General features: G+C 73.8%; 100 protein-coding genes, 1 tRNA gene and 1 other RNA gene (1 of these 102 only partly in view). 55 read left to right on the top strand and 47 right to left on the bottom strand.

The annotated features are described in order from the left end of the window. Positions 1 to 127: 127 nt before the first annotated feature. Positions 128 to 1,333, bottom strand: coding sequence for a DUF2637 domain-containing protein (locus tag ACIRVF_RS10975; protein WP_402815987.1), 1,206 nt, complete (start codon positions 1,331 to 1,333; stop codon positions 128 to 130). Between the two features lie 449 nt (positions 1,334 to 1,782). On the opposite strand from ACIRVF_RS10975, the gene ACIRVF_RS10970 reads away from it, so the two are divergent. Beyond that, on the top strand, positions 1,783 to 2,538 hold the full coding sequence (locus ACIRVF_RS10970; RefSeq protein WP_402815986.1) for a Tellurium resistance: 756 nt from the start codon (positions 1,783 to 1,785) through the stop codon (positions 2,536 to 2,538). Between the two features lie 118 nt (positions 2,539 to 2,656). Here ACIRVF_RS10970 and ACIRVF_RS10965 read toward each other — a convergent pair whose 3' ends face one another. Continuing rightward, on the bottom strand, positions 2,657 to 3,919 hold the full coding sequence (locus ACIRVF_RS10965) for a TerD family protein (RefSeq protein WP_402815985.1): 1,263 nt from the start codon (positions 3,917 to 3,919) through the stop codon (positions 2,657 to 2,659). A gap of 319 nt (positions 3,920 to 4,238) precedes the next feature. On the opposite strand from ACIRVF_RS10965, the gene ACIRVF_RS10960 reads away from it, so the two are divergent. The 3 genes from ACIRVF_RS10960 (at position 4,239) to ACIRVF_RS10950 (ending at position 9,012) form a co-directional block, all read left to right on the top strand. Next, positions 4,239 to 5,432 (top strand): HpcH/HpaI aldolase/citrate lyase family protein, encoded by a 1,194-nt coding sequence (locus ACIRVF_RS10960; protein WP_402815984.1) that lies wholly within the window; start codon positions 4,239 to 4,241, stop codon positions 5,430 to 5,432. Between the two features lie 185 nt (positions 5,433 to 5,617). Next, complete coding sequence (locus ACIRVF_RS10955; protein ID WP_402815983.1) at positions 5,618 to 8,194, top strand: phosphoribosyltransferase; 2,577 nt, start codon at positions 5,618 to 5,620, stop codon at positions 8,192 to 8,194. Then, positions 8,194 to 9,012, top strand: a complete 819-nt coding sequence (locus ACIRVF_RS10950; protein WP_402815982.1) for an HAD family hydrolase — start codon at positions 8,194 to 8,196, stop codon at positions 9,010 to 9,012. The genes ACIRVF_RS10955 and ACIRVF_RS10950 overlap by 1 nt, the downstream gene beginning before the upstream one ends. Positions 9,013 to 9,226: 214 nt before the next feature. On the opposite strand, the gene ACIRVF_RS10945 is transcribed toward ACIRVF_RS10950, so the two are convergent. Continuing rightward, positions 9,227 to 9,442 (bottom strand): zinc ribbon domain-containing protein, encoded by a 216-nt coding sequence (locus tag ACIRVF_RS10945; protein WP_402815981.1) that lies wholly within the window; start codon positions 9,440 to 9,442, stop codon positions 9,227 to 9,229. 22 nt (positions 9,443 to 9,464) lie between these two features. Further along, positions 9,465 to 10,838 carry a hypothetical protein gene (locus ACIRVF_RS10940; protein ID WP_402815980.1) on the bottom strand — a complete coding sequence of 458 codons (1,374 nt, stop codon included), beginning with the start codon at positions 10,836 to 10,838 and terminating at the stop codon, positions 9,465 to 9,467. A gap of 149 nt (positions 10,839 to 10,987) precedes the next feature. Here ACIRVF_RS10940 and ACIRVF_RS10935 point away from each other — a divergent pair. The 3 genes from ACIRVF_RS10935 to ACIRVF_RS10925 all read left to right on the top strand — a co-directional run bounded on the left by ACIRVF_RS10935 (position 10,988) and on the right by ACIRVF_RS10925 (position 13,787). Then, a tRNA-Val gene (locus tag ACIRVF_RS10935) sits at positions 10,988 to 11,062 on the top strand. Positions 11,063 to 11,274: 212 nt separating this feature from the next. Beyond that, complete coding sequence (locus ACIRVF_RS10930) at positions 11,275 to 12,033, top strand: serine/threonine-protein kinase (protein ID WP_402815979.1); 759 nt, start codon at positions 11,275 to 11,277, stop codon at positions 12,031 to 12,033. 17 nt (positions 12,034 to 12,050) lie between these two features. After that, on the top strand, positions 12,051 to 13,787 hold the full coding sequence (locus ACIRVF_RS10925) for a DUF262 domain-containing protein (protein WP_402815978.1): 1,737 nt from the start codon (positions 12,051 to 12,053) through the stop codon (positions 13,785 to 13,787). A 100-nt stretch (positions 13,788 to 13,887) separates the two neighbouring features. Here the strand turns inward: ACIRVF_RS10925 and ACIRVF_RS10920 are convergent, their stop codons facing one another. Then, entirely contained in the window at positions 13,888 to 15,594 is a 1,707-nt protein-coding gene (locus ACIRVF_RS10920) for an HNH endonuclease (RefSeq protein WP_402815977.1), read from the bottom strand. Between the two features lie 165 nt (positions 15,595 to 15,759). On the opposite strand from ACIRVF_RS10920, the gene ACIRVF_RS10915 reads away from it, so the two are divergent. From ACIRVF_RS10915 to ACIRVF_RS10885, 7 genes are all read left to right on the top strand, one after another. Further along, a complete protein-coding gene (locus ACIRVF_RS10915) occupies positions 15,760 to 16,464 on the top strand; it encodes a VIT family protein (RefSeq protein WP_402815976.1) in 705 nt (234 codons plus the stop codon). Between the two features lie 328 nt (positions 16,465 to 16,792). Next, the gene (locus ACIRVF_RS10910) at positions 16,793 to 19,351 is read left to right on the top strand and encodes an ATP-dependent Clp protease ATP-binding subunit (RefSeq protein WP_402816256.1); all 2,559 of its coding nucleotides are present in this window, start codon (positions 16,793 to 16,795) and stop codon (positions 19,349 to 19,351) included. A 265-nt stretch (positions 19,352 to 19,616) separates the two neighbouring features. After that, complete coding sequence (locus tag ACIRVF_RS10905; RefSeq protein WP_402815975.1) at positions 19,617 to 20,783, top strand: sensor histidine kinase; 1,167 nt, start codon at positions 19,617 to 19,619, stop codon at positions 20,781 to 20,783. After that, a complete protein-coding gene (locus ACIRVF_RS10900) occupies positions 20,780 to 21,457 on the top strand; it encodes a response regulator (RefSeq protein ID WP_402815974.1) in 678 nt (225 codons plus the stop codon). The genes ACIRVF_RS10905 and ACIRVF_RS10900 overlap by 4 nt, the downstream gene beginning before the upstream one ends. Positions 21,458 to 21,737: 280 nt before the next feature. After that, positions 21,738 to 22,052, top strand: coding sequence for an SHOCT domain-containing protein (locus ACIRVF_RS10895; RefSeq protein ID WP_402815973.1), 315 nt, complete (start codon positions 21,738 to 21,740; stop codon positions 22,050 to 22,052). Continuing rightward, the gene (locus ACIRVF_RS10890; RefSeq protein WP_402815972.1) at positions 22,049 to 22,804 is read left to right on the top strand and encodes an ABC transporter ATP-binding protein; all 756 of its coding nucleotides are present in this window, start codon (positions 22,049 to 22,051) and stop codon (positions 22,802 to 22,804) included. The genes ACIRVF_RS10895 and ACIRVF_RS10890 overlap by 4 nt, the downstream gene beginning before the upstream one ends. Continuing rightward, entirely contained in the window at positions 22,801 to 25,374 is a 2,574-nt protein-coding gene (locus ACIRVF_RS10885) for an ABC transporter permease (RefSeq protein WP_402815971.1), read from the top strand. The genes ACIRVF_RS10890 and ACIRVF_RS10885 overlap by 4 nt, the downstream gene beginning before the upstream one ends. A gap of 114 nt (positions 25,375 to 25,488) precedes the next feature. Here ACIRVF_RS10885 and ACIRVF_RS10880 read toward each other — a convergent pair whose 3' ends face one another. The 3 genes from ACIRVF_RS10880 to ACIRVF_RS10870 all read right to left on the bottom strand — a co-directional run bounded on the left by ACIRVF_RS10880 (position 25,489) and on the right by ACIRVF_RS10870 (position 27,020). Further along, a complete protein-coding gene (locus ACIRVF_RS10880; protein WP_402815970.1) occupies positions 25,489 to 26,379 on the bottom strand; it encodes a metallophosphoesterase family protein in 891 nt (296 codons plus the stop codon). A 162-nt stretch (positions 26,380 to 26,541) separates the two neighbouring features. Continuing rightward, on the bottom strand, positions 26,542 to 26,820 hold the full coding sequence (locus ACIRVF_RS10875; protein ID WP_402815969.1) for a DUF4190 domain-containing protein: 279 nt from the start codon (positions 26,818 to 26,820) through the stop codon (positions 26,542 to 26,544). A 44-nt stretch (positions 26,821 to 26,864) separates the two neighbouring features. Then, positions 26,865 to 27,020, bottom strand: a complete 156-nt coding sequence (locus ACIRVF_RS10870) for a hypothetical protein (RefSeq protein ID WP_270151505.1) — start codon at positions 27,018 to 27,020, stop codon at positions 26,865 to 26,867. A 120-nt stretch (positions 27,021 to 27,140) separates the two neighbouring features. Here ACIRVF_RS10870 and ACIRVF_RS10865 point away from each other — a divergent pair, with 120 nt between their 5' ends. The 6 genes from ACIRVF_RS10865 (at position 27,141) to ACIRVF_RS10840 (ending at position 33,895) form a co-directional block, all read left to right on the top strand. Next, positions 27,141 to 27,770 carry a TetR family transcriptional regulator gene (locus ACIRVF_RS10865; protein WP_402815968.1) on the top strand — a complete coding sequence of 210 codons (630 nt, stop codon included), beginning with the start codon at positions 27,141 to 27,143 and terminating at the stop codon, positions 27,768 to 27,770. Between the two features lie 128 nt (positions 27,771 to 27,898). Continuing rightward, positions 27,899 to 28,792: a serine protease gene (locus tag ACIRVF_RS10860; RefSeq protein WP_402815967.1), complete on the top strand. Its 894-nt coding sequence runs from the start codon at positions 27,899 to 27,901 to the stop codon at positions 28,790 to 28,792. 368 nt (positions 28,793 to 29,160) lie between these two features. Then, entirely contained in the window at positions 29,161 to 30,654 is a 1,494-nt protein-coding gene (locus tag ACIRVF_RS10855) for a S28 family serine protease (RefSeq protein WP_402815966.1), read from the top strand. Positions 30,655 to 30,772: 118 nt separating this feature from the next. Continuing rightward, positions 30,773 to 31,399, top strand: a complete 627-nt coding sequence (locus tag ACIRVF_RS10850; RefSeq protein ID WP_402815965.1) for a TetR/AcrR family transcriptional regulator — start codon at positions 30,773 to 30,775, stop codon at positions 31,397 to 31,399. Beyond that, positions 31,383 to 33,017 carry an acyl-CoA dehydrogenase family protein gene (locus ACIRVF_RS10845; protein ID WP_402815964.1) on the top strand — a complete coding sequence of 545 codons (1,635 nt, stop codon included), beginning with the start codon at positions 31,383 to 31,385 and terminating at the stop codon, positions 33,015 to 33,017. The genes ACIRVF_RS10850 and ACIRVF_RS10845 overlap by 17 nt, the downstream gene beginning before the upstream one ends. Beyond that, positions 33,014 to 33,895: an amidohydrolase family protein gene (locus tag ACIRVF_RS10840; protein WP_402815963.1), complete on the top strand. Its 882-nt coding sequence runs from the start codon at positions 33,014 to 33,016 to the stop codon at positions 33,893 to 33,895. The genes ACIRVF_RS10845 and ACIRVF_RS10840 overlap by 4 nt, the downstream gene beginning before the upstream one ends. Positions 33,896 to 34,077: 182 nt before the next feature. Here the strand turns inward: ACIRVF_RS10840 and ACIRVF_RS10835 are convergent, their stop codons facing one another. After that, positions 34,078 to 34,971 (bottom strand): inositol monophosphatase family protein, encoded by an 894-nt coding sequence (locus ACIRVF_RS10835; RefSeq protein WP_402815962.1) that lies wholly within the window; start codon positions 34,969 to 34,971, stop codon positions 34,078 to 34,080. A gap of 128 nt (positions 34,972 to 35,099) precedes the next feature. On the opposite strand from ACIRVF_RS10835, the gene ACIRVF_RS10830 reads away from it, so the two are divergent. Then, the gene (locus ACIRVF_RS10830; protein WP_402815961.1) at positions 35,100 to 36,089 is read left to right on the top strand and encodes an Lrp/AsnC family transcriptional regulator; all 990 of its coding nucleotides are present in this window, start codon (positions 35,100 to 35,102) and stop codon (positions 36,087 to 36,089) included. A gap of 27 nt (positions 36,090 to 36,116) precedes the next feature. Here ACIRVF_RS10830 and ACIRVF_RS10825 read toward each other — a convergent pair whose 3' ends face one another. From ACIRVF_RS10825 to ACIRVF_RS10815, 3 genes are all read right to left on the bottom strand, one after another. After that, positions 36,117 to 36,941, bottom strand: a complete 825-nt coding sequence (locus tag ACIRVF_RS10825; protein ID WP_402815960.1) for a helix-turn-helix domain-containing protein — start codon at positions 36,939 to 36,941, stop codon at positions 36,117 to 36,119. A 115-nt stretch (positions 36,942 to 37,056) separates the two neighbouring features. After that, positions 37,057 to 37,539 carry a DUF2269 family protein gene (locus ACIRVF_RS10820; protein ID WP_402815959.1) on the bottom strand — a complete coding sequence of 161 codons (483 nt, stop codon included), beginning with the start codon at positions 37,537 to 37,539 and terminating at the stop codon, positions 37,057 to 37,059. Positions 37,540 to 37,750: 211 nt separating this feature from the next. After that, positions 37,751 to 38,458 carry a 4'-phosphopantetheinyl transferase family protein gene (locus tag ACIRVF_RS10815; protein ID WP_402815958.1) on the bottom strand — a complete coding sequence of 236 codons (708 nt, stop codon included), beginning with the start codon at positions 38,456 to 38,458 and terminating at the stop codon, positions 37,751 to 37,753. A 288-nt stretch (positions 38,459 to 38,746) separates the two neighbouring features. On the opposite strand from ACIRVF_RS10815, the gene ACIRVF_RS10810 reads away from it, so the two are divergent. Beyond that, on the top strand, positions 38,747 to 40,183 hold the full coding sequence (locus ACIRVF_RS10810) for a choice-of-anchor A family protein (RefSeq protein ID WP_402815957.1): 1,437 nt from the start codon (positions 38,747 to 38,749) through the stop codon (positions 40,181 to 40,183). 281 nt (positions 40,184 to 40,464) lie between these two features. On the opposite strand, the gene kynU is transcribed toward ACIRVF_RS10810, so the two are convergent. Both kynU and ACIRVF_RS10800 read right to left on the bottom strand, forming a co-directional pair. Next, the gene (kynU, locus tag ACIRVF_RS10805) at positions 40,465 to 41,691 is read right to left on the bottom strand and encodes a kynureninase (RefSeq protein ID WP_402815956.1); all 1,227 of its coding nucleotides are present in this window, start codon (positions 41,689 to 41,691) and stop codon (positions 40,465 to 40,467) included. Between the two features lie 29 nt (positions 41,692 to 41,720). Further along, positions 41,721 to 42,551 (bottom strand): tryptophan 2,3-dioxygenase, encoded by an 831-nt coding sequence (locus tag ACIRVF_RS10800; RefSeq protein ID WP_402815955.1) that lies wholly within the window; start codon positions 42,549 to 42,551, stop codon positions 41,721 to 41,723. Between the two features lie 232 nt (positions 42,552 to 42,783). Here ACIRVF_RS10800 and ACIRVF_RS10795 point away from each other — a divergent pair, with 232 nt between their 5' ends. Further along, positions 42,784 to 43,218, top strand: a complete 435-nt coding sequence (locus ACIRVF_RS10795) for an Lrp/AsnC family transcriptional regulator (RefSeq protein WP_396477352.1) — start codon at positions 42,784 to 42,786, stop codon at positions 43,216 to 43,218. A gap of 61 nt (positions 43,219 to 43,279) precedes the next feature. Beyond that, complete coding sequence (locus tag ACIRVF_RS10790; RefSeq protein ID WP_402815954.1) at positions 43,280 to 43,819, top strand: NADPH-dependent FMN reductase; 540 nt, start codon at positions 43,280 to 43,282, stop codon at positions 43,817 to 43,819. A gap of 13 nt (positions 43,820 to 43,832) precedes the next feature. On the opposite strand, the gene ACIRVF_RS10785 is transcribed toward ACIRVF_RS10790, so the two are convergent. After that, the gene (locus tag ACIRVF_RS10785; protein WP_402815953.1) at positions 43,833 to 44,465 is read right to left on the bottom strand and encodes a MarC family protein; all 633 of its coding nucleotides are present in this window, start codon (positions 44,463 to 44,465) and stop codon (positions 43,833 to 43,835) included. A gap of 219 nt (positions 44,466 to 44,684) precedes the next feature. On the opposite strand from ACIRVF_RS10785, the gene ACIRVF_RS10780 reads away from it, so the two are divergent. The 3 genes from ACIRVF_RS10780 to ACIRVF_RS10770 all read left to right on the top strand — a co-directional run bounded on the left by ACIRVF_RS10780 (position 44,685) and on the right by ACIRVF_RS10770 (position 48,114). Continuing rightward, positions 44,685 to 45,245, top strand: a complete 561-nt coding sequence (locus tag ACIRVF_RS10780; RefSeq protein WP_402815952.1) for a DoxX family protein — start codon at positions 44,685 to 44,687, stop codon at positions 45,243 to 45,245. 121 nt (positions 45,246 to 45,366) lie between these two features. After that, positions 45,367 to 45,960, top strand: a complete 594-nt coding sequence (locus ACIRVF_RS10775) for an FxLYD domain-containing protein (protein WP_402815951.1) — start codon at positions 45,367 to 45,369, stop codon at positions 45,958 to 45,960. 324 nt (positions 45,961 to 46,284) lie between these two features. Further along, entirely contained in the window at positions 46,285 to 48,114 is a 1,830-nt protein-coding gene (locus ACIRVF_RS10770; RefSeq protein ID WP_402815950.1) for a glycosyl hydrolase family 18 protein, read from the top strand. Positions 48,115 to 48,239: 125 nt separating this feature from the next. Here ACIRVF_RS10770 and ACIRVF_RS10765 read toward each other — a convergent pair whose 3' ends face one another. Next, a complete protein-coding gene (locus tag ACIRVF_RS10765; protein ID WP_402815949.1) occupies positions 48,240 to 48,824 on the bottom strand; it encodes a MarR family winged helix-turn-helix transcriptional regulator in 585 nt (194 codons plus the stop codon). Between the two features lie 143 nt (positions 48,825 to 48,967). Between ACIRVF_RS10765 and ACIRVF_RS10760 the strand changes: the two genes are divergently transcribed. The 3 genes from ACIRVF_RS10760 (at position 48,968) to ACIRVF_RS10750 (ending at position 52,931) form a co-directional block, all read left to right on the top strand. After that, positions 48,968 to 50,275 carry an MFS transporter gene (locus tag ACIRVF_RS10760; RefSeq protein WP_402815948.1) on the top strand — a complete coding sequence of 436 codons (1,308 nt, stop codon included), beginning with the start codon at positions 48,968 to 48,970 and terminating at the stop codon, positions 50,273 to 50,275. Between the two features lie 184 nt (positions 50,276 to 50,459). Next, on the top strand, positions 50,460 to 52,112 hold the full coding sequence (locus tag ACIRVF_RS10755) for a dolichyl-phosphate-mannose--protein mannosyltransferase (protein ID WP_402815947.1): 1,653 nt from the start codon (positions 50,460 to 50,462) through the stop codon (positions 52,110 to 52,112). Between the two features lie 234 nt (positions 52,113 to 52,346). Further along, on the top strand, positions 52,347 to 52,931 hold the full coding sequence (locus ACIRVF_RS10750; protein WP_402815946.1) for a TMEM165/GDT1 family protein: 585 nt from the start codon (positions 52,347 to 52,349) through the stop codon (positions 52,929 to 52,931). Positions 52,932 to 52,947: 16 nt separating this feature from the next. Here ACIRVF_RS10750 and ACIRVF_RS10745 read toward each other — a convergent pair whose 3' ends face one another. Beyond that, complete coding sequence (locus ACIRVF_RS10745; RefSeq protein WP_402815945.1) at positions 52,948 to 54,096, bottom strand: peptidoglycan-binding protein; 1,149 nt, start codon at positions 54,094 to 54,096, stop codon at positions 52,948 to 52,950. A 286-nt stretch (positions 54,097 to 54,382) separates the two neighbouring features. Here ACIRVF_RS10745 and ACIRVF_RS10740 point away from each other — a divergent pair, with 286 nt between their 5' ends. Continuing rightward, a complete protein-coding gene (locus ACIRVF_RS10740) occupies positions 54,383 to 56,485 on the top strand; it encodes a DHA2 family efflux MFS transporter permease subunit (protein ID WP_402815944.1) in 2,103 nt (700 codons plus the stop codon). On the opposite strand, the gene ACIRVF_RS10735 is transcribed toward ACIRVF_RS10740, so the two are convergent. Next, positions 56,482 to 57,498, bottom strand: coding sequence for a S41 family peptidase (locus ACIRVF_RS10735; RefSeq protein WP_402815943.1), 1,017 nt, complete (start codon positions 57,496 to 57,498; stop codon positions 56,482 to 56,484). The genes ACIRVF_RS10740 and ACIRVF_RS10735 overlap by 4 nt on opposite strands. Positions 57,499 to 57,538: 40 nt before the next feature. Further along, entirely contained in the window at positions 57,539 to 58,015 is a 477-nt protein-coding gene (locus ACIRVF_RS10730; protein WP_402815942.1) for a MarR family winged helix-turn-helix transcriptional regulator, read from the bottom strand. A gap of 62 nt (positions 58,016 to 58,077) precedes the next feature. Here ACIRVF_RS10730 and ACIRVF_RS10725 point away from each other — a divergent pair, with 62 nt between their 5' ends. Further along, on the top strand, positions 58,078 to 58,488 hold the full coding sequence (locus ACIRVF_RS10725) for a cupin domain-containing protein (protein WP_402815941.1): 411 nt from the start codon (positions 58,078 to 58,080) through the stop codon (positions 58,486 to 58,488). A gap of 85 nt (positions 58,489 to 58,573) precedes the next feature. Continuing rightward, positions 58,574 to 58,900 (top strand): antibiotic biosynthesis monooxygenase family protein, encoded by a 327-nt coding sequence (locus ACIRVF_RS10720; RefSeq protein ID WP_402815940.1) that lies wholly within the window; start codon positions 58,574 to 58,576, stop codon positions 58,898 to 58,900. Positions 58,901 to 58,965: 65 nt separating this feature from the next. On the opposite strand, the gene ACIRVF_RS10715 is transcribed toward ACIRVF_RS10720, so the two are convergent. Then, positions 58,966 to 59,844 carry a LysR family transcriptional regulator gene (locus ACIRVF_RS10715; RefSeq protein WP_402815939.1) on the bottom strand — a complete coding sequence of 293 codons (879 nt, stop codon included), beginning with the start codon at positions 59,842 to 59,844 and terminating at the stop codon, positions 58,966 to 58,968. 269 nt (positions 59,845 to 60,113) lie between these two features. Between ACIRVF_RS10715 and ACIRVF_RS10710 the strand changes: the two genes are divergently transcribed. Beyond that, positions 60,114 to 60,452, top strand: coding sequence for an MFS transporter (locus ACIRVF_RS10710; protein WP_402815938.1), 339 nt, complete (start codon positions 60,114 to 60,116; stop codon positions 60,450 to 60,452). An 8-nt stretch (positions 60,453 to 60,460) separates the two neighbouring features. Next, on the top strand, positions 60,461 to 60,667 hold the full coding sequence (locus ACIRVF_RS10705; protein ID WP_402815937.1) for a hypothetical protein: 207 nt from the start codon (positions 60,461 to 60,463) through the stop codon (positions 60,665 to 60,667). A 13-nt stretch (positions 60,668 to 60,680) separates the two neighbouring features. Here ACIRVF_RS10705 and ACIRVF_RS10700 read toward each other — a convergent pair whose 3' ends face one another. Next, positions 60,681 to 63,551, bottom strand: coding sequence for a glycoside hydrolase family 3 C-terminal domain-containing protein (locus ACIRVF_RS10700; protein WP_402815936.1), 2,871 nt, complete (start codon positions 63,549 to 63,551; stop codon positions 60,681 to 60,683). A gap of 211 nt (positions 63,552 to 63,762) precedes the next feature. Between ACIRVF_RS10700 and ACIRVF_RS10695 the strand changes: the two genes are divergently transcribed. Next, positions 63,763 to 64,182, top strand: a complete 420-nt coding sequence (locus tag ACIRVF_RS10695) for a hypothetical protein (protein WP_402815935.1) — start codon at positions 63,763 to 63,765, stop codon at positions 64,180 to 64,182. Between the two features lie 65 nt (positions 64,183 to 64,247). Here the strand turns inward: ACIRVF_RS10695 and ACIRVF_RS10690 are convergent, their stop codons facing one another. The 7 genes from ACIRVF_RS10690 to ACIRVF_RS10660 form a co-directional block, all read right to left on the bottom strand. Next, on the bottom strand, positions 64,248 to 64,916 hold the full coding sequence (locus tag ACIRVF_RS10690) for a hypothetical protein (protein ID WP_402815934.1): 669 nt from the start codon (positions 64,914 to 64,916) through the stop codon (positions 64,248 to 64,250). Between the two features lie 144 nt (positions 64,917 to 65,060). Then, positions 65,061 to 65,936: an ECF transporter S component gene (locus ACIRVF_RS10685; RefSeq protein ID WP_402815933.1), complete on the bottom strand. Its 876-nt coding sequence runs from the start codon at positions 65,934 to 65,936 to the stop codon at positions 65,061 to 65,063. Then, on the bottom strand, positions 65,933 to 67,534 hold the full coding sequence (locus tag ACIRVF_RS10680; RefSeq protein ID WP_402815932.1) for an ABC transporter ATP-binding protein: 1,602 nt from the start codon (positions 67,532 to 67,534) through the stop codon (positions 65,933 to 65,935). Before ACIRVF_RS10680 ends, ACIRVF_RS10685 begins: the two co-directional genes overlap by 4 nt. Continuing rightward, complete coding sequence (locus tag ACIRVF_RS10675) at positions 67,531 to 68,631, bottom strand: energy-coupling factor transporter transmembrane component T (RefSeq protein ID WP_402815931.1); 1,101 nt, start codon at positions 68,629 to 68,631, stop codon at positions 67,531 to 67,533. The genes ACIRVF_RS10680 and ACIRVF_RS10675 overlap by 4 nt, the downstream gene beginning before the upstream one ends. A 20-nt stretch (positions 68,632 to 68,651) precedes the next feature. Continuing rightward, positions 68,652 to 69,332, bottom strand: a complete 681-nt coding sequence (locus ACIRVF_RS10670) for an SCO2322 family protein (RefSeq protein ID WP_402815930.1) — start codon at positions 69,330 to 69,332, stop codon at positions 68,652 to 68,654. Next, positions 69,332 to 70,594: a prenyltransferase/squalene oxidase repeat-containing protein gene (locus ACIRVF_RS10665; protein WP_402815929.1), complete on the bottom strand. Its 1,263-nt coding sequence runs from the start codon at positions 70,592 to 70,594 to the stop codon at positions 69,332 to 69,334. Before ACIRVF_RS10665 ends, ACIRVF_RS10670 begins: the two co-directional genes overlap by 1 nt. A gap of 117 nt (positions 70,595 to 70,711) precedes the next feature. Continuing rightward, entirely contained in the window at positions 70,712 to 71,338 is a 627-nt protein-coding gene (locus ACIRVF_RS10660) for a TetR family transcriptional regulator (protein ID WP_402815928.1), read from the bottom strand. Positions 71,339 to 71,620: 282 nt separating this feature from the next. Between ACIRVF_RS10660 and ACIRVF_RS10655 the strand changes: the two genes are divergently transcribed. From ACIRVF_RS10655 to ACIRVF_RS10645, 3 genes are all read left to right on the top strand, one after another. Continuing rightward, positions 71,621 to 72,931: a glycosyltransferase family 4 protein gene (locus tag ACIRVF_RS10655; protein ID WP_402815927.1), complete on the top strand. Its 1,311-nt coding sequence runs from the start codon at positions 71,621 to 71,623 to the stop codon at positions 72,929 to 72,931. Between the two features lie 120 nt (positions 72,932 to 73,051). Further along, entirely contained in the window at positions 73,052 to 73,801 is a 750-nt protein-coding gene (locus tag ACIRVF_RS10650) for a class I SAM-dependent methyltransferase (protein WP_402815926.1), read from the top strand. Then, positions 73,798 to 74,859 (top strand): prenyltransferase, encoded by a 1,062-nt coding sequence (locus ACIRVF_RS10645; RefSeq protein WP_402815925.1) that lies wholly within the window; start codon positions 73,798 to 73,800, stop codon positions 74,857 to 74,859. The genes ACIRVF_RS10650 and ACIRVF_RS10645 overlap by 4 nt, the downstream gene beginning before the upstream one ends. Positions 74,860 to 74,958: 99 nt before the next feature. Here the strand turns inward: ACIRVF_RS10645 and ACIRVF_RS10640 are convergent, their stop codons facing one another. The 4 genes from ACIRVF_RS10640 to ACIRVF_RS10625 form a co-directional block, all read right to left on the bottom strand. Then, complete coding sequence (locus ACIRVF_RS10640) at positions 74,959 to 75,867, bottom strand: hypothetical protein (protein ID WP_402815924.1); 909 nt, start codon at positions 75,865 to 75,867, stop codon at positions 74,959 to 74,961. 209 nt (positions 75,868 to 76,076) lie between these two features. Next, a complete protein-coding gene (locus ACIRVF_RS10635) occupies positions 76,077 to 77,057 on the bottom strand; it encodes an N-acetylmuramoyl-L-alanine amidase (RefSeq protein WP_402815923.1) in 981 nt (326 codons plus the stop codon). Positions 77,058 to 77,064: 7 nt separating this feature from the next. Beyond that, the gene (locus ACIRVF_RS10630; RefSeq protein ID WP_402815922.1) at positions 77,065 to 78,342 is read right to left on the bottom strand and encodes a hypothetical protein; all 1,278 of its coding nucleotides are present in this window, start codon (positions 78,340 to 78,342) and stop codon (positions 77,065 to 77,067) included. Positions 78,343 to 78,501: 159 nt separating this feature from the next. Further along, entirely contained in the window at positions 78,502 to 79,155 is a 654-nt protein-coding gene (locus tag ACIRVF_RS10625) for a class I SAM-dependent methyltransferase (RefSeq protein WP_270147209.1), read from the bottom strand. Between the two features lie 174 nt (positions 79,156 to 79,329). Here ACIRVF_RS10625 and ACIRVF_RS10620 point away from each other — a divergent pair, with 174 nt between their 5' ends. After that, positions 79,330 to 80,412, top strand: coding sequence for an alcohol dehydrogenase catalytic domain-containing protein (locus ACIRVF_RS10620; protein ID WP_402815921.1), 1,083 nt, complete (start codon positions 79,330 to 79,332; stop codon positions 80,410 to 80,412). A 75-nt stretch (positions 80,413 to 80,487) separates the two neighbouring features. On the opposite strand, the gene ACIRVF_RS10615 is transcribed toward ACIRVF_RS10620, so the two are convergent. Then, positions 80,488 to 80,661, bottom strand: coding sequence for a hypothetical protein (locus ACIRVF_RS10615; protein ID WP_157846531.1), 174 nt, complete (start codon positions 80,659 to 80,661; stop codon positions 80,488 to 80,490). A gap of 204 nt (positions 80,662 to 80,865) precedes the next feature. Then, on the bottom strand, positions 80,866 to 82,884 hold the full coding sequence (locus ACIRVF_RS10610) for an alpha/beta hydrolase family protein (protein WP_402815920.1): 2,019 nt from the start codon (positions 82,882 to 82,884) through the stop codon (positions 80,866 to 80,868). Positions 82,885 to 83,269: 385 nt separating this feature from the next. On the opposite strand from ACIRVF_RS10610, the gene ACIRVF_RS10605 reads away from it, so the two are divergent. The 3 genes from ACIRVF_RS10605 to ACIRVF_RS10595 are packed head-to-tail and all read left to right on the top strand — an operon-like array spanning position 83,270 to position 86,029. Further along, positions 83,270 to 84,106, top strand: a complete 837-nt coding sequence (locus ACIRVF_RS10605) for a Nif3-like dinuclear metal center hexameric protein (RefSeq protein ID WP_402815919.1) — start codon at positions 83,270 to 83,272, stop codon at positions 84,104 to 84,106. Positions 84,107 to 84,129: 23 nt separating this feature from the next. After that, on the top strand, positions 84,130 to 84,873 hold the full coding sequence (locus ACIRVF_RS10600; RefSeq protein ID WP_402815918.1) for a zinc ribbon domain-containing protein: 744 nt from the start codon (positions 84,130 to 84,132) through the stop codon (positions 84,871 to 84,873). 4 nt (positions 84,874 to 84,877) lie between these two features. Further along, complete coding sequence (locus ACIRVF_RS10595; RefSeq protein ID WP_402815917.1) at positions 84,878 to 86,029, top strand: bifunctional RNase H/acid phosphatase; 1,152 nt, start codon at positions 84,878 to 84,880, stop codon at positions 86,027 to 86,029. Positions 86,030 to 86,060: 31 nt separating this feature from the next. On the opposite strand, the gene yaaA is transcribed toward ACIRVF_RS10595, so the two are convergent. Next, the gene (gene yaaA, locus ACIRVF_RS10590) at positions 86,061 to 86,846 is read right to left on the bottom strand and encodes a peroxide stress protein YaaA (protein ID WP_402815916.1); all 786 of its coding nucleotides are present in this window, start codon (positions 86,844 to 86,846) and stop codon (positions 86,061 to 86,063) included. A 167-nt stretch (positions 86,847 to 87,013) separates the two neighbouring features. Between yaaA and ACIRVF_RS10585 the strand changes: the two genes are divergently transcribed. The 5 genes from ACIRVF_RS10585 to rnpB all read left to right on the top strand — a co-directional run bounded on the left by ACIRVF_RS10585 (position 87,014) and on the right by rnpB (position 91,322). Beyond that, on the top strand, positions 87,014 to 87,349 hold the full coding sequence (locus ACIRVF_RS10585) for a hypothetical protein (RefSeq protein ID WP_402815915.1): 336 nt from the start codon (positions 87,014 to 87,016) through the stop codon (positions 87,347 to 87,349). Further along, positions 87,346 to 87,720 (top strand): type II toxin-antitoxin system death-on-curing family toxin, encoded by a 375-nt coding sequence (locus ACIRVF_RS10580; RefSeq protein ID WP_402815914.1) that lies wholly within the window; start codon positions 87,346 to 87,348, stop codon positions 87,718 to 87,720. The genes ACIRVF_RS10585 and ACIRVF_RS10580 overlap by 4 nt, the downstream gene beginning before the upstream one ends. Positions 87,721 to 87,797: 77 nt before the next feature. After that, positions 87,798 to 89,276: an RNB domain-containing ribonuclease gene (locus ACIRVF_RS10575; RefSeq protein WP_402815913.1), complete on the top strand. Its 1,479-nt coding sequence runs from the start codon at positions 87,798 to 87,800 to the stop codon at positions 89,274 to 89,276. A gap of 126 nt (positions 89,277 to 89,402) precedes the next feature. After that, on the top strand, positions 89,403 to 90,911 hold the full coding sequence (locus tag ACIRVF_RS10570; protein WP_402815912.1) for an MFS transporter: 1,509 nt from the start codon (positions 89,403 to 89,405) through the stop codon (positions 90,909 to 90,911). 13 nt (positions 90,912 to 90,924) lie between these two features. Beyond that, positions 90,925 to 91,322, top strand: an RNA gene (rnpB, locus tag ACIRVF_RS10565) — RNase P RNA component class A. A gap of 112 nt (positions 91,323 to 91,434) precedes the next feature. On the opposite strand, the gene ACIRVF_RS10560 is transcribed toward rnpB, so the two are convergent. From ACIRVF_RS10560 to ACIRVF_RS10550, 3 genes are all read right to left on the bottom strand, one after another. Further along, entirely contained in the window at positions 91,435 to 91,701 is a 267-nt protein-coding gene (locus ACIRVF_RS10560; RefSeq protein ID WP_402815911.1) for a hypothetical protein, read from the bottom strand. Between the two features lie 14 nt (positions 91,702 to 91,715). Next, positions 91,716 to 91,973: a Prokaryotic metallothionein gene (locus tag ACIRVF_RS10555; RefSeq protein ID WP_402815910.1), complete on the bottom strand. Its 258-nt coding sequence runs from the start codon at positions 91,971 to 91,973 to the stop codon at positions 91,716 to 91,718. Positions 91,974 to 92,093: 120 nt separating this feature from the next. Beyond that, on the bottom strand, positions 92,094 to 92,492 hold the full coding sequence (locus tag ACIRVF_RS10550) for an ACT domain-containing protein (protein ID WP_402815909.1): 399 nt from the start codon (positions 92,490 to 92,492) through the stop codon (positions 92,094 to 92,096). Positions 92,493 to 92,648: 156 nt separating this feature from the next. Here ACIRVF_RS10550 and ACIRVF_RS10545 point away from each other — a divergent pair, with 156 nt between their 5' ends. Then, entirely contained in the window at positions 92,649 to 93,326 is a 678-nt protein-coding gene (locus ACIRVF_RS10545; RefSeq protein WP_402815908.1) for a PadR family transcriptional regulator, read from the top strand. 57 nt (positions 93,327 to 93,383) lie between these two features. Here ACIRVF_RS10545 and ACIRVF_RS10540 read toward each other — a convergent pair whose 3' ends face one another. Both ACIRVF_RS10540 and ACIRVF_RS10535 read right to left on the bottom strand, forming a co-directional pair. Beyond that, entirely contained in the window at positions 93,384 to 93,593 is a 210-nt protein-coding gene (locus ACIRVF_RS10540) for a hypothetical protein (RefSeq protein ID WP_402815907.1), read from the bottom strand. Between the two features lie 44 nt (positions 93,594 to 93,637). Further along, the gene (locus tag ACIRVF_RS10535; RefSeq protein WP_402815906.1) at positions 93,638 to 93,856 is read right to left on the bottom strand and encodes a hypothetical protein; all 219 of its coding nucleotides are present in this window, start codon (positions 93,854 to 93,856) and stop codon (positions 93,638 to 93,640) included. Positions 93,857 to 94,285: 429 nt separating this feature from the next. Here ACIRVF_RS10535 and ACIRVF_RS10530 point away from each other — a divergent pair, with 429 nt between their 5' ends. Next, entirely contained in the window at positions 94,286 to 94,984 is a 699-nt protein-coding gene (locus tag ACIRVF_RS10530; RefSeq protein ID WP_380421308.1) for a bifunctional DNA primase/polymerase, read from the top strand. A gap of 57 nt (positions 94,985 to 95,041) precedes the next feature. Here the strand turns inward: ACIRVF_RS10530 and map are convergent, their stop codons facing one another. Next, positions 95,042 to 95,887 (bottom strand): type I methionyl aminopeptidase, encoded by an 846-nt coding sequence (gene map, locus ACIRVF_RS10525; RefSeq protein ID WP_402815905.1) that lies wholly within the window; start codon positions 95,885 to 95,887, stop codon positions 95,042 to 95,044. A 106-nt stretch (positions 95,888 to 95,993) separates the two neighbouring features. On the opposite strand from map, the gene ACIRVF_RS10520 reads away from it, so the two are divergent. Beyond that, entirely contained in the window at positions 95,994 to 96,227 is a 234-nt protein-coding gene (locus ACIRVF_RS10520) for a hypothetical protein (protein ID WP_402815904.1), read from the top strand. A gap of 43 nt (positions 96,228 to 96,270) precedes the next feature. Here the strand turns inward: ACIRVF_RS10520 and ACIRVF_RS10515 are convergent, their stop codons facing one another. Continuing rightward, positions 96,271 to 97,647: an MFS transporter gene (locus tag ACIRVF_RS10515; RefSeq protein WP_402815903.1), complete on the bottom strand. Its 1,377-nt coding sequence runs from the start codon at positions 97,645 to 97,647 to the stop codon at positions 96,271 to 96,273. 46 nt (positions 97,648 to 97,693) lie between these two features. Beyond that, positions 97,694 to 98,371 carry a hypothetical protein gene (locus tag ACIRVF_RS10510; RefSeq protein WP_402815902.1) on the bottom strand — a complete coding sequence of 226 codons (678 nt, stop codon included), beginning with the start codon at positions 98,369 to 98,371 and terminating at the stop codon, positions 97,694 to 97,696. Positions 98,372 to 98,418: 47 nt separating this feature from the next. On the opposite strand from ACIRVF_RS10510, the gene npdG reads away from it, so the two are divergent. Then, entirely contained in the window at positions 98,419 to 99,111 is a 693-nt protein-coding gene (npdG, locus tag ACIRVF_RS10505; protein WP_396534329.1) for an NADPH-dependent F420 reductase, read from the top strand. A gap of 113 nt (positions 99,112 to 99,224) precedes the next feature. Beyond that, the gene (locus ACIRVF_RS10500; RefSeq protein ID WP_030282548.1) at positions 99,225 to 99,407 is read left to right on the top strand and encodes a hypothetical protein; all 183 of its coding nucleotides are present in this window, start codon (positions 99,225 to 99,227) and stop codon (positions 99,405 to 99,407) included. 17 nt (positions 99,408 to 99,424) lie between these two features. Here the strand turns inward: ACIRVF_RS10500 and ACIRVF_RS10495 are convergent, their stop codons facing one another. Next, on the bottom strand, positions 99,425 to 100,240 hold the full coding sequence (locus ACIRVF_RS10495) for a site-2 protease family protein (RefSeq protein WP_402815901.1): 816 nt from the start codon (positions 100,238 to 100,240) through the stop codon (positions 99,425 to 99,427). Positions 100,241 to 100,458: 218 nt separating this feature from the next. Between ACIRVF_RS10495 and ACIRVF_RS10490 the strand changes: the two genes are divergently transcribed. Then, positions 100,459 to 103,914, top strand: coding sequence for an AfsR/SARP family transcriptional regulator (locus ACIRVF_RS10490; protein ID WP_402815900.1), 3,456 nt, complete (start codon positions 100,459 to 100,461; stop codon positions 103,912 to 103,914). Positions 103,915 to 104,033: 119 nt separating this feature from the next. Here ACIRVF_RS10490 and ACIRVF_RS10485 read toward each other — a convergent pair whose 3' ends face one another. The 3 genes from ACIRVF_RS10485 to panB form a co-directional block, all read right to left on the bottom strand. Next, positions 104,034 to 104,855, bottom strand: a complete 822-nt coding sequence (locus tag ACIRVF_RS10485; protein ID WP_402815899.1) for an ABC transporter permease — start codon at positions 104,853 to 104,855, stop codon at positions 104,034 to 104,036. Beyond that, positions 104,852 to 105,877, bottom strand: coding sequence for an ATP-binding cassette domain-containing protein (locus tag ACIRVF_RS10480; protein WP_402815898.1), 1,026 nt, complete (start codon positions 105,875 to 105,877; stop codon positions 104,852 to 104,854). Before ACIRVF_RS10480 ends, ACIRVF_RS10485 begins: the two co-directional genes overlap by 4 nt. Positions 105,878 to 106,029: 152 nt before the next feature. Continuing rightward, positions 106,030 to 106,899, bottom strand: coding sequence for a 3-methyl-2-oxobutanoate hydroxymethyltransferase (panB, locus tag ACIRVF_RS10475; protein ID WP_391489652.1), 870 nt, complete (start codon positions 106,897 to 106,899; stop codon positions 106,030 to 106,032). A 279-nt stretch (positions 106,900 to 107,178) separates the two neighbouring features. On the opposite strand from panB, the gene ACIRVF_RS10470 reads away from it, so the two are divergent. Continuing rightward, positions 107,179 to 107,528, top strand: the 5' end (the start) of a protein-coding gene (locus ACIRVF_RS10470; RefSeq protein ID WP_402815897.1) for a DHA2 family efflux MFS transporter permease subunit. 1,273 nt of this gene lie beyond the right edge of the window; the window shows 350 of its 1,623 coding nt (coding positions 1-350); it begins with the start codon at positions 107,179 to 107,181; its stop codon lies beyond the right edge, outside the window.

Raw genomic sequence — 107,528 nt, 5'->3', positions numbered from 1 at the left:
GGTTGCGGCCAGATTGTGAGGGGGGGCGGCGGGGGGTGCTGGGGGGTTTGGGGCCGGGCCCGCCGCCCCCCCCCCCGGGGGCCGGCGGGGGGGCCCCCCCCCCGCTTCGTTCCTACGGAGCGGGGGGTCAGCCCAGCTGCTGCTCGATCGCGCGCAGCTTGCGCTCCAGCGAGTCCAGCTTCGGCATCGACAGGGTGTCGTCGTCGGCCGTCAGGTCGATCGTCGAGCGGAGGGAGGACGAGGACGAGGACGAGGACAAGGACGAGCTGCCGGTCAGGGCACTGCTGCTCGTCGAGCTCGTCGAGCTCGTCGAGGAGGAGAAGGAGTAGGACGAACCGACGGCGGCTCGGGGCCGGCCGGCGTCCAGGGCGGTCGGCTCCAGCGGGCTCGCCGAGGCGGACGAGCTGCGCGTGGTCATCGGGGCGAACGGGTCCTGCGCGGTCGGGGTGGCGTGGTCGCTCCCGGCGGCTAGGGCAGGCTCCGTAGCGCTCGGGCCGTCTCCGGCCGCCGTGAGCGCGGGCACCTGACGCCCGCCGCGGGCCCGGGCGAGCATGCCGCCCTGGCGGGAGATGGCCTTCAGCTCGGCCCGCTCGCGGCGGTCGGCGGAACGGGCGCGCACCTTGGCGTCCAGCTTCGCCTGGCGCTCCTCGCGCACCTCCTCCACCGCCTCGTCCAGGCTGCGGACGTTCTCCAGCAGCATCAGCGACCAAGCCGCGTAGGTCTCGCGCGGGGCGCGCAGCCAGCGGACGATGCGGATCTGCGGCAGCGGGCGGGGCACCAGGCCCTGCTCGCGCAGCGCGGCCTTGCGGGTCTGCTTCAGCGCCCGGTCGAACAGGATGGCGGCCGAGATCGACATGCCGGAGAAGAACTGGGGGGCGCCGGCGTGGCCGAGGCCGCGCGGGGCGTGCACCCAGTTGAACCAGGCCGAGGCGATCGCGAACACCCAGACCAGCAGGCGGGAACCGAGCGCGGCGTCACCGTGGCTGGCCTCGCGGACGGCGAGCACCGAGCAGAACATCGCGGCGCCGTCCAGGCCGAACGGGACGAGGTACTCCCAGCCGTTGGACAGGCCGAGGTTCTCGATGCCGAAGCCCACCAGGCCGTGGAACGACAGCGCGGCCGCGACGCCGGCGCAGCAGAACAGCAGGGTGTACGAGGAGATGCCGTAGATCATCTCCTTGCGGCGGCGACGGTCCTCGCTGCGCTCCCAGGAGTCGGCGGACTCGTCCTTCTTCGAGTTCTTGAATCGCAGCGTCGCCAACAGGACGGCGACGAACAGCAGGGCTGCGCCGCCGATGACGGTCCAGACCAGCTGTATGGAGGTCAGGTTCATTGCGGGTCGGGCCTCGGGTTTCCGCAGGGGACAGGTTCACAGTGCGACACAGGCAATCAGGGCCCGCCGTGCGGGCGCTGCCTGACGGTTCGTTCGTCGCCGCACGGTGTGCCCACCGCGCCCGCGCAGGGGCGGACGGGACACCTGTGCGGCTAGACGATATCGCGTCCGAAGGGGCGGCATGTTACGGGAGGGCGGCTTCCCCGGGCCAATCGACCCACCGGTTCGCGTCACGGGTGGGCGTGAACGGCCGTACGGGGTAGGGAAAGGGGGAGTTCGGTACCCGTCGGTCGGGTCGATGCCCGATCATGGACCGGCGGGCCGTCGAGCGGATCACCGAGCGGATCGCTTAGTGGACCGCCGAGGGGCCGCCGAGCGGTCGGCCGGCCGGAGCGGCCGGAGCGTCGGTACGTCAGATCGTCTGACGGCGGCAGGGGGGAGAGGACTGGATGGTCTCGATCTGGGAGTACCTGCGCGGGGACAAGAGCTACACCTTCGACAATCCGGGCGCCCAGCACAAGGTCACGCTCACCAAGTCGGCGCCGCAGCACGCGCTCACCGGCTCGGCCGCCACCACCGGCTACCTCTACGTCAACCTGCACTGGACCATGCGTTCGGGCGCGACCCGGCCGAGCACCCGGGAGACCGTCAAACGCTTCTTCAGCCCGCGGATCCTGAGCCCGCTGGAGCCGGACTCACCGGGCGGCAACGAGCCGCTGAACGTCGACCTCGACCTGGCCTGCATGTACGAACTCACCGACGGTACCCGGGGTGTGGTGCAGCCGCTCGGCGAACTCTTCGGGGACCTGCGGGAACCGCCGTACATCAAGCTCAGCGGTGACGACCAGTACGGGGCGCCGTCCGGCGAGACGATGTACGTCAACCTGGAGAAGAAGGAGAAGTTCAAGCGGCTGCTGATCTTCGTCTACATCTACGACGGCACCCCGGCCTTCGAACAGACCCACGCGGTGATAACGATCGTCCCGCAGAGCGGGCCGCGGATCGAGATCAAGCTGGACGAGCGGGCCCGGGCGGCGCGCTCCTGTGCGGTGGTGCTGATCGAGAACGCCGGTGACAACCAGCTGATGGTGCGCCGGGAGGTGCGCTACGTCAACGGGTTCCAGGCGGACATCGACCGGTTGTACGGCTTTGGGATGCAGTGGCAGCGCGGGTACAAGGGGCAGCAGCCGACGCGCGGGGACTGAGCTCCGGCGGGGCCGCGGTGGTGCTGCGGCGGCCCCGCGGCGCTGCGGCGGGCGGGTGTCCGGCCGGTGGGCGTCCGGCGGGCGGGTGCCCGGCCGGTGGGTGCCCGGCCGGGGTGGCTCAGCGGGGTTGGAACTGCGGGCCCTGCGGGGGCAGGGCGAACTCCTCGCCGGTCGGGGCCGGTGCCGGGGGCTGCGGCGGGACGGGCGGCTGCTGGCCAGTGCCGGGCTGCTGCTGGTGCGGGTAGCCGTAGCTGCCGGGGTGCTGCTGCGAGGGGATGGGCGGGTTCGGTTGGGGGTAGCCGTAGCCGGTGCCCGGCTGGGGCTGGGGCTGAGGCGGGTACGGCTGGTTGGGCTGGGGGTAGCCGTAGCCGGCCGCGGGCGGTTGCTGCTGGGGGTAGCCGTACCCCGTGCCGGGCTGCTGCTGGGGGTAGCCGTAGCCGCCGGGCCGGGCGCCCGGGTGGGTCGTCGGTGGTGCGGGCGGGGCCGGGGGGACGTTCGGGGGCACGGTGGGCGGGGCCACCGGCGGGGGCGTCATGGTCGGCGGGGCCGTGGGCGGCGGGGGAGGGGTCGGCAGTGCGGCGGGCGGCGGGGTCGCCGGGCCGTTCGCGGCAGCGGCGTGGGCGTTGACCGGGGCCGGGACCGGGGCGCCGGTGGGCTGCACCGGGGGGTGGGGAACGGCCGGGCTCAGGGTGAAGGTGCCGGGCTCGGGCCGCGCCTCGGGCCGGGCCTCGGAGCGGGGGTCGGGCTGTGGGGTGGCGCGCGGGTCGACGGCGCCGGTGGGGCTGGCGGTGGACGCGGGCGCCGGGGTGGGCGCCCCCGTGGCCTCCTCCGCCTCGTCGTCGACGGTGATGCCGAAGTCGGTGGCCAGGCCGATCAGGCCGGAGGTGTAGCCCTGGCCGATCGCCCGGAGCTTCCAGCTGCCGTTGCGCCGGTAGAGCTCGGCCGCGACGAGGGCGGTGACGCTCTCGGCGTCCTCGATCGCGAACTCGGCGAGCGGCGCCGCGCCCTCACCGGCCGCGGCGTCGAACAGCAGCAGCCGCAGTCCGGGCACGGCGCGGAACGGGCCGCCCTCGGAGGAGCCGGCCAGCACCACCCGGTCCACCTCGACGGGCAGCTTGGCGAGTTCGACCTCGACCGTGTCGATGATCTCGGCGCCGCCGGAGGTGTGCTGCTTGGGCAGGTGGCGCACCAGCCCGGAGGGGTGCCGCGGCTGGTTGTAGAAGACGAAGTCGGCGTCCGAACGGACCTTGCCGTGGGCGCCGAGCAGCAGCGCGGACGCGTCCACGTCCGGCGCACCGGGCGTGGCGCTCCAGCGCAGCACGGCGCGGACCGCCGCCGCCGGCAGTGCGATGTTGGCGCCCTTGGCCATCACGTGCGTCATAGCGGACCATCCTGCCTGTTCGCCACCGCTTCGGACAACGTGACCGGGAGTGCCCGCGCGGGGGCGGACTTTGCCAAGACTTGCGCTTGGCCGAGGTTTGCCGGGTGGCGGCACCGCGATCGTCGGATGATCCTCCCCGCGGGCGTCGAGAGCGCCGGATGTTCCGGGAGTTCAGTGCCCCGGCGCCGGGAACGGCCGGAATCCGTCCGTACGATGGGCGTTCGAACAGGCCCCCGTGGGGTCGGCGGAAGGGAGTCCGCCGGCAGTGCGTCCAGGTGAAACCGCGGGCCGGAGGCCGTCCACCCCCGAGGAGAGCACCTTGCGCCATTTCGGCCACCTCGCTGACGACGTCCGTGCCCGGCTGTTCCTGGAGCAGCCGCGGACCTTCACCGCGCAGAGCGAGCCCGCGGTGCTCGCCGCCGCCCTCGGCGGCACCCTCTACAGCCCCGCCACCAGGCCCGCGCTGGCCGCCGACATCCGCAAACAGGCTGCTCGGGGCGTGGTTTCGATGGTGCTCTGCCTGGAGGACGCGATCGCCGACCACGAGGTGGACGCGGGCGAGCGGAACCTGGTCGAGCAGATCACCGACCTGGTCAATGATTTCACCGACTGTACACAGGATCATCCACTTCTCTTCATCAGGGTTCGCACCGCCGAGCAGATCCTCGACCTGGCCGAACGGCTCGGCCCGGCTGTCGGACTGCTGAGCGGCTTCGTGCTGCCGAAGTTCACGGCCGAGGACGGCGGCGCCTACCTGACCGCCCTCGCCGCCGCCGAGGCCGCCACCGGGCGGCGGCTGTTCGCCATGCCCGTCCTGGAATCGCCCGAACTCGCCCACCTGGAGACCAGGCGCGAGCAGCTCTTCGGCATCGCCGAACTGCTGGCCGCCCACCGCGACCGGGTGCTCGCCGTCCGGCTCGGCGTCACCGACCTGTGCTCCGCCTACGGGCTGCGGCGCTCGCCCGACCTCACCGCGTACGACGTGGCGCTGGTCGCGGCGGCGATCGGGGACGTGGTCAACGTGCTCGGCCGGGCGGACGGCACCGGGTACACCGTGACCGGACCGGTCTGGGAGTACTTCCCGGTGCAGGAGCGGATGTTCAAGCCGCAGCTGCGCCGCACGCCGTTCGCGGAGAGTGCGGGGACGGCCCGGGCCTCGGGGGAGGAGGTTCGCCGTCGGATCATCGAGCACGACCTGGACGGGCTCATCCGTGAGGTAGAACTCGACCGCACCAACGGCCTGTTGGGCAAGACCTGCATCCATCCCAGTCACGTCCCCGCGGTGCACGCGCTCTCGGTGGTCACGCACGAGGAGTACTGCGACGCCCGCGACATCCTCCAGCAGGAGCAGGGCGGCGGCGGGGTACTGCGCTCGGCGTACACGAACAAGATGAACGAGGCCCGGCCGCACCGCGCCTGGGCGGAGCGGGTGCTGCTGCGGGCGGAGGTCTTCGGGGTGGCCCGCGAGGACGTGAGCTTCGCGGAGCTGCTGTCGGCCTGCCTGTGCGGCTGACGGACGGCCGTCGGGCGGCCGTCGGGCGAGAGCCGGCCGGCGGCGTCGCGTCAGCACCAGTCGTTGCCGTTCCTTCGCAGTCGCGAACGAACAGCTGCGAAGGAACGGCAGCGGACGAGTACCAGTGAACGAGCAGCCAGTGAACGAGCACCAGTGAACCAGCACCATCGAAGGCGGGACCGGAAGTGACGGCAGCAGAACAGCAGGGCGTGCGGCGCGGCGAGTGGACCGGACGCTGGGTCGCCGAGCGGGCCGGGGTGGCGCTGACCGGATCGGAGCGGCTGCCCGAACTCGTCGGCCTGGCCCTGCGCTCCGGCAACCCCAAGCGCGCCCACCTGCTGGTCTCCAGCGTGCTCGGCAAGCACGTCCCGCAGCGGCCCGCCGTGGTGCACGGCGCCGGGCTGGAACTCGGCCGCCGGGTCCGCGAGCTGCTCGGCGAGGAGGCGGCCGGGCGGGCCGTCGTGCTCGGCTACGCGGAGACGGCCACCGGCCTCGGGCACAGCGTCGCCGACGGCCTCGACGCGCCCTACCTGCACTCCACCCGCCGCCCCGTCCCCGGGGTCCCCCCGCTCGGCGGCTTCGAGGAGGAGCACTCGCACGCCACCGAGCACCTGCTGCTCCCCGCCGATCCCGAACTCCTCGGTGGGGAAGGCCCGTTGGTTCTGGTGGACGACGAGCTGTCGACCGGCCGGACGGTCCTCAACACCATTCGCGAACTGCACGGCCGCCACCCACGCGCCCACTACGTGGTGGTCGCCCTGGTCGACCTGCGCCCGGACCCGGACCGGCACCGGCTCGCCGCGGCCGCCGCCGAGCTCGGCGCCCGGCTGGACGTGGTGGCCACCGCGAGCGGTGGCGTCGACCTGCCCGAGGACATCGTGGCGCGGGCCGAGCGGCTGATCGCCGCCGTGCCCCCGGCCGCCGCGCCCCCGGCCGGCGACCCGGCCCCGCTGGTCCGGGTCGAGCTGGACTGGCCCGCCGGGCTCCCGGACGGCGGCCGGCACGGCTTCACCGCCCGTGACCGCGAGCAGCTGGAAACCGTACTGCCGTCGCTGGCCGGGCAGTTGGCGACGGCCCTGGGCGGTGCGCAGGCTCCGTCCGGTGTGCCGGAGCGGGTGCTGGTGCTCGGCTTCGAGGAGCTGATGTACGCGCCGCTGCGGCTGGCCGAGGCGCTCGCCCAGCGGCTCGGCGGCGACCGCGTCCGGTACTCCACCACCACCCGCTCGCCCGTCCTCGCCGTGGACGACCCCGGCTACGCCATCCGCACCCGGTTGGCCTTCCCCGCCCACGACGACCCGCAGGACGGCGGCTCGCGCGAGCGCTACGTCTACAACGTCGCCCCCGGCGCCGACGGGGCCCGCCGCTTCGATGCCGTGGTGCTGGTGGTGGACGACGTGGCCGACACCCCGGCCCTGCACCAGGGGGAGTACGCGCTGCTGCGCCAGCTGCGGCAGGTCACCGACCGGGTGGTCCTCGCGGTGCTGCCCTCGCACCGGCCGGCCCTGTCTCCGGCCCCGTCTCAGGCCCCGTCCCCGGCCTCGTCTCCGGCCCCGCCGACTCCGCTGGCCAGTCCGCTTCCCACTTCGCTGCCCACGCCGTTGTACGGTCCGGCGTTCTCCTCGTACCGCCCGGAAGAGGTGGCCTGGCTGCTCAAGGACCTCTCCGGCGTCCGACTGGAGGCCCCCACCGAGGAACGCGAGGAGGCCGTCCAGAACGGCGGCGCGCACTACGCCGAGTCGCTGCCGGTCGAGTACCGACCCAGCCCCGAGTACCAGGAGCTGTTCCACCAGGCGCTGCGCGGCTCCGCCCGCCGGATCGCGCTCGCCGTCGGCACCGTCGCGGAGACGCTGCTGCGCGAGCGCGGGCCCGGACTGGTGCTGGCCTCGCTGGCCCGGGCCGGGACGCCCGTCGGCATCCTGGTCCGCCGCTGGCTGGCCTTCGCCCACGGCCTGGACGTACCGCACTACGCGGTGTCGATCGTCCGCGGCCGGGGCGTCGACCGGGTCGCCCTGCACTACCTGGCGGCCCACCACCGGCCGGCGGACGTGGTGTTCGTCGACGGCTGGACGGGCAAGGGCGCGATCACCCGCGAACTCGCCGACGCGCTCGCCGGCACCGGCTTCGACCCGGACCTCGCAGTGCTCGCCGACCCCGGCCGCTGCGTGCGCACGTACGGCACCCGGGACGACTTCCTGATCCCCTCCGCCTGCCTCAACTCCACCGTTTCCGGGCTGGTTTCGCGCACCGTGCTGCGTGCCGGACTGATCGGGCCGGACGACTTCCACGGCGCCAAGCACTACGCCGAACTGGCCGGCGGCGACGTGTCGGAGGCCTTCCTGGCCACGGTGGCCGCCTGCTTCGGCGAGGTGCGCGCGGAGGCGGTCGAGGGCGCCGAGCGGCTGGCCGCCGACCCGGACCGGACCCCCGACTGGGCCGGCTGGGCCGCCGTCGAGCGGATCAGCGCCGAGTACGGGATCGACGACGTCAACCTGGTGAAGCCCGGGGTCGGGGAGACCACCCGGGTGCTGCTGCGCCGGGTCCCCTGGCGGGTGCTGGCCCGGCGCGGCGCCGGCGCCGACCTCGACCACGTGCGCCTTCTCGCCGCGCAGCGCAACGTCCCGGTCGAGGAGGTGGACGGGCTGCCGTACAGCTGTGTGGGCCTCATCCACCCCCGCTACAGTCGGGGCGCGACGGGGGCCAGCGGGCTGGCCGTGCGGGGGACGGGGGCCGACGGGCTGGCCGTGCGGGGGAGGGAGTCCTGATGAGCGGTGCGCTGGTGGCCAGCGATCTCGACCGTACGCTGATCTACTCCGAGCGGGCGCTGGCGCTGGAGGGCCCCGACCGGCAGGCGCCGCGGCTGCTCTGCGTCGAGGTGCTGGACGGCCGGCCGCTGTCCTACCTGACCGAGCGGGCGGCCGCGCTGCTGGCCGAACTGGGCCGCACAGCCGACTTCGTGCCCGCCACCACCAGGACCGTCGAGCAGTACCGACGGGTCAACCTGCCCGGACCGCGGCCGACTTACGCGATCTGCGCGAACGGCGGACAGCTGCTGGTGGACGGCGAGCCGGACCGGGACTGGCGCCGCGAGATCACCGGCCGGATCGCGGCCGGCTCGGCGCCGACGGAGGAGGTGGTCCGGCAGCTCGCGCTCCGCGCCGACCCGGAGTGGACCCGCAAACGGCGGGTCGCCGACGAGCTGTTCGTCTACCTGGTCGTCGAGCGCGACCGGCTGCCCGAGGGATGGCTGGCCGAGCTGACCGGCTGGTGCGCCGAACGCGGCTGGCGGGTCTCGCTGCAGGGCCGCAAGGTGTACGCCGTGCCGCAGCCGCTGTGCAAGAGCGCGGCGTTGGCCGAGGTCGTCCGCCGCAGCGGCGCGGGCACCGTGCTGGCGGCGGGGGACTCGCTGCTGGACACCGAGCTGCTGCTCGCCGCCGACGCCGGGTGGCGGCCCGGGCACGGCGAACTGGCCGACAGCGGGTGGACGGCCCCCGGCGTCACCGCCCTCGCGGAGGTGGGGGTGGCGGCGGGGGAGGAGATCGTCCGTCGATTCCTGTCGGCGGTTCCTGTCGGCGGCGGCTGAGGCGGGCGGTGGCGGCTGAGGTGGCGGTGGCGGGCGGTGGCGGCTGCGGTCGGTTGGGGCGTGCCGGGCAGGTCCTAGCCGCAGCACCCGCCGCCAGGTCGGTCAGCCGCAGCACCCGCCGCCGGGTCGGTCAGCCGCAGCACCCGCCGCCGGGTCGATCAGCCGCAGCACCCGCCGCCGGGTCGGTCAGCCGCAGCACCCGCCGCCGGGTCGGTCAGCCGCAGCACCCGCCGCCGCAGCACCCGCCCCCGCTCGGGGCCTGCTGCGGCGCGCCGCCGGCCGCCGCGCCGGTGACGGCGACGGTGGACAGCAGCTTCACGGTGTCCTGGTGGCCCTGCGGACAGGCGGCGGGGTCGTTGGCCTGCGCCATCGGGCGGCTGAGCTCGAAGGTGGCGCCGCAGGAGCGGCAGCGGAAGTCGTAGCGTGGCATACCGGCAGGGTACCCACCGCGTTCAGCGGTGCTGACCCAGATCCCCGCGGATCAGGCCGATCACCCGCGACGCCGTCTCCCGCACCGCCGCCAGCTCGGTCAGGAAGTACCAGTAGTCGGGGTGCCGGCCGGCCGCCTGGAGCGTCGCCACCGCCCGGTCCAGGCGGGCCACCGCCTCGTCCAGCGGGGCGGCGTGCCGCGGGTCCGGCGCGCTGCGGCCCGCCATCGCCAGGCGCTGGGCGTCGCGTACGGCGAAGCGGGCGCGCTCCACCTCCCGGTTCGGGTCGTGCTGCACCTCGTTCAGTTGCCGCAGCCGCTCGTTCACCGCCTGCACCGAGCCGTCCGCGGTGTCCAGCAGCGCGCGGACCGTACCGATCGCGGCCGTGGCGTCCGCCCAGCGCTGCTCGTCCCGGGCCCGGGCGGCCTCGGCGAGCTTGCGCTCCGCGGCCCGACCGGCCTCGGCGACCTGCTCCGGCACCGGCTGGAGGTCCTGCCAGCAGGCGGTGCTGAACCGGCGGCGCAGCTCGCTCAGCGCCGGGTCGACCGTCGCCGCCTTGGTCTCCAGCGCCTGGATCCTGGTGCGCAGACTGGACACCCGCCGGTCCAGCTCGCGGGCCCGCTCGGGCAGCTGGGCGGCGTCCGCGCTGATCGCCTCGGCCCGCCGCTTCACGTCCTCCGCGCGCTGCAACGTGGCGGCCACGCCGTGCCGTGCCGCGCCCTCGTTCAGCCGCCCCAACTCGGGCGCCAGCTCGGCCAGCCGGGCCGCCAGATCGTCGGCCCGCAACCCGGCGCCGCGCACCTCGTCCAGCGCGCTGGTGGCCTGCAGCAGCGCGCGCTTGGCCTGCTCGACGGCCGGGGCGACCCGCATCAGCTGCTGCTCGGCGTGCTGGACGCTGGGCTGGAGGCGGCGCAGGAAGTCGTTCAGCTCCGCACGGGCGGAGTGCAGCTGGCCCTTCACATCCTCCAACAGGCGCCGCGCCTGGGCGACGGAACCGGCGTCCAGGGACTCGTTGTCCAGGTCATGGGCGTCGAGGGCGGCCAGGTAGTTCACCGTGACCTGCTCGACCCGGCCGGAGATCGCCGACAGCTCATCCAGCACCCGCTGCGCCCCGGCGCCCTCCTCGACGGCCCGGACGGTCTCCACCGCGAGCCGCACCTCGCGCTGCGTCTCGTCCAGCTCGTAGAACGCCTCCTGCGCCGCGGCCCGGGCCTCCCTGGCCTCCGCCCGCACGCCCTCCCCGGCCCCGCGCCGACCCCACCAGCCGCCACTGCCCGCCGACGCCAGCCCCACGGCCCCCAACGCACCCGCCAGCACCACCGGCAACACCAGCGCGTCGCCCAGCGCACTCCCCGCCCGGCGCCACCCCCGCCGCCCGCTCCCGCCGGCCACCGACACTGCGCGCTCCCTGCTCCGACCCGCTGATCCGCGCCCATTCTCCCCGATCCACCCCGCCCCGCGGCACCCCGGGGGCCGCCCCACACCCCACCACCCCTCCGGACCAGGTACCCTAAGCTCTCGTCGTGCGCCCACCGGGCCACGACCAGGGGCGCGTAGCTCAGCGGTAGAGCGCTGCTCTTACAAAGCAGATGTCGGCGGTTCGAAACCGTCCGCGCCCACCAGCACAGATGCCCCGGACCGATCTCGGTCCGGGGCATTTTGCATGCCTGGGCGACATCAACGGGCGCCTTCGCCGGGCCGGAAACGCTGAGCCATGTACCGACCGGCCTATCCAACGGCACTCAGCATGGTTCAAGGTGGGTGGGCGATCTTCGGGTGAGCCATCCCGATCGTCGCTAGGGTCGAAGCTGATCATGGGGGCTTGCAAACAAGCATGGCACGGTTCAAGAAGCTGGCGGAACTGGACAAGGGTGGCCAGGGAGCTGTCTGGACGGCGGAGGTCGTCGGTGGCAAGGAGGGCCGCGTCGCCCTGAAGTACTTGACCTACGAGCCTGGTTCGTCCCGCGAGGAGCGAGCGAAACAGAAGAAACGTTTCCTGCGTGAGGTGGAAAGTCAGCGCGGACTCAAGCACGCGGGAATCATGCCCGTGCTGGCCTTCGCGACCAATGCGGCTCCGCCCTGGTACGCCATGCCGTTGGCCGACGGCACCCTGCAGAACTGCCTGGAGGGACGGCAGAGGCCGCTGTCTTGGGTCGCGGGAGTGATGGACGAGGTGCTGGCCGCGGTTGGGCACGCGCACGACAACGGCGTGGTCCATCGAGACCTGAAACCTAACAACGTCCTCTCGCTCGACGGAAAGTGGATGGTGTCCGATTTCGGTTATTGCCGCCGGCTCGATTCGAAGAGTGAGGTGATCACGGAGAAGAACCACCTCGTCGGGTCCGTCGCGTATGCGGCACCGGAACAATACGACGACGCGCACGAGGCGTCGTTCGCCGCCGACATATTCGCCTTGACGAAGATCCTGATTCACCTCCTCACCTGGAAGGTCCCCTATCCGTACTCGCGGATCGACGAGACCCCGGAGAGGCTGCACCTATTTTTGAGGAGGGGCATCGCGGAAGAACCGAAGCACCGCCCGCAAACCGTGGCGGAGTTTCGATCCGGCCTGGCCGGACTGCTCACCGACTGACGAGGCAAGGAGACGGCATGACCTCAATGTTCAAGGAAGACCCGGTCTTCAAGACGAATCCCGAGACCGTCGGCTCGCTGATCCGTTCGATCCACGATGGATCACTCGCGCTTCCCAATTTTCAGCGGAGCTTCGTTTGGGAGCCGAAGCGGACCGTTGAACTCATCAAGTCCATCATCCTGCGTTATCCGGCCGGAACGCTGCTGACCTGGGAACAGAGTTCCTCTCACCGGTTCGATTCGCGGCCCTTCGAGGAAGCTCCGGAGAACACCGGCGTGGAACCGCGCCGGCTCGTGCTCGACGGGCAGCAGCGGTTGACATCGCTCTACCATGCCCTGACCGGGAAGGGCGAGTATCAGTTCTTCATCAAGGTGTGGCCGTTCATCAATGAGAGCGACTACACCCTGCGACCGCTGGAGGAAGTGGAACTTGAAACGGCCATCGTCGCGTACGACACCCGCAGCAGGTTGAGATTCGACCCGCTGGACGAGGAATGGCAGCTGGAGAACGGGACCTTCCCCCTCGCGAGCTTCCACGAGCTCAGGAAGTCGTTCAAGGCTCTCTCCCGTGCTGTGGTCGAGGACAGGGAGCGGCAGGACGCTCTTGAAGAGACCCTGCACCAGCTTCGGGAGGGTTATCTGCAGCCCCTCGAATCCTATCCGTTCCCGGTCGTCGATCTCCCCGAGAGCACCTCGCTACTCGCGGTCTGCAACATCTTCGAGACGCTCAACAAGACGGCGAAGCCGCTCGGGGCGTTCGAACTCCTCACCGCCAAGTTTTACCCTTCCGGAGCGCGCCTTCGTGAGTGGTGGGAGCGTGCGCAGGAGGAGTACCCGCTCCTGGTCGAATTTGACGTAGATCCCTACAATCTCCTCCAGTCAATTTCCCTGCAGGCCCGCGGGTCGGCCCAGCGGGCCGACATCCTGGGCAAGCTGACGTCCGACGAGCTGAAGCAGTTTTGGGAGGGTTCCGTCATCGCCGCCGCTGATGTGCTGGACATCCTCAAGCGCGAGTGCGGAGTGATATCGCCCCAGTGGCTGCCTTACGGGATGCTGCTCGTGCCGATGGGTGCCATCTGGGCGGAGTTGCGCGCACTGCGTCCGCAACCGCAAGCCGAGGCACGGGCGAGGCTGCTCCAGTACTACTGGTGTTCCGTCTTCACCGAGAACTTCGATCAGGGTGCTAACAGTCAGGTCGGTGCGGACTACAAGCTGCTCAAGGGCTGGGTGACCGGCCAAGACGCCCAAGCGCCGGAAGCCGTAGCGAACTTCGACCTCACCGATGCTGACCTGCTGAGTGCCCGGGCGAACCGGAAGGCGCTCTATCGCGGCGTCATGTCCCTTCTCGTCAAGGGTGGCGCCAAAGATTTCCGGTCGGCCCAAGCGGTCTCCAACGTTCGCCCCTCCGAGGCGAAGTTGGAAGCCGTGCAGGTTTTCCCGAAGCTCTGGCTGCAGCGCGGCTCCAACGAGCCCAGTGCTGATCTCATCCTCAACAGGGTCATGGTCGACGGTGATACCCGGCGGGCCATCAGGGGGCGTCCGATCCATGAATACGTGGAGACCCAGGACGAAGCCGCCCGGAAGAGGCTCCTGGAGACGCTGGAATCACACCTGGTGAACGTGGAGGATGGCTACGGGTTCCGCAGTGCGGATTATGCGGACTTCTTGCAGGAGCGGCTCTCCCTCGTGCTCGAAGCGGTCGAGGGCGTGACTGGCCAGGCGGTGGTGCTGGACTCGGAGGTCGGTGAGCCCTGAGGGGCCGGCCGTCGATGAGGTTGCGGCAGTGCAGCCGGGCGGAGGCGGTTCGCGCTGTGGTCCTCGCGAACCGCCTCCGCCCGGGTTTGGTCGACTGCGGTCAGGGGGTCGAGCCGTCCAAGGACATGGCGTGGAGGAACTGGGCCGTCCTCTTGAGTTCTCGGCGGAGCTTCTCCTGGTGCTGCCCGTAGGTCTTGAGCGCGTGGCAGTTGGGGCACAGCGCGATCATGTTCGAGGGTATGTCTGGGCCACCCTTGCTCAGATCATGGACGTGGTCGACTTGCAGGATCGGCTCGCCGGCCATCGTGAGTTCCGTCGGGTGGCCGGCGCAGCGCGGGTTCTCGCAGCGACCGCCACTGCGGCGGATCACCGCGGCTCGGGCGCTCGTGCTGCGAACGTGGCGGTCGACCTTGGTGGAGCGCTTGCCCTCCTTCCGCCTGGCGTTGTGCGACTCCGCGGCACCACTCAGGCGGCGGTACGCCTCCGCATCGCTCTCGGGGGTGCGCCGGGCAGTTGAGTCGATGTCGCCAGGCTGGTACTCCGTCGTCTCGTCGTAGAGCTCGCCGGTGTCGCTCGCCAGCGCTTCCTCGACGTCGTGCGGCCACGTCTCGCGCAGGGGGGACGGTACCGGCGCCAGGATCCAGAGGAATTCGCGGCGCCACTTTTTGTCGGTTCCCTGCCCCCAGCGGAGCCGGCGTTGGACGACGACGGCCCATGTCTCGAAGGTGAAGTCGCCTTCGAGGGGCTTGTGCCAGTAACGGAGCGGTCGTTGAGCGGTCTGGTGTTCGGCCAGGGCCTTGTTCCCGTCGACGAGTCGCTGGTCGCCCTTCAGGCCGTCGCCTACGTAGGCGATCCAGTCGGAGTCGACGAGGCGGCCGTCGTCGTAGGGGCCCTTGTCCTTGGAGAAGGTGCTGAGGATCCCGTCACCGAGGCTGCCGATGCCGGCCATCCGCTCGCCGCCGTAGGAGTGCCAGATGGCTTCGCGCTTGTCGAACTTCTCGCCGACTAGCGGCCGGAGAGCATCCGCCCACCGGTTGGTGAGAAGGTCCCGCAAGCCAAGGTCTTCCAGGAACTCGTCCGGCACCGGGTAGAAAAACCGGAAGATGAGTCCTGCTGCGGCCTCCGCAGCCACCTCCGGTTGTGCTTGGATTAGCTGGTGGTCGGCCTCCGGGAAGCCGGCCTTGGGGTTGACCCGGTTGAGCACGTCGATGGTCGGGCGACGGGACTTGGACCGGCCGCTTGCGGTGTCCAGCCCGGCTTCCTCGCGCGGTTCGGTCGGTTCGATCTCCCAGAGGTCGTCGCCGACGAGTGCGGTGAAGGGGTAGTGGGCGGCCTGCGCGCCGTTCCGGGCGTCGCCGTACTTCTCCAGGAGGGGGGCGAGCGCGGCGCGCGTCTCCGTCCACGGCCGCTCGCGGGGGGCGCCGGCCAGCGACTGACCGATCGCCCAGAGGACGAGGAGCGGCCGGTGCGGAGCCCGTCCGTTCTGCTGCACGGCCGGCCGGAGGTTTCCGACGCGCCGGACGAAGGTCTTGGGCGGCTTGGTCAGGGCGAAGCCCTCGCGCGCCAGCCAGTTGAGCGCCTGCGCGGGGCCGCCGCTGAACTGGCCTTGCTTGAGTGCCTCACCGCAGTCGAAGAGGTGGGCGACGCCGGCGATGGCCTTCGCGTCGTAGTGCCGGCCCTCGTGAACGAGTAGGTGGGGTGAGACGGCTCGGTACCCGTAAGTGTGGCGGAAGAGTGCTTCCCCGAGCCGGTCGTGTTCTGCGATTGCCTGCAGGATGCCTGAGCGCGTGATGCCACCGATCTCCATGGAGGAACGGTAGAGCACTGCTGTGAACCGCCGGCCTCGAATCGGCGCCTGAGCGCTGACTGGTTGGCCGTTGCCCGTTGGGGTGTGTTGCGGCGGGTGGCGGCGCAGGAGGGTGCGGGCGAGGATCGGGGGGACCGTACGGACCCCTGAGGGCGGTGGGCGCGGATGGCGGAGCAGACGGGGGAGACCCGGGCGGGGCTGTCGGCGCGCCTGAACTGGCTGCGGGCGGCCGTGTTGGGCGCCAATGACGGTGTGGTGTCGACGGCCGGGATCGTGACCGGGGTGGCGGGCGCGGCAGGTTCCCGTACGGCGCTGCTCGCGGCGGGCGTGGCGGGGCTGCTGGCGGGGGCGATGTCGATGGCGGCCGGGGAGTACGTCTCGGTCAGTACCCAACGGGACACCGAGCGGGCCGCGTTGGAGAAGGAGCGGCGCGAGCTGACCGAGGACCCTGAGGGCGAGCTCGACGAACTCGCCGACTACTACCGGGACAGCGGGCTCACCGCCGGCCTGGCCCGGGAGGTGGCGGCGGCGCTGACCGAGCGGGACGCGCTGGCGGCGCACGCGCAGACCGAACTGGGCATCGACCCCGAGGCGTTGACCAATCCCTGGGAGGCGGCGCTGGCCAGCGCGGCCGCGTTCACGCTGGGCGCGCTGGTGCCGTTGCTGGCGGTGATGCTGCCGCCGGAGTCGTGGCGGCTGGGGGTCACGGTCGTCGCGGTGGTGCTCGCGCTGACCCTCTCCGGCTGGACGAGCGCGCGGTTGGGCGGGGCCGGGCCGGGGCGGGCGGTGGCCCGCAACGTCGCGGGCGGGTTGCTGGCGATGGCGGTGACGTACAGCGGCGGCGTGCTGCTGGAGTACGTCACCGGGTGAGGTGCGCCGGAAGGTGCGCCGGAAGGCGCGTCGGGAGCGACGCTCGGTGCGGGGTCGCTCGGTGCGGGGTCGCTCGGTGCGGGGTCGCTCGGTGCGGGGTCGCTCGGTGCGGGGTCGCTCGATGCGGGGTCGCGGGGTCGCTCGGTGCGGGGTCGCTCGGCGCGGGGTCGCGCGAAGCGGCCGGCCGCGGGGGGCGCATGGAGCGGCTGCCGGGACGGCCGCCCGCGCGAAGCGGCCGCCCGCGGGTCGGGTGCGCTCGGGAGGCGGCCGTTCGCGCCCTGTGTTTGTGTGGCTGCAAACCGCTTGGGAGAGGTGAAGTGCCGTGACCATGCCCCCGTTCGGATCGAGCGACCCGTTCTCCGACCTGCTCAGCCGGTTCTTCGGGATGAGTCCGCTGGCCTCCCCGCCCGCCGTGCAGCGGGTGCCGATCGGGCGGTTGCTCAGCGAGTCCTCCCAGGAGCTGCTGGGGCTCGCCGCGCGGCGCGCTTCCGAGGACGGGAGCAGCGACCTCGACACCGCCCACCTGGCCTGGGCGGCCACCCGGGTGGAGCCGTCGCGGCGGATGCTGGAGCGGGCGGGCATCGACCCGGACCGCTTGTCCGACGATCTGGAGAACGCGCTGCCGACCGGGGGCCAGTCCTCGCAGGACGGCCGGCCCGCGCTCACTCCCTCGGCCAAGCGCGCGCTGCTCGCCGCGCACGCCCGTTCCCAGGAGGTCGGCGCCTCGTACATCGGCCCGGAGCACATCCTCGGCGCGCTGCTGGAGCAGGAACGTTCCGGCGCGGGAACGGCGCTGCGCAACGCGGCCCCCTCGCATGAGGCACTGAAGTCGGTACTGGAGGAGCGCGGCACCGGCGGTGAGCGCAGCAGTGCGGGGGCGCACCCGAGCGAGACGCCGACGCTGGACGAGTACGGGCAGGACCTCACCGAGGCGGCGCGCTCGGGCCGGCTGGACCCGGTGGTCGGGCGGGCCGAGGAGATCGAGCAGACCATCGAGATCCTCTCCCGGCGGACCAAGAACAACCCGGTGCTGATCGGCGAGCCGGGCGTCGGCAAGACCGCGATCGTCGAGGGCCTGGCGCAGCGGATCGTCGCCGGGGACGTGCCGCAGAGCCTCAAGGACAAGCGGGTGGTCACCTTGGACCTGACCGCGCTGGTGGCCGGCTCCAAGTACCGGGGCGAGTTCGAGGAGCGGCTGAAGAGCGTGATCGACGAGGTCACGGCGGCGGAGAAGAGCGTGATCCTCTTCCTGGACGAGCTGCACACCGTGGTCGGTGCGGGCGGAGGCGGCGAGGGCTCGATGGACGCCGGCAACATCCTCAAACCCGCCCTGGCGCGCGGCGAGTTGAGCGTGGTCGGCGCCACCACGCTGGACGAGTACCGCAAGCACGTGGAGAAGGACGCCGCGCTGGAGCGCCGCTTCCAGCCGGTGCTGGTGCCGGAGCCGAGCGTCGAGGAGACGATCGAGATCCTCCACGGGCTGCGCGACGCGTACGAGGCGCACCACCAGGTACGCTTCAGCGACGAGGCGCTGGACGCCGCGGCGACGCTCTCCGATCGGTACGTCAGCGACCGCTTCCTGCCCGACAAGGCGATCGACCTGCTGGACCAGGCCGGCGCCCGGGTGCGGCTGCGCAGCCTCACCGGCTCCACCGCGGCGAGCTCGGTGCAGGACCGGATCACCAAGCTGAAGCGGGAGTTGGACGAGGCCGTGGCGGACGAGGAGTTCGTGCGGGCCGCCAACCTGAAGACCGAACTGCGGCAGACCGAGGACGAGCTGGCGGCGATCGCCGAGTCCCGCGAGGAGGTCGTCGACGTGACGGCCGACGACATCGCGCAGGTGCTGTCCTCCCGGACGGGCATCCCGGTCGCGGAGCTGAACGCGACCGAGAAGGAGCGGCTGCTCAAACTGGAGGAGCACCTGCACCAGAAGGTGATCGGCCAGGACGAGGCGGTCACCGCCGTCGCCCAGGCGGTGCGCCGCGGCCGGGCCGGGATGGGCGACCCGGAGCGGCCGACCGGCTCCTTCCTCTTCCTCGGGCCGACCGGCGTCGGCAAGACCGAGCTGGCGAAGGCACTGGCCGCGCTGCTGTTCGGGGACCCGGACCGGATGATCCGCTTCGACATGAGCGAGTTCCAGGAGAAGCACACCGTCTCCCGGCTGGTCGGCTCCCCGCCCGGGTACGTCGGCTACGAGGAGGCCGGGCAGCTGACCGAGGCGGTGCGCCGCAAGCCGTACAGCGTGCTGCTCTTCGACGAGGTGGAGAAGGCGCACCCGGACGTCTTCAACCTGCTGCTCCAGGTGCTGGACGACGGGCGGCTGACCGACGCCCAGGGGCGTACGGTCGACTTCCGCAACACGGTGGTGATCATGACCAGCAACATCGGGTCGCAGCGGATCCTGGACCACTCCGGGGACGTCGACCAGATCCGGGACGACCTGATGCGGGACCTGCGCCGGCAGTTCCGGCCGGAGTTCCTCAACCGGATCGACGAGGTGATCGTCTTCCACGCGCTCACCCGCAGGGACCTGGTGTCCGTGGTCGACCTGCTGCTGGAGCGCAGTCGGCGGCGGTTGCGGGCGCAGGGCGTGCAGTTGGACGTCACCGAGGCGGCCAAGGAGTACCTGGTCAACCGCGGCTACCAGCCGGAGTTCGGGGCGCGGCCGCTGCGTCGGACGATCCAGTCCGAGCTGGACAACCGGATCTCCAACCTGCTGCTGGAGGGGACCGTGCGGGAGGGGGACACGCTGATCGCGGACGTCAGTGACGGCGAGCTGGCGGTGACGCTCGCGCGGCCGGAGCCTTCGGCGACCTTCGAGCAGGCGGAGGAGCGGGCGCAGGCCGCCGGGGCCGGGGCCGGGGCCGGGTCCGGGGCCGGGGGCTGAGCCGTTCCGTGCTGCCCTTCGGTTCGGGCGTACTCCAGCGGGAGTACGCCCGAACGCCACTGGTGGAGGACGCGCGGCGGCGGGGCGCGGGTCTAGCCTTCCGGGCATGATGCCGCCCACGTCACAGCCCCCGGAGCCGTCGTCGGAGCCGTCGTCGGAGCCGTCGTCGGAGCCGTCGCCGGGTTCTCCGTCCGGGCCGTCGTCCGGGACGCCGCCGCCGCCGACGCCGGGCGGGCTGCCGCCCGAGCCGTGGCGCCCGCCGTGGGTGCGCGCCGCCCGGGCGGGCCTGCCGGTGGGGCTGGCGGTGGGGTTGGCGGCGGTGGTCGCGCTGGTCCAGGTGGTCGGCTCGGGCTTCGCCGCGCGGCACCAGGGCGGACGGGTCCCGCTGGACGCCTTCGGCTACCTGCTGCTGCTGATCGGCCCGGCCCTGCTGGTGCTGCGCGGCCGCCGTCCGGTCGCGGTGGTGACGGGGACGTCGGTGGTCACCGCGGTGTACCTGGCCGCCGGGTACCCGTACGGGCCGGTGTTCGCGAGCTGGGTGATCGCCTGCTGCTCGGCGATCGGCCGCGGGCACCGCCGGGCGGCCTGGGCGGGGGTCGGCGGGGTGTACCTGGTGCACGTGCTGGTCACCTTCGTCCTGCCGGACAGCTGGCAGCGCGCGCCGCGGTCGAAGTTCGTCTGGCAGGCCGAACTCGGGCTTCTGGCCTGGCTGTTGCTGGTGCTGGCGATCGCCGAGGTGATCCGCTTCCGGCGCGAGCGGATCGCCGCCCACCGGGCCTACCGGCAGCAGCTGGAGCAGCGCCGGGCCAACGAGGAACGCCTGAAGATGGCGCGGGAGTTGCACGACATCCTGGCGCACAGCCTGTCGCTGATCAACATCCAGGCCGGGGTCGCGCTGGCGCTGCTCGACCGGCGGCCGGAGGAGGCCCGCACCGCGCTGGTCACCATCAAGTCGACCAGCAAGGAGGCGCTCGGCGAGGTCCGCCAGGTGCTCGCCACGCTGCGCGGGCCCGGCGAGGCGCCGCGCGGGCCGGCCCCGGGGCTGGGGCGGCTGGACGAACTCACCGAGCAGGCCGACCGGATGGGCCTGGCCGTCGAGGTGCTGGAGGACGGTGAGCGCCGGCCGCTCTCCGCGACCGTCGACCTCACCGCCTTCCGGATCGTCCAGGAGGCGCTCACCAACATCATCCGCCACTCGGTGGCCCGGGAGGCGGTCGTGGTGCTGGACTGGCGGGACGCCGCGGTGCTGGTGGTCCGGGTCGAGGACCCGGGGCCCGCGGTGGTCGGCGACGCCGGCGGGTCCGGCAGCGGGCTGGTCGGGATGCGGGAACGGGCGGGCGCGTTCGGTGGCACCATCACGGCGGGACCGCTGCCGGGCGGCGGCTTCCGGGTCCGGGCGGAACTGCCGACACCGAAGGCGGAGAGCGATTGATCCGAGTACTGCTGGTGGATGACCAACTGCTGGTCCGGGCGGGCTTCCGGGCCCTGCTGGACCTCCAGGACGACCTCACCGTGGTCGGTGAGGCGGACGACGGCGAGGCGGCGGTGCGGCTCGCCCGCGAACTGCTGCCGGACGTCGTACTGATGGACATCCGGATGCCCCGGATGGACGGGCTGGAGGCGACCAGGAGGATCGCCGGGGACCCGGCGCTGTCCTCCGTACGGGTGGTCGTGCTGACCACCTTCGAGTTGGACGAGTACGTCTTCGAGGCGCTGCGCTCGGGCGCGACGGGCTTCCTGGTCAAGGACACCGAGCCGGCCGACCTGCTGCGGGCGGTGCGGGTCGCGGTGGCCGGGGACGCGCTGCTCTCGCCAGGCGTGACCAGGCGGCTGATCGGCGAGTTCGCGGCTCGCTCCAAGGGGCCCGAGGCGGCCCCGGAGGGGCTCTCGGACGTCTCGATGCTGACCGAGCGGGAACGCGAGGTGCTCGCGCTGGTCGGGATGGGGCTGTCCAACGAGGAGATCGCCCGGCGGCTGGTGGTCAGTCCGTTGACGGCGAAGACCCACGTCAGCCGGGCGATGCTGAAGCTCGGGGCCCGGGACCGGGCGCAACTGGTGGTGCTGGCCTACGAGTCGGGGCTGGTGCGGCCGGGCTGGCTGGGCTGACGGGGTCGCCGGACCTCGCCGGGGTGCTGGGGCCGGTGAGGGCGAGCCGGGCTGCTGCTGGTGGTGGGGGCTGCCGGTGGTCGCGGCTGCCGCTGGTCGGGTCGAGCCGGTTCCCTGCGGCTACTCCCGGCCCGGCGTGTCGATGGGCGGCCGTACTCTCCCGGGAGTATCCCAGCTGCCGCTGCTGGTAGGACGCGTGATGAGACCCCTCGGCGGGACGCTCAAGGCACCTCGGGAAACCCCCGGGGCCGTGGAGCCGACCGCGAGGAGATGAACCACGATGTACACGCAACTGGCCGATTGGCACGGGCCGGGCGCCTGGTTCCTGCTGGTGCCCCTGTTCTGGATCGCCGTGGTGGTCCTGGTGATCACGCTGCTGCGCAGGACGGTGTGGCGGCGGCGCGGCGCCTGCGGGTTCGGGGCCGGGGTGGGCCCCGGCTTCGGCGTCGGGGCCCCGGGCGCGGCGGAGCACCCGCTCGCGGTCCTCGGCCGCCGCTACGCCGAGGGCGACATCGACGCCGAGGAGTACCGCGCCAGGCGGGCCGTGCTCACGGAGTCGACGAGGGACGTTCCCGGGGGCGGTGGCGCCAAGTGACCACTCTCGACGTCGTGCGCGGCACCGCCGCCCGGGTCGCCGACGCCGTGAAGATCTACGGCATCGGCGGCACCGAGGTCCGGGCGCTGGACCACGTGACGGTGGAGTTCCCGGCCGGGCGGTTCACCGCGATCATGGGGCCGTCCGGCTCGGGCAAGTCCACCCTGATGCACTGCGCGGCCGGGCTGGACACGCTCACCGCCGGCAGCGCCTGGATCGGCGACACCGAACTCGGCCCGCTGAGCGACCGGCGGCTCACCCTGCTGCGCCGGGAGCGGATCGGCTTCGTGTTCCAGGCCTTCAACCTGGTGCCCACGCTCACCGTCCGGGAGAACATCACCCTCCCGCTGGACCTCGCGGGGGCCACTCCCGACCAGGCCTGGCTGGAGGCGCTGACCGAGGTCGTCGGCCTCGGCGACCGGCTGGGCCACCGTCCCAGCGAGCTCTCCGGCGGCCAGCAGCAGCGGGTCGCCGTGGCCCGGGCGCTGGCCGGTCGGCCCCAGGTGGTCTTCGCCGACGAGCCGACCGGCAACCTCGACTCCCGCACCGGTGGCGAGGTCCTCGGCCTGCTGCGCCGCGCGGTGGACGAGATGGGGCAGGCCGTGGTCATGGTCACCCACGACCCGACGGCGGCCGGCTTCGCCGACGAGGCGCTGTTCCTCGCCGACGGCCGGCTGGTGGACCGGATGGAGCGGCCGACCGCCGCCTCGGTGCTGGACCGGATGAAGGCCTTCGAACGGGGGCGGTCATGACGTCGGTGCCCCTTCGGCTCAGCCTGCGCTCACTGCGCGCCCACAAGCGCCGACTGGCCGGCACCCTGCTCTCCATCCTGCTCGGGGTCAGTTTCCTGACCGGCACGATGGTGCTCGGGGACACCCTGCGGGCCAACTTCGACACCCTGTTCGCCGACGCCAACGCCGGCACCGATGTGGTGGTCCGCAGCGCCGATGTCCTGGACTCCCCGGGGACGGCCGGCGGGGTGCGGGCCCCGGTCGACGCCGCGCTCGCCGACCGGCTGCGCACGATCCCCGGGGTGGCGGCCGCCGAGCCGTCGGTCCAGGGCGCGGGCCAACTCGTCGGCGGCGACGGCAAACCCATCGGCGGTCAGGGGCCACCCACCCTGGCGGGCAACTGGCTCACCGACAGCCGGCTGAACCCGTACCGGCTGGCCGAGGGCCGGGCACCGGCCGTCCCGGGCGAGGTGGTGATCAACCGAGGTGCGGCGAAGACGGGCGGGCTGCACCTCGGCTCGACCACTGTGCTGCGCACCCCCGACCCGGTGCCGGTCACCGTCGTCGGCATCGCCACCTTCGGGGCGAGCGCGGACGGCATGGGGCCGAGCACCTTCACCGCGATGACCTTCGCGGAGGCCGAGCGGCACCTCACGCCCAAGGGCGCGGGGCAGGCCAGCTCGATCCAGGTCCGCGCGGCGGGCGGGGTCTCCCAGCGGGAGCTGGCCGACCGGATCGGCGCGCAACTGCCCTCCGGCGTCCAGGCGATCACCGGTGAGGCGGCCACCCAGGAGAGCACCCAGCAGCTGTCCGGGCGCTTCCTGAGCATGTTCACCACGCTGCTGCTGGTCTTCGCCGGGATCGCGCTGCTGGTGGCGACCTTCACCATCCACAACACCTTCGCCATCGTGGTTGCCCAGCGCACCAGGGAGAACGCGCTGCTGCGGGCGCTGGGCGCGGTGCGCGGCCAGGTGCTGGGTGCGACGCTCGCCGAGGCCTCGGCAGTCGGACTGCTGGCCTCGCTCGGCGGCCTGCTCGGCGGGGTCGGGGTGGCGACCGGGCTCAAGGCGCTGTTCTCGACGCTCGGCTTCGCCCTGCCGACCGGCGGCATGGTGATCAGCGCGGCCGCCGTACTGCTGCCGCTGCTGGTCGGGACGCTGGTCGCGGTCGGCTCGGCGCTGCTGCCGGCCCTCCGCGCAGGGCGGACGGCTCCGCTGGCCGCCCTGCGGGAGACGGGGGTCGACCGGGCGGCCCAGGGCAGGGCGGGCGTCGTCCGCGCGGTGCTCGGCACGGTGCTGCTGGGCGGGGGAGTGCCGGTGGCCGTCCTCGGCGCGACCGACGGTCCGTCGGTCCTGCTGACGGCGGGCGGGGCGCTGGCGGTGCTGGTCGGCACCGTGGTGCTCGGCCCGGTGGCCGCGGCCCTCGCGGTCCGCACGCTGGGCGCGCCGCTGCCCCGACTGCGGGGGGTCTCCGGCGTCCTGGCCCGGCGCAACGCGGCCCGCAACCCCCGCCGGACGGCGGCCACGGCGAGCGCGCTGATGATCGGCGTCGCGGTGGTCACCCTGTTCACCGTCTTCGGCGCGTCGATCAAGGCGACCCTGGACGACACGGTGAGCAAGTCCTTCGCGGGTGATCTGGCCGTCACCACCACCTCGTTCGGGGCGGGCGGCAGCGGGATCAGCCCCAAGGTGGCGGATGCCCTGGCGGCCCTGCCGGAGGTGCGGCAGACGGTCGGGCTCGGTCGCGGCGTCGCCCGGATCGACGGGCACGGCCGCACTCTGGACGTCACCGACCCGGCCCGGCTGTCCGGGGTCGTCGACCTCGGCCGGATCGACGGCTCGCTCGGGGCGCTCGGCACGGACGGTCTCGCGGTCTCCCGCAGCGAGGCCCAGCAGAACGGCTGGAAGCTCGGACAGACCGTCACCGTGGGCTTCACCGACGGAGCAGGCGGGCCGTTCACCATCCGCGCGCTGTACGAGGGCGGCGGGCTGGCCGGGGACTACCTGATAACCAGGCAGGCCTGGTCCCCGCACCGGGTGCAGGACGCGGACACCATGGTCGCGGTCGGGCTGCGCGGCGGCGTTCCGCTGAGCGCAGGCAAGGCGGCGGTGACCAAGGCGCTGATCCCGTTCGGCAGTCCCCAGGTGCAGGACCGGGCCGAGTACGCCAAGAGCGCGGCCTCCGGCGTCGACATGATGCTCTCGGTGGTCTACGCGCTGCTGGCGCTGGCGGTGCTGATCGCGCTGCTGGGCATCGCCAACACGCTGACGCTGGCGGTGCACGAGCGGACCAGGGAACTCGGGCTGCTGCGGGCGGTCGGCCAGACGAGGGCGCAGCTGCGCGGGATGGTCCGCTGGGAGTCGGTGCTGGTGGCGGCCTTCGGGACGGTCGGCGGGCTGGGGCTCGGCACCTTCCTCGGCTGGGCGCTGGTGAAGGCCTCGGACAGCGCCGGGACGGGATCGTTCGCGATACCGCCCGAGCAACTGGCCGTGGTCCTGCTGGCCGGGCTGCTGGCGGGCGCGGTGGCCGGGCTCCGCCCGGCGGGCCGGGCGGCGCGGCTGGACATCCTGCGTGCGATCGCGGCGGACTAGAGCGTGGCGGACGGGGAGGAACCGGGGGCACGCCGGAGCAGGAGGGCCCGGAGGACTCGGAGGACTCGGAGGACTCGGAGGAAGAGACTCCGGAGACCCCCGGACCCGCTTCGCTCAGGACCTCACGGTCTGCGGGAAAACCTCCCGCAGGAGCGGGTCCGGCAGGCCGCGCTTTCGCCACTCGCGCGGGTAGCCGAGCGAGACCTCCTCGAACGGGACGCCGTCGTAGCTGGTCTTGCGCGGGATGTGGAGGTGACCGTAGATCATCGCGGCGGTGTTGAAGCGGCGGTGCCAGTCGGCGGTCAGCTCGGTGCCGCACCACTGGGCGAACTCGGGGTACCAGAGGACCTCGGTGGGGTGGCGGACCAGCGGGTAGTGGTTGACCAGGACGAGTGGGACGTCCGGGTCGCAGGCCGCGAGCCGCTGCTCGGTCAGCCGGACGCGCTCGCGGCACCAGGAGTCGAGGTCCGGGAACGGGTCCGGGTGGAGCATCCGCTCGTCCGCGCACACGATCCCGCTCTCGTAGGCGGCCGCCAGGGACTCCTCCTTGGTGGTCGTGCCCGGAGCACGGAAGGAGTAGTCGTACAGGAGGAAGAGCGGTGCGATCCGGACCGGTCCGCCGGCGCCCTGCCAGAGCGGGTACGGGTCCTCGGGGGTGACGACGCCGAGGGCGCGGCACAGTTCCACCAGGTGGTCGTAGCGGGCCACGCCGCGGAGCTGGACCGGGTCCTGGGGGTGGGTCCACAGCTCGTGGTTGCCGGGCGCCCACACCACGCGGGCGAAGCGTTCGGCGAGCAGGCCGAGCGCCCACTCGATGCTGGTGGTGAGCTCGGCGACGTCCCCGGCGACGAGCAGCCAGTCGTCGGGGTGGGTGGGCTGGAGCTTCTCCACCAGGTCGCGGTTCTCCTGGTAGGAGATGTGCAGATCGCTCACCGCGAGCAGTCGCCCGCCACCGCTCGCCCCGCTGGGCGTCGACTCTGCGTCGCTGCGGATCTCGGTCCTCACTCCTGCCCCCTGGGTTCACCCGGTCGATGCGGCCACCCTACGTGGCAGGCGGGGGTCGTGGGCCGGGTTGACGCGATCAGCTGTTCGACGCGGGGCGTGGAGTCTCGCGGGAGCCGGGGGGCCTCATCGAGGCGAGGCGAGGCGAGGCGAGGCGAGGTCCGATCAGGAGCTGACGTCGATGAGCACACCGTGGGAGGTGGCGGTGGTGACGGCGAGGATGGCCAGCGAGGCGATGCCGAGGGCCAGTCCGAGGAAGGCGCGGCCGCGGCGGTTGGTGCCGCGGACCAGGGCCAGCGTGGCCAGGGTGATGGCGATCGGCCCGAGGACGATGTTGAAGAGCAGCAACCCCGGGAGGCCGAGGAGGAAGGAGGCGACGGCCAGGTTGTCGGCCTCGGCGGTGGGCCGGCGGTCGGTGCCGGCGCGGTCGGCGGCGGTACTCATGGTGGTGGTCCTCTCAGGAGGAGTGGACGGGTCAGCGGCCCGGGTCAGCGGTGCCGCAGGCGGGCGATGCCCTCGCGGGCGCCGAAGGCGAGCAGCCACGCGGTGATGGCGGCGGAGGCGGCGAGGAACACCGGGAGGGGGAGGTGGGCGGCGGTGCCGATCAGGACTCCCATGGCGACCAGTGCGGAGAACAGGATCACGGCTGGCTCCTTCGGCTGAGGCTGGTGCTGCGCCGATTTCGGTTGACAAGTGTTCACTGACTTCGAGTCCCACTGTAGCCCGGCTGGCCAAGTTCGGCAAACGACTGTTTACTGAATGGCGTGAATCACACCGTGGGGGCCAGACAGGCCCAGAAGCAGCAGAGTCGACGGGCCCTGATGGACGCGGGGCTGCACCTGCTGGCCGATCAGAACCTGGCGAGCCTGGGCGTCCGCGAGGTCACCAGGGAGGCCGGGCTGTCCCCGGCTGCCTTCTACCGGCACTTCCCCGACCTGGCCGCGCTCGGCGTGGCACTGGTCGAGGAGTCGCTGGCCAGCCTGCACATCATGATCCGCTCGGTGCTCGCCGAGGCCGGGGGCGCCGAGGAGCTGATCGACCGTGCGGTGGAGGTGATCCGGCAGCACGTCCGCGAGCACCGGCCGCATGTGCGCTTCCTGGCTCGCGAGCGGCACGGCGGGGTCCGGCAGGTCCGCGAGGCGATCGACGCCGAGCTGGGCCGCTTCGCCGTCGAGGTCGGCTCGGCTCTGGCGCTCCAGCCGGTCTCGCGCGGCTGGAGCGAGCAGGACCTGCGCATGCTCGCCGAGTTGTACGTGGACCACATGGTGTCGACGGCCTCCGCGTTCCTGGAGGCCCAGGAGGCCGACCCCGCCCGCGAGCAGCGGATCGCCACCACCGCCCGGCTGCAGCTGCGACTGATCAGCCTGGGACGGCGCCACTGGCAGGGGAGTTGAGCGCCTCGGGCCAGTGACGGGCTGCTCGGTCGACCCGATCGGGGATGTTTTCTTGGTCCGGTTTTGACTCTTGACTGCAAGTCATGTCCGCGACAGCTTTGGAGGACCCCCACACCGAGAGGTCTCTCATGAAGAAGCCGCTCATAGGCGTGCTCGCCACGCTCCTCGCCGCCGGCACCTCCGCCCTCGTCGGCGTCGCCCCGGCCCAGGCCTCCTCCCCGGCCCAGGTCTCCTCCTCCGCCCAGCTCTCCTCGCCGGGCCAGGGCTCCGTCGCGGCGGCCAAGGCGGTCACCGTCGACTTCGCCGGGACGGTCGCGCTCAGCAACTGCTCCGGCTCGCTGGTGCGGATGCCGAACTCGGCCGCGACCGACCCGGCCCTGGTGCTCTCCAACGGCCACTGCCTGGAATCCGGCATGCCCGGCCCCGGCGAGGTGGTGCTCAACCAGGCCTCCAGCCGGACCTTCACCCTGCTCAGTGCCACCGGCGGCCGGCTCGCGTCGCTGCGGGCGACCAAGGTGGTCTACGGCGCCATGACCGACACCGATGTGTCGATCTACCAGCTGAACACCAACTACGCCTCGATCAAGTCGAAGTACGGGATCTCGCCGCTGACCATCGCCGACACCCATCCGACCCAGGGCGCGGACATCCGGGTCGTCTCCGGCTACTGGAAGAAGATCTACTCCTGCTCGATCGACGGCTTCGCCTACCAGTTGAACGAGGCCGACTGGACCTTCAAGGATTCGGTCCGCTACACCTCCGGCTGCAACGTCATCGGCGGCACCTCCGGGTCGCCGGTGGTCGACACCTCCACCGGTCAGCTCGTCGCGGTGAACAACACGATCAACGAGAACGGCGAGTCCTGCACCCTCGACAACCCGTGCGAGGTCGACGAGAACGGCGCGGTCACGGTCCACCAGGGCATCGGCTACGCCCAGGAGACGTACGGCATCCCCGCCTGCTTCGGCCCCGGCAACCGCCTCGACCTCACCCTCGCGGGCTGCACCCTGCCCCGCCCGTAAGGTCGCCGACCGCCGAACCCCGACCGCCGAACCCCGACCGCCGAACCCCGATCGCCGAACCCCGGCGTCCGAGCCCATGGAGACGCCACGGTCGGCCCACTCCGACCCGCTCCGGCCCACTCCGATCCCGCGCCCACCCACCCCCGACCCGCCAACGGCCCCGCCCGCACCGCACCCCTTCAGCGGGCGGCCGCCCGAGCAGCCGACGGAACCCGAGGCAACCCACTGACCAGCACCTTCCCCCGATGGGCCACCCGCCACCAGGCGGGTGGCCCATTCGGCCGTCCCCGGGCGGCCGCCGCACCACCCGCACCGCAGAGTGATGCCGACGAGGCAGCTGTCATGTCCGTTGACCAGATGGAGAGTTGATGACCACCAAGCTGAAGAGGCTGTTGGTTTCCGTCCTGCTGATACCGATGTTCGCGATCGCCGGCCTGGCCTCCCCGGCCGCGGCCGCCGGGCAGGGGAGCGAGGCGGCCGCGGCCGCGCACGGCCGTAGTCCCGCCGACGACCCGAGCGCCGACATCAAGGACCGGCTGGCGGCGATCCCCGGGGTGACCATCACCGAGGAGCAGCCCACCACCACCGGCCACCGCTACTTCCTGGCCACCTACACCCAGCCGATCGACCACTTCCGCCCGTGGCTGGGCACCTTCCAGCAGCGCTTCAGCGTGCTGCACCGCGGCTACGACCGCCCGACCGTCTTCTACACCAACGGCTACACGCTGGGCACCACCCCGTCCCGCACCGAGCCGACCCGGCTGGTGGACGGCAACCAGGTCTCCATCGAGTACCGCTTCTTCACCCCCTCCCGCCCCGAGCCGGCCGACTGGTCCAAGGCGGGCATCCGCCAGCAGGCCGCGGATTCGCACAAGTTGGTGACCGCGCTCAAGCGGATCTACCAGCAGGAGTGGCTCTCCACGGGCGCCAGCAAGGGCGGCATGTCCTCCACCTTCTACCGCCGGTTCTACCCGGACGACGTGGCGGGCACGATCGCCTACGTCGCACCGAACAACACCGACGTCAACGACTACTCGGCCTACACCGACTTCTTCCGCAAGGTCGGCACCCCCGAGTGCCGCGCCAAGCTGAACGCCGCCCAGCGCGAACTGCTGGTTCGCCGCGACCGCCTGGAGCCCCGCTACATCGCCGACAACAAGGCCGCGGGCTCCACCTTCAACACCCTCGGCAGCCCGGACCGCGCCTACGAGGCCGGCGTGCTCGACGTGGTCTGGGCGTTCTGGCAGTACAGCCTGGAGTCGGACTGCGCGAAGGTCCCGGTGGCCGCCACCGCGACCGACGACGAGCTGTACGCCTGGTACGACGCGCAGTCGGGCATCACCGGCAACAGCGACCAGTCGCTGGCGAAGTACACCGCGTACTACTACCAGGCCGCGACCGAGTTGGGTGCGCCGTTCTTCGACGTCTCGTACCTGAAGGACCAGCTGCACTACGACTACAAGGAGCTCTACTCGGCCCGTTCCTACGTGCCGAAGGAGATCCCGACCGTCTTCAACCCGTACGCGATGCCCGACATCGACCGCTGGGTGAAGCGCGAGGGCGAGCGGATCATGTTCGTCTACGGCGGCAACGACCCGTGGCGCGCCAAGCCGTTCCACCTCGGCCGGGGCAGTGACGACAGCTACGTCTACGTCGTGCCCGGCGGTAACCACAGCTCCAACATCGGCAAGCTGCCGGCCGACCAGTCGGCGGAGGCCACCGCCAAGGTGCTGGAGTGGGCCGGTCTGGGCGACCAGGCCGCCTCCGCCCGCTCGCTCACCAAGTCGCCGCAGGTGGGTGCGCCGTTCGGCCCGCTCGACGTCGAGGGCCAGCGGCTGGAGCAGGAGCGCCGCCCGCTGTAACCGTCGGTAGCAAGTCCCGCAGCATCGGGAGGCCGCCCCGCCCGGGGCGGCCTCCCGTCGTCCTACCCGGTCCTGTGGCCCCCTCCCCGAAGCAGTGAATCAGTGCTTCAATGCTTCCATGGCCTACCGACGCACCCCCGCAGTCCAAGCCCGCCTGGACGCCCAGCGCGAGGCGGTGCTGCAGTCGGCGGTCGGCCTGCTCGCCGAGCGAGGCTACGGCGGCTGCACCATGGCCGCCGTGGCGGACCGCGCCGGGATCGCCACCGGCAGCCTCTACCAGCACTTCGCCAACAAGGCCGAGCTCTCGGTGGAGCTGTTCCGCCGGGTGGTCACCCGCGAGATCGCCGCGGTGAACGCCGCCGTGGCCCGCCGGGACGCCCCGCAGGAGCGGATCGCCGCCGTGGTCGAGACCTTCGCCGCCCGCGCCCTGCGCGCCCCCCGGCTGGCCTACGCGCTGCTGGTCGAGCCCGCCGACGCGGTGGTGGACGGCGAGCGCCTGGTCTTCCGACGGGCGTTCCGGGACGTGATCGCCACCGAGATCGCCGCCGCCGTGGCGGCCGGCGAACTCCCCGAGCAGGATCCGGTGCTGACCGCCGCCGCCCTGGTCGGCGCGGTCGGCGAGGCCCTGGCCGGCCCCCTCGCGGCCGAACCCTCCGATCCCGGGCGGGCCACCGCACAGGTGGTCCCCGCCCTGGTCTCCTTCACCCTGCGTGCCCTGGGAGGACGCGATGACAGCGACGCATGAGGTCACCAACCAGGTGCCCCTGCCGTACGGCCACGACACCGCCGCCGACCCGACCCTGCTCGCTGCCCTGCACCGGGCCGGCGCCGGCTGGGCCGAGCCCGAACTGCGCGAACTCGGCCGCCTGGCGGGCTCGGAGCAGGCCGCCGAGTGGGGCCGGCTGGCCAACGAGAACCCGCCGGTGCTGCGCACCCACGACCGCTTCGGCCACCGGATCGACGAGGTCGAGTTCCACCCCTACTGGCACGAACTGATGCGCACCGCCGTCTCGTACGGCCTGCACGCCGCGCCCTGGCGGGACGGCCGGCCCGGCGCCCACTCCGCCCGGGCCGCCAAGTTCTTCGTCTGGGGTCAGGTGGAGGCGGGCCACACCTGTCCGATCTCGATGACCTACGCCGCCGTCCCCGCCCTGCGCCAGAACCCCTCCCTCGCGGCCGAGTTGGAGCCGCTGCTGGCCGCCACCGAGTACGACTTCGGACTGCGCGAGCCGCGCACCAAGCGCGGGCTGATCGCCGGCATGTCGATGACCGAGAAGCAGGGCGGCTCGGACGTCCGCACCAACACCACCACCGCCACCCCGCACGCCGACGGCACCTACCGGCTCACCGGGCACAAGTGGTTCACCTCGGCGCCGATGTCCGACCTCTTCCTGACCCTCGCCCAGGCCCCCGGCGGGCTGAGCTGCTTCGTGCTGCCGCGCATCCTCCCGGACGGCAGCCGCAACCGGCTGCACCTGATGAGGCTCAAGGACAAGCTCGGCAACAAGTCCAACGCCTCCGCCGAGCTGGAGTACGACGGCGCGGTCGGCCTGCTGGTCGGCGAGGAGGGCCGGGGCGTGCCGACCATCATCGAGATGGTCAACATGACCCGCCTGGACTGCACCATCGGTGCCGCCTCCGGCATGCGCTACGGCACCACCAGGGCCGTCCACCACGCCCTGCACCGGCGGGCGTTCGGCAAGGCGCTGGTCGACCAGCCGCTGATGCGCAACGTACTGGCCGACCTGGTGGTGGAGTCCGAGGCGGCCACCACGGTCGCGATGCGGCTGGCGCAGTCCACCGACCTCGCCCTCGCCGGGGACGAGAACGAGGCGCTGGTACGGCGGTTGGGCCTGGCGGTGGCCAAGTACTGGGTGTGCAAGCGCGGTCCGGCGCACTCCGCCGAGGCGCTGGAATGTCTGGGCGGCAACGGCTACGTCGAGGAGTCCGGGATGCCCCGGCTCTACCGGGAGGCGCCGCTGGTGTCGATCTGGGAGGGCTCCGGCAACGTCGCCGCCCTGGACGCCCTGCGCGCCATGGCCAAGCGCCCGGAGACGGTCGAGGCCTTCCTCGGCGAACTCGACGCGGCCGCCGGCGCGGACCGCCGACTGGACGCCGCCGTCGCCGAACTGCGCAAGCAGCTCAGCGACCTGACCGACCTGGAGTACCGCACCCGGCGGCTGGTGGAGTCGATGGCGCTGGCCTTCCAGGGTTCGCTGCTGGTCCGGTACGGCAACCCGGCGGTGGCCGACGCCTTCTGCGCCAGCCGGCTCGGCGGCGACCACGGTGCCGCCTTCGGCACCCTGCCGGCCGGCGTCGACACCGGGGAGATCCTCGACCGCGCCCGCCCGGTGCCCGCGTGAGTAGCGAAGAGGCGACAGCCGTCCGGGAGTTCTGGCAGTCCCTGGGCCTGCCCGGGCTGGTCGACGTGCACACCCACTTCATGCCGAAGAACGTCCTCGACAAGGTGTGGGCGTACTTCGACGCGGCCGGCCCGCTGGTGAACCGGCCCTGGCCGATCACCTACCGCGAGGCCGAGGAGCAACGCGTCCAGCGGCTGCGGGACTTCGGCGTCCGGGCGTTCACGTCCATGCTGTACCCGCACAAGCCGGGCATGGCGAGCTGGCTGAACGCCTGGTCCGCCGACTTCGCCGCCCGCACCCCGGACTGCCTGCACACCGCGACCTTCTTCCCCGAACCCGGGGCGGCCGGCTACGTGGCGCGGGCGATCGAGGACGGCGCCCGGGTGTTCAAGGCCCACCTCCAGGTCGGCGGCTACGATCCGGCGGACGCCCGGCTGGACGAGGTCTGGGGCCTGCTCGCCGATGCCGGCACGCCGGTGGTCACCCACTGCGGATCCGGGCCGGTGCCGGGCAAGTTCACCGGTCCGGGGCCGATCGGCGCGGTGCTGGACCGGCACCCCGGCCTGGTCCTGGTGGTCGCCCACCTCGGCATGCCCGAGTACCGCGACTTCCTCGACCTGGCCGAGCGCCACCCGGCCGTCCGGCTGGACACCACCATCGCGTTCACCGACTTCGCCGAGGCCGACACCCCGTTCCCGCGCGACGAACTGCCGCGCCTGCGCGGGCTGGGCGAGCGCATCCTGCTGGGCAGCGACTTCCCCAACATCCCGTACCGGTACCTCCACCAGCTGGAGGCGCTGGCCGGGCTGGGGCTGGGGGAGGAGTGGCTGCGGGCGGTCTGCCACGACAACGCGGCCGCCCTCTTCCGCCTCAGCTGATCACACGCTCCTCAGCCGATCGCTCGCAGCTCAACCGATCGGCCGCACCTCAGCCGATCGCCCGCAGCTCAACCGACCGGCCGCACCTCAGCCGATCGCCCGCAGCTCAACCGACCGGCCGCACCCCAGCCGATCGCCCGCAGCTCAACCGACCGGCCGCACCCCAGCCGATCGCTCGCAGCTCAGCCGACCGCCCGCAGCACGCCCACCGCGTCCGCGTGCAGGCCGGGCGCGGCGACCAGGAAGCTGTCCGAGGCGGCCGTCCAGGCCGCCCCGGCGGCGTCCGTCACCGCCGCGCCCGCCTCGCTCGCGATCAGCGCCCCGGGCAGCAGGTTGCCGGCGTCCTGCCCGTACTGCCAGAACAGCGCCAGGTGCCCGGAACCGACCTGGGCCACCTGGAGGGCGGTCGGGCCGAGGTTGCGCACCGCCAGCACCGCGCCGACCATCGCGGACAGCGACTCGCCGGCCCGGCGCACCGCCACCGGGTCGGCGGCCACCAGCGGCGGCTGGCTGGTCGCGGCGACGGTCGCCGCCAACTCGCGTTCCAGCGGAGCGATCGGCCGACCGTCCAGCTGCGCCCCGCCGCCCAGCACCGCCCGGTAGGTCCGGCCCGCACCGAACAGTTCCGGGGCGTGCACCACGGCCAGCACCGCCGCGCCGTCGCGCACCAGCGTCGCCGTCACCGCCCAGTGCGGCTGCCCGAGCAGGTACTGCACCGCGCCGTCGGTCGCGTCGCAGACCCACCACTCGCCCTCGGCGGGCACCGAGCCGTCCAGTTCCTCCGGCACCCACCCGGCCCGCGGACGCAGCGCGCCCAGCCGGTCGCGCAGTTCGGCGGCGGCCGGGCCGTCCAGCTCCGCGAACCGCGCCATCGCCTCCTCGGCCGTCCGTTCCGGGGCCGGCTCGGTGGGACGACCGGCGGCGAGCCCGGCGCCGACCTCGCGCACCGCCGCCTCCACGCCCTGCGCCAGCGTCCACAGCTCTTCGTCGTACCCCGCCGCGTCGTGCCCGGCCGCGTCGTGCCCCACCGCGCCCTGCCCCGTCACGCCGTGCCCCGCCTCGCCGTACCCCACCATCTCGTGCTCCTCGACTCGATCGATCGCGTCCGCCGGCCGGCCCGTTCCGGCCGAACAGGACAAGGAGTACCGTCGGGGCTGCCGAACAGGACGCTCAGATGGCTGGAAACGACGGAGATCGGACACCCATGAACCTCGCCACGACCGATCCGGACAGCGTGCTGGACCCGCTCGACCGTCGTCTGGTCTGCGCGCTCCAGGTGGACGGACGGGCCGAGCCCGGCCGGATCGCCGAGGTGTTGGGGGTCTCCGCCCGGACGGTCACCCGTCGGCTCGCCCGGATGCGCCGGTCCGGGGTGCTGCGGGTGGTCCGGATGCCCGACGTCGAGGACGCCGCCGTGGGCGCGCTGCTGCTGCGGGTCCGGGTGCTGCGCGGCCGGGTGGACGCCATCGCCCAGGCGCTGGCCGACCGTTCCGACGTCCCCTTCGTCGACGTGATGCTCGGCGGGCACGAGGTCGGCGCCGTGATGATGAGCGATGCCGGGGGCCGCGACCGCCTGCTCTACGGCCAGCTTCCCGCGACCGGCGCCGTGGCCGAGACCACCACCCACGCCGTGCTGCACGCCTTCGCGGACGCCGGCCAGTGGCAGGCCGGCTGGCTGACCGATCAGGAGGCCGCCGCTCTCGCCCGGCCTCAGGTGCCCCGCCCCGCCACGCCCCCGCCGCTGGACGAGCTCGACCGCGCCCTGTTGGAACGCCTGGGCGAGGACGCCCGGCAGTCGCACGCCGTGCTGGCCGGGGCGGTCGGCGCACCCGAGTCGACCGTCCGCAGGCGCCTGCAGCGGCTGGACCGGCTCGGCCTGCTGCGCACCCACGCGACCGTGGACCCCCGGCTGCTCGGCATGGCCGTGGACGCCAACCTCTGGCTGGACGTGCCACCCGGCCGGCTCGCCGAGGTCGGCGCCGAACTGGCCCGCCACCCGCAGGTGCACGGCGTCTTCGCCACCAGCGGCCCGACCAACCTGCTGGCGACGCTGTTCTGCCCGGACCACGACGGCCTCTACCGTTTCCTCACCGACACCCTCGGCCCGCTCGGGGTCACCCGCGCCGAGACCACGATCACCGCCCGCGCGGTGAAGCGGGCGGGCGTGCTGCTGCACCGACCGCGCCGCCCGTGAGCTGTTGGTCCCGGCCGTACGGCGGCCTCAGAGCTCCGGGTCCGCCGCGGAACGCAGGAAGCGGTCCGTCGCGGCGTCGGCCGGCAGGAAGGTCTCCAGGGCCAGCTCGGAGACGGTCACGTCCAGCGGGGTGCCGAAGGTCGTGACCGTGGAGAGGAAGGACAGCACCCGCCCGTCGTGCCGGAGCCTCAGCGGCAGTGCGACCGGACGGCCGCCCTCCGTGACGTCCTCCGCCGGTGCCCCGGCCGGCTCGGGGTAGCCGCCGACCTCCTCGCGCAGTTGCCGCAGCTGGTGGGTGCCGACCAGCTCCAGCTGCTGGTCCAGCCGTTCCAGCAGGTGCCCGCGCCACTGCCGGTGGTTGAGGATCCTCGGCGCCAGCCCGTCCGGATGGAGGGCGACCCGGACGGCGTTGAACGGTGGCCGCAGCAGGTGCGGGGCGACGCCGTCGAGCAGCAGGCCGAGCGCGCGGTTGGCCGCCAGGACCCGGAAGTCCCCGTCCAGGACCAGCGCCGGGTACGGATCGTGGGCGGCGAGCAGCCGCTCGATGCCGCCGCGCAGGGCGTCCATCGACGGGTCGTCCAACGGCGTCTCGGGGTAGTGCGGGGCGTACCCGGCCGCGAGCAGCAGGGTGTTGCGCTCGCGCACCGGGACGTCCAGCTGTTCGGCCAGCCGCAGCACCAGTTCCCGGCTCGGATGGGAGCGGCCGTTCTCGACGAAGCTGAGGTGCCGGGCCGAACAGTCCGCGCGCAGCGCCAGGTGTTGTTGGCTGAGCTGTCGCCGTTCCCGCCAGCCGCGCAGCAGCGGGCCGACGCCGGTCCCCGTCGGGCTGCCCATGCCCGCCATGATCGTCATGATCGAGGACGGTACTCGAACGGCCCGGCCCGCGGGAGGGGGCGGTACCGATCAGGCGGGGCGTCGGGATGGGGCGTCGGGTGGGGCGTCGGGCGCGGTCGCAGCCGCGCGGTCCTCAGACGCCGGTGGTCGAGCCCGGGCGGACGATCATCAGCACCACGACCACGGCCCACAGCAGGTTGAACACCCCGGCGGTCATCGGCAGCATCCGCAGGCCGCCGACGGCCTTGGTGCGCTGCTCGTCCTCCGGGTCGAGGGCGAGCGCGTCCACGGCGGCCTGCTGGCCGGGCAGGACGAAGAGCAGCAGCGAGAGCGCGGCGACGGCGGTGACCACCATCGAGGCGATCAGCCAGGACTGGCCGAGCACGTCCATCATCTGGGCCAGGCCGATGCCCAGCACCGGCACCGCGACGCCGAGCAGCGCGTAGACCTGGGTGATCCGGTGCAGGACGCGCAGCACACCCGCGTCCGAGGCCTGGTCCGGCCCGCCGGCCAGGGCGGCCTTCGCCCGGCGCGGGAACATGCTGACGGCCACCGCGACCGGGCCTATGAACAGGACCGAGGCGAGGACGTGCAGGCTCAGCAGGAACTTGGCCATGGCGGGGCACCCTTTGATCCGGTGGGCAGCTGGGGTCGGCGGGCGTGCGCGGTCGGCGTGCCCACGACCAGGCACGCTAACACCGCTTATTCACCGGCCCCGCGCTCGGGTGCCCCGCCCGGCCCGGCTCGGGCCGACCGCCGCACTCGGCTCCGCTCTCCCTGCCGCACCCGGCCCGGCTCGGGCCGACCGCCGCCGCACCCGGCTCCGCTCAGCCCGCCGGGACCAGCTCCACGATGCGCGGCGGGGCGGTGCTGACGGCCGCGACGGCGGCGCCGTGCTCGGGATCGGTCCAGTCGAGCAGGTGGAGGTCCTCGAACCGGCTGCGCAGCGGGGTGCCTGGCGGGACGTCCAGCGGCAGGGCCGACATGTCGACCCGCCCGAGGGTGTCCAGGGTGGCCCGTCCGATCTTGATCAGCGACTCCTTGCGCACCCACTGCCGCAGGAAGGCCCGGTCCGGCTCCGGGGCGGCCTCGACCAGGGCCAGTTCGGCCGGGGCGAGCACCCGGCGGGCGACCGCGCCCAGCGAGCCGCCCCGGGCGGCCAGCTCGACGTCCACGCCGACGGGCCGGAGGCCCGCTCCGGCCGCGACCACGCCCCGGGTGTGGGACAGGCTCACCTGAACCCCGGGGTGGTCCGGCAGGTAGGGCCTGCCGTGGTCGGCCAGGCCGCAGTCCGGGCACTCCTGGGCGAGGACCAGCCCGGCCGCCGGGACGCCGAGCAGCCGGGCGGCGCAGAGCCGGACCAGGACGTGCCCGGCGACGAAGTCGGTCCGTCCGGACTCCTGCCGGAAGCGCGCGGCGCGCGCCCGCTCGATCTCGGTGAGCAGGTGCTCGCCCGCCTCGGGGTGCCGCAGTACGGCGTCGGCGGACGCGACGGCGACGAGCGGCGCGCCCTGCTCCTGGGCCTCGGTGGTCATGCCGTCCAACCTAGTCCGCCCTGTCGTCGGGCGGGGAGCCGGGACCACGGGGGTGCGGCCCGGGTCCTTGCGCCGTTCGAAGGACTTTCGTGTCCGATCTGATGGTATGTAGGGTGTGAATGGTCCGTTTTGCGCTTTTATGTTCCGGATCTGTGGGATCAGCAGCAAATACTACTGAACGTGGCAGGTCATCCGGGCCTGTCCTTTTTCCATGCGGAGGAATTGTCGATGGGTCAGGCCACCGGTTCGCCGGATCGCAGAACGACCGCCACAAGGAGAGCGCCCGCCGTGAGGAGAGCGCCCGCCACCGGGCGTCGTCGGGCCGTCCGGGCTGCCGTGGCGACCGCCGTCGCCGCCGTGCCGATGGTCGCCGTGCTGACGGTTGGTTCGGCCGCTCCGCTGGCCCCGCCGCTGGGTGCCTGTTCCGGTCCCGGCTGCCCCGCGACCTGGCCGTCGCCCAACAACGGCGACTTCACCGGGCGGGACGCCTCGATCAACGTCTTCACCGGTGGCGACTACACCGTGACCGGCCGTGCGGCCGAGGCCGAGGGCAAGATCGTCACCCTGGGAAGACTGACCGTCGACAAGAACGGCGGCGGCGTCTACAACATGGGCGTCGTCGGCGTCGGCTCGCGCGTCGTGCCGCCCAACGGCAGCGACTTCGTCACCACCGGCGGCAGCGTCGAGGCCAGGACCGGCAACTCGATCCTGATCGGCGGTAGCGACTCCCACGGCACGGCCTTCGGCAACCTGCGCCACGCGGGCGGCGTCACCGGCACCGTCTCCATCGACCCCACCGGCGAGTCGATCCAGGACCCGAACGCGGCCGCGCCGTACCAGGACGTGCTGACCCGGATCGAGAAGGTCTCCGACTGCGTCGGCCGGGCCACCGCGACCGGTACCGTCGCCATCTCCTCCAATCAGGCCACCTTCACCGGCGACGGCGTCAGCACGAAGCAGGTCTTCAACGTCTCCCAGAACCTCGCCTCGCCGAGCGGCGGTCAGATCGGCCTGGTCTTCGCGAACATCCCGGCCGGGGCCACCGTCGTGGTGAACATGCTCGGCGACAGCCCGATCATCAACACCTACACCGGCACCGGCCTGGCGGGGGACCAGACCACCCGGATGCGCTCGAAGCTCATGTACAACTTCCCGACCGCGACGGCGCCGAAGATCCTCGGCAGTGCCCAGTTCCAGGGCTCGGTCATGGCCGGCAACCCGGGCAGCACCACGACCATCGCCCAGGCCGGGATGAACGGCCGGGTCTACCTCGCGGGCAGCCTGATCCACACCGGAACGGGCGGCTACGAGATCCACAGCTACCCGTTCGACGGGGACCTGCCGGACTGCAGGGTGACGCCGAGCCCGTCGCCGACCTCCACCTCGCCCTCGCCGTCGCCGACCTCCACGTCGCCCTCGCCGACTTCTCCCTCCCCGACGTTGCCGAGCCCGACATCCCCGAGCCCGACGTCCCCGTCGCCGACGTCCCCGAGTGCGAGCGCCTCCTCGCCATCGGCCAGCGCCTCCACATCGAGCGCGGGCCCCGCCCCGACGAGCCACCACCCGTCCAAGCGCCCGACCGGCCACCACCCCGGTGGTGACGGTGAGCTGCCTTCGACCGGCGCGGGCAGCGCTCCGGTGGTCTTCGGGCTGGCCGGCGCCGGACTGGTGGGCCTCGGTGGGCTCGCCGTCCTGGCCGCCCGCCGTCGCGGCCGCCACGGCTGACGGTTCCGCTGACGCCCGAGGCCGCCCGGGTCCACCGACCCGGGCGGCCTCACCGTGTCCGCCGCGACCCGCTCGACCGGATCGTTCAGCCGCCGGTAGCCGCCGCCCGTGAGGGTCGGTGCGGGGTCCGGGTGCGGACCCCGCTGCTGTGGCTGACCTGTGCGGAGATCCGCAGGCAGTGCCTGCCCCGCCCGGTGCGCAGTTCGGTGGCCCCGGACTCGGCCAGGACGGGCGCACCGAGCGGTCGACGGCCGGTCCGTGCGCCCTCCCCGGTGCCCGGGTTACGTCACCTCGCCCCGGCGGGAGAAGCGCTCGTCCCGCCACTCGCCGCTCGCCAGCACCTCTTCCAGCTGCCGCGCCGCGTCCCACACCTCGGTGTACGAGAGGTACAGCGGCGTGAAGCCGAAGCGCATCAGGTCCGGCGCGCGGAAGTCCCCGATCACCCCGCGCGCGATCAGCGCCTGCACCACCGGGTAGCCGTCGGCGTGCCGCAGTGCGACCTGGCTGCCCCGCCGGGCGTGCTCGCGCGGGGTCACCACCTCGACCCCGTCCAGGTCCTCGACCAGGGAGACGAACAGGTCGGTCAGGGCCAGGCTCTTCGCCCGTACGGCGGCCAGGTCGGCGCGCTCCCAGATGTCCAGCGAGGCGTCCAGGGCGGCCTGGCCGAGCAGCGAGGGCGAACTGGTCAGGAAGCGCCCGATGCCGGGCTTCGGGTCGTAGCCGGGCTCGAAGGCGAACGGGCGGGCGTGCCCGAACCAGCCGCTCAGCGGCTGCCGCGGTCCGGCCGCCAGGTGCCGCTCGGCGACGTACAGGAAGGCCGGCGCGCCGGGGCCCGAGTTCAGGTACTTGTAGGTGCAGCCAACCGCGAAGTCCGCTTCCGCGGCGCCGAGTTCGACCGGCAGCGCGCCCACCGAGTGGCACACGTCCCAGATCATCAGGGCGCCCGCGGCCCGCACCCGGGCGGTGATCCCGGGCATGTCCAGCAGTTCGCCGGTGCGGTAGTCCACGTGCGACAGCACCACCGCGGCGACGTCGCCGTCCAGGTGCCGGTCCAGCTCCTCGGGGCGGATCAGCACGCTGCGCCCGCCCTCGACCGGACCGGTCACGCCCTCGGCGATGTACAGGTCGGTGGGGAAGGCCTCGGCGTCGCCCAGCACCGTGCGCCGCCCCGGGCGGAGCTCCAGCGCCGCCGAGAGCACCTTGAACAGGTTCACCGAGGTGGTGTCGCAGACGACCACCTCCGCCGGATCGGCGCCGATCAGCGGCGCGATCCGCCGCCCCAACCGGTAGGGCTGCTCGAACCAGCCGGCGTCGTTCCAGCTGCGGATCAGCTCCCGGCCCCACTCCCGCTCGACCACCTGCGCCACCCGCTCCGGCGTGCGCACCGGCAGCGCGCCCAGCGAGTTGCCGTCCAGGTAGATCACCCCGTCGGGCAGGGCGAACTCCTTGCGGAACGCCGCCAGCGGGTCGACGGCGTCCAGCGCCGCGCACTCCTCGCGCGTGATCATGCCCGTCCTCTCCTCCGTCACCGGCTCGGTCACAGCTCGTCCCGGATCGTCCACAGTTCAGGGAACACGTCCTGCTCGGCCGCCTTGCGCAGCCAGGTCAGCCCGCTGGAGCCGCCCGAGCCGGGCTTGGCGCCCATCGTCCGCTTGACCGAGCTCAGGTGGCGCTGGCGCCAGCGGGTGACCCGCTCGGCCACGTCGAGCAGTGCCTCGCCGAGGGGCTGCAGGTCCGCGAACTCCGGCTCGGTGTAGACCCGGCGCCAGGCCGCCGCGACCTGCTCGGAGGGCCGGTAGCGCTGCTCCGAGGGCTCCGGGTGCCCGGTCAGGCCACGCCGGGCCAGCAGGCCGAGCACCTCGTCGTACAGGCCGGGGGAGCGCAGCGCCTCGGCCAGCTCGGCCTGGGTCGCGGGCATCCCGTCGTACATGTTCAGCAGCGCGGCGTTCTTGTTGCCGATCAGGAACTCCAGGTGCAGGAAGGCCGAGGACTGGAAGCCGGAGGCCTCGCCGAACAGCGAGCGGAAGGAGTTGAACTCCTGCGGGGTCATGGTGGCCAGCAGGTCCCAGGACTCCACCAGCACGTCCTGCACGTGGGTGCCGCGGCGCAGCGCGGCCAGCGCGGCGGTCAGGTCGTCCTCGCGCAGCGCCTGCCGGGCGATCGTCCACTCGTGCCGCAGCAGGTCGAAGAGCAGCTCCATCACCTGGGTGGTGACGATGAACGACAGCTCGGCCGGCTCCTTGCTGAGCGGGTGCTGGAGGCCGTGCAGCTGCTCCAGCCGCGCGTACTCCGCGTACGGGGTGCCCCGACCCGGCTGGTCGCCCCGACCGAACGAAAGGTTGGGTGTCTCCACCGTGTCGTGCCCCATCCCGATCCCTCCTGGTCCGTCCGGGCACTCGTCGCCCGGGCCCGGCGGATCGGACGGACGTCCTGGTTCCGCCGGGGTGCCCATTGTGCGGCGGTGGCACCCCCGGCTTGAATGGTCGACGGGTACCGCAACCGCGTTCCGAGCTGTCGTTCGCGAGGCGTTGGGTCGATCCGCTTTACGAATGAAAAACCGCTGATCGCGACCGCCGATCGCCACCGTTCCGGGAGCCGCCATGGACGCCGTCGACCGCCGACTGCTGGCCGAACTGCAGGCCGACGCGAGGCTCTCGTACAACGAACTCTCCCGTCGGGTGAGCCTGTCCGCACCCGCGGTGGCGGAGCGGGTCCGCCGGCTGGAGGCGGACGGGGTGATCAGCGGCTACCACGCCCATGTCGACCCCACCCGGGCCGGGCTGCCGATCACCGCGCTGGTGCAGGTCCAGTGCTACGGCCCGCGCTGCGTGCTGCGCGACCCCGAGGTGGCGACCTGGCCGGAGGTGCTCCAGCTGCACCGGGTCACCGGCGGGGCCTGCTGCGTGCTGCTGGTCGCGGTGGCCACGATGGCCGAGTTCGAGGCGCTCTGCGACCGGCTCGGCGGGTACGGCCCGCCGGCCAGCTCGATGATCCTCTCCAGCCCGGTGCCCTGGCGGCCGCTGCTGCCGCACTGAGGGCGGCCGGGGCGGCCGACGGCTGGCCTTGACGCGGACGTCAAGGAGTAGGTTCCTCGGCATGCCGAACGAGCGCCACATCCTGCTGCTGTCCGGAAGCCTGCGGGCGGGCTCCTCGAACGAGGCCGTGCTGCGCACCGCCGCCGCGGTCGCCGACGACCTGCCGGGCGTCCGGACCACCTACTACGCCGGGCTGGCCGAGCTGCCGCACTTCAACCCGGACCACGACACCGACCCGCTGCCGGAGCCGGTGGCCGGGCTGCGGGCGGCGATCGGGGCGGCCGACGCTCTGCTGTTCTGCACTCCCGAGTACGCCGGGACGCTGCCGGGCGCGTTCAAGAACCTGCTGGACTGGACGGTCGGCGGGGTCGAGATCTCGGACAAGCCCGCCGCCTGGATCAACTGCGCCGCCCCGGGCCGGGGGCAGGGCGCCGAGGCCACCCTGGGCACCGTCCTCGGCTACACCGGGGCGGCCGTGCTGGCGGAGGCCTGCGTCCGGGTCCCGCTGGAGCGCGGCGCGGTCGGCGCGGACGGGCTGGTCGCCGACCCGCTGGTGCGCGGGCGGATCGGCGAGGTGCTGGCCCGCCTGGCGGCGGCCTGACGGCCCCGGGGGCTCAGTGCGCCAAGGGCAGGGGCGCCCCGAGCCCGGCCAGGCCCTCCAGGAAGAGCTCCACGCCGACGGCCGCCAGCAGCAGCCCGAGCAGCCGGGACAGCACCTCCAGCGAGGTGCTGTGGGTGCGCCGCATCAGCGGCGAGAGCACGGCCACGCAGAGGTAGTTGAGCACCACCACCCCCACGTAGGCGCCGGAGACCGCGGCCTTCCAGGTCCAGTCGTCGCGGTTGAGCGAGGCGACCATGACGGCGCTGATGGCGAGCGGGCTGGCGATGTACGGCAGCAGCAGTTCGCGGATGCCGTCGGCCAGCGGGTTCGTCAGGTGCTCGTCGTCGTCGCCGTCGGCGCCGAGGTGGATGCCGAAGACCAGCGCGACCGCGTAGACGAAGAAGATCGCTCCGCCGGCGAGCTGCAGCGACTGGTCGCTGATGTGGAACAGCGTGGTCACCTCGTCCGCCCCGAAGCCGAGCACCAGGCCGATCAGCGCCGAGATCACCGTGCTCCACGCCGCCAGCCGCCGCAGCTCCCGGTCGCTGCGGGTGCGGGACAGCCGGGTGAAGGCCAGCAGGGTCTTCGGCGGGCCGACCACGGCGAAGAAGGTGATGAAGGCACTGCTCAGGTTGAAGACGAACATGGGCCCAGCATGGCCGCGGCGGCCGGGACGACCGGTCCGCCACGCCCCGCGGTCGGGCGTGGCGTTGATCTCCCCGTCCGCCCGTTATTCCCGGCCGTCGCCGCATTCGCCCGGATGGCGGTCCCGGCTCGAACGGGTGGGCGCTCTCGGGTGCCATGGAGGTACGTACGTCCACACCTTGGCGGTACGACCACTCCGTGGCGAAAACGAGGATGCGACATGTGCCTGAACCGTAAGGACCTGGGCCTGCTGGCCCTGCGCAGCGCGGTCGGCGGAGTGCTGATCGCGCACGGCACCCAGAAGCTGTTCGGCTGGTTCGGCGGTGGCGGCCTGGAGGGCACCACCCAGGCGATGGACCACATGGGCTTCCACCCGGCCCGGGAGAGCGCCATCGCGGCGGGCGTCGGCGAGGCGGGCGGCGGCGCGCTGCTGGTGGCCGGGCTGGCCACCCCGGCGGCCGGCGCGGTGGTGGCCGGGACGATGGCGGGGGCGGTGGCGGTGCACGCCCCGGCGGGCTTCTTCGCCATGTCCGGCGGCTACGAGTACCCGGCCTTCCTCGGCGCGGCGGGCCTGGCGATCGGCCTGGCCGGCCCGGGGCGCTACTCGCTGGACCATCTGACCGGGCACGTCTTCGACCGGTCGTGGGTCGGCCTGCTGGGCTTCGTGGCGAGTGCGGCGGGCGCGTACGGCGTGGTGGCGCGACGCCGCCACCTGGTGCGGCTGCGCGAGGAGCGGGCGGCGGTCGAGGCGGAACAGCAGGAGGGCTCAGGGCTGTCCTGACCGACGTCCCGCGGGCGCGTCACCCGGAGGCAGCACCCCTGCTGGCGGCGGCTCCCGAGCCTTCGGAAGGTGGGCAGAAAAGGCGTCGGGCAGCCCGGCGCCGACCAGAATCGAGGACCTCATGGACCGCCAGCCGCTCATCCGCGCCACCCCGGCCCCGCGCGTCACCCGACGCCAGGACCCACCGGAGAGCCGTCGACCACCCCTGGTCGCCGGGGCCCTGGTGGTGGCCGTCGTCGGCGCGTCGGTGCTGGTGGGCTGCTCGTCGTCGGGCAAGAGTGCGAGCAGTTCGGCCTCCTCGGCGCTGAGTGTCGCCGCCTCCGCCGGCTCCGCGCTGGCCTCGGCGGCGAGCCAGGCGGGCTCGGCGCTCGCCTCGGCGGAGGCCCGGGCCTCGGAGGCGGTCTCCTCCGCCTCCTCGGCGGTGGCGGGCATCAAGGGCGGCCTGGACGCGAAGGGGGACGTGACGGTCGGGGCGGTGACCACCGGGACGGACGGCAAGACGCTGGCGCAACTGACCGTCACCAACCACGGCGGGCAGTCCTACCAGTACGTGATCCAGGTGAACTTCACCGACGGGAACGGCAAGGTGCTGGACGCGACCGCGACGACGGTCCAGGACCTGGCCGCGGGCCAGAGCGTCCAGGCCACCGCGCGAAGCCACCTGACCCTCTCGGGCACGGTCAAGGCGGAGGTCGCCAACGCCGTCCGCTACTGAAGCCGCGCAGCTCGGGCCGGGTGCCGGGCGGGTGCGGGGGCGGGCGCGCAACCTTAAGCGGGTCTCAAGGGCCAACGGCACCCCTTGACGGGGGAGTTGGTCTAGTCCATTTTTGTTGCCCAGGTGCAGGGAGCCCCTGAACCGGCGTCACCGGTCTCGTGCCGGGGGCGCCGGTTCGGCACATCCCGGTGTCCGTCAGTGTCCTTCCAGGCCTGCCCGCTCGATCCCCCACCCCTGATCTGTCATGTCCCGGTCGTCCGGCCCCATCCCGGACGTGCGACCCCACCGGGCGACGGAACCCCCACATCCAGGAGTCACGCACCCATGCTGCGCTCACGCATTGAAAGGGCCGGGACCCCGGCTCCGGACGGGCCCCGCCGGCGCCGCCCGAAGAGCCTGGCCGCCGTCGCGGCCGGCACCGCCGCCTCCCTGCTGCTCGGCGCGGGCCTCGCGCTGTCCGGCGGCGGCGCGGCCAACGCCGCGACCACCAACTCCACCGGCGCGCCCGCCACCAGCGGCGGCCTCAAGGTCGCCTACTACGACCAGTGGTCGATCTACGCGAACGCGTACTACCCGAAGACGATCCAGGACACCGGCGTCGCCGGGAAGCTGGACTACCTGATCTACGACTTCGCCAACATCTCCCCGACCGACCTGGGCTGTTTCGAGGCGACCAAGGCCGCCGACACCAACGACAACAACCCCAACGCCGGTGACGGCGCGGCCGACGCGTTCGCCGACTACCAGAAGAGCTTCGGCGCGGACATCTCGGTGGACGGCGTCGGCGACGTCTGGAACCAGCCGATCGCGGGCAACTTCAACCAGCTGAAGAAGCTGAAGGCGAAGAACCCCAACCTCAAGATCCTGCTCTCGCTCGGTGGTTGGACCTACTCCAAGTACTTCTCGTCGGCGGCCGCCTCGGACGCCTCGCGCAAGCACCTGGTGTCGTCCTGCATCGACATGTTCATCAAGGGCAACCTGCCGTCCGACGCGGGCTACGGCGGCCCGGGCAGTGGCGCCGGCATCTTCGACGGCATCGACATCGACTGGGAGTACCCGGGCGGCGGCGGCCACACCGGCAACATCTCCAGCCCGGCCGACAAGCAGAACTTCACCCTGCTGCTCAAGGAGTTCCGCAGCCAGCTGGACGCCCAGGGCAAGGCCGACAACAAGACCTACGCCCTGTCGGCGGCGGTCGGCGCCGGCCAGGACAAGATCATGAACGTCGAGACCGACAAGATCGGTCAGTACCTCACGTTCATGGACGTCATGACCTACGACATGCACGGCGGTTGGGACCCGCAGGGTCCGACCAACCACCAGGCCCCGCTGTACTCCGGCCCGAACGACCCGTCGTCCCCGGCCAAGCCGGGCAACGGCAAGTACTCGATCGACAATGCCATCAAGGCGTGGACGGTCGGCGACGCGCAGTACGGCATCCCCGGCGGCTTCCCGGCCAACAAGATCAACATGGGTGTGCCGTTCTACTACCGCGGCTGGACCGGCGTCCAGAACAACGGCAGGAACGGCCTCTTCCAGCCCGCCGCCGCCCCGGCGACCGGCGCCGCGATGTCCGGCAACGTCGCGGGCATCCAGATGTACAAGGAGCTGGCCGGCTTCGTCGACAACCCGTCCAAGACCTTCTGGGACGACGACGCCAAGGCGACCTACTTCTACGACGGCAACACCTTCTGGAGCGGTGAGGACGCCCGGTCCATCCAGGCCAAGCTGGACTACGCGCACTGCAACGGCCTCGGCGGCTCCTTCGCCTTCTCGCTGTACGACCTGGGCACCAACACCGCCCTGTTCGACAAGATGGTGAGCGCCACCAACGGCTCCGCGGCCGGCTGCCCGGCCCCGCCGACCGGCACCCCGACGCCGACCCAGACCCCGACCCAGACCCCGACCGGCACCCCCACCGGGACGCCGACGGGCACGCCGACCGGCACGCCCACCGGGACCCCGACCGGCACCCCGACCCCGCCGGCCACCTGCTCGGCCGCCCCGAGCTGGGACCCGAACACCACCTACGCCGCCGGCGGCACCAAGGTCTCGTGGAAGGGCCACTACTACACCAACAAGTGGTGGACCAAGGGCGAGGACCCGTCCCAGAGCGGCCAGTGGGGCGTGTGGGCCGACAACGGTCCCTGCTGAGCGGCTGACCGCACCGGGGCCTGACGGACCCCGCGGCACCTGAACGAGCACGGGTCCGGCCCGCCGGGGGAACTCCCCCGGCGGGCCGGACCCGTGCTCTCGTTCGCCTACGGCCGCTACGGCCGCTACGGCGCCAGGTCGGCCGTGCGCCCGAGGGCGTCCGGCTGGCTCTCCTCGATCCGCCGCAGCATCCGGGCCAGCAGGCCGGACAGCGCCGCGCGCTCCTCGCCCGCGAGGTCCTGCAGCAGCTCCTCCTCGAACACCGCCGCCATCCGCATCGACTCCAGCCACTTGTCGCGGCCGTTCTCGGTCAGCTCGATGATCACCCGCACCCGGTTGGACTCGTCCCGCTCCCGGGTCACCAGGCCGTCGGCCAGCATCCGGTCGATCCGGTGGGTCATCGCGGCCGGGGTGAGCCCCAGCCGCTTGGCCAGCTCGCCCGGCCCCAGCCGGTACGGGCTGCCGCTCACCACCAGCGCCTTGAGCACCTCCCACTCGGCGGAGGTGATTCCGAGCACAGTCAGCTGCCGGTCGTACGCCACGCCCATCCGCCGGGAGACCCGGTTGAGGGTCTGCACGATCGTCTCGACCTGAGGGTCGACGGTGGGGAACTCCCGCTGGTACAGGGCCACTTGCTCGGCGATGCCGAACTCCAGCGGGGTGGCCCCCGGAGGCTTGTCGGCAGCCGGCGCCGGCTTGTCCGTAGTCATGCGGACCAGTGTCGCACGGACGTGCACTCCTTAAGCCTTTGACTCCGCACTCTTCCGGTGCTAAGACTTTATCTCGTCAGAGTTTAGGTCTGAAATCTTCTGGGCTCAAGAGTTCCAGTCGAAACCAGGAAGGGATGTGCACGGTGACCGGCACGGTGAAGCAGCAGAGGCAGCAGCGGCGTGGAGCGGGCGGCCCGCTGCGCCGCGTCCAGATCGGCAACGCGCTCAGTGCGTTCGGCAGCGGGTTCACGATGCCGTACATGTTCGTGTACGTGGACCAGGTGCGCGGGCTGGGTTCGCTGGCGGCCGGGATGGTGTTCACCGTCTTCGCCCTGGCGGCGCTCGCCGTCCTCCCGTTCACCGGGCGCGGCATCGACCGGTACGGTCCCCGTCCGGTCCTGCTGGCGGGTGCGGGCCTGGCCGCCACCGGCGCGTTCGCCTTCGGCCACGCCTCCGGTACGCCGGCCCTGCTGGTCTCCTCGTTCCTGTTCGGCGCGGGTGTCACCACCTGCCAGCCGGCGCTCGCCACGATGATCGTCCGCTGCTCGACGGCGGCGACCCGCTCGCACGCCTTCGCGCTGCAGTTCACCCTGGTCAACCTGGGCATGGGCATCGGCGCGCTGGTCGGCGGGCAGATCGTCGACGTCGCCGACCCGGCCAGCCTCACCCGGCTGTTCACCATCGAGGCGGCCACCTTCCTCGGCCTGGCCCTGGTCACCGGCACCGCTCGGATACCTAAGGCCCAGCTGAGCGTCGTCCAGGAGATGAACGGCGGCCCGACCGGCCTGCGCGCCCTGTTCGCCGACAAGGCGATGGTGCGGCTCAGCATCCTCGCCGGGCTGATCTTCTTCACCTGCTACGGCCAGTTCGAGTCCGGTGTCGCGGCCTTCGCCACCGACACCGTCGGCACCGCGCCGTCCACCCTGGGCTTCGCGATCGGCGCCAACGCGGTGACCATCGTGGTGCTGCAGATGTTCATGGTGCGGATCACCGCGCGCCGCCGCCGCACCACCGCGATGGCCGCGGCCGGCGTGGTCTGGCTCGGCGCCTGGGCGATGGCCCTGGTGGCCGGCCTGATCCGGACCGAGACCATGGCCGCCACCGTCGCGATCATCTCGATCTACGCCCTGTTCGGCGTCGGTGAGTCGCTGCTGGCACCCACCATGGGCCCGATGGTCGCGGACCTCGCCCCGGCCCGGCTGCTCGGCACCTACAACGCCGGGTACGCCCTGGTGAAGCAGATCGCGATCGCGGTCGGCCCGGCCGTCGGGGTGCTGCTGGTCGGCTCCGGCACCTGGCCGCTCTACCTCGCGGCCATGGCGGGCTCGACCCTGCTGATCGTCCTGCTGGCGGTGCGGCTGCGCCCGTACCTCACGGCGGAGCAGGACAACGCGGCCCCGGCCGTGGTCCGCACCCCGGTCCCGGTCCGGGAGCTGCAGACCGCCGCGTGACGGCACTCGCAACGGTGTTCGCGACGGGCGCCGACCAGGTCACCTGGTCGGCGCCCGTCGCGCTTGGCTTCCCCGGGCACCGCCACATAGTGTCAGTGGCTGTTGACCGCCCGGCCCGGCCCGGGCAGCGGACCCGGGCCCGGCACCCTCCGCGGGCCCCGCAGACAGGCGAATCGGCGAGGCAATGACGCAAGCGGCGCTCACGCACCCCCCGGCGGCCCAGGCCACCGCCGGACCGGCCCCGGCCCCGGCCCCGGCCCCGCGCGGGCTGCTGCGCCGGGCCGCCGACCACTCCGGCTGGCTCGGCCCGATCGGCATCGCGATCTTCGCCGGCCTGCTGCGGTTCTGGCACCTCGGGTATCCCAACGCCTTCGTCTTCGACGAGACGTACTACCCCAAGGACGCCTGGTCCCTGCTCCAGCAGGGCTACGAGGGCACCTGGCCCGACCACGCCAACACCGACATCCTGGCCGTCCCGCAGACCGTCCCGCTCGGTGCGGCGCCCGAGTTCATCGCCCACCCGCCGCTCGGCAAATGGGTGATGACGATCGGCGAGCAGCTGTTCGGACTGCACCCCTTCGGCTGGCGGTTCATGACCGCCCTGCTCGGCACCGTCACCGTGCTGATGCTGGCCCGGATCGGCCGCCGGCTCTTCGGCTCCACGCTGATCGGCTGCACCGCCGCCCTGCTGATGTCCGTCGACGGCCTCCAGCTGGTGATGAGCCGGGTCGGCCTGCTCGACGGCATCCAGATGTTCTTCGTGCTCGCCTCCTTCGGCGCCCTGCTGATCGACCGCGACCACGTCCGCGCCCGGCTGGCCCTCGCCGCCGGAGCCGCCGGAGCCGCCGACGCCGGCGACGACGGCGACACCGTGCGGCTCGGGCTGCGCCCCTGGCGGATCGCCGCCGGGGTGCTCATCGGCGCCGCCTGCGCGGTCAAGTGGAACGGCGCCCCGATCCTCGCCGCTTTCGGCGTCCTGACCGTGCTGTGGGACCAGTCCGGCCGCCGCGGCGCCGGCGCCCGCCACCCCTGGCGGTCGATGCTGCGCCGGGACGCCGTGCCCGCCTTCCTCGCCATGGTCGGCTCCGCCGTGGTGGTGTACGTCGGCTCCTGGAGCGGCTGGCTGGCCAGCGGCTCGAACGGCGAGGGCGGCTACGACCGGCACTGGGCGGACGGCCGCGCCGGGCTCTCCCCGGACCACGTCCTCGGCATCCCGCTGCCGCAGGTCCCGATGAGCTGGGTGCCGGCGGCGCTGCGCAGCCTGTGGCACTACCACTCGCAGATGTACGACTTCAACACCGGCCTGAGCACCCCGCACACCTACCAGTCCAACCCCTTCGCCTGGCTGGTCGACGGCCGCCCGGTCTCGATGTACTGGGAGCAGATCCCGACCGGGACGCGCGGCTGCACCTCCTCCGGCGGCTGCGCGGCGCAGATCCTGGGCCTCGGCACCCCGTTCCTGTGGTGGGCGGCCTGCTTCGCACTGGTCTACCTGCTGTGGCGCTGGTTCTTCCGCCGGGACTGGCGCTCGGGCGCCGTGCTGTGCGCGGTGGCCGGGATCTACCTGCCCTGGTTCCAGTACCAGGAACGGACGATCTTCTCCTTCTACATGGTCGTGCTGGTGCCGTTCCTGTGCCTGGCGGTCGCCCAGATGCTCGGCGCGATCCTCGGCCCGGCCGGGTGCAGCCCGGAGCGCCGACGGTACGGGGCGATCGGGGCCGGGCTGATCGTGCTCGCGATCGTCGGCTGCTTCGCCTTCTTCTATCCGCTGTACACGGCGCAGGTCATCCCGATGTCGTCATGGCAGGACCGGATGTGGTTCACCAGCTGGATCTGAGGCCGGAGCCCCCGGCGGCGTCCGGTAGGCTGGGGCGCGTTGAAGGGGAGTAGCCCTCCACCGGACCGTCGACATACTGGCCCCCACGGGCCCGGCGCCCGGGGCACCGCTCGGTTGGCGGCTGCCGGCGAGACCTTCGGCCGCAGTGCTGTGACCGTTTCCAGTGCTGTCGGGCCGAGGCGTCCCCTGACGGACCTGCGGAGGCCGGGCAGCCCGACCGAGGGATATCTCCCGATGAGCCTGACCATTGCCGCGTTGACGTTCGGCATCATCTTCCTGGCGGAGCTGCCGGACAAGACCGCGCTGGCCAGCCTGGTGCTCGGCACCAAGTACCGGGCGAGCTACGTCTTCGCGGGCGTGGCCGCCGCCATGCTGGTCCAGGTGGTGCTGGCGCTGGTCGCCGGACACCTGCTCTCGCTGCTGCCGCACCGCTGGGTGGAGGGCATCACCGGCACGCTGTTCCTGGTCGGCGCGGCGATGCTGCTGTTCCACGGCGGCGAGGACGAGGACGAGCACGCGGCCAAGGAGCCGTCCTCGAACCACTTCTGGAAGGTGGCCGGGACCAGCTTCGCGGTCGTCGCGGTCGCCGAGTTCGGTGACCTGACCCAGATCATGACCGCCAACCTGGCCGCCAAGTACGCGGATCCGCTGGCCGTCGGCCTCGGCTCCTGGCTGGCGCTGTGCGCGGTCGGCGGGATCGCCATCGTGGGCGGGCAGAAGCTGCTCAAGCACGTGCCGATGAAGCTGATCATCCGGGTGGCGGCGGCGATCATGGTGGTCCTCGCCGGGGTCAGCATCTTCGGGGCGATCACCGGCTGACGACAGCCGGCCGTTTTCAGCAGCCGGGATCGGCGGTGAGGACGGCCTGGGTCCTGGGGCCGTAGACGCCGTTCTCACCCTTGATGTGGTTCTGGTGCTGGTAGTCCTGCAGCGTCGTCCGGGTCCAGTAGTCGAAGGTGCCGGTGACGATCGACTTGTCGACGAATCCGCATCCGGCGTTGACCAGCTGCTGCTGCATCGCCAGCACGTCCGGTCCGCTCATCCCGAGCTGGAGCAGCCGCGGGGTCTGGGACGGCGTCGGCGTGGGCGTCGGGGTCGGCGTGGGCGGCGGGGTGGGGGTGGGCGTCGGCGCCGCCGAGTGGGTGGGGGTGGGGGTGGGCGTCCTGCTGGGGCTGGGTCTGGCCGTCCGGGTCGGGGTGGGGCTCGGCGTCCCGGTGGACGGCGCCGGGGCGTTGGTCGTCGGGGCGGCCAGGGTCGGCGGATCCACCGGGGCGGGCGCGAGCGTGGTGACGGGCAACGGCTCCGCCTGGCGGGTCGGCTCGGAGGAGGGCGTCACGGCGTAGGCGAGGCCCACGGTCAGCGCCAGCAGGCCGGCGCCGACGCCCGCGATCAGCCCCTTGCGCCCGGCGAAGGGACTCCGCTCCGTCTGCTCGGCGGCCCGTCGCGCGGCCCGTCCGCCGACGGCGGCAGAGTCGGGTTCGGGGGCTTCGTTGCCGAACGGGAAGTAGCCGAGGTCGTCCCCGGAGCCGTCCCCGGCGCCGGGCCCGACGGGCGGACGCGGCCGGTCCGGCGGGCCCGACTGCGTCGGCGGGCCGGGCTGGACCGGCGGGCCCGACCGGACCGGGGGCAGCACGCTGGTGGCGTACGCATCCGGTGCGGGACCCGGGACGGGCGGCAGCACGGTCGTCGCGTAGGCGTCCGCGTCCGGCCCCAGCGGGGGCGGCCCCGACTGCATCGGCTGGCCCTGCCGGCCCGGTGGGACCGGCGGCAGGACCGCGGTCGCGAACGGGTCGGTGGTCGGCGACGGCTCCTCCACGACCTGGTCGGGCGCCTGCGGCACGTACGGGCGCACCAGCGGCGGGCCCTCCAGCTGGGGGAGGACGGCGGTCTCGTCGAGGCTCCGGTCGTCGAGGCCCCGGTCGGGGAGGCAGCCGCACCCGGTGGAGCGGGCGGTGCCGCACGTCGGGCAGTGCTGGTCCGGCATCGGCCGGTCCTCCTCGGTTCTCGGGTCTCGCGATCGGGCCTGATTATGCAGGACGTCCCGGAGGGTGGACAGGGGCGTCCGACCCCCGGCGGGGGTGTTGTGCCGGTTGGTGGTGGTTGGGCCCCGGGGAAACCGCCGGAACGCGCGCGGCGGGCCCGTCGCTTACGTTCGGCTCAACCGAGCGGCGCAAACCAGGACACATCTGCCAGCATGGGGAACTGGGAGTGATCATCCACCGGGCGTCCGGTCGTCCGGCCCCGCAACCCCGCGACCCCACGGAGACGCCATGACGGACCCTCCCCCAACCTCGGGCCGGGGGGAACCCGGTGCCGCGCCCGGCCGGACCCCGGCGCAGGAGCCCGGCCCGCCCGAGGTCACCGTCCCCAACCTCTGGGTGCCGATCGGCGCCCTGCTGCTGGCGATGCTGCTCGCCGCCCTCGACCAGACCATCGTCTCCACCGCGCTGCCCACCATCGTCAGCGACCTCGGCGGGCTGGACCACCTCTCCTGGGTGGTCACCGCCTACCTGCTGGCCTCCACCGCCGCCACCCCGCTCTGGGGCAAGCTCGGCGACATGTACGGCCGGAAGCGGTTCTTCCAGGCCTCCATCGTGATCTTCCTGATCGGCTCGGTGCTCTGCGGACTGGCCCAGAACATGGGCGAGCTGATCGCCTTCCGGGCTCTCCAGGGCCTGGGCGGCGGCGGCCTGATGGTGCTCTCCCAGGCGATCGTCGGCGACCTCGTCGCGCCCCGGGACCGCGGCAAGTACCAGGGCCTCTTCGGCGCCGTCTTCGGTGTGACCAGCGTGCTCGGACCGCTGCTCGGCGGCCTGTTCGTCGACCACCTCAGCTGGCGCTGGGTCTTCTACGTCAACCTGCCGATCGGCGTGGTCGCCCTGGTGGTGATCGCCGCGGTGCTGCACGGACGGGAGGTCCGGCGCGAGCACCGGATCGATTACCTGGGCACCGTCCTGATCGCCTCGGTCGCCACCTGCCTGGTGCTGATGACCTCGCTCGGCGGCACCACCTGGGCCTGGGACTCCTGGCAGGTCGCCGGCCTCGGAGTGCTCGGGGTGGCGCTGCTGCTCGCCTTCGTCCAGGTGGAACGGACGGCCGTCGAACCCGTCCTGCCGCTGCGGCTGTTCCGTTCGCGGACCTTCAGCCTGGTCGCGGTGATCTCCTTCGTGGTCGGTTTCGCGATGTTCGGCGCGCTCACCTACCTGCCGACCTTCCTCCAGGTCGTCCAGCAGGTCTCGCCCACCATGTCCGGCATCCACATGCTGCCGATGGTGCTCGGGATGCTGCTCACCTCGATCGGCTCCGGTCAGATCGTCGCCCGCACCGGCCGCTACCGGGTCTTCCCGATCGCCGGGACGGCCGTGACCACGATCGGACTGGTGCTGCTCTCCCGGCTGGACGAGCACAGCAGCACGGCCGAGATGAGCCTCTACTTCCTGGTCTTCGGCCTCGGGCTGGGCCTGGTGATGCAGGTGCTGGTGCTGATCGTGCAGAACTCGGTCGGCTACCAGGACCTCGGCGTGGCCACCGCCGGCGCCACCTTCTTCCGTTCCATCGGCGCCTCCTTCGGCGTGTCCATCTTCGGGACGATCTTCGCCAGCGGTCTGCGCTCCCGGCTCGCCGACGCCCTGGCCGGGCAGCCGCTTCCGCCGGGCTTCCAGGCCGACCGGATCGCCGCCGACCCCCGGCTGATCACCGGGCTGCCCGCCGCCGTCCAGGCCGAGATCCACCACGCCTACGCCGAGTCGATCACCCGGGTCTTCCTGTACGCGGTGCCCGTCGCGCTGGTCGCCTTCGTGCTGTCGCTGTTCCTGCAGGAGCAGAAGCTGCGCTCCACCGTGACCGCGCCCGACCTGAGCGAGTCCATCGGGATCAACCCGGTCGAGCGCTCCTCCCTGGACGAGATCGCCCGCGCGCTGTCCGTGCTGAGCACCCGCGAGGCCCGCCGCGACCTGTTCCGGCGGATCACCGCCACCGCCGGACTCGACCTGCTGCCCGCCTCCAGCTGGCTGATCCTCCAGATGCACCACCACCGCTCGGTGGAGCCCGTCGAACTCGCCGAGCAGCGGATCGTCCCGATCGCGGTCGTCGAGGAGGCCGTCCGCGAGGTGGAGAGCCGGGGCCTCGCCGCCCGCACCGGCGGCCTGCCGCTGCGCCTCACCGAGCCGGGCCGGGAGATCGCGCTGCGCCTGGTCGACGCCCGGCGCACCCAACTGGCGGAACTGCTCGGCGACTGGGACGAGCAGCAGTACGACGACCTCGCCGAACTCCTCACCCGGCTCAGCGCCGCCCTCTGCGCCGACCTGCGCGACCGCCCCGACCCGCCCGCCGGCCCCCAGCCGCCCTACCACGGTGAGGGGCGGTCGTTCTAGGGTTCGCCGGGCAAACCCCGGCCCTTGCTGCAGGCGGCCCGCTGCGACAGCCACGCGACGGCGGCGGCGAGCGTCGGGTCGTCGTCCTTGCGGGGGTCGACGAACTCGTCCGGCTCGATCGGGCCCTCGTGGACGCGGCCGGTGCGGTCGGCCTCGGCGGCGCCGGCGAGCAGCAGAACGGCGCCGTCGGAGAGGCGGTGCGGCTCGTTGCCGGTGGGCACCCCGTAGGTGGGTGCGCCGAAGCTGCGGGTATCGGGGTGGCCGATGAGGGCGATGGTGACGGCCTCACCCGCGCTGCCCGTCGCCGGGCCGGTGAGGACGGCGATCGGCGGGGCGGCGGCCGTGCGGCCGGTGGTGTCCGGTGCGGCCTGCGGGGCGTCCTCCAGGTACGGCACGCCGCCGCGGATCGACCAGGTGCTGCGGGTGCCGTCCGCCGTGACGAAGGCGCCGAGCGGGCCGTCGCCGAGCAGTGGCGCGGCGACGGCCAGCGGTGCCCACATTCCGCCGCCGGTCTCCCGGCGCAGGTCCACCACCCAGCCGCAGGCTTCGGTGCCCGAGACGGCGGTGCGGCCGCGGGCGACGTACTCGGCGTAGGTGCGCTCCGAACCGTTCACCGGAGGGAGGGTCAAGTGGGCGATTCCACCGGGCAGTCGGGCGATCGTGGGGGCGTCGACGGTCGCCGGGTCGGCAGTGAGCCCGGCCGCCTGCCCGGCCGGGTAGAACCGGCTGTGCCGGTCGCCGAGGGCGGCCACGGCGGTGCGGATCGCGGCGTAGGTGTCGGCCGGGGTGCGGGCCGCGGCCGCCTGGGCGAAGGCCTGGCCGCGGACCGTCGGCCAGTCCACCTTCGCGGCGTTCAGGGCGTGCCGCTGGACCAGGCTCAGTGCCTCGGACAGGTAGCTGCGGGCCTCCGGGGACATTCGCCCGGAGGCCGAGCCGGTCGACGGGCGAGCCGCCGAGGAGCACAGCGCGAGCAGCAGAACGCCGGTCGCCGCGACGGCCGTACGTGCTCTCATCCGCCCTCCTCCGGTGATCCGCGCGGATCCTGATTGTTGCTCACGGACCGCCGAACCAGCGAGGGGTGTCGAGCCGGAACGGGTCTCCGGGGGCGAGCTGCCGCAGGCCGTCCTCGATCCGGCGCAGCTGCTCCTCGCCGAGGACCTCCGACCACTCCGCGCGCAGCTCGTCGAAGATCCGCGCCGAGCGGACGAGACAGTCCACCCCCCGGTCGGTGAGCCGGACCACCTTGCGGCGGGCGTCGGCCGGGTCGCTGCCGCGCTCGACGTAGCCGAGCTGCTCCAGGTTCTCGACGGTCTTGCCCGCCGCCTGCTTGGAGACGCCGAGCCGGCGGCCGAGCTCGACGGCGGTCGTGCCCTGCGGGCCGATGGCCTGGAAGACGAAGCCGTGCATCGGCCGCAGGTCGGGATGCCCCTCGCGGGCGATGCGCTCGTGCAGCTCGTCGATGATCGTCCGGAAGGCGAGCAGCAGGCGCAGTGGCAGCTCGAAGCCGGGCGGGGCGGGTTCGCTTGACATGATAGACAACCTCATTGACCATATAGACAACGACATTGACCATCTTAGGGGGTTCCTCCACCATGCCCGTGATCCGCTCCGCCGACGCCCGCCGGACCGAGACGCCGAACGCCGTGATGACCACCCACGCCTCGCCCACCCAGGGCTCGGCCGCCCTCGCCCAGTGGCGGGTCGAGATGCCCGCCGGCCGGCAGGGTCCGCTGCACGCCATGGACACCGAGCAGATCTGGACCCTCCTCACCGGTTCGGCGGAGGTCGACCTGGCCGGGGACACCGTCACGATCGCCGCCGGCGACACCCTCGTCCTCCCCGCCGACACCCCGCGCCGGATCGCCACCACCGAAGGCTTCACCGCCGTCGTCGCCTCCCCCTCCCCGTCCCACGCCTACAACCCCGACGCCCGCACCCCCGACGGCGCCTGCGCCCTCGCCCCGCGCGACGCCGAACGCGTCCTCCCGGCGTGGATCGCCTGAACCGCGGCGCGTGAGGTGTAGCAGACTGCTCGTGAGCAACCGAGCCGACGGCCGTACGGGCCCCGGCGGATCAGTGAGGAGCGGCATGTCCGTCGTCAAGATCAACGTACTGACGGTGCCCGCCGAGCAGCGCGAGGTGCTGGAGCAGCGCTTCGCCTCGCGGGCCGGCGCGGTGGAGAACTCCGACGGCTTCGAGTGGTTCGAGCTGCTGCGCCCGGTCGAGGGGACCGACAACTACCTCGTCTACACGCGCTGGCGCAGCGAGGAGGACTTCAAGGCCTGGATGGAGGGTCCGATGAAGGCGGCGCACCAGGGTGGCGGCGAGGGCGGCGAGGCGCCGAAGCGGCCGGCCGCGTCCGGGTCGACGCTGTGGTCCTTCGAGGTCGTCCAGTCGGCGGGCCCGAAGGCCTGACGGACCGTACGTCCCGTACGCCGGAGGCGTGCCCCGGGCTCCGCGAGCCCGGGGCACGCGGCGTTTCAGGCCGCGGCGGCGTAGAGGACCTCGCGCAGGCCGGGGACGGTCTCGCGGTCGGCGCGCCAGACCAGGCGGAGGTGGAGGGGCGGCGGGACGAGGGGGAGGCGGACGAGCGTGCCGGCGGCCAGCGGGTCCTGGACGGCGAACTCGGGGAGCAGGGCGATGCCGAGCCCCTGTTCGGCGCAGGCGCGGGTGACGGCGACGCCGCCGGTGCGGACGCGTTCGACGTCGTGGCCGAGCAGGCGTTCGCCCGCGAGCCAGAAGGAGCAGGCGGGGGCGTTCACCAGGAGGCGCCGGCCGCGCAGGTCCGCGCGGGTGAGGGCGGTGGCGCCGCTGAGCGGGTGGGCCGGGGCGGCGACCAGGGCGAGCGGGACCTCCGTGAGGTCGAGGTGGTCGAGCGGTGCCGGCGGCAGGTAGAAGCCGAGGTCGCCGAGCGGGCCGGCGGTGTCCAGGATCAGCGCGGCCTCCAGGGCCCCGGCCGCGACGCCGCCGAGCAGGCCGTCCCGGGCGGTGTCGGTGTGCAGGGAGACGTCGAGGTCGGGCCGGCGTTCGGCGAGCCGGGCCAGGACGGCCGGGACGTGGGTCGCCGCTATGGTCTCCAGAGCGCCGAGCCGGAGCCGGGCGCGGTCGGCGACCACCTCCCGGCGGGCCTGTTCGGCCTGGTCGAGCAGTCTGCGGGACCAGGGCAGCAGTCGTTGCCCGGCGGCGGTGAGGGTCATTCCGCGCGGGGCCCGGTCGAACAGCTCGACGCCCAGGCCGCGTTCGAGGGTGCGGATCTGTTCGGAGACCGAGGAGGGCGCGAGGCCGAGCGCCACGGCCGCGGCGGTGACGGTGCGATGGGTGACCACGGCCTCGAAGACGCGCAACTGACGAAGTTCCACTGGTTTCTCCGGTTCCCCCGAACGCCCGCGTGGGTTCGTATGACTGCCTGCTGCTCACTGCGTGCCGCATCTGCCGCACGTGTGGCACGTGTTGCGGGACAGCGTACGGCTGCGTTCGGGTATTCCGAACGGTACCTGCGGGATCGGCGGTGGAGCGGGGCGGGGCCGCGGAGCGGAGTGGGTGGCCGATCCCCCTCGGACGTGGAGGAATCCGATGACCACCCTTGCCCTCCTCGCCGGACCACCGGCCGCGACCCGGTCGCCGGCCCGTGCGCGCCCTGCTCGGCATCGCCCTCGGCTGCTTCATGGTGCTGCTCGACACCACCGTCCTCGCCGTCGCCGAGCCCGACCTGGCGTCCTCGCTGGGCAGTTCGACGGCCGGGCTGCAGTGGGCCGCGACCGGCTACAGCGTCGCCTTCGGCGCCCTGCTGCCCTCCGCCGGGGCCGCCGCCGACCGCTACGGCGCCCACCGGGCCTTCCGCTTCGGCATCGCCGCCTTCGGGACCGGCTGTTCGCGCTGGCCGTCCTGCTCGGCACGCCCTGCCCGCTGCTGGCGCTGGGCCTGTCGGCGGCCGGGTTCGGGGTCTCCTTCGCGCTGCCCGCGCTGATCACGGCGGTGGTCGCCACCGCGCCGGAGGGCGGCGCCGGTGCGGCGGGCGGACTGCTCAACGCCGTCCGGCAGGTCGGGGCGACGGTGGGTGTGGCGGTGACGGGCGCCTTCGTCGGCGGGAGCACGGGCGGGCTGGCGGCGGCGATGCTGCTCCCGGCGGCGGTCTGTGCGCCGTCGGCCGTGCTGGTGCGGCGCGGCCGGGCCGGGCGCTGAGCGGCCGTCCGGCTCAACTCGGCAGCTTCCAGAGCTGGTTGGGGCTGGCCTGGCAGTCCCAGATCTGGAGCCTGGTCCAGTCGGCGCTGCTGCCGTCCCGGGCGTCCAGGCAGCGGTTGGAGACGGGGTTGAGGAGGGTGCCGTCGGGGCGGGGCAGCCACTGCTGGGCGCCGGTGCCGTTGCAGTCGTAGAGCTGGGCGGGTGTGCCGGCGCTGGTCCAGCCGTTGGTGACGTCCAGGCACTTGCCGAAGGCCCGTAGCGAGCCGTCCTGTTGGACGGACCAGTCCTGGGCGCCGGTGGAGTTGCAGTGGTAGAGCTGGACGGCGCTGCCGTTGACCGTCGCGGCCCGGGCGATGTCCACGCACTGTCCGGCGACGCCGGTCAGCGGGCCGCTCGGGCGGGGGACGGACCAGCGCTGCCCGGCGCCCCCTGAGCAGTCGCGCAGCAGCAGGCGGCCGTCGGCGGCGGTGAGGCAGCGGTTGGAGGCCGGGTTCAGCAGCGAGGCGTCCGCGCCCAGCCGCCAGGCCTGCTCGGTGCCCCGGGGGTCCGGGCGGCAGTCCCGCAGCAGGACGGCGGCGCCGTCGGCGGAGCCGGCCGGGGTGAGGCAGCCGCCGAGGGCGCCGATGCCGCCGTCCGAGCCGACGGTGGCGTCCTGGGCCGCCGTGCCCGCGCAACCCGCGGTCCGCACGGCCTGGGCGGGGTCGGCCGCGGCGGCCTCGGCGTCCAGACAGGATCCGTCGGAGCCGGTGATCCGCCCGGACCAGGTGGAGACGGCGGGGGAGGCCGGCGCATCCACCGTGCCGCGCAGCCGGGGTGCGCGGGAGGAGGATCCGACGGTGAGGCCGTACCGGCCGCCGGGGACGCCCCAGCCGTGGACGCCCTGGTCCCAGACGGCGAAGGCGGAGCGGTCCAGCGGCAGTTCCACGTGGGCCGAACCGCCGGGCGCCAGCGTGACCTTGTCGAAGGCCTTGAGCTGCTGCGGCGGCTCGCCCGACGCCGACGGGAAGGTCAGGTACAGCTGGGGCACCTCGGTGCCGGTGCGGGTGCCGCGGTTGGTGAGGTCGAAGCCGACCCGCACCCGGCCGGCCGGGTCCGGGCCGGTCACGGTGAGGCCGGCGTAGTCGAAGGTCGTGTAGGACAGGCCGTGGCCGAAGGGGAACAGCGGGGCGGTGCCGCTGGCGTCGTACCAGCGGTAGCCGGTGCCGAGCCGCTCGGTGTAGTGGTAGGCGCCGTCCGTGCCGGGGTACTGGGCCGGGTCCTGGATCGGGGTCGCGCTCGCCGAGGTCGGGAAGGTGACGGGCAGCCGCCCGCCCGGATCGGCGTCGCCGAACAGCACGTCGGCGAGTGCGGCGCCGCTCTGCTCACCCGGGTACCAGGCCTCGACGACCGCGGACACCGAGTCCAGCCACGGCATGGTGACCGGCCCGCCGGTGTTCAGCACCACGACGGTGTGCGGGTTGGCCTTGGCGACGGCCCGGATCAGGGCGTCGTCCGCCGGGGCGAGGTCCAGCGAGCCGCGGTCCGCGCCCTCGGTCTCCTGGTCGCCGACGACCACCACGGCGGCGTCCGCACCGGTGGCCACCGAGGCCGCCGCGTTCGGGTCGTCGCCGGGGTGGTAGCGCACCTCGGTGGCCGAGCCGGCCCGCGCCGCGATGCCCTGGCGGGGCGTCACCGTCCGGTCCGGGTACGGGGTGACGCGGGAGGAGCCGCCTCCGCCGGTGTAGGCGCGGTCCGCCCACGGGCCGATCACGGCGACGGACTTCAGCCGGGTGGTGTCGAGTGGGAGGGCGGAGTTCTGGTTGCGAAGCAGAACCGTTCCGGCAACGGCGGCCCTGCGGGCGTCGCGCGCGCCGGCGGCCGGGTCGGAGGCGGGCGGTTGGCCGCCGTCGAGCGCACCCGTCCGCTCCATCAGCCGCAGCACCCGCCGGACCTGGTCGTCCAGCACCGCCGGGGCGAGCCGCCCGTCGGCCGCGGCGGCGGGCAGGTCGGCGAAGTACGTCGAACCGCCGAACTCCTGGTCCAGGCCCGCCGCCGCGGCGTTGACCGAGGAGTGGGTGGCGGGGTAGTCGGAGCCGACCACCCCGTCGAAGCCCCAGCGGCCCTTCAGCACGTCGCGCAGCAGCGGGAAGTTCTCGCACGCCCAGATCCCGTTGACCGGGTTGTAGCCGCACATCGCGGACCAGGCCCGGCCGTCCCGGACGGCCGCCCGGAAGGCGGGCAGCTCGATCTCGGCGAGGGTCCGCTCGTCCACCTCCGAGGTGTACGACTCGCGGTAGTCCTCCTGGTTGTTGGCGGCGTAGTGCTTGACCTGCGCGGCGACGCGCTGGGCCTGGATGCCGCGCACCTCGGCGGCGGCGAGCCGCCCGGCGAGGTACGGGTCCTCGCCCAGCGTCTCGAAGTCCCGTCCGCCCTGCGGGATCCGGACGATGTTCACCATCGGCGCGTACAGCACCTGGTAGCCGCGCGCCCGTGCCTCGCGACCCAGCACGTCGCCGTAGGCGGTGGCCAGGGCCGGGTCGAAGGCGGCGGCCAGGGAGACGGGCGCGGGCATGGCGGTCGCGGGCCGGCCGTCCCGCACCCCGGCCGGGCCGTCGGACAGCAGCAGCGGTGGGATGCCGAGCCGGGGCACGCCCGAGACGTAGCCGACGGAGCTCACGCCGTCCGGGGCGTCCAGGCCGCGCAGCAGGGTGACCTTCTCGGCGGTGGTCAGCTGCGCCAGCAGGCTCTCCACGCGCTGCTCCGACGGGCTGGGGCCGCTCCTCGGCGCGGTCGTGGCCGCCGGGGCGGCCGGGGCGGCCGAGGCGTTGCCGGTCGTGGCCGCGGCCAGCAGGCAGCCGCCGATCCCGAGCCGGAGGATTCGCATCCGCAGGGGGAGACGTCGCATGGCAACCACCACCGATCGACGGGAGTCGTACCTGGCCGGGCGGGCCTGAAGAAATGACGATCCATCAAATTTACGGTGTACGGACACAGGATGTCAGGTGGCGTGCACAGCGCGTGTCGGGCGCGTTCGGGGCACGCTCGGCCCCATGGGCGCCCCCCGTCGGGTTGTCGGTGGATTCCGGATCACGAGGACATCAACGGGGGACGGTCGATTGCTGCGCGCAGCGCTCGACCACTTGGGCTGGGACCAGCCGTCGGCCGACCGCTCGCGCAACCTGCCGGCCCGGGCCCTGCCGGCCGTCGCGGCCCTGCTGTTCGCCTGGATCCTGGTGCTCGGGTCGACCACGCGAGGCCAGGCCGAGGTCAGGAACTGGTCCACGGCCTGGGTCGGCATGGACGTCCTCCAGGTCGCCGGACTGCTCGCCACCGGCCGACTGCTCGTCCGGCGTTCCCGCCTCACCGCCCCGGCCGCCGCGGCGTCGGCCACCCTGCTCCTGGTCGACGCCTGGTTCGACGTGATGACCGCCGAGGGCGGCAGCGCCTGGTACACCGCCCTCGCGATGGCCCTCCTCGTCGAGCTCCCGGCCTCCGTTGCCCTGGCGGCCCTGGCCAGGTCGGCCCTGGACTGGTGATCGTCCGGCCCCCTTCGAGCAGCACGCCCGGGCGCTCCGGCCGCCCGGCCCGGGGCGCCCGGCGGTCACCAGAAGAAGTCGGGGAGCTCGGTGGTGGGCGGCAGGGGTGCGTTCGCCGGGAGGGGGCGGATCTGGACGAAGGCGTGCTCGAACTGGGAGTACGAGAAGTCGTCCAGTCCCGGGGCCACCACCAGGACGTTGCCGCCCCGGCGCCAGATCCGGTAGCGCCAGCGGCGGTCGAGGGCCGGTCGGCGTTCGTGGGTCAGGTCGTGGTCGGGCGGCCCGAGGATGGTGGTGAACCGGTCGACGGCGGACTCCAGTTGGGCGTCGAAGGTGCCCGCGGGCGGGTCGGGGAGACTCTGCCAGCCGGGAACGGTGGCCCAGAAGTCCTCGGCGATCGCCCCGTCGGGGTGGACGTAGAACTCGTACGCGAACGGGATGGCGAGGCAGTCATCGCCGTACACGAAGTGGCCGGCCGGCGTGTGGGCCTTGTTGTCGAGCTCGCCCAGGTAGTCGCCGGTCGAGCGCCAGCCGGCGGCGGCCATCGCCTGCTCTCCGGCGTCGAAGTCCTTCCAGTCGACGTCCAGCATCCCGGCGATCTGCGCGGCCAGTTCAGGGCCGACCGGGCAGGTCGAGACGATCCAGGGGCCGTCCTGGTCCTCGTCCTCGTCGTCCACGGCGGGGCCGGGGCCGGGGTCGGGGCCGGGGTCGCTGTCGAGGGGCTCGTCGGACACTGGGGTGAACTCCCGTTCTGGCTGGCGGATCGAACGTTCACCCTAGGGCCTGTCCGGCGGATCGTGCCCGGCGTCGCGCGCTCGGCAGGATCCGCCGGACAGGCCCCGTGGGGGCGCCCACCGGAGCTGTCGGGAAGGAGGCGTTCACCCGCCCGGCGGCGGCCGGAAGTCGACCGGCGCGTCGAAGGCGGCCCGGCGGGTGGCGCGGCGCAGGGCGCGCAGCACGGGCGAGCCGAGGGTGAGGCACAGCACGACGGTCAGCGCCGCGCGCGGCAGGTCCCAGCCCAGTGAGGTGGTGAGGCAGTAGGCGGCGAAGCGGACCAGGTTGGCGGGCAGCGGGTCGCCCGGGACGAAGGAGACGGAGCCGGCCATCCCACCGATGTACGGCCAGCCCTGGAGGTTCATGACGGTGCCGTAGAGGACGGCGGACCCCGCCCCGTACGCCGCCAGCAGCAGCCGTTCGCGGCGGCCGCGCAGCGTGGCGGCGCCCGGCAGCAGGCCCGCGCCGAGGCAGACCCAGCCCATGGCGAGCATCTGGAACGGCAGCCAGGGCCCCACCCCGCCGGTGAGCAGCGCGGAGGCGAACATCGACAGTGAGCCGAGGACGAACCCGAAGCCCGGGCCGAGCACCCGCCCCGACAGCACCATCAGGAAGAACATCGGCTCCAGGCCCGCCGTCCCCGCCCCGAGCGGCCGCAGCGCCGCACCGGCCGCCGCCAGCACGCCCAGCAGGGCGACGGACTTGGCGTCCAGCCCGGGCGCGCCGCCGCCCGACGAACGGCCCTCGGAGATCTGCGCGATGACGACCGCGAGGAGCAGCGGGAGCAGCAGGGCGAACAGCCAGGGCGCGTCGGCGGAGTGGCCGACCAGGGCGGACCGGGTGGAGGCGAGCAGCGGCCAGCCGAAGGCCGTCACCCCCACCAGGGAGACCAGGGACAGCGCCGCGACGGACCGGCGCCCGAGCGGGATGGGGCGGCCGGGCGGGATGGGGCGGCCGGGCGGGACGGGGCGGCCGCTCACGAGCTCAGCGCCTTCGCGACCTGCTGGACGGTGAGCCACGGCCCCGGTGCCAGCACCTTGGCGACCTGCGGCGCGAAGGCCGGGGAGGAGACCACCACCTCGGCCGTCGGCCCGTCCGCGACGAGTTCGCCCTCGGCCAGGATCAGCGTCCGGTGCGCCAGCTCGGCGGCGAGCTCGACGTCGTGGGTCGCCAGCAGCACGGCGTGTCCCTCGGCGGCGAGCGAGCGCAGGATCTCCACCAGCCGGGCCTTGGCGGCGTAGTCCAGGCCGCGGGTCGGCTCGTCCAGGAGCAGCAGCGGGGGCCGGGCGGTGAGGACCACGGCGAGGGCGAGGGTGAGCCGCTGGCCCTCGGAGAGGTCGCGGGGGTGGGTGGCGTCGGCGATGCCGGGCAGCAGGCGCTCGACCAGGGCGCGGCAGGTGCCGGGGGCGGCGCCCGCGTCGGTGTCCGCGGCGGCGCACTCGGCGGCGACGGTGTCGCCGTACAGCAGGTCGCGCGGGTCCTGGGGGACGAGGCCGACGTGCCGGATCAGTTCGGCGGGCCGGGTGCGGTGCGGGCTGCGGCCGCCGACCGTGACGCTGCCGGAGGCGGGGGCGTGCAGGCCGACCAGGCCGCGGAGCAGGGTGGACTTGCCGGCGCCGTTGCGGCCCATCAGGGCGGTGATCTCGCCGGGGCGCAGCGCGAGGTCTACCCCGCGCAGGGCCTGCACCGGGCCGCGTCGCACGGCCAGGCGGTCGGTGGCGGCGATCGGCGCACCGTCCGGGGTGCCGACGGCGGCGGGCGCCCGGCCGTCCAGTTCGGCCCGCAGCGGAGCGGCCTTGCGGCGGGCGTCGCGGACGGACAGCGGCAGTGGCCGCCATCCCGCGAGCCGGCCGAGGCCGACCACCGGCGGGTGCACCGGGGAGTGCGCCATCACCTCGGCGGGTTCGCCCAGCACCGGTTCCGCGCCCGGGGTCAGCAGCAGCACCTGGTCGGCGTACTGGACGACCCGCTCCAGCCGGTGCTCGGCCATCAGCACGGTGGTGCCGAGGTCGTGCACCAGCCGCTGCAGGACGGCCAGTACCTCCTCGGCGGCGCCCGGGTCGAGCGCCGAGGTGGGTTCGTCCAGGACCAGGACGCGCGGGTGCACGGTGAGCACCGAGCCGATCGCGACGCGCTGCTGCTGGCCGCCGGAGAGGGAGCCGAGGGCGCGGTCGCGCAGGTCGGCGAGGCCGAGCAGGTCGAGGGTCTCCTCGACCCGGCGCCGCATGACGTCGCCCGGCAGGCCCAGCGACTCCATGCCGTAGGCGAGTTCGTCCTCGACGGTGTCGGTGACGAACCGCGCCGCCGGGTCCTGGCCCACCGTGCCGACGAGGTCGGCGAGCTCGCGCGGCCGGTGCTCGCGGGTGTCCCGGCCGCCGACGGTGACCCGGCCGTGCAGCACCCCGCCGGTGAAGTGCGGCACCAGGCCGCTGACGGTGCCGAGCAGGGTGGACTTGCCGGAGCCCGAGGGGCCCACCAGCAGGCAGAGTTCGCCCTCGGGGACGGTCAGGTCGACCCCGTTCAGCACCGGTTCGGCCGCGTCCGCGTACCGGACGGAGACCTGCTCGAAGGTGATCACGAAGCCCTCCGGGGCGGGGTCGGGGCGGCGAACGCCGGTACCAGGCCGAGGAGTACGGCCGGCACGGCGGCCAGCGGCAGCACGGGGACGGTCGGCGGGACGACGGTGGGGGCGAAGGCGGACGGATCCCGGGACGCGAGCCAGGTGACCAGGGCGGCCACGGCGGCGCCGGAGCCGGCGGTCAGCCACTCGGGGAGGAGCCAGGGGTCGGGCCGGTAGCGGGTTCTGACGGCCCGTCGGCCGCCGAGCCGCAGCCCGGCGAAGGCGGCGGTCAGGCCGAGCAGCAGCACCGGCAGCGCCCAGCCGGCGCCGCCCGCGGTCAGCAGCCCGTAGGCGGCCAGGCAGACCCCGAGCAGCCCGGCCAGGGTCAGTGCGGCGGTCACCCGGGCGAGCCGGCGCGGGACGTCGGCGGTCCGGCCGAAGCCGCGGGTGTCCATCGCCGCCGCCAGGGCGATCGACCGCTCCAGCGCGCCCTCCAGGACGGGCAGTCCGACGCTCAGCACGGCCGCGACGCCCCGGTCGTTGCGGCCCCGCAGGCGGCGGGCGGCGCGCAGCCTGCGGACGTCGGCGACCAGGTTCGGTGCGAAGGTCATCGCCACCACCACGGCCACGCCCGCCTCGTAGAGCGCGCCCGGCAGGGCGCGGAGCAGCCGGGCCGGGCTGGCCAGCGAGTTGGCGGCGCCGACGCAGACCAGCAGAGTGGCCAGGCGCAGCCCGTCGTACAGCGCCGCCAGCAGGCCTTCGAGGGTGACCCGGCCGCCGACCCGGACCCCCTGTGCCCAGTCGGGGAGCGGGAGTTCGGGCAGGGTGAACAGCACGTGGGTGCCGGGGACCGGCGAGCCGAGCAGCACCGCGAAGACCAGCCGGATGCCGAGCACCAGCAGCCCGAGCCGCAGGAAGGCCCCGTACGAGCGCGACCACGGCGCGTCGCCGCGGCGCGCCGCGACCACGTAGCCGGCGGTCGCGGCGAGCAGCAGCAGGACCACCGGGTTGGTGGTGCGGGTCGCCGCCGCGCCCAGCCCGAGCGCCCACAACCACCAGGCGCCGGGGTGCAGTTGGCGTGGGCCGGTGGGGGTGCTACGGGCGGGGCTGCTCACGGATCTGTCCTGGGGAGGGGTTAGGAGTGACGGCGGCGGCGGGCCTGCCAGACGGCGCCCCCGGCGAGGACGGCGACCAGCGCGCCACCGGCGACCGGGCCGAGGTCCGGGCCGCTGCCGTGGTCGGCGGCGGGTTCGGCGGGCCCGGCGCCGCCGGCCGCGTCCACCTGGTCGCCGCAGCCCGCCCTCGGGTAGCCGGCGATGGCGCACAGCAGGCCGTTGGAGTCGTAGCGCAGCGGCGGGGCGACGGCGGCCAGCACCTCGGCCGAGGTGGCCCGCGGTGCGACGCTGGCGCAGGCCGTCCGCTGCCCGGGCGGCTGTACGGCGGACGCTCCGGCGTCCTCGGCCGTGCCGAAGTCCAGCACCACGGCCACCCGCTTGCGGCCGTCCTGGGCGGGCGTGGCGGCGCAGACCTGGTCGAACGGGGCCGCCGTCCGGGGCTTCGCGGCGTCCCGCCCGCCGTCCGGGCTGACGGCGAACCGCCAGCCGTCCACCGCGCCGTCCGGCGGCACGGCGACCGCGGGCCCCTGCGACTGGTAGGCCCAGGCCCCGCCGTCGCCGGCGCGCCAGAACGACCAGTACCGGTACCCGGCGGCCTGCGCGGGCGCGGCGGAGAGCAGCAGCACCAGCGCCCCGAGGAGCGGCAGGAGCAGCACGGCCAGGGCGGCCCGGTCCGTCCGGGTGCCGGGGGCGGGGCGCATCAGAGGTTCGGGTTGCGCTTGCGCTGGAGGCTGAGCAGGAGGCCGCCGCCGATGCCGATGAGCAGGCCGACGATGATCAGCCAGAACTGGCCCATGCCGTCGCTCTTCTTCGCCGGGGTGGCGTCCGCCGGGGTGGCGGCGCCGGCCTTCGGGGCCGGGCCGAGGGCGCTGAGCCGGCCGGTGAGGTCGGCGGTGGAGCGGTGGGCGGCCTGGGAGACCAGCAGGAGGCTGGCGGTGGCGGCGGCGTCGGTGCCGTCCTTGGTCCAGGTGGTGCCCTGCCCCTCCAGCCAGTCCACGGCGTCGGTGGCCTGCTCGGGGTGGCCGCTCTGGATCAGGGCGAGGGCGGCCCAGGCGGTGGCGGTGTAGTCGGGCTTGGGGTCGGCACCCGGGGTGGTGAGGGTGAGGTGCTCGTCGCCGGCCGCGAGCTGGGCACCGAGGTAGGCGCTGACGGCCTCGCCGGACTCGTTGTGCGGGATGGTGGCGGGCGCGGAGCCGTCGGCGCAGGCGAGGGCCTTGGGGGTCGCGTCGGCGTGCACCGAGGTGGCGACCGGCAGGTGCCCGCCGGCGGCGGCGAGGGCGGCCTGGGCGCTGGCCAGGGTGTTGGGGGCGAGGGCGCCGGTGGCCGGGTCCGGCTGGTAGGCGAAGGCGCCGCGCTGGTCGGCGGGGGCGGCGCAGCCGAGCTGGAAGCGGGCGAGGCCGTCGAAGGCGTTCTTGCCCGCCGCGCCGCCGGTGCCCGGCTTGGCGACGCCGGCCGGGTCGGTGCGGGCGGCGAACAGCGCGTTGACGGCGAGTCCGGTGGAGTTGGCGTCGCCCGGGTTGCCGGGGTTGTACGGCCAGCTGCCGTCGGCGTTCTGGTTGGCCTTGAGCCACTGCACGCCCTTGTCGACGGCCGGCTGGTGCCCGCCGAGGGCGACCAGGGCCTGGATGGCGACGGCGGTGGCGTTGCTGTCCTCGGTCCTGGCGTCGCAGGCCGCGCCGGCGGCCCGGTAGGAGGGCCAGCCGCCGTCCGCGCACTGCTGCCCGGTGAGCCAGTCCACCGCGGAGTCGGCCGGGGTGACCTTCGCCGCCGTCAGCGCGGTGAGCGCGAGGGACTGCCGCCAGACGCCGTCGTAGGTCGGGTCGCCCTTGCCGTACAGGCCGTCCGGAACGGCGGTGGCGGTCGCGCCGGGCGACGGGCTGTCGGCGAGGGCCGGTCCGGCGGCGACGCCGGCGAGCAGCGCGGCGGACAGGGCGGCGGCGCCCAGGCGGGCGGCGGTCAGCATGGTGCGGGTGTGCCTTTCGGTGAGCGGCGGGGGCCCGGGCGGGGCCGTTCGACTCTAACCGCCGGGCCGCGGCCCGCCGGCCTCCCGAAGCAGGAACAGGTTCCAGTAACGGGCCCGTCACGGCAGGGCCAGCAGCCTCGCCGCGGTGTGCAGGTCGGCCCGGACCTCGGCGATCGAGGCGCGGCCGGAGAGCCAGGCGACCAGGGCCGAGTGCCAGGTGTGCTCGATCACCCGGACGGCCGCGCGCTGGCTGTCGCTGGGTGGGCCGGACTGGCCGATCGCGTCCAGGATGAGCTGTCCGGTGGCTGCACTGACCAGGTCCACCTCGGCACCGACGGAGCGGTCCGCGAAGCACATCGCGCGGACCATCGCCTCGGCCAGCAACGGCTCGCGCTGGAGCGCGTGGAAGGCCCGGGTGAGCGTGTCGGCGACCCTGGGCGCCGGCTCCCGGTCGGCCGGCGGGTGCCGCCGGATGTGCTCCTGGAGCTCCTGCAGCTGCTCCAGCATGACCGCGACCAGCAGGTGGACCTTGGACGGGAAGTACCGGTACAGCGTCCCGAGGGCGACCTGCGCGCTCTCCGCGACCTCCCGCATCTGCACCGCCTCGTACCCGCCGCGGGCGGCCAGCGCGGTGGCGGCCCGCAGGATCCGGCGGCGCCGCTCGGCCTGGCGCGCGGACAGCGGCGGCTCGGCCCGGGGCGCGGCGGGGGCGCCCGAGGAGGCGGGGCTCGCGGTGGGGCTCACGGACGGGGTCGGCGACGGCAAGGGTGCTCCCGGGGGCGCGTGGGTGGCGGCGTGCTCCAGAAAGGTCGGCCCGAAGGCGACCCGCGGTCGGTCGGGGCGGGCGTGGCGGGAATCACCGGCCCTGGCTCCTGAGCGAAAGCTACGGGCCGGTATCTTCGAGGTCTCTCATTGTTCACATGGTTGACGACGAGTTCCACAGCCACTGAAACCTGATCTACTTTAGCGACCGGCGGTACCGATGGGGCCGCTCGCACCGATAGCAGCCAGAGATGAGGGCCGAGGATGACCGCGCAGCCGCTGCGGATTGCCCTGCTGTCATACCGCGGGGACCCGTTCTGCGGCGGTCAGGGAGTGTACGTACGGCACCTCTCCCGTGAGCTGGCCAGGCTCGGCCATCACGTGGACGTGATCGGCGCCCAGCCCTACCCGGTGCTGGACGAGGTCGAGGGCCCCGGATCGGTGCGCCTGGTCGAGCTGCCCAGCCTGGACCTCTACCGCGCCGACGACCCCTTCCGCACGCCCGCCCGCGGCGAGTTCCGCGGGCCGGTGGACGTGCTGGAGTTCGCCACCATGCGCACCGGCGGCTTCCCCGAGCCGCTCACCTTCTCGCTGCGCGCCCGTCAGTACCTGGCCCGGCACAAGGGCCGCTACGACGTGGTGCACGACAACCAGACCCTCGGCTACGGCCTGCTGGGCCTGGCCCGGCACGGCTTCCCGCTGGTCACCACGATCCATCACCCGATCACCGTGGACCGCCGGTTGGAGCTGGACGCGGCCGCCACGCGGGTGAAGCGGCTGTCGCTGCGCCGCTGGTACGCCTTCACCCGGATGCAGCGCCGGGTCGCGGCCCGGCTGGACCACGTGATCACCGTCTCCGGCACCTCGCAGCGCGAGATCACCGAGCACCTGGGTGCCGCCCCCGGCGCGGTCTCGGTGGTGCCGATCGGCGCCGACACCCGGCTCTGGTCGCCCTCCGAGCGGATCGCCCGGGTCCCCGGCCGGATCGTCACCACCTCCAGTGCGGACGTGCCGCTCAAGGGCCTGGTCTTCCTGGTCGAGGCGCTGGCCAAGGTCCGCACCGAGCGGGACGCCCATCTGGTGGTGGTCGGCAAGCCGCAGAAGGACGACGGCCCGGTGGCCGAGGCGGTGCGCCGCTTCGGCCTGGCGGAGCACATCGAGTTCCGCACCGGACTGACCGACGGCGAGCTGGTCGACCTGTACCGCTCGGCGGAGGTGGCCTGCGTCCCGTCGCTGTACGAGGGCTTCTCGCTGCCCGCCGCCGAGGCGATGGCCACCGGCACCCCGCTGGTCGCGACCACCGGAGGGGCGATCCCCGAGGTGGCCGGCCCGGACGGCGAGACCTGCCTGGCCGTGCCGCCGGGGGAGGCGGACGCGCTGGCCGCGGCGCTCGGCCGGCTGCTGGACGACCCGCGGCTGCGCGCCGAGCTCGGCGCGGCCGGCCGGGAGCGGGTGCTGGCCAGGTTCACCTGGGAGCGGGCCGCCGAGCTGACCGCGGACGCCTACCGCGCGGCGATCGCCACCGGCGTCGGCGCCCGGGCCCGTTCCGGGCCCGGCTGGCGGTACGTGCCCTGAGCGGCGCGCTCGGGAGCGACGCGCTCCGGGCCGTCGGCGAGTGACCTGACGAAGCTTTCTGGCGAAGCGTTCTGACGAAATGTCAGGAGCGCTTGTTGCAAAAGGAATGGGAGCCCTGCAGTGCTGACCGTCGATTTCTCGCGCTTCCCGCTCGCCCCCGGCGACCGGGTGCTCGACCTGGGCTGCGGCGGGGGCCGGCACGCGTTCGAGTGCTACCGCCGCGGTGCCAATGTGATCGCCCTCGACCAGAACGCCGAGGAGATCGCCGAGGTCAAGAAGTGGTTCGCCGCGATGGAGCTGGCCGGTGAGGCCCCCGAGGGCGCGTCGGCGGTCGCCATGGAGGGCAACGCGCTGGCGCTGCCGTTCGAGGACGACTACTTCGACAAGATCATCATCTCGGAGGTGATGGAGCACATACCCGATGACAAGGGCGTGCTCAACGAGATGTTCCGGGTCCTCAAGCCGGGCGGCCTGCTCGCCGTCACCGTGCCGCGCTGGCTGCCGGAGAAGATCTGCTGGGCGCTGTCCGACGAGTACCACGAGGTCGAGGGCGGCCACATCCGGATCTACCGGGGCGACGAACTGCTCGGCAAGCTCAAGGACGCCGGCCTGGAGCCGTACGGCACCCACCACGCGCACGCGCTGCACTCGCCGTACTGGTGGATCAAGTGCGCCGTCGGCGTGGACAACGACAAGGCGCTGCCGGTCAAGGCCTACCACCAGCTGCTGGTCTGGGACATCGTCGGGACCCCGGTGATCAGCAAGCTCACCAAGGCCGCCGAGAAGGCGCTCAACCCGGTCATCGGCAAGAGCTTCGTCGCCTACGCGTCCAAGCCGAACCGCGCGGAGCCCCGGCGGGCGGGCGCATGACCGCCGCCGTCCCCGAGGTGCTGCTGCTCGACGGGGTGCTGGACGCCGAGCAGGCCGCCGACACCGTCCGCAGCATCCTGGCCGAGCAGCGCCCCGACGGCGCCATCCCGTGGTTCGCCGGCCACCACCTGGATCCGTGGGACCACACCGAGGCCGCGATGGCCCTCGACACCGCCGGCGAGCACGCCGCCGCCGAGGCCGCCTACCGCTGGCTGGCCGCGCAGCAGAACCCGGACGGCTCCTGGTACGCCGCGTACACCGACGGCGTGGTCACCGACCGCGCCAAGGAGAGCAACTTCTGCGCCTACATCGCGGTCGGCGTCTGGCACCACCACCTCAGCGCCGGCGACGACGCCTTCCTGGAGTGGATCTGGCCGGTGGTCCGGCGGGCGCTGGACTTCATCGTCAGCCTGCGGCTGCCCGGCGGCCCGATCGCCTGGCGGGTCGACGAGGACGGCGCCGCCACCGAGGAGGCGCTGCTCACCGGCTCGTCCAGCATCCTGCACGCGCTGCGCTGCGGCCTGGCCATCGCCGACTACCTGGAGGAGCCCCAGCCCGACTGGGAGCTCGCGGCCGGCCGGCTGCGGCACGCCATCGCCCACCACCCCGAGCGGTTCCTCGACAAGGGCCGCTACTCGATGGACTGGTACTACCCGGTGCTCGGCACCGGCCTGCGCGGTGACGCGGCGCTGGCCCGGATCGAGCGGGACTGGGAGCGCTTCGTCGTCCCCGGCCTCGGCGTCCGCTGCGTCAGCGACCGCCCGTGGGTGACCGGCGGCGAGAGCGCCGAACTGGCCCTCGCGCTCTGGGCGATCGGCCAGTCCGACCGCGCGGTGGACATCCTGCGCTGGATCCAGCGGCACCTGCGCCACCAGGACGGCTCGTACTGGACCGGGTACGTCTTCGAGGACGACGCGATCTGGCCCGAGGAGCGCACCACCTGGACGGCCGGGGCGCTGCTGCTCGCGGTGGCCGCGCTCGGCGGGGACCCGGCGACGGTCGCGGTCTTCGGCGGGGAGCAGCTGCCCGCCGGGCTGGTGGTCCAGGACTGCTGCTGAGGCGTGTCGAAGACGCCGCGGTCCACCGACGGCGAAGGGGCGGGACCGGTGATCCGGTCCCGCCCCTTCCGCGTGCCCTGCGGCAGGCCGTGGGTGGTGTCAGCCGCGCTGGATGCCCGCGGTGTCGGCCAGCACGCCCTGGGTGCCGTCCGGCAGCTGGGCGACCAGGGCCGCGCCGCGCTGCTCGACGGCCAGGTACCAGGTGCCCGGCACGACCTCGCCGACCGGCCCGCCGGCCGGGTTGTCCTTCGGGGCCAGCTGGCGCGGGGCCGGGACGGCGAACCAGAACGGCTGGAAGTCCGCCGCCGGAGCGGCCGGCTGCTGCGCGGCGGCCGGGGCCGGGGCGCCCGCGTCCTGCGGCTGCGCCGGCTGGCCGGGCTGCGGCTGGCCGGCGGCCGGGTAGCCGTAGCCGCCGGGGACCGGCTGGGCGCCGAAGGCCGGGTCGTGGCCCTGGGCCGGGTAGCCGTACTGGCCGGGCTGGCCGGGGGCACCCGGGTGCCCGGGCTGACCCTGCATCGGGTAGCCGCCCTGGTACGGGACGGCGGCCGGGCGGTCGGAGACCAGCGGGGCCTTCAGCGCGGGCACCAGCGGGGCGGCCGCGGCCGCACCGGCCAGCACGATCAGCGCGATGAGGCCCAGCCAGGCGCCGAAGCCGTGGCCGAAGCTGGGGGACGACGGGCCGCCGCCGAGCGCCCAGACGGAGGTCCACAGCGCCGCGACGGCGAACGCGATGCCCCACTGGTCCAGCCGCAGGCCGAGCACCTGGCGGTTGGCGGCTGCGGGGCCCTGGAAGCGCTGCACCAGGATCAGGACGGCGGCGGCGATGCCCAGCAGGAAGACCGAGGGCAGGATGGGGAACAGCTCGGTGCTCCACGCGTTCTGCGAGGTGTCCCCGCAGTACCGGCTGCTGCAGTCCACGGTCCAGTAAGGCAGGAAGGAGGCGATGAACAGCAGGACGGCCGCGCCTGCGACGGCGGCGTCTCCCCTGGTGAGAGCGCGCAGATTCACTTACGTTCCCCTCGTTGACGTGTCGTGGACGGTGCTTCGCGCGGTCGGGCTGACCGGCCGAAACTCCCGAACGGACCAGAAGCCTAGGCCCAACCGTCCTGCCGGTGCACGGCGGGACCGGGAACGGGTCGAAGTCGTTGCAAACCGTGCGGACGCGGTGCTGCGTCGTCCACCCGGGCCGCTCGTCCCAACTCCCGTGCCGGGGCCGCTCAGTGCGCGGTCAGGAAGGCGGTCAGCGCGTCGGCGATCCCCTGGGCGGCCTGCTGCCGCCACTGAGGGTCCGTCATCCGTCGGGCGTCCGCGGAGTTGCGCATGTTACCGCACTCGATGAACACCTTGGGAACGGCGGAGAGGTTGAGGCCGCCCAGGTCGGAGCGGGTGTCGAGGCCCTCCTTCGCGATGTAGTCGGCGTACGGCTCGCCGGTCGCGGCGTGGAAGCCGTCGCGCAGCAGCAGGCCGAGGCGGTGCGAGGGTTCGACGATCGCGGAGTTGTCCGCCTTACCGGCGACCACCTTGGCGGGCATGATCACGTGGAAGCCGCTGCCGCTCGCCGGGCCGCCGTCGGCGTGCACCGAGAGCGCGACGTCGGCGTGCGCGTCGGCGCCCGCGCGGGCGCGCTCGTCCACGCACGGGCCCCAGGGGCGGTCACCGTCCTGGGTGAACACCACCTTGGCGCCCCGGGCGGTCAGCAGGGCGCGGGCCCGGCGGGTGACGTCCAGGGTGTAGTCGGCCTCGGTGTAGCCGGCATCGGTCTCGGTGCCGGTGGTGTCGCACTCCTTGTGGCCGTTTCCGACGTCCACCTGACGGTTGATCTCCGTGGAGTGGGAGAAGTTGCCGGGGTTGTGGCCGGGGTCGAGCACGACGGTGCGGCCGGTGAGGTCGGCGGCCGCGGTGGGGGACGGCGTGCCGGCGGGAGCCGCGTCCGTCCCGGTGGGAGTGCCGGTCGGGGTGCCGGTGGTCGGGGTCGCCTGCGGGGTGGCGGGCGCCGGGGAGGCGGACTGCGCCGCGCCGGACTGCGCCGCGCCGGACGGTGCGGCCGTGGCGGCGGCCGTGGCGGCCGCCGGGTCGGAGTGGTCCAGGGCCCGCCAGCCGAACCAGCCCGCCGTGCAGAGCGGGACGACCGCGGCCACCACCGTGGTGGTGCGCAGCAGGGCGGAGCGGCGGGGCGGTCGGGAGGTCGGGCCGGTCACGGTCGGTTCAGATCCTGTCCGAGGTGGGCGCGGTGAGACCGTAGGCGTTCGCGATCGGCTTCCACTTGGTCAGGAAGTCGTTCTTCGCCTGGGTGGCCTGCGGGTTGAGTTCGTCGGCCTTCTTCTTGTCCGCCGTGTTCGGCGCGGTGCCGGAGCAGCCCTGGGCGGCCACCGCGCGGGCCCAGCTCGCGTAGGCCTTGTCGATGTCGGAGGACAACTGCCAGGCGGACTTGAGCGAGTTCACCGCGTCCGCGCCGCCCGGCAGGTCCGCGACGCTCAGCTTGGACAGCTTGGTCAGCAGGCCGTCGCGCTGTTTGGCGCCGCTGTCGAAGACCTGCGCCGCGCTGTCGATGTCGGCCTTCGCGGGGCAACTGGTCACCTTGGCCACCGCGTTGCCGATCTGGGTCCGGGCGTTGCCGCCCTCGGTGAGCAGGGCGTCCAGCGCCTGGGCCTCGGACTGCGCCTTGGGGCCGGCGCCGGACGCGGTCGGGGACGGCGTGTCGGAGGGTGCGGCCGTGGTGCCGGGAGCGGCGTCCGTACCGGTGGGCGCCGGGGCGGGCTGCGGGTTGCCGGAGCCGGTCGCGCCGACGGCCGACGCGGCGGGCGCGGCCCGGTCGTCCTTGCCGCCGCTCTTGGTCGCGTACAGCAGGCCGCCGCCGACCGCCACCACCAGCAGCAGCGCGAAGCCGATCAGCAGCGGGGCCCTGCGGTTGGCCGGGCGGTCCCGGTCGTCCTCGTCGTCGAGCGCCTGGTCGCTCGGGTGGTCCGGCTGGGCGGGGTAGGGCCGGGCAGCGTACCCGGGCTGCTGCGGGGGCTGCCCGTAGGGGCCCTGCTGGTACGGGCCGGCCGTGGGCGGCGGCGGGTAGACGTAGCCGGGGCCGGGGAGCTGCCCGCCCTGGGGCGCGCCGTCCTGCGGGGTCGCGTGGGAGGGGAACGGCGTGGACGCGGGCGGGGCGCCCGGGGGTGGCGGGGTGATCCGGGGGAGCGCGGTGGTGGGCGCCCCGGGGCCCGGGTCCTGGGCGGCCGTCGGGGCGGGGGGCTGCGCGGGGGCCGGTGCCGGTGCCGACATGTCCGGCGGCGGGCCGAAGCCCGGGGCGGTGGACAGGTAGGGGCGGGCGCCCAGCGGCGGGCCCTGGTCGCCGACCGCGCCCGCGGTGGGGGGCTCCGGCGCTGGGGCGGGGGTGGAATCGGCGTCCGGGCGCTGCGGATTGCGGACCCAGCCTCCCGCGCCGCCGCGCGCGGTCGGGTCCCAGACCGCCGGAGCGGTGTTGTGCTGGTCCGTCATGTGCCGCTGGCCCCCACCGTCCGCCGATGCTCTGCCTGGTGCTGCGCGGACACCGTACCGTTCGAGCACCCGTCGGACAGCCCCGGCACGACGTTAGAGCATCGGGGCGGGGCTGTGGGGGTGATCTGGCGGGGTGGGCGGGGGAGTAGGGGACAGGCCCTACGCGGCGGTCCGGCGAAGGACGCGCAGCGAGCCGGTCACCGAGACCTCCTCGAAGCCCTCGGCGAGCGCCCGCAGGTACACCCGGTACGGGGCCTGGCCGCCGTCCGCCGGGTCCGGGAACACGTCGTGCACCACCAGCAGGCCCTCCGGCGCCAGGTGCGGCGCCCAGCCCTCGTAGTCGCCGGTGGCGTGCTCGTCGGTGTGCCCGCCGTCGATGAAGACCAGGGCCAGCGGCCGTCCCCACAGCGCGGCGATCTGCGGTGAGCGACCGACCAGCGCGACCACGTGCTCCTCCAGCCCGGCGGCGTGCAGGGTGCGGCGGAACCGGGGCAGGGTGTCCATCCGCCCGACCTCGGGGTCCACCAGCGTCGGGTCGTGGTACTCCCACCCGGGCTGCTGCTCCTCCGAGCCGCGGTGGTGGTCGACGGTCAGCGCGACCGTCCCGGCCTCCCGGGCCGCGGCCGCCAGCAGGACCGCCGAGCGGCCGCAGTAGGTGCCGATCTCCAGCACCGGCAGCCCGGTGCGCCGGGCCGCCGCCACCGCAGCCGCGTACAGCGCGAGGCCCTCGTCCACCGGCATGAACCCGGTGGCCGCCTCGAACGCCGCCAGCACCTCCGGCGCCGGGCGGGCGCCCTCCAGCAGGTCGGACATGCGGTGCTCCTCGTGGTTCGGGCGGCGGGCGGACGTGCTCGGGACCCTACTCGAAGGTAGCCGGGGCGGGGGTGGCGGGTGGCCGACCGGTTCTGGAACGCGTTCTCGTCGGGTCCCGGCGGCCGTGCCAGAATCGCCCCGACCCTTGACCCGAGGCACACCGGGAGCAGCCCCATGCGCGCAGCCGTCCTGCACAAGACCGGCCAGGACACCCTCGACGTCCGCGAGGACGTCACGGCGGTCGGCTTCGGACCGGGCACCGTGCGGGTCCGGATGCGCGCCGCCGGCCTCTGCCACTCCGACCTCTCCGCGATGAGCGGTGTCCTGCCGCAGCCCGCGCCGTTCGTCCCGGGCCACGAGGGCGCCGGGGACGTCGTCGAGGTCGGCGCGGGCGTGACCGGCGTCGTCCCCGGGGACCGGGTGGTGCTCTGCTGGATGGCCCCCTGCGGCCGCTGCGTTCACTGCGAACGGGGCCGGGGCCACCTGTGCGTCGCCAGTCTGCGGCGGCTCGGCGCGCCCGGCTTCCGGCTGGCCGAGGGCGGCACCGAGGCCTCCGGCTTCTACGGCACCGGCGCCTTCGCCGAGGAGGTGGTGGTCGCCGCCGACGCCGTCATCAAGGTGCCCGCCGACCTCCCGTACGAGGCCGCCGCCCTGATCGGCTGCGGGGTGACCACCGGCATCGGCGCCGCCGTCAACACCGCCCGGGTCGAGCCCGGCGCCGCCGTCGCGGTGATCGGGGCGGGCGGCGTCGGGGTGGCCGCCGTCCAGGGCGCCCGGGTCTGCGGCGCCGCCCGGATCACCGTCGTCGACCCGGTGGCCTCGCGCCGCGAGCGGGCGCTGGCCTTCGGCGCCACGGAGGCGATCACCCCCGAGGAGCTGAAGGCGACGGCCAAGGGCCTGCCCGGCGGTGGCTTCGACCACGTCTTCGAGGCGGTCGGCCGCGCGGCCACCGTCCGGGCCGGCTACGACGCCGCCCGGCGCGGCGGCGCGGTCGTGGTGATCGGCGCGGGCGCGCAGGACGACCTGGCGCAGTTCACCATGGCGGAGCTGTTCTTCAACGAGAAGCGGCTGCTGCCCTCGCTGTACGGCGGGGCGCCGGTGGCCGGCACCGTCGCCCTGGTGGTGGACCTGTGGCGGGCCGGGCGGATCGACCTGGAGGGGATGATCACCCACCGGGTCGGCCTGGCGGACGTGAACCGGGCGATCGAGCAGATGCGCAGCGGCGAGGCGCTGCGGACGGTGGTCTCGCTCGGGTAGCTCCCGCGGCATGCGCGAGGGCCCGCCGGGACGTCCTCGGCGGGCCCTCGCGGGGTCCTGCGCTTCCCGCCCCGGTCAGCCCCGGGCGCCGGCCGCGCGGTGGCGGCCGTGCGGGTCCGCCCCGGGGGTGTCGTCGGACGCGGAACCACCGCGGTGGCGACCGTGCGACGCGGTGTCCTCGGCCGTCTTCTCGTCGGCGTCGGTCCCGGTCATCGCGGGTCCGGTGGTGTCGGTGAGGGTGTCGGACATGAGAAATCGTCTTCCGTGCGGAGGGTGCGGGTCATCGGCGCCCGTCCGGCGCCTTCGGCACACGGTCGGGTCCCCGATCGGGCACTCGGTACGCGCCCACAGCCGGTGATCGCGGCCCGTGCCCCGGCCACCATAACGGCCGGGACCGACGAGATCCTATCGACCTCATGGGGCGGCTCCTCCGTCCCGCCCGCGGGCCGGTGATCAGCCCGGGCGGCCGGTCCGCAGGAAGCCGGCGAGCAGTTCGTGGAGCACCGCGGCGCCCTCCTCGGCGAGCACCTCGTGCCCGGAGCCGGCCGCCTCCACGTACCGGAAGTCCGCGCCCTCGACCCGCCCGATCCGCAGCAACTCGTGCCGCAGCGACCGGGACTGGCTCACCGGCACCACCTCGTCCCGGTCGCCGTGCACCACCAGCAGCGGCGCGCTCAGCCGGTGCGCCAGCTGGAGCACGTCGCGCGGGCCGCGGGCGTCCAGGACCGGCTCGCCGCCGCCCAGCCGGGCGGTCAACGCCCTTACCGGCGGCGCCGCTTCGGCCAGCAGCCGGGCGCCGGACAGGAACGGCGCGACCACCGCGCAGCGGGCGACCTGCTCGGCCGGGGCGTGCGCGGCCGCCAGCAGCGCCAGGAACGCGCCGTAACTGACCCCGAACAGGGCGGGCGGCTCCAGCCCGAGCGCCGCTCGCTGGCCGGCGATGCCCTCCAGGAGGTGCAGCACGTCGTCCAGGTCGGGCCCGCCCCAGGCGCCCCGGACGGCCAGCGCGTGCGGCACCCCGTAGCCGGTGGAGCCGCGCTGGTTGGGCGCGACCACCGCCAGGCCCTCGGCGGCCATCCGCTGCAGCGCCGGGTCGAACTCCAGCCGCCAGGCGTCCGCCGGCCCGCCGTGCAGGGCCAGTACCAGGTGCGGGCTGCTCAGCCAGGCGTCACCGCCGTACACCACCGCCTCCAACGGGCCTGCCGGGCCCGCGAGTTCGAGGCTCTGCGCGGGCTGCCAGCGGCCGCCGTCGCCGGGCGGGGTGCTGCCGTCCAGCCGCCAGCCGGCCGGCGGGGCAAGGACGCCGCGCGGCCCGCCGGGCTGCCAGGGCGGCACGGCCTCCCGCCACGGGCCGGGCAACCCCGAGCCCAGCGGCGCGAGTTGGAGCGGCAAGGGCATCGGGACGGTTCCGGCCGGGGCCGGTCCGTGCGCCAGCAGGGCGTCCACGTCCAGGGTGGCCAGCGCCGTCGGCTGGTCGGGCGAGGAGTAGGGGATCCGCAGGCCGGCTCCACTCCAGTGCCCGACCGTACCCAGCCGTCCGGGCGGCACCGGCAGCGGATCCAGCCGTCCGACGGCGGGCCGCCACAGGGCGAGCGCCGACCCGGCGCCGTGGTCGATCTGCACCGCCACCCGGGGGCCGTCCGGCCCCTGCCGCAGCGCGACCGGCCGCAGGGTCGTGCCCGTGACGCGCAGGCACTCCGGGAACCGCAGCGGCTCCCCGCCGCCCAGTACGCCCCAGCCGAGCCGGTCGGTGCCGGGCGCGTCGCTGCGCACCATCGCGAAGCCGCTGTCCGGGTCGAACAGCACCAGCCGGTCGTTGCTGTGCTCGCCGATCTCCAGCAGCGGGGAGGCGGTGCCGCTGCGCAGGTCCAGCACCACGCTGCGGACCAGCCCGCCGGCCACCCGGTCCAGCGCGAGCAGTGCGCCCGCCCGGTCCAGCCAGGTGCCGCCGCCGTGCAGGCCGGGGATCTCGGCGACCCGCACGGGCTCGCCGCCGTCCGTCCGGACCAGCCAGGCCGTGGTCGTCGGGCGGGTGTCGGTGCCGAGGGCGAGCGCCACCGGGGTGCGCGGACCGGCGCCGGGCGGCACCGGGAGCGGCAGCAGCCGCAGTCCGGACATCCGCAGGGAGGCCACCGGCTGCTCCACGGTGCCGCCCTCCCCGTGGGAGAGGCGGACCAGGTCGTGCCGCTCGCCGTCGTGCCGGCAGACCAGTACCGATCCGTCGGGCAGCGCGACCAGCTGCGAACGCGGGTCCTCCGACCGGTTGCCGGACAGCGGCAGCGCGGCGGGCGCGGCCGGTGAGCCGTCCGACGGGAGCCGCCAGCCCTCCACGTACCAGCCGCTGTCGGCGGCCGCGGCCAAACAGGCCGCGTGGCTGCCGTCGGCGGCGAAGGCGAAGCCCAGCCGGCGCAGTGCCCGGGTGGTGGTCCGGGTGGCCGCGTTCACGCCCCGCTCGCCCTCATGTGCCACCACATCCCTTTCGTCTGTTGCCGGGGCAACTCCCGTCCGCAGGACTGAAGTTAGTTTCGACGAAACCGGAGTCCCAACGCCGGGCCGGTCGCTTCACCCGTAAGGGTGAGCAGGGGGCGGTTTCGAATTCGTCCGAGGGCCCCCTGTGCGCCACGGGCGCCGGGCGTGCGGGCGCACCCGGTCCGCGCGGGCCCGTACGGGCGCCCCCGTGCGGGTTGACGCCGCCCCGCAGCGGGTTGACGCGCATCCGTGCGCCCGCGGCACCGGCGTCCGAACGGCCACCGCGCCGGGGCCCGGACGGCGTCCGCGCGAGGTCCGGACGGGCACCGGCCCCTTCCCCCGATCGGCCGAGGCCCGACCGCCCCCGCGCGCACGGTAGTCTCGACAGGTGCCGAAACTGTCCGACGTCATCACCGCCCTCGAAGAGGTCTACCCCCCGCAGTGGGCAGAGTCCTGGGACGCCGTCGGCCTGGTCTGCGGGGACCCTCAGGCCGAGGTCGGCCGCGTGCTGTTCGCCGTCGACCCCGTCCAGGCCGTCGTCGACGAGGCCGTGGAGTGGGGCGCCGACCTCGTGGTCACCCACCACCCCCTCTACCTGCGCGGCACCACCAGCGTCGCCGCCACCACCTTCAAGGGCCGGGTGGTGCACACGCTGATCACCAACGGCATCGCGCTGCACGTCGCCCACACCAACGCCGACCACGCCGACCCCGGCGTCTCGGACGCGCTGGCCGAGGCGGTCGGCCTGCGGGTCACCGGCCCGCTGGTGCCGGACCCGACGGACCCGCTGGGCCGTCGCGGCACCGGCCGGATCGGCCTGCTGGAGCCCCCGCTGACGCTGTCCGCCTTCGCCGCCCGGGTCGCCGAGGGCCTGCCCGCCACCGCCGCGGGCGTGCGCGTCTCCGGCGACCCGGACCGGCGGATCAGCCGGGTGGCGGTGTGCGGCGGCTCCGGCGACAGCTTCTTCGCCGACGTACGGGCGGCCGGCGTGGACGCCTACGTGACCGCCGACCTGCGCCACCACCCGGCCTCCGAGGCCACCGAGGCCGCGCCGGTCGCGCTGGTCGACGCCGCGCACTGGGCCACCGAGTGGCCCTGGCTCGGCCTGGCCGAGCGCGCCCTGCTGGCCGCCGCCGACCAGCGCGGCTGGGCCGTGGAGACCAAGGTCTCCCACCGGGTCACCGACCCGTGGACCGCGCACGCCCCCATGTCCTTCACCGCCTGACCCGATTCACAGGAGCTTTCCCCTTGAACGCCGCGCCCGCCGACCAGATCCGCCTGCTCGACCTCCAGGCCATCGACTCGAAGCTCGACCAGCTGGCCCACCGGCGCCGGAGCCTGCCGGAGCACGCCGAGATCGAGAAGGCCACCGCCGACCACACCGCGCTCAAGGACCTCGTCGTCGCCGCCGAGGCCCAGAAGGGCGACACCGCTCGCGAGCTGACCAAGGCCGAGCAGGACGTCGAGCAGGTCCGCGCCCGCGCCGCCCGCAACCAGCAGCGCCTGGACTCCGGCGCGATCACCTCGCCGAAGGACCTGGAGAACCTCCAGCACGAGATCGGCTCGCTGGCCAAGCGCCAGGGCGACCTGGAGGAGGTCGTGCTGGAGATCATGGAGCGCCAGGAGAGCGCCAACTCCCGGGTCGAGGAGCTGAGCGCCCGACTGGAGCACTCCACCGTGGTCCTCAAGGAGGCCGAGGCCCGCCGCGACGCCGCCTTCGCCGAGATCGACGCCGAGGCCGACAAGGTCAAGCGCGACCGCGAGACCGTCGCCGCCGTCATCCCGGCCGACCTGCTGAAGGTGTACGCCAAGCTGCGCGAGACCCAGGGCGGCGTCGGCGCGGCCCGCCTCTACCAGCGCCGTTGCGAGGGCTGCCGCACCGAGTTCTCGATCACCGAGCTGAACGCCATCAAGGCCGAGCCGGCCGACAAGGTCGTCCGCTGCGAGAACTGCTCGCGGATCCTGGTCCGCACGGCCGACTCGGGCGTCTGACCCGGTGGTGGCGCGCTTCATCGTCGAGGCGGACGGCGGGTCCCGGGGCAACCCGGGGCCGGCCGGCTACGGCGCGGTGGTCCGGGACGGCGACACCGGGCAGCTCGTCGCGGAGGCCGCCGAGTTCATCGGCCACGCCACCAACAACGTGGCCGAGTACCGGGGCCTGATCGCCGGGCTCAGGGCGGCCCGCGAGCTCGACCCGGACGCCTCGGTGGACGTCCGGATGGACTCCAAGCTGGTCGTCGAGCAGATGTCCGGCCGCTGGAAGATCAAGCACCCCGACATGCAGCCGCTCGCCGCCGAGGCGCGCACCGTCTTCCCGCGCGGCCGGGTCACGTACACCTGGATCCCGCGCGACCGGAACAAGGACGCCGACCGGCTGGCCAACGAGGCGATGGACGCCGGCCGCGACGGGCGCCAGTGGGAGCCCCGCAGGCCCGCCGGGACCGTCGACGCGGCGGCCCTCGCGGCCGAGCCGCCGCCGGAGAAGAGCGCCCCCAGGGCCGGCTGGGCCGCCCCCGCCGACCTCGGCACCCCGACCACCTTCGTCCTGCTGCGCCACGGCGAGACCCCGCTCACCCCCGAGAAGCGCTTCTCCGGCAGCGGCGGCACCGATCCGGAGCTGTCCGACAAGGGCCGCTGGCAGGCCGAGCGGGCCGCCGAGGCGCTGGCCGCGCGCGGCAGCATCCAGGCGGTCGTCGCCTCCCCGATGCGCCGCACCCGGCAGACCGCCGAGATCGTCGCGGCCCGGCTCGGACTGGAGGTCCGGTACGAGGAGGGGCTGCGCGAGGTCGACTTCGGCGCCTGGGAGGGCCTGACCTTCGCCGAGGTGCAGGAGCGCTACCCGGACGACCTGTCGGCCTGGCTCGGCTCCGCCAAGGCCAGGCCGACCGGCAGCGGCGAGAGCTTCACCACCCTCACCCACCGGGCCGGCATCGCCCGGGACAGGATCCTCGCCCGGTACCCGGGGAAGACCGTGCTGGTGGTCTCGCACGTCAGCCCGATCAAGACGCTGGTCCGGCTCGCCCTCGGCGCGCCGCCCGACTCGATGTACCGGATGGAGCTGTCCGCCGCCTCGATCTGCGCCGTTCAGTACTACGCGGACGGAAACGCCTCGCTGCGGCTGCTCAACGACGGCTCGCACCTGCGCTGAGCCCGCTCCGGCGGCGGGCGGTGCCGGGCGCTCAGTGCACCTCGGTGACCACCACGTCCAGCTGCCACGGCTTGCGCGCCGTGCCCTCCGCGGCGAGCTCGACGTGGTGGCCCAGCTCCAGCAGCGCGTCCAGCAGTTCGGCGGGCGTCTTCGGCTCGGCCCCGGCGACCAGCAGGTCCCGGACGATCCGACCCTTGGTCGCCTTGTTGAAGTGGCTGACCACCGTCCGCCTGCCGTTCCGCTCCTGCAGCACCCGGACGGTCGCGGTGCGGGAGGCCACCTCGCCGGCAGGCTTCCAGGCCGCCGCGTACGCCGAGCTGCGCAGGTCCAGCACCAGCCCGTCCGCCACCTCGGGGAGCACGGCGGCCGTCGCGCTCCGCCAGTACGTGCCGAGCGCCCCCGGCCCGGGCAGTTTCACGCCCATCGAGCAGCGGTAGGACGGGATCCGGTCGGAGATCCGCACCGCGCCCCACAGCCCGGAGAACACCAGCAGCGAGCGCTCGGCGCGGTCGTACGCGGCGGCGTCCAGCGTGGCCAGGCCCAGGTTGTCGAACAGCACCCCGGTGTACACCTCGGCGGCCGGACGGGCCCCGGCGGTGGGCAGGCCGGCGTTCTTGGCGATCTCGCCGCGCAGGCCGGGAGTGAGTCCGAGCACCTCGGCGGCGGTGTCCTCGTCGCCTCGGCACAGCCCGACCAGCGCGTCCAGCACCGCACCGCGCGCCGCCGTCAGCCCCGGCAGCGACAGCCGCTCCAGCGCGACCGGCTCGCCGTCCCCGGACGCGGCCTTGCCCTCCGACGGCGGCAACAGCACCAGCACAGCGGACTCCTCAACACTTTGTGGCAGACGGACCCCGCAACCCTACTGCGCCCGCCCCGCCCTTCGGAGCCGCCCTCCGGAGGGCGGAAGCCAGTGGCCCCGGCGGCAATTCGGTGGGAACGTCCGGCGTTCATCACTACGGTGAGCCGCGAAGGAGAGTGACCGAGATGACCATGCGACCCCTGGACCTGGTGCCCGGCGACGACGACGCCGTGGAGGAGTCCCTGCCCGTGCGCCTGCCCGCCGGCCTGCCGGCCGGGACGCGGCAGGCGCTGGAGTTCGCCGTGCGGGCCGCGGCCGAGGCCGTGCTGGCCGGGCGGGTGCGGGTGACGGAGGCGGACGCCGGGGCGGACACCGCCGAACTGGCCTTCGAGGTCCGCCAGTCCGAGGTCCCGCGGGCGCTCACCGAGGCGGCGCCCGGCAAGGCCGAGCGCCGGGCCGCCATGGTGGCCCGGATCCGCGCCGCCAACGCGGAGACGCTGGAGCGGCTGAAGGACCTGTGACCACCGTGTACCTGGACCTCGACGACGTCACCTACCTCGCCGGGGGCGCGCAGAACGTCCGCGACCTCGGCGGCCTGCTCTCGGCGATCGCCCGTCCGCAGGCCAGCCTGTTCGGCTCCGACGCCTACCCCGACCTGTGGACCAAGGCCGCCGCCCTCGGCCAGAGCCTGTCCCGCAACCACCCGCTCGTCGACCGGAACAAGCGCACCGCCTTCGAGGCGATGCTGCTGTTCCTGGACTACAACGCCGAGCCCTACGCCGACCCGCGGCCGGACGACGCCGTGGCCTACGTGCTGCGGCTCGCCACCGGTCGCTACGACGACGCGATCGCCCTCGCCGCCGAGGACCTCAAGTCCCTCCTGGGGCGGTGAGCCCGGAGCGGGTCCTCCGGCGCGTCCGCCGGGGTCCTCCGTCCGGAACCACCCGATTCCGCCCTACGCTGGCGTGCATGCCTCGCCGAAAGCTACGCGTCAAGGCCGCCGACTCCGCCCGGATCAACAGCGAGCTCGCCGAACTCCGCACCAGCCTGGAGATCCACACCGAGTGGCCCGAGGCCGTGCTCGCCGAGGCGGAGGAGGCGGCCGAGCGCCCCCGGCTGCCGGAGTACGACGCCACCGACCTGCCGCTGTTCACCGTCGACCCGCCCGGCTCCCGCGACCTCGACCAGGCCATGCACCTCACCCACCGCCCCGGCGGCGGCTACCGGGTGCACTACGCGATCGCCGACGTCGCCGCCTTCGTCCACCCCGGCGGCGCCATCGACACCGAGGCCCGCCGCCGGATCGAGACCATCTACTTCCCCGACCACCGCGTCCCGCTGCACCCCACCCGGATCTCCGAGGACGCCGCCAGCCTGCTCCCCGGCGAGACCCGCCCCGCCCTGCTCTGGCAGCTGGACCTGGACGCCGACGGCGCCGTCGTGCTGGCCGACCTGCGCCGCGCCCTGGTGCGCTCCCACCGCCGCCTGGACTACGCCGCCGTCCAGCGCGCCGTGGACCTCGGCGGCGCCGACGAGCAGCTCGCCCTGCTCGCCACCGTCGGCCGGCTGCGCGAGGAGCAGGAACGCGCCCGGGGCGGGATCAGCCTGCCGGTGCCCGAGCAGGAGGTCGAGGAGACCCTGCACGGCTACGTCCTCGGCTACCGCGCGCCCGGCCCCGCCGACGGCTGGAACGCCCAGATCTCGCTGCTCACCGGCATGGCCGCGGCCGAGCTGATGCTCGACGCGGGCGTCGGCCTGCTGCGCACCCTGCCCGCCGCTCCCGCCGCCGCGTACGAGCGGCTGCGCCGGATCGCCGCCGCCCTGGACGTCGACTGGCCGCAGGCCGTCCCGTACCCGGAGCTGATCCGCTCGCTGGATCCGGAGGTGCCGCTGAACGCCGCCTTCCTCAACGCCTGCACCGGACTGCTCCGCGGCGCCGGGTACCACGCCTTCGACGAGTCCCGCGGTCTTCCGGCCCCCGCCGAGCCGGGGCACGCCGCGCTGGCCGCCCCGTACGCGCACTGCACCGCGCCGCTGCGAAGGCTCGGCGACCGCTTCGCCCAGGAGGTGTGCGCGGCGGTGGCGGCGGGGGAGGAGGTGCCGGACTGGGTGCGCGAGGCGCTGCCGGACGTGCCGGCGCTGATGGCGCGCGGGGACCGGCGGGCGGGCGAGGTCGAACGGGCCTGCGTGGACCTGGTGGAGGCGGAGCTGCTGGTCGGCCGGGAGGGCGAGGACTTCTCCGCGGTGGTCGTCGAGGTGGACGGGAAGCGCCCCGGCTCGGGCACCGTCCAGCTGCGCGAGCCCGCCGTCCGGGCCCGCTGCGACGCCGCGGGCCCGGACGGCGCGCCCGGGGCGGCCCCCGCCGGGCTGCCACTCGGCCGGACGATCGACGTCAGGCTGACCAGGGCCGATCCGGCCACCCGGACGGTCCGCTTCGCCGCCGTCTGACGCGCGGTCGGGGGACGGTCCCGAGCCCGGCTGCCCGACCGCCACCGGCCGCAAGGCCGCCGGCCGGCCACCCTTACGGTCCGTCGTTGCGCCCCGACTCCGCCCCGGGGGTGGGAGGATCGGTCCGTGCTCGATCCCAAGCCCCCCGCACCCGCCGCCGTCCGCGTCCCCGACACCGGGCGGCGCCGCCGTCTGCTCGTCCTCGCGATCTGCTGCCTGAGCCTGTTCATCGTCGGCCTGGACAACACGGTGGTGAACATCGCGCTGCCGGTGATCCAGAAGGACCTGGACGCCCCGGCCTCCGGCCTGCAGTGGATCATCGACGCCTACACCCTGGTGCTGGCCTCGCTGCTGATGCTGTTCGGCTCGGTGGCCGACCGCTTCGGCCGCCGCCGGGTGTTCCAGATCGGGCTGACCTGCTTCGCGCTCGGCTCCCTGCTGTGCAGCCTGGCGCCGAGCCTGGAGTGGCTGGTGGCCTTCCGGGCGCTGCAGGCGGTGGGCGGCTCGATGCTCAACCCGGTGGCGATGTCGATCATCACCAACACCTTCACCGACCCGAAGGAACGGGCCCAGGCGATCGGCGTCTGGGGCGGCGTGGTCGGCATCTCGATGGCGCTCGGCCCGCTGCTCGGCGGCTTCCTGGTGGACGGCGCCGGCTGGCCCTCGATCTTCCTGATCAACGTTCCGGTGGCCCTGCTCGCCATACTGCTGACCGTCCGTTACGTCCCCGAGTCGCGCGCGCCGCGGCCGCGCCGGCTCGACCCGGTGGGGCAGCTGCTGATGATCGTGCTGCTCGGCTGCGGCACCGCGGCGATCATCGAGGGCCCGGGCAACGGCTGGACCTCCCCGCTGATCCTCGCCCTGGCCGCGGCCGCGGTGGCCGCGCTGATCGCGTTCCCGCTGTGGGAACGGCGGGTCGCCGAGCCGCTGGTGGACCCGCGGTTCTTCGCCAGCGCGCCGTTCACCGGAGCCACCGTCACCGCGGTCTGCGCCTTCGCCGGGCTCGGTGGCTTCCTCTTCCTCAACACCCTCTACCTCCAGGACGTCCGGCACTACGCGCCGGTCGAGGCCGGCCTGTGGACGCTGCCGATGGCCGGGCTGATGCTGGTCTGCGCGCCGCTGTCCGGACGGATCGTCGGCAGCCGGGGCCCGCGCCTGCCGCTGGTGGTGGCCGGGCTCGGCATGGCCGCCAGCGGCCTGTTGCTCACCCGGCTGACCGCCGACTCCCCGGCCGCGCTGCTGCTGGTCGCGTACGCGCTGTTCGGCTTCGGCTTCGGCCTGGTCAACGCGCCGATCACCAACGCGGCCGTCTCCGGGATGCCGCGCTCCCAGGCGGGCGTGGCCGCCGCCGTCGCCTCGACCAGCCGGCAGGTCGGCCAGTCGCTGGGCGTCGCGGTGATCGGTACGGTCGTCACCTCGGCCGTGGTCGGCCCGATGGCCACCGGCTTCGCCCCGGCCAGCCACGCCGGCTGGTGGATCCTGGTCGGCCTGGGCGGTGCCGTCCTCGTCCTGGGCCTGCTCACCACCGGTGCCTGGGCCACCGGCACCGCCGCCCGGGTGGCCGCCCGCCTCGGTGCCGAGCCCCCGGTGGCCCGGTCCGGTGTTCGGGAGGCCCCGCCCGAGCGGCTACCATGACCACTACGGCGGAAGAGCCGGCCGGGCGGTCGCGACGGGTCCCTGACCCGCCGAGGAACGTCCGGGCTCCACAGAGCAGGGTGGTGGGTAACGCCCACCCGGGGTGACCCGCGGGACAGTGCCACAGAAAACAGACCGCCCACCGCTACGGCGCGTGGGTAAGGGTGAAACGGTGGTGTAAGAGACCACCAGCGACCGGGGTGACCCGGCCGGCTAGGTAAACCCCACCTGGAGCAAGGTCAAGATCGGCGCCTCCGGGCGCCGTGCGCGAGTGTTCGAGGGCTGCTCGCCCGAGCTCGCGGGTAGACCGCACGAGGCTGTCGGCAACGGCAGCCCTAGATGGATGGCCGCCTCCCCGGGCCGCGCAAGCAACCCGGGAGACAGGACCCGGCGTACAGGCCGACTCTTCCGTCCCTGTGCAGCAGGAGGCCCCCGGTCCGCGCTCGAACGGCGCGGGCCGGGGGCCTTCGTGCGTCGGTGGGCCGACCGCCCGGGCGGGCGGCAGATGGTCCCGCCCCCCCGGTCACGGGAGGTCGACGGGGACGAACATCCGGTTGGAGCTGGCGTACTGCGGTTTGAGGACGTGGACCACGTCCATGGGCCGGGCGCTCCCGCTCACGACGAGGGGGTCGTACACGACGGCGTTGACCGTGTGCCCCTGGGCCTCCAGGAAGGAGCGCAGGTAGACCCCGGGGTCGGCGAGGAAGTCCGTCCGCTCGTCGTCAGCGAGGTCGAGCCGGTAGGTCTCGACCTCGAACGCGTCCTGCTTCGTGCGGGTCGGGCGGGGCACGGGGAACGCCCCTCCTAGGCCGGGTGGGCGCCGACGGCGTCGCGGATCTGTTCGCCGAGGCCGCCGTTGACGCGGGCGCAGTTGGCGCAGCAGAAGAACATTCCGGCCACCTCGACGCCGTGGCCGACGATGCGGACGTGGCAGTGTTCGCAGCGAGGGGCGAGCTTCTCCATCGCGCACTCGAAGCTGTCGAAGGTGTAGGTGTCGCCGGTGACCGTCTTGATCTCGAAGGCGAGCCAGTAGTCGTTGCCGCAGGTGACGCAGATGGCCATGGCGGCCGTCTCCTTCCGGTGGGGCCGGCCCTGGCGGGGCGGCTCCCTTCCAGTGTCGAAGGGTCGGTCGGCGGCGGCCACCCGGCGGGACCGTCGGGCGGAGTGCCCGGACGGGGCCGGTCAGGCGGAGCGGGCGGAGAGCTCCTCCAGGGCCCGGACGGCGCGCTCGGCGTCGTCGGCGGCGACGAACAGGTGGTCGTGGTGGAAGCCGGCCACCACGTTGCAGCTGATCCCCTCCTCGGCGAGCCGCCCGGCCACCGCCGCGGTCAGTCCGACGGCTTCCAGCGCGGAGTGGATCTGCAGGGTGATCCAGGCCGCGACGTACTCGTAGCGCAGCCCGAGGGCGTCCGCCTCCTCCTGGGCGACGACCACCGTCACCCCTTCGGGTTCGGCGACGGTCACCACCGGCCGCATCCCGGCGGGCACCTTCGCGGGGAGGGTGCAGTAGACGTACCGCCCCGGGTTGAGCTGCGGGCGCATCCCGCGCAGCAGGGTCGCAAGGTCTCGTTCACCGGCCATGCCCGTCACCGTATCCGCTCGCCCGCGGTCACGCCGTCCGCCGGAGCCGTGTCGGAATCCGTTGACGAGCGACAGTCACCGATATATCGTCGAACTATCGAGACAGTGACTCGACTGTTTCGGAGAACCGGATGGAACCTCAAGGAGGTGGGCGCCATGCGCTCAGGAATGCGATTTCGAGGAGAGGACCCGCGCGGCGGCGGACGACGCCGCGGGCCGGGTCCGGAGTTCCGGGGGATGCCCGGGGAGGGCTTCGAGGGGCGGCCGGCCTTCGGCGGCTTCGGCCCGCCGTTCGGCGGCGGCGGCCCCGGCCGGCCGATGGGCGGCCCGTTCGGGCACGGCTTCGGCGGGCACGGCGGTCGGCGCGGCGGACCGCACGGGCGGCGCGGCGGCCGGGCCCGGCGCGGTGACGTCCGGGCCTCGCTGCTGGCGCTGCTCAAGGAACGGCCGATGCACGGCTACGAGATGATCGCCGAGATCACCGAGCGGACCAACGGGGCCTGGCGTCCCAGCCCGGGTTCGATCTACCCCAACCTGCAGCTGCTGGAGGAGGAGGGGCTGATCACCGCGGAGGAGGTCGGCGGCAAGCGGCTGGTCTCGCTCACCGAGGCGGGCCGGGCCGAGGCCGAGTCCGGGCCTGCGGAGCCGTGGGCCGAGGCCGGCCGGGAGGTCGACTGGGAGGCCGTCCAGGAGGTCGGCCAGGCGCTCGCCGCGGTCGAACAGGCCGTCCAGCAGGTCATGCGGACCGGCAGCGAGGCGCAGCGCGCCAAGGGCCTGGCGGTGCTGACCGAGGCCCGCAAGAAGCTGTACCTCGTCCTCGCCGAGGATGACTGACCGGCCCGGGGGGACCGGTTCCGCCGGCGGGCCGGTGGACACGGGCGGTGCGGCTGCTCAGGGGCGGACCACGAACAGGGCCGCGCAGGCGAGCAGCAGCACCGCCCAGCCGAACCAGAGCCAGCCGTCCGGGCCGATCGTCACGGAGTAGAGGCTCACCACCAGCAGCAGCGCCGCGGTCACCCCGGCGACCTGCCGGTTGTGGTGGGCGGCCGCCTGCGCGCGGCTCCTGCGGTGCCGTACCGGGTGCCGAACCGTCCTGGCCATGCCGACCTCCCGGGGAGGCGAGGGGGGAACGGACGGGCGGGCCGTCAGCCGGAGGCCGCCTCGTCGTACTCGTAGCGCCAGAACCAGCTGAGCCCCCGCACCTGCTTGCTCCGGACGTACACCAGTGTGCGCGCGGGGGAGTCGCCGTGCGCGGGGACCGGGACCTTGTACTTCTTGGGCACGCCGAGCATCGGCCCCAGCGGGATCGGGAGGACCGTCCCGTCCAGGGGGCCGCCGACGAATTCGGTGTCCGCGCTCTTCACCCCTCCAGGGTCTCACCTCCACGCGGTGGCCACGCCGGGCCCACCCCGCGGCGGAGGCCGGGTGAGCACGGGGTGTCCGGAGTGTGACCGGAGAGGCACCGCCCCCGGTCATCGGGAGGCCCCGCGCACCCTTATCCTTCCTGTTACGCCCTCGGGGTCCACCCCGGGTCAGCGGGCCCCGTACGGGCCGGGTGAGGCGCGAGTCAGCGTGCCCTCCGGCCGTCACCGGCGCGGACAGCATGCTGCCGCGACAGGCGTACCGAGACCCGGGCGTCGGCCGTCCGGTGATCCCGGGCCGCGGCCGGCAGGGCGCGGACAGCAGGGCCGAGCACCGCCCCGGGAAGCAGCGGGGGGCGCTGTGCGTTGCGTCGGAGTGGTACGTCGAACGCTGTGTCGCACCAGGCACGGCAGTTGCGCGGAAGGGGCCCGATGGAAGCCGGCAGCAGGTGGACCACCTGGTGGCAGAAGCGTGACCGACAGCGGGCCCGCCCCGACGGTGCGGACCCGGCCGCCAGACTGGACCAGCTGCTCGGCGCCGTGCGCGCCGGATTCCCCCTCGCGCCCGCCGCCCACCCGGCCGGCTACCGCTGTTCATGCGACCGGGTGGCCTGTCCGGCTCCGGCCCAGCACCCGGTCTCCTTCGCCTGGCAGACCCAGGCCACCACCGACCCCGAGCAGCTCTCCCGCTGGCTCTCCCGCGACCCGCGGGCCAACTTCGTCACCGCCACCGGGCGGGTGCACGACGTGCTGGACGTCCCGGCCGAGGCCGGCCGGCTGGCTCTGGAGCGGCTGACCGCGCTGGGCGTCGAGGGCCCGGTCGCCGCCGTCGGCGAGGACCGCTACCTGTTCTTCACCGCCACCCGCGGCACCCCGCAGGACGAGGACGAGTGGTGGGACAGCGCGCTCGACTCGACCCCGGACACCATGTCCGAGCACCCCGGCCTGCGGTGGCACTGCCGCGGCTCGTACACCCTGCTCCCGCCGGCCGCGCTGCCGGACGGTTCCCAGGTGCGGTGGCTGCGCGGGCCCGAACTGCCGCTGCCGGACCCGCTGCGGGTGCTGGACGTGCTCACCGACGCCTGTACCGAGGTGGGCGCCGTCGCCGAGGAGCAGTGGCTCATCGGCTGACGGCTGCCCCTTCGGGCGCGGTCACGGCTGGGCTCACGGCAGGGCCCACGCCAGGGCTCACGGCAGGGTGAGGATCTCCGCACCGTCCGCCGTGACCACCAGGGTGTGCTCGAACTGGGCGGTGCGCTTGCGGTCCTTGGTGACGACCGTCCAGCCGTCCGGCCAGATCTCGTAGTCGTAGGTGCCCAGCGTGAGCATCGGCTCGATGGTGAAGGTCATGCCGGGCTTGATGACCTCGGTGGCCCGCTCGCTGTCGTAGTGCGGGACGATCAGGCCGGAGTGGAACGACGTGTTGATGCCGTGTCCGGTGAAGTCCCGCACCACGCCGTAGTCGAAACGCTTGGCGTAGGACTCGATGACCCGTCCGATGACGTTGATCTGACGGCCCGGCTTGACCGCCTTGATCGCCCGGTTGAGGGCCTCCCGGGTGCGCTCGACCAGCAGCCGGGACTCCTCGTCCACGTCGCCGACCAGGTAGGTGGCGTTGAGGTCGCCGTGCACCCCGTGGATGTACGCGGTGGCGTCGATGTTGACGATGTCGCCGTCCTGGAGCACCGTCGAGTCCGGGATGCCGTGGCAGATCACCTCGTTGATGGAGGTGCAGACGGACTTGGGGAAGCCGCGGTAGCCCAGGTCGGACGGGTAGGCGCCGTGGTCGCACATGTACGCGTGGGCGACGGCGTCCAGCGCGTCCGTGGTGACGCCGGGGGCGATCAGCTTCGCCGCCTCCTCCATCGCCCGGGCGGCGATCCCGCCCGCGATCCGCATCTTCTCGATCGTCTCGGCGGTCTGCACCTCGGGCCCGGTGTACGGCGTCGGCGCGGGCTTGCCGACGTACTCGGGGCGCGCGATGTGCGCCGGGACCTTGCGGGTGGGGGACTGGATGCCGGGTACGAGAGCCATGGCGGCGAGTCTAGCCGCCGGGCCCGGCCGCCCCGGGGGGGTGTGCGGACCGGTCCGGCCCGGGGAATGATCGGTACCGACCTCTAACTCTGGACGGGAGAGCGCCATGCCCCTCGGATTCCACCGCAAGCCGACCGGCCAGCCGGGCGAGTGGTTCTACTGCATCAAGCACGGCAAGGTCGAGGAGGGCCCCGAGTGCCCCGCCAAGGACCGTCTCGGCCCCTACGCCACCCCCGAGGAGGCCGCCCAAGCCCTCCGGACCGCCGACGAACGCAACCGCGAGTGGCAGAACGACCCCCGCTGGTCCGACAAGCCCGAGAACGACAGCGCTTCCGAGTAGCCCGCCGCAGTGCCCCGCGCCCGGCGCCCGCCCCGCCCCGGGGTCACACCGCCGGGGCGGGGCTCTCCAGTTCGGCGCGTTCGTGGGCGGCGCGTTCCTGGGCGGCGCGTTCCTGTTCGGCGCGTTCGTGGGCGGCGCGGACGGCCGCGGTGTGGGGGTCGGTGCGGTCGTCGTGGGCGAGGAGCCTGGGGAGGGCGGCGGCGAGGGCGAGGACGGCGGCGATGCAGGCCAGGCCGCCGGTCCAGACGGCGGCGCGGACCCCGATCAGACCGGCCACGGTGCCGGCCCGGACCTGGCCGAGCTGGGGGCCGACGGAGTAGCTGAGCAGTTCGACCCCGGCCATCCGACCGCGGAGCTCGTTCGGGATGGACCGGTTCCACATGGTGGAGCGGGCGATCCCGCTGACCTGGTCCGCGCCGCCGGCCAGGGCCAGTCCGAACAGCACCAGCCAGACGTTCCCGGCCAGTCCGGCCAGGGTCATGGCCGCACCCCAGCCGACCGCGGCGACCACCAGCAGCCGGCCGTGCCGGTGGACCCGTGACGTCCAGCCGCTGGTCGCGCCGACCAGCAGGCCGCCGACGGCGGAGGCCGCGTACATCGGACCGAGCGCCCAGTCCGCCCCCAACTCCGAGGCCAGGAACGGGAAGACGGCCACCGGGAAGGCGAACAGCATGGCGCAGAGGTCGATCGCGTAGGTGCCGAGCAGGTCCTTGCGGCTCCACGCGTACCGCACGCCGGTGAGCACCGCCCGTACGGACGGGCGTTCGGCGCCGGTGGACGGCGGCACCGCCCTGATCCGGACGAGCAGCAGCAGTGAGACGACGAAGGTCAGCACGTCCAGCGCGTACGCGGTCTGCACGCCGGAGAAGGCCACCACGACACCGGCCAGCGCCGGCCCGGCCACCGAAGCGACGTTGTGGTAGAGCGACTTGAGGGCGAAGGCGGCCGTCAGGTGCTGGTGGGCGACGATCCGCGGCAGCAGCGAGTCCAGGGCCGGTCGCTGGAGGCCGTCGCAGGCCGCGACCAGCGCGGCGACCAGGTAGAGCGGCCAGAGCACCGGGTGCGGCAGCAGGGCGTTGAGCAGCAGCAGTCCGGCGAGCAGGCCGAGCGCGGCCTCCGAGCGCAGCACCAGCTTGCGGCGGTCCAGGGCGTCGGCCAGGGCGCCGCCCCAGAGGCCGAAGACGATCAGCGGAACGAGTTCGACGGCGCCGATCAGGCCGACCGCGAAGGAGGAGTCGGTGAGCTCCTTGATCTGCATCGGCAGGGCGACGTACGTCAGGAAGCTGCCGAAGCTGGTGACGCAGCCGCTGGTCCACAGGTAGCGGAAGTCGCGGGAGGCGCGCCACGGGGACAGGTCGGGTGCCAGCGAGCGCAGCAGCCTGCGTGTCCGACCGGTATGCGGTGGTTCGTCGTCGTTCACGAACGACCATCCTGGGTCGGCTGCTCGACTCCCCGCAACGGGTTTTTCACCAGCGGCTGAGCGAGGGCGCCGAGGTCAGCCGCCCGGCGAGCTCGGCCAGCCGGTCCAGGGCGGAGCGGCGGCCGACCGGCTGCCCGGCGGCGGCGCTGACCAGGTGCTGGGCGAGGTCGAAGGGCTCCTCGGCGGCGGTGCCGACCGCGAGGCGCTCGTGCGCGAGGTCGGCGAGATCGGCGAGGCCGGTGCGGACGGTGCGGCCGGTGCGGACGGTGCGGCCGTCGGGGCCGGACAGCTCGTCGTGAGGGGCGGAGGCGACGGGGCCGGCGCCGTCCAGCGCGAGCACGGTCGCGCCGTGCCGACGGGCGTCCCGCACCCGCTCCAGCAGCGGGGCGTCCGCCGCCGCCGGGGCCACCACCAGCACGGTGGCGCCGCGTCCGGCCCCGGTGAGCCGCCGCAGGTCGTGCGCCAGGTGGACCGGGGCGGTGGCGGGCGGGCGGTGCCGCAGCAGGGTGGGGGCCAGCCGGGGGACGGCCGACCAGGCGGCCTCGTCCTCCAGGTGGGCCGCCAGGTGCCAGGGCTCGTACGCCTCGGTGCCGACCAGCAGCAGCTCGCCCGCCCCGCGCCGTTCCACCGAGCGCCGCAGCGAGCCGGCGAAGCCGCCGACCGCCTCCAGCCAGCCGGTGCCCGCGAGCCGCTCCCGGAGTGCCGAAACTCTCACAGCGTCCATGCGGGCCAGGATGTCGCGGCGGGCCTCCGGTTTGGGAAGATCGGCCCATGACTTCCCTCGATTCAGCGACAAACCCGGCCCACGAGCTGCCGGACGTCTCGCAGCTGGTGGTCGGCGTCCTCGGCGGCACCGGTGACCAGGGGCGCGGGCTGGCCCTGCGACTGGCCAAGGCCGGCCAGCAGGTGATCATCGGCTCCCGCGACGGCGCCCGGGCCGAGGCCTCGGCCGCCGAGCTGGGCGTCGGCGTGCGCGGTGCCGACAACGCCACCGTCGCCCGGGAGAGCGACGTGGTGATCATCGCGGTGCCGTGGGAGGGCCACGCCGCCACCCTGACCGCGCTGCGCGAGGAACTGGCCGGAAAGATCGTCGTCGACTGCGTCAACCCGCTCGGCTTCGACAAGCAGGGCGCGTACGCGCTGAAGCCGGAGGAGGGCAGCGCCGCCCAGCAGGCTGCCGCCCTGCTGCCGGACTCCCGGGTCACCGCCGCCTTCCACCACCTCTCGGCGGTGCTGCTGCAGGACGAGTCGGTGGAACGGATCGACACCGACGTCATGGTGCTCGGCGACGACCGGGCCGCCACCGACGTGGTGCGGGCGCTGGCGAGCCTGATCCCCGGCATGCGCGGCATCTACTCCGGCCGGCTGCGCAACGCCCACCAGGTGGAGGCCCTGGTGGCCAACCTGATCTCGGTCAACCGCCGCTACAAGGCCCACGCGGGCCTGCGGATCACCGACGTGTGACCCGGGAGCGCCGCGCCGACCTCACCCCTGGAACCCCTCCGGAGGTGAGGTCGGCGACAATGGGGGGCGGCCGCCACCCGGCCGTCCGTACCCGGTCCTAGGAGCCCCGCGCCATGCCTCGCACGTCCCTCTTCGCCCTGCTCGTCGTCGTCCTCGCGCTGGCGGCCGCCGTGGTCTCGGTGGTCCAGGGCTTCTGGCTCGGACTGATCTGGCTGCCGCTGGCCGGGGTGGCCAGCAACGTGCTGTGGATGAACCGGCGCCGGGCCAAGCTGGCGGAGGCGGCCGAGCAGGCCTAGTTCCCGCCGGACGGGCCCTAGCTCTTCCAGAAGCTGAACAGGTACCGGCCGACCGTCGCGTAGTCGGTGTCCACGCCGAACAGGCCCATCAGGTCGTGGACGATCCCGAAGAAGAACGAGTTCACCTCGGGCTGCCACAGCAGCGCGAACACCGCGAGCATCCCGTACGGTGCGAACGGCTCGACCGAGCGCCGGGTCTTGGCGGAGAGCCAGGGCTCGATGATCCCGTAGCCGTCCAGGCCGGGCACCGGCAGCAGGTTCAGCAGGGCCGCGCTGAGCTGGAGCAGGCCGAGGAAGCCGAGGGCGCAGGCGAACGGCGAGTAGGGCAGCTCGTAGCCGTAGAAGGTGGCGTGCAGGTCCGAGCCGTCCAGCCACCCGGCACCGACCGGGACCAGCAGCGCCGCCGCGAACACCAGGTTCACCAGCGGCCCGGCCGCCGAGATCAGGCTGTGCTTGAGCCGGCCCTGGATCCGGTGGCGCTCGATCCACACCGAGCCGCCCGGCAGGCCGATGCCGCTCAGGATCATGAAGACGATCGGCAGCACGAGGCTGAGCAGCACGTTGGTGTACTTCAGCGGGTTGAGCGTGAGGTACCCCTTGGCGCCGACGGTGATGTCACCGCCGTGCAGCGCGGTGCGCGCATGGGCGTACTCGTGCAGGCAGAGGGAGACCATCCAGCCCGAGACCACGAACAGGAACACCCCGAACCGGGCGTTGCCGAAGCCCGAGTACACCGCCCAGGCGGAGGTGCCGAGGGTGGCGAGGAGCACCCAGAACACCGGGCTGATCCGGCGGTCCTCGCTGCGGGAGCGCGGCGTGGCGGCGAAGGTCATCTGTGGGTGCTCCGGGTGCAGAGGGAGGTGGCGGGTACGGGCTGGGGTCGATCATGCCGGGCGGGCCGGTGACCGGACAAGCCGCTCAGGGGTGAACGTCCGAGGGGCGCCGCCCGGTTCCGTCGGGCGCGCGGGCGGGGTGCCCGCCGGAACAGCGGGCGCGGTGGCCGCCGGAACAATTGTGCGCCCGGACTCCGGGGATCGACCAGAATGGACCGGTGCACTACGGCATCCTCGGCACCACCACGGCCCACCACGACGACGGCACGCCGGTCCCGCTCGGCGGTGCCCGGCTGCGGGCGCTGCTCACCGCGCTCGCCCTGCGGCAGGGCCGGCCCGTCCCGGCCGACCTGCTGGTGGACGAGGTGTGGGAGGCCGAGCCGCCGCAGGACTCCTCCGCGGCGCTGCAGACCCTGGTCGGCCGGCTGCGCCGCACCATCGGCCGGGAGCGGATCGGCTCCGGACCGGCCGGGTACTGGCTGACCGGCCCGGCCACCGACCTGGCCGACTTCCAGCGGCTGAGCGCCGACGGCCGCCGCGCCCTCGACGCCGGCGACCACGCGCTGGCCGCCGAACGGCTGCGCGCCGCGCTGGCGCTCTGGCGCGGCCCCGCCCTGGCCGACCTGCCCGACCGGGCCGGCCCGGCCGCCCGGCTGGAGGCCCAGCGGGACGAGGCCCGCCGGCACCGGATCACCGCCGACCTCGGACTCGGGCGGGCCGCCGAACTGGTCGCCGAGCTGGCCGAGTTGTGCGAACGGCAGCCACTGGACGAGCCCCTGCAACTGCTGATGCTGCGGGCCCTGCACGAGAGCGGCCGCACGGCCGAGGCGCTGCGCCACTACGAGCGCACCAGGCGTGCCCTGGCGGACGAGCTCGGCGCCGATCCCGGCCGACAACTCCAGGCGCTCCACGCCGAGTTGCTCAGGTCCACCGAGCCGCAGGCGGCGCCGGAACCCTCGCCGCCGAGGGCGAGGCCCGAGCCGGCGCCGCCGGTCGCCGTCGGCCCGGCCACCCCCGTCGCCGGTCCGGCCACCCCCGTCGCCGGCCCGGCCCCCGCCGCTGTCGGCCCGGCCACCCCCGCCGCCCAACTCCCGCGCGCCGCGGGGAACCTGCGCGGCCGGCTGACCAGCTTCGTCGGCCGGGAGGACGATCTCGCCACCCTGCGCCGCCTCCTGGTGGCGGACCGCCGGCTGGTCACCCTGACCGGCCCCGGCGGCTCCGGCAAGACCCGGCTGTCGGTCGAGGCCGGCCGCGCCGAGCAGTCCGCCGGGCACTGGCCGGACGGCGTCTGGCTGGCCGAACTCGCGCCCCTGGAGAGCCCGGAGGCCGTCCCCGCCGCCGTGGTCTCCGCGCTGGGCATGCGCGAGCTGGTGCTGCACAGCAAGAGCATGGTCGCCGAGGTGATCGAGAAGCGCGCCGAGGATCCGGTGCGCCGACTGGTCGAACACTGCGCCCACCGCCGGATGCTGCTCGTCCTCGACAACTGCGAGCACCTGGTCCAGGCCGCCGCCGACCTGGTCGACACCCTGCTCGCCGAATGCCCCGGGCTGACCGTGCTCGCCACCAGCCGCGAGCCGCTCGGCGTGCCCGGCGAGACGGTGCTGCCGGTCGAGCCGCTGCCCGATCCGGTGGCCGTGCGCCTGTTCACCGAGCGCGCCGCCGCCGCCCGTCCCGGCTTCGACCCGCGGAGCGACCCGCGGGCCTGCACCGAGATCTGCCGCCGCCTGGACGGCCTGCCGCTGGCCATCGAACTGGCCGCCGCCCGGCTGCGGGTGATGACGGCCCGCCAGATCGCCGACCGCCTGGACGGCCGGTTCGCGCTGCTCACCGCGGGAAGCCGCACCCTGCTGCCGCGTCAGCAGACCCTGCGCGCGGTGGTCGACTGGAGCTGGGACCTCCTGGGCAAGCGGGAACGGGCGGTGCTGCGCCGGCTCTCGGTGTTCGCGGGCGGCTGGCAGTTGGAGGACGCCGAGGCGGTCTGCGCCGACGGCGCCGAGGTGGTCGGCGGGGAGGTCGCCGACCTGCTGCTCTCCCTGGTCGACAAGTCCCTGCTGGTGGCCGACCTGGCCGACGACGGCGGCCAGCCGCGCTACCGGATGCTGGAAACCATCCACGAGTACGCCACCGAGCGCCTCGCCGAGTCCGCCGCCGAGCGCGACGCCACCGAGGCCCGCCACCTGGCGCACTTCCGCGCGCTGGTGGCCACCGCGGACCTGAACATCCACGGCCCCCGGCAACTGCACTGGCTGGCGGTGCTGGAGCGGGAGCAGGACAACATCCGGGCCGCGCTGCGCCGCGCGATCGACCTCGCGGACGAGGAGCAGGCGCTGGTGCTCGCCCTCGGGATGGGCTGGTACTGGTCGCTGCGCGGCTACAGCATGGAGGCGCGCGGCTGGTTCAACGCGATCGCGGCGCTCGGCCCGGACCCGTTCCGCCCGGACGCCCCGCGGCCGGTGCCGCTGGAGCGCAACGTGCTGGCGTACGGCCTGCCGATGCCCGAGGGGGTGGTCGAGGAGGCCCGCCGGCTGCTGGCGGTATTCCGGCTGATCGGGCTGTTCGAGGGGAACCTGGACGTGCTCGGCAACCCGGAGGCGGTGAGGGTCGCCGAACGGCTGCTGGACGTCTACACCGAGGACCTGCCGCAGTCCTACCGCTTCCCGGCGCTGATGCGGGTGTTCAGCGCCTTCCTGGCCGGCCGCCTGGAGCTGATGAAGGACCTGATGGACGACGCCGTCCGCGGCTGCGAGCGGCACGGCGACGCCAACGACCTGGCGTTCGCCCTGCAGGTCCGGGCCAGGATGCTGAACGACTGGCCGGAGGGCGAGGAGCAGAGCCTGCGGGACGGCCGGCGCTCCCTGGAGCTGTTCGAGCAGGCCGGCGACCTCTGGGGGGTCTCCCAGGCGCTGTCGGCCTGGGGCGAGTCGCTGGCCAACCGGGGCGACACCGAGGGCGCCGCCGCCGCGTACGAGCGGGCGATCGGACTGGCCGAGGAACTGGGTGCGCCGCACGAGGTGCCGATGCTGAAGGTGAGCCTCGGCAGCGTCCTGCTGGAGCGGGACATGGAACGCGGTGAGCGGATCGTCCGGGAGGCGCTGGCGGCCATCGACTCCCCGGCCCTCAACCAGGCCACCACCGGTGCCGTGCTGATCGGCCACCTGACGCTCTGTGGCCTGCAGGCCCACCGCGGCGACTACCAGGAGGCCCTGGCCGGGCTGGACGAGCTCGACGCGATCACCACGGGCGGGTTCGTGCCGGGCATCGTGAGCGGTCTGCTGCTCAGCACCCGCGGCTGGGTGACGGCCCGGTCCGGTGAGCCCGAGCAGGGCCTCGCCCTGATGCGCGAGGGCCGCCGCCGGCTGGTGGAGCTGACGGCCGCGAGCGGTTTCGCCGCGCAGATGGCGGCCATGGTGGTGCCCGCCGTGGTCGGTGTGCTGCGCGCCTTCGCGGAGCGGGACGGGGACCTGGAGCGCGCCCGGCAGGCGGCGGTGCTGCTCGGGGCGCACAAGGGGCTGAACGGCCCGAAGGGCGGCTTCCTGGAACGGGTGGAGCGCGAACGGTCGGCCGACGCGCTGCGGGCACTGCTGGGGGACGAGGCCTACGAGGCGGCCCACGCGGTGGGCGCGCAGATGACCAGGGAACAGACCCAGGCCGCGCTCTCGGGGTTGCTCGACTAGCCGGCGGGTTGCGGCTCCGGGCCGGCCGGTCGGTGCCCGTCCCCTGGTCACCGCCCGGCCGGCCCGTACTCCGGCCGGCGTCCTGTCCCTGGCCGTCGGCCGGCCCCACCCCGGCTCGCTCAGGTCCGCTTGCGGAAGCGGGCCACCGCGAGCGGGGCGAAGACCGCGGTCGAGACGGCGGACCAGATCAGCACGATCATCACCGGGTGGGCCACCGCCCCCTCGCCGTTGAGCAGTCCGCGGGAGGCGTCGGCCAGCGCGGACAGCGGGTTGACCTTGGTGAAGGACTGCAGCCAGCCCGGCATGGTGTCGGTCGGCGCGAAGATCGAGCTGCCGAACTGCATCGGCATCAGGACCAGCATGGAGACGCCCTGGACGGCCTGGGCGCTGCGCAGCGACATGCCCAGCAGCATCGAGATCCAGACGATCGACATGCCGAACACCAGCGACAGGCCGACCGCGGCCAGCAGTTCCGGCACGCCGGTCTTCAGCTCGAAGCCGAGGACGAGCGCGAAGCCCAGCAGGATCGCGGAGGAGAGCAGCGCCCGCAGCGACTCCGCCGCGAGCTTGGACAGCAGCACCGAGGCCCGTCCGATCGGCAGGGTGCGGAAGCGGTCCATCACCCCGGTCTGGAAGTCGCTGTTCAGGCCGGTGCCGACGGCCAGCGCCAGCGTCATGCCGGTCTGCCCGAGCAGACCGGGGACCAGGCGTTGGACGTAGGCGTCCTGACCGCCCGCGATCGCGCCGCCGAAGACGTAGACGAACAGCAGGGTGAAGACGATCGGCATCAGCACGGCGTCGAACATCGACTCCGGGTCGGCCTTGATCCGCATCAGGTTGCGGCGGGTCAGCGCGCCGATGTGGCGCAGGGTGCCGGCCAGGCCGATCCGGGTGTCGGCCCCGGAGTCGACCCGGGCGGGGATGAGCGTGGCGGTGGTCATGCGACGGGCTCCTTGACGAGGGCGTCGGCGGGCGCGGTGGCCGCGTCGGCGGTGGGCTTGCCGGTGATGGCGAGGAAGACCTCGTCCAGGCTGGGCACCTTGGTGTCGATGGCGGCGATCGCGAAGCCGCGTCCGCCGAGCACCCCGATCACGGCGGTGAGCTGCTCCTCGTCGACCAGCGGGACCGCGAGCAGTCCGTCGTCGGGGGAGATGGTGGCGGAGGCGATCCCGCTCTCGTGCAGGCAGCGGGCCATCTCCGGCAGTTCGGCCGGGTGGGCGGGGCGGACCTGGAGGATCTGGCCGCCGACCCTGGCCTTGAGCTCGGCGACGCCGCCGTTGGCGATCACCTTGCCCCGGTCGATGACGGTCAGCTCGTCGGCGAGCTGCTCGGCCTCCTCCATGTACTGGGTGGTCAGCAGCACGGTGCTGCCCTCGGCGACCATCCGCTGCACCTCGTCCCAGACCTCGTTGCGGGTGCGCGGGTCCAGGCCGGTGGTGGGCTCGTCCAGGTAGAGCACCCGGGGGCGGCCCATCATGCTGGCGGCCAGGTCGAGGCGGCGGCGCATGCCGCCGGAGTAGGTCTTGGCGGTCCGCTTGGCGGCCTCGGTGAGCGAGAAGCGCTCCAGCAGCTCGGCGGCCCGGGCCTTGGCCTCGCGGCTGGAGAGGTCGAGCAGCCGGCCGATCAGGTAGAGGTTCTCGTAGCCGGAGAGCAGCTCGTCCACGGAGGCGTACTGGCCGGTCAGGCCGATGGTGCGGCGCAGTTGCCTGGGCTGGCGCAGGACGTCGTAGCCGCCGACGAACGCGCTGCCGGCGTCCGGCTTGATCAGCGTGGAGAGGACGCGGACCAGCGTGGTCTTCCCGGCTCCGTTGGGGCCGAGCAGGGCGAGGACGGTGCCCTCGCCAACGGTGAGGTCGACGCCGTCGAGGGCCTTGGTGGTGCCGTAGTGCTTGACGATGCCGTGCACCTCGACGGCGTTCCCGGCTGTTCCCCGCGTGTTCGGGGCGGTGGCGATTCCTGTCATGGCCCCAGGTTGTCCGCCCCGTCTGTCAGCCCCCTGTCGCCGGCCCGCCACCGCTGTCAGCCCGCTGTCACCGCCCGTCCGGGCATGACAGCGGCCCCGCTCCCATCAGGGAACGGGGCCGCTGACCGCTCACGCGCGGGAGGTGGCGGGCGTCAGTGGAAGCTGTGCTCCGCCGCCGGGAAGGCGCCGGTGCGGACGTCGGCCGCGAACTCCCGGGCGGCCTCGCCGAGGACGCCGCGCAGGTCGGCGTACTTCTTGACGAACTTGGGCACCCGGCCGGCCGTCATGCCGGCCATGTCGGTCCAGACCAGCACCTGGGCGTCGGTCTCCGGGCCGCCGCCGATGCCGACGGTCGGGATCGCCAGCTGCTCGGTGACCTGGGCGGCGAGTTCGGCCGGGACGGCCTCCAGCACCACCGAGAAGGCGCCGGCCTGCTGCACGGCCTTGGCGTCACGCAGCAGCTGGTGGGCCGCCTCGTCGCCGCGGCCCTGGACCGGGTAGCCGCCGAAGGCGTGCACCGACTGCGGGGTGAGGCCGATGTGGGCCATCACCGGGATGCCGGCCTCGACCAGCAGCTCGATCGAGCGGGCGCTGCGCTCGCCGCCCTCCAGCTTGACCGCGCCGACCCCGGCCTCCTTCATCAGCCGGGCCGCGTTGCGCATGGCCTGCGCGGGCGACTCCTGGTAGGAGCCGAAGGGCAGGTCGGCGACGATCATGGCGCGCTGGGTGCCGCGGACGACGGCGGCGGAGAGCATCACCATCTGATCCATGGTCACCGGCACGGTGGTCTCGTAGCCGAGGTGGCAGTTGCCGGCCGAGTCGCCGACCAGCAGGACGGGGATCCCGGCCTCGTCGAACACGCCCGCGGTGAGGGCGTCGTAGGCCGTGAGCATCGCCCACTTCTCGCCGCGCTGCTTGGCGGCGGCGAGGTCGCGGACGGTGACGCGGCGGTTGGTGACCCCGCCGTAGAGGGTGGCGTTCGCCGCCTGGTTCTGGGCAGGCGAAGGCGAAGAAGCGTTCATCGAACGGACTCCTGAAAGGTTGTCGTCTCGTGGCGCCGTACGGCGTCCCCGGATCACCTCCATGCTTGCACGCCCCGGCGTGAGCGCAAAGAGGGGTGCCGTCGGCGGGGTGCGATCCACGCCACACCGGCCCCGGGGCGCGTCCCCGGGCTTTGCCGCCTTTTTACGAAACGGACTCGTCTCGTATCGTATTGCGCGCTACTCTGTTCCGGGGGGTTACGAGACGTCCGCGACTCGCAAATGCCCGCCAGTGCCACACCAACACGGACGGGAAGACCAATGACCACCGCAGCCGCGCCACCCCGTGTGCCGGAAGCCATCCACCGCAGGCGCTGGGCGATCCTGTGCACCCTGGTGCTCGCCCTGCTCGTCGTCGTGCTCGACAACTCGATCCTCAACGTCGCGATGAAGACCATCGCGACCCCCGCCCCGGTCGGACTGGGCGCCACCCAGAGCGACCTGGAATGGGCGATCAACTCCTACACCCTGGTGTTCGCCGGGCTGCTCTTCACCTCGGGCCTGCTCGGCGACCGCTTCGGCCGCAAGCTCGCGCTGCTGACCGGCATGGTGGTCTTCGGCATCGCCTCGCTGCTGTCCTCGATGTCCGGTTCGCCGGGTGAACTCATCGG

Origin of the sequence: Kitasatospora sp. NPDC101157 (assembly GCF_044768255.1) — a bacterium.
GTDB lineage: Bacteria > Actinomycetota > Actinomycetes > Streptomycetales > Streptomycetaceae > Kitasatospora.
This window is presented reverse-complemented; position numbering and strand designations above follow the sequence as displayed.

Bases quoted from the DNA above. Each gene is read 5' to 3' on its own strand.
- ACIRVF_RS10755 (WP_402815947.1), top strand. From the start codon at position 50,460: ATGACGCAAGCGGCGCTCACGCACCCCCCGGCGGCCCAGGCCACCGCC.
- ACIRVF_RS10970 (WP_402815986.1), top strand. From the start codon at position 1,783: ATGGTCTCGATCTGGGAGTACCTGCGCGGGGACAAGAGCTACACCTTC.
- ACIRVF_RS10850 (WP_402815965.1), top strand. From the start codon at position 30,773: ATGGCCTACCGACGCACCCCCGCAGTCCAAGCCCGCCTGGACGCCCAG.
- ACIRVF_RS10895 (WP_402815973.1), top strand. From the start codon at position 21,738: ATGTACACGCAACTGGCCGATTGGCACGGGCCGGGCGCCTGGTTCCTG.
- ACIRVF_RS10730 (WP_402815942.1), bottom strand. From the start codon at position 58,015: ATGTCAAGCGAACCCGCCCCGCCCGGCTTCGAGCTGCCACTGCGCCTG.
- ACIRVF_RS10655 (WP_402815927.1), top strand. From the start codon at position 71,621: ATGACCGCGCAGCCGCTGCGGATTGCCCTGCTGTCATACCGCGGGGAC.
- ACIRVF_RS10485 (WP_402815899.1), bottom strand. From the start codon at position 104,855: ATGACCACCGCCACGCTCATCCCCGCCCGGGTCGACTCCGGGGCCGAC.
- ACIRVF_RS10750 (WP_402815946.1), top strand. From the start codon at position 52,347: ATGAGCCTGACCATTGCCGCGTTGACGTTCGGCATCATCTTCCTGGCG.
- ACIRVF_RS10520 (WP_402815904.1), top strand. From the start codon at position 95,994: ATGCCCCTCGGATTCCACCGCAAGCCGACCGGCCAGCCGGGCGAGTGG.
- ACIRVF_RS10585 (WP_402815915.1), top strand. From the start codon at position 87,014: ATGACCATGCGACCCCTGGACCTGGTGCCCGGCGACGACGACGCCGTG.
- ACIRVF_RS10530 (WP_380421308.1), top strand. From the start codon at position 94,286: ATGGAAGCCGGCAGCAGGTGGACCACCTGGTGGCAGAAGCGTGACCGA.
- ACIRVF_RS10480 (WP_402815898.1), bottom strand. From the start codon at position 105,877: ATGACAGGAATCGCCACCGCCCCGAACACGCGGGGAACAGCCGGGAAC.
- npdG (WP_396534329.1), top strand. From the start codon at position 98,419: ATGACTTCCCTCGATTCAGCGACAAACCCGGCCCACGAGCTGCCGGAC.
- ACIRVF_RS10550 (WP_402815909.1), bottom strand. From the start codon at position 92,492: ATGGCCGGTGAACGAGACCTTGCGACCCTGCTGCGCGGGATGCGCCCG.
- ACIRVF_RS10915 (WP_402815976.1), top strand. From the start codon at position 15,760: ATGGCGGAGCAGACGGGGGAGACCCGGGCGGGGCTGTCGGCGCGCCTG.
- ACIRVF_RS10945 (WP_402815981.1), bottom strand. From the start codon at position 9,442: ATGCCACGCTACGACTTCCGCTGCCGCTCCTGCGGCGCCACCTTCGAG.
- ACIRVF_RS10720 (WP_402815940.1), top strand. From the start codon at position 58,574: ATGTCCGTCGTCAAGATCAACGTACTGACGGTGCCCGCCGAGCAGCGC.
- ACIRVF_RS10885 (WP_402815971.1), top strand. From the start codon at position 22,801: ATGACGTCGGTGCCCCTTCGGCTCAGCCTGCGCTCACTGCGCGCCCAC.
- ACIRVF_RS10615 (WP_157846531.1), bottom strand. From the start codon at position 80,661: ATGTCCGACACCCTCACCGACACCACCGGACCCGCGATGACCGGGACC.
- ACIRVF_RS10775 (WP_402815951.1), top strand. From the start codon at position 45,367: ATGGACCGCCAGCCGCTCATCCGCGCCACCCCGGCCCCGCGCGTCACC.
- ACIRVF_RS10630 (WP_402815922.1), bottom strand. From the start codon at position 78,342: ATGACGGACCAGCACAACACCGCTCCGGCGGTCTGGGACCCGACCGCG.
- ACIRVF_RS10785 (WP_402815953.1), bottom strand. From the start codon at position 44,465: ATGTTCGTCTTCAACCTGAGCAGTGCCTTCATCACCTTCTTCGCCGTG.
- ACIRVF_RS10925 (WP_402815978.1), top strand. From the start codon at position 12,051: ATGACCTCAATGTTCAAGGAAGACCCGGTCTTCAAGACGAATCCCGAG.
- ACIRVF_RS10845 (WP_402815964.1), top strand. From the start codon at position 31,383: ATGACAGCGACGCATGAGGTCACCAACCAGGTGCCCCTGCCGTACGGC.
- ACIRVF_RS10795 (WP_396477352.1), top strand. From the start codon at position 42,784: ATGGACGCCGTCGACCGCCGACTGCTGGCCGAACTGCAGGCCGACGCG.
- ACIRVF_RS10825 (WP_402815960.1), bottom strand. From the start codon at position 36,941: ATGACGATCATGGCGGGCATGGGCAGCCCGACGGGGACCGGCGTCGGC.
- ACIRVF_RS10800 (WP_402815955.1), bottom strand. From the start codon at position 42,551: ATGGGGCACGACACGGTGGAGACACCCAACCTTTCGTTCGGTCGGGGC.
- ACIRVF_RS10965 (WP_402815985.1), bottom strand. From the start codon at position 3,919: ATGACGCACGTGATGGCCAAGGGCGCCAACATCGCACTGCCGGCGGCG.
- ACIRVF_RS10575 (WP_402815913.1), top strand. From the start codon at position 87,798: ATGCCTCGCCGAAAGCTACGCGTCAAGGCCGCCGACTCCGCCCGGATC.
- ACIRVF_RS10500 (WP_030282548.1), top strand. From the start codon at position 99,225: ATGCCTCGCACGTCCCTCTTCGCCCTGCTCGTCGTCGTCCTCGCGCTG.
- ACIRVF_RS10875 (WP_402815969.1), bottom strand. From the start codon at position 26,820: ATGAGTACCGCCGCCGACCGCGCCGGCACCGACCGCCGGCCCACCGCC.
- ACIRVF_RS10735 (WP_402815943.1), bottom strand. From the start codon at position 57,498: ATGAGAGCACGTACGGCCGTCGCGGCGACCGGCGTTCTGCTGCTCGCG.
- ACIRVF_RS10950 (WP_402815982.1), top strand. From the start codon at position 8,194: ATGAGCGGTGCGCTGGTGGCCAGCGATCTCGACCGTACGCTGATCTAC.
- ACIRVF_RS10765 (WP_402815949.1), bottom strand. From the start codon at position 48,824: ATGACTACGGACAAGCCGGCGCCGGCTGCCGACAAGCCTCCGGGGGCC.
- ACIRVF_RS10745 (WP_402815945.1), bottom strand. From the start codon at position 54,096: ATGCCGGACCAGCACTGCCCGACGTGCGGCACCGCCCGCTCCACCGGG.
- ACIRVF_RS10495 (WP_402815901.1), bottom strand. From the start codon at position 100,240: ATGACCTTCGCCGCCACGCCGCGCTCCCGCAGCGAGGACCGCCGGATC.
- ACIRVF_RS10770 (WP_402815950.1), top strand. From the start codon at position 46,285: ATGCTGCGCTCACGCATTGAAAGGGCCGGGACCCCGGCTCCGGACGGG.
- ACIRVF_RS10855 (WP_402815966.1), top strand. From the start codon at position 29,161: ATGACCACCAAGCTGAAGAGGCTGTTGGTTTCCGTCCTGCTGATACCG.
- panB (WP_391489652.1), bottom strand. From the start codon at position 106,899: ATGAACGCTTCTTCGCCTTCGCCTGCCCAGAACCAGGCGGCGAACGCC.
- ACIRVF_RS10740 (WP_402815944.1), top strand. From the start codon at position 54,383: ATGACGGACCCTCCCCCAACCTCGGGCCGGGGGGAACCCGGTGCCGCG.
- ACIRVF_RS10860 (WP_402815967.1), top strand. From the start codon at position 27,899: ATGAAGAAGCCGCTCATAGGCGTGCTCGCCACGCTCCTCGCCGCCGGC.
- ACIRVF_RS10815 (WP_402815958.1), bottom strand. From the start codon at position 38,458: ATGACCACCGAGGCCCAGGAGCAGGGCGCGCCGCTCGTCGCCGTCGCG.
- ACIRVF_RS10830 (WP_402815961.1), top strand. From the start codon at position 35,100: ATGAACCTCGCCACGACCGATCCGGACAGCGTGCTGGACCCGCTCGAC.
- ACIRVF_RS10670 (WP_402815930.1), bottom strand. From the start codon at position 69,332: ATGCGCCCCGCCCCCGGCACCCGGACGGACCGGGCCGCCCTGGCCGTG.
- ACIRVF_RS10790 (WP_402815954.1), top strand. From the start codon at position 43,280: ATGCCGAACGAGCGCCACATCCTGCTGCTGTCCGGAAGCCTGCGGGCG.
- ACIRVF_RS10780 (WP_402815952.1), top strand. From the start codon at position 44,685: ATGTGCCTGAACCGTAAGGACCTGGGCCTGCTGGCCCTGCGCAGCGCG.
- ACIRVF_RS10645 (WP_402815925.1), top strand. From the start codon at position 73,798: ATGACCGCCGCCGTCCCCGAGGTGCTGCTGCTCGACGGGGTGCTGGAC.
- ACIRVF_RS10920 (WP_402815977.1), bottom strand. From the start codon at position 15,594: ATGGAGATCGGTGGCATCACGCGCTCAGGCATCCTGCAGGCAATCGCA.
- ACIRVF_RS10725 (WP_402815941.1), top strand. From the start codon at position 58,078: ATGCCCGTGATCCGCTCCGCCGACGCCCGCCGGACCGAGACGCCGAAC.
- ACIRVF_RS10625 (WP_270147209.1), bottom strand. From the start codon at position 79,155: ATGTCCGACCTGCTGGAGGGCGCCCGCCCGGCGCCGGAGGTGCTGGCG.
- ACIRVF_RS10820 (WP_402815959.1), bottom strand. From the start codon at position 37,539: ATGGCCAAGTTCCTGCTGAGCCTGCACGTCCTCGCCTCGGTCCTGTTC.
- ACIRVF_RS10540 (WP_402815907.1), bottom strand. From the start codon at position 93,593: ATGGCCAGGACGGTTCGGCACCCGGTACGGCACCGCAGGAGCCGCGCG.
- ACIRVF_RS10620 (WP_402815921.1), top strand. From the start codon at position 79,330: ATGCGCGCAGCCGTCCTGCACAAGACCGGCCAGGACACCCTCGACGTC.
- ACIRVF_RS10545 (WP_402815908.1), top strand. From the start codon at position 92,649: ATGCGCTCAGGAATGCGATTTCGAGGAGAGGACCCGCGCGGCGGCGGA.
- ACIRVF_RS10975 (WP_402815987.1), bottom strand. From the start codon at position 1,333: ATGAACCTGACCTCCATACAGCTGGTCTGGACCGTCATCGGCGGCGCA.
- ACIRVF_RS10665 (WP_402815929.1), bottom strand. From the start codon at position 70,594: ATGCTGACCGCCGCCCGCCTGGGCGCCGCCGCCCTGTCCGCCGCGCTG.
- ACIRVF_RS10555 (WP_402815910.1), bottom strand. From the start codon at position 91,973: ATGGCCATCTGCGTCACCTGCGGCAACGACTACTGGCTCGCCTTCGAG.
- ACIRVF_RS10930 (WP_402815979.1), top strand. From the start codon at position 11,275: ATGGCACGGTTCAAGAAGCTGGCGGAACTGGACAAGGGTGGCCAGGGA.
- kynU (WP_402815956.1), bottom strand. From the start codon at position 41,691: ATGATCACGCGCGAGGAGTGCGCGGCGCTGGACGCCGTCGACCCGCTG.
- map (WP_402815905.1), bottom strand. From the start codon at position 95,887: ATGGCTCTCGTACCCGGCATCCAGTCCCCCACCCGCAAGGTCCCGGCG.
- ACIRVF_RS10700 (WP_402815936.1), bottom strand. From the start codon at position 63,551: ATGCGACGTCTCCCCCTGCGGATGCGAATCCTCCGGCTCGGGATCGGC.
- ACIRVF_RS10835 (WP_402815962.1), bottom strand. From the start codon at position 34,971: ATGGTGGGGTACGGCGAGGCGGGGCACGGCGTGACGGGGCAGGGCGCG.
- ACIRVF_RS10510 (WP_402815902.1), bottom strand. From the start codon at position 98,371: ATGGACGCTGTGAGAGTTTCGGCACTCCGGGAGCGGCTCGCGGGCACC.
- ACIRVF_RS10910 (WP_402816256.1), top strand. From the start codon at position 16,793: ATGCCCCCGTTCGGATCGAGCGACCCGTTCTCCGACCTGCTCAGCCGG.